Source organism: Halomonas sp. WWR20 (genome assembly GCF_054602495.1).
The window spans coordinates 283,442-398,784 of the sequence record NZ_JBTRHR010000002.1; the positions used below are offsets into that span (position 1 = coordinate 283,442).

Below are 115,343 nucleotides of genomic sequence, written 5' to 3' on the forward strand. Positions count from 1 at the left end.
CTGATTGATGATCACCGAGGATTGCGCATCGGTCAGTCGGCCCTCCAGGCCATAGCCGACCTCGATACGCACCCGGCGATCGTCGCGAGACACGATCAATAATGCACCGTTATCCTCACCTTCCTGGCCGATGCCCCAGTGCCGTCCCAGCTGGTAGCCGTAATCCTCGATGGCCGTCCCCTGCAGGTCGGGCACGGTCACCACCACGACCTGCTCGGTGGTGGCCTGCTCATGCACGGCCAGCATCTGGGTCAACTGCGACTCGGTCGCGTCATCGAGCATCTCGGCCTGATCGACGACCCGGCCGCTGAGTTCGGGGAATTCGGGCTGGGCCTGAACCGCGAAGGTGCAGATCAGCAGCAGTAGCGCCAGAGGTAAACGCAGTCGTTGAATCATCAGAACTCCACTTGCGGTGCCTGATCCGCATTGGGTGTCGTGGCCTCGAAGTTTTCACGAATCGGCATGTCGCTGTACATCAAGCTGTGCCAGAGCCGGCCCGGGAAGGTGCGAATCTCGGTGTTGTAGCGCTCGACCGCCTGAATGAAATCGCGCCGGGCCACCGCGATACGGTTCTCGGTGCCTTCGAGCTGGGATTGCAGGGCCAGAAAGTTCTGGTTCGACTTAAGATCGGGATAGCGCTCGGATACCGCCATCAATCGGCTTAGCGCCCCGGTCAGCTGGCTCTGCGCCTGTTCGAACTGTTGCATCTTCTGCGGGTCATCCAGCGACTCGGCATCGATATTGATCGATGTCGCCTTGGCCCGGGCCTCCATGACAGCGGTCAGGGTCTCCTGCTCCTGGTTGGCGTAGCCCTTGACCGTCTCCACCAAGTTGGGCACCAGATCGGCACGGCGCTGGTACTGGTTTTCCACCTGCGACCAGGCGGATTTGACCTGCTCATCGTAAGCCGGAATGTTATTGATGCCGCAGCCCGACAGAACTACTGCCATGATGAACAGGGCGGCCCATTGCCAGTAATAACGTTGAGGGATCGATCCCGACTTGATTTGCATGGTTGGCTTGTTCCCGGTTCTGGAAAATCGTTGCAATAGGCTTCCAAGGTACACGGCTAGGGCGCGCACGAGAAGGGAATCCACAATCCACCACCTCACGGAAGGTTTACGTACATGGATAACGGCGACTTGTATGAATGTTTGATCATCGGTGCGGGACCCGCCGGCTTGACGGCCGGCATTAACCTCAACCGCTTTTTTCGCAAGGTCCGCATCGTGGATGCGGGATTTAGCCGGGCATCGTTGATTCCGCTCTCGCACAACTACCCTGGCTTTACCGAAGGCATCAACGGCAACGATTTGTTGGCACGCCTGCACACGCAGCTAGAAGCCAACGGCGGCAGCGTGACGTCGGGCAACGTAACGCGCCTGCAGCGCTCCGCCGAGGGGCACTTCATCGCCGAAACCGACAGCGAACGCATCCTGACGCAGACGGTGCTGCTCGCCACCGGCGTGGTGGATATCGAGCCAGAACTGGAGGGCTTTCAGGATCTCAAGCGTCAGAATCTCATCCGCTATTGCCCGATCTGCGACGGCTATGAGTTCACTAACCGGCGTATCGGCGTGATCACCTCGGGAGCGCATGGCGTACGCGAGGCACAATTCATCAAACGCTTCAGCGAGAAGCTGGCCTTTGTCAGCATCTCGGGCGATGCGGGCCTCAATCAACCCCTGACGGAACAGCTACGCCGTGAGCGGATCGACTTGATCGTGGGCCAGGGACGCAGAACGTACCGGGACGAGCAGGGCGTGATCCACATAGAGATGACGTCGGGCGAGGATCACGAGTTTGACGTACTGTATTGCGCGCTGGGCACTCACGTGCGCAGTGGCCTCGGCTGCATGCTCGGCGCTCGCCACGATGGGGACGACTATCTCATCATCGATGAACACATGCAGACCGGCATCGAAGGGCTTTATGCCGCCGGCGACATGACCAACCGTCTGAGCCAGCTGACGGTGGCTACCGGACAGGCGGCGATCGCCGCCACCGCGATTCACAACCGTCTGCTAGGGCGCATCTAACCCTTGCCCTGGCGTCAGAGGAGGCAAGTCGGCACGTGGCAGGCGGGGACACCGATATCGGATGATGCTTCAGGCGGGAGGCAGACGTCTCGCGAATATACCGGGATGCAGCAGCGCGACGACTGACGTAAAATATGCGCGCTTGCGCTCCTGGTGAATCGCCAGGAGTCTTAACTCGAATCCGGTCCGTCCTTTGCGAGGACGACTGCCTGGAGACCTGCATGACCTCACCCGACGCCTCCCCGCGGATCGTTGTCGCCGCGCTGTACAAGTTCGTCACCCTGAACGACTACGTCGCGCTGCGCGAACCCCTGCTCGAAACCCTGCGCGCCCACGACCTCAAGGGCACCCTGCTACTCGCCGAAGAAGGCATCAACGGCACCGTGTCGGGCACGCGCGAAGCCATCGACGCGCTGCTTGCCTGGCTGAAAGCCGATCCGCGCTTTGTCGATATCGACCACAAGGAGTCGTACTGCGACACGCAGCCCTTCTACCGCACCAAGGTCAAACTGAAAAAGGAAATCGTCACGCTCGGTGTGCCGGGTATCGACCCCAACCAGAAGGTCGGCACCTACGTCGAGCCGCAGGAATGGAACGAGCTGATCGAAGATCCCGAGGTGCTGGTGATCGATACGCGCAACGATTACGAAGTGGCGATCGGCTCCTTCGAGGGCGCCATCAATCCCAGGACCACCTCGTTTCGTGAGTTTCCCGAGTATGTGAAAGCGCATTACGACCCCTCGAAGCACAAGAAAGTCGCCATGTTCTGTACCGGCGGCATCCGCTGCGAGAAGGCCTCGAGCTACATGCTCAACGAAGGCTTCGAGGAGGTTTATCATCTCAAGGGCGGCATTCTCAAATATCTTGAGGAAGTTCCCGAAGAGCAGACCCGGTGGCGCGGCGATTGCTTCGTCTTCGACAACCGCGTGACCGTGCGCCACGATCTCGCCGAAGGCGAATACGAACAGTGTCACGCCTGTCGCATGCCGGTTTCCGCCGAGGACATGGCCTCCGAATTCTATTCGCCGGGGGTGAGCTGCCCGCACTGCTGGAACTCGCTGTCCGAGAAGACCCGCGCCGGCGCCCGCGAGCGCCAGAAGCAGATCGAGCTGGCGAAGCGTCGGGGCGAGCCGCATCCGATCGGCCGCGATCCACGCTGGCAGGAGTGACTCTGCAGCAATCACTGCCTGCTGCGGTTGTCTTTGGCAACGGACCTGAGCTAACCCGTAAGGCCATGTTCTCCTGGACGCGTGAGCGGCAGGTCACCCTGGCCTTCATCTAGCCGGGCAGTGCGCGTGAAGCAGCGGTTCTTCACATTGATAGCGGACCAGAACTAGGGGAAGGTCAGAAGGAGCAGAGCGGCTTGGTACACCGCTGGAACCCGAAACCGACCAGCAACGCCTTTGCATCACCCTGACGCCGAAGGGCAATGCGCTTTTTGAAGATATGAATGAAGAAATGATGCATCAGTATCAAAAAGCCAGCAGGCTCTAGGGAAGGAGAAATATCGCACCCTGATGAGCCTATTGGCTGAGGTAAAAAAACCTGCACCCTGACGACGATGCTCGATGATTTCGTCAGTTTGGCATCGCAGCTGCGGCCTTTATTTCTTGAATAGCCTCTCACAATTATTTAATCGCCAAGTTAGCTAGAACGATGACGTTCTATTAGTTTAACAACGGCCTTCTCTGCTACCGCGATAGTCGGCGCATTGGTGTTTCCGCTGGGCACAGAGGGAAACACGGAGGCGTCTATTACGCATAACCCATCAATTCCATGAACACGTAAATCGGTATCCACGACAGCGGTATCCGCCCTGGGCCCCATACGGCAAGTGCCGACAGGGTGATAAACGGTTTTTGACGTACGGCGGACGAAATCGACCAGTGCCTCGTGATCGTGCCAGGAACTATCGACCGGCTGGATGATCTTGTCGCAGCATTCGGACATAGGCGCCGAGCGCGCAATATCTAAAGCGACCTTTACCGCACGGACCATTCCCTCGATGTCTCCTTCTTCCTTCAGGTAATTGGCCTGAATGAAAGGAAGAGCGTAAGGATCAGCGCTGGAAAGGCGCACTTCACCGCGAGATTTGGGCTGCAGGAACCCGGCCTTCAGACTGACCCCGTGGGTGTAGCCCTCCAGAATGCCGTCCGGATCGTCCCAGGTGTCGAGTACCGGCAGGAAATGAATCTGCACGTCGGGCCGGCCCTGTCGGCAACTATCGACGAAGGCGCCCGCTTCCAGCACGTTCGAGGTGCCGACACCGCTACCGAAAAACATCCACTGAAAACCGTTTCTGAGCGCAGCAAGGCCGGTGTCCTGCCCAAAAAGCGATACCGGCTCACGTGTCGTGGCGTTGACCGAAATATGTAAATGATCCTGAAGCCCCTGGCCGACCGGCAATTCGGTAACACAGTCGATACCATGCTCATTGAGATGAGAGGCCGGACCGATACCGGACAGCATCAGTAGCTTAGGCGATCCGATAGCACCTGCCGAAAGGATGACTTCCTCGTGGGCGTAAGCAGTCGTTAGCGTTCCCTTCTTATTGCTATAGACCACCCCTTTGGCTCGACCATTTTCGATAATGACTCGATGAGCCATGGCCTCGGAGACGATGCTCAATCTTGAGTCGTCGCGCACGGCATCGAGATAGGTACGTGAAGTACTGGCACGACGCCCATCGGCTGTAGTCGTCGTCTGATAGAACCCGATTCCCTGCTGATTGGCGCCATTGAAGTCGTTGACATAGTCGAGACCGACTTCCTGGCCACCGCGAATGAAATTCATCGAAAGCGGATGACGGTATCGATTTTCCGAAACCGGTAGTAGTCCAGCGCTGGAATGACAATCCCCGCCGAGGCTCTCGTTGGCTTCGGCCTTGCGGAAAAAGGGTAGAAGTTCATGGTAACCCCAGCCCTCGCATTCATATTCGCTGACCCACCGGTCGTAATCCTCGCGCTGTCCACGAATATAGATCATCCCATTCACCGAGCTGCTACCACCGATGATTCTTCCTTGGGCCATGGTCATCTTGCGATGGACTGCGGCCGGCTCGGGGGCCGTCATATATTCCCAGGTTTTGGTAGGAATCACCTTACCGACCCCAGACGGCATACGTATCAATGGGTGACGATCGGAGCCACCCGCCTCGAGCAGCAATACCCGGGCATTGGTCTCCTTGATCAGGCGATACGCCACGACACAGCCGGCAGAGCCAGCTCCCACGATGACGTAATCGTAACGATCCTCGGCCATATCGCCTCCTTGCAAGAGTCGGACAGAATTCACTGTTAGTTATCAGAAGCTAAGAGACTGACCTAACAATGAATTGTTCATTCTTGACGGCAACTTGTTCGAGGATGCCATGTTTTATTTATATTTATTAAACAACGACTTATTAATTATCAACTTTAGTCTTGCCAATGGCTTTCGGAGAAATTTAAAGCGCAAGTAAATATTAAGACCACCACACGACGGTGCAGCCAATAAGAGAATTTCATTTCCTCTGACACACCAGCTGTTTACTCGCCCGGCATTGTCGCAACTTTCACAACTCACCTAGTGGGTCATCTGGACATGTTTGTAAACCTGCTCCCCCTTGAAAACCGTTAGCAGCACTTGGATGTCCGAAATGTCGGACACGGGGATAGCAAATATATCTTTATCGATTACGACCATGTCCGCGGATTTGCCAGGCTCTATAGAGCCTATTTCCGACGACAGGTTAGCAGAATAAGTCGCTCCTAATGTCATCGTATCGATGGCCGCTTTTAGGGAAATGCTTTGCTCGGGGCCAATTTCTCGCAGCACCATTGATTCCAGATGTGGCCAAGGATTTATCGAACTCGAGATAGATGGCCAGTCGGAACCATAGGCGATGGTAGCGCCAGCCTCTAAGAGTTCTGCCGTCGGTGGCGTTCTTGCATAGCGATCTTTACCCAATGCTTCGATCATGGCTTCGCTATAGGGGCCTGGAATCCAGATGGGGGGAGCGATGTCTGCCACCACATCCAATGCTTTGAAACGGGGCAGATCCTGTTGGCTCACCATCCCTGCATGGGCGATGGAATGATGAAGACTACCGGTCGGGTTTTCTTTGCGAGCAGCCTCTACTGCGTTTAAAGCCTCGCGTACCGCCGCGCTCCCAGAAGCATGGAATTTTATGGTGACGCCTTCTTTATCCAATCTAATGGCATCTTCCCGGATTTCCTCCGGTGTCATTCGCATCTTGCCCCGAAAATCGTTCGAAAGATGATGTTCGTGCAACGCTTCAGCCTGATAGGGGTTCAACAGAGCAGCGGTAAACGCAGGAGGTACCCCATCCAGATAGAATTTCACATTGTTGGCATAAACGTTATCGGAAAAATAATCTTGCCTGTTATTTATCGTTTCCAGCTGTTTCTCTCTGGATTCATTGAAATCGGTTTCATACTGAAGAAAAGCAATGACTCTAGCCGTCAGTCCTTCTCTCTCGTCCACGTCATGATAGGCTTTAAGCGTCGCTCTATCAGTACGGGCCTCTACGAAGGTGGTAATGCCGTAGCGGTTCGCCATTTCGGCTGATTTCTTAACGACTTGCTGGTATCTCTCATCACTCAATGGGGGAATCGCCTGTGTTAACTCCCCTGCAGCTTCTTCGTGCAGTATTCCTGTAGGCTCGCCGTTTTCATCAGTTAAGATGGCAGGCATCTCCCGAGCTTTAGCCTTTGTAAAGCCGGCCACCTCCAACGCCTTGGAATTCACGTATCCGTTATGTCCTGTATCATCGAGAAGATAAACAGGATTGTCGGGAGCCACGGCATCCAATACTGATTTATTGACTTTTCCGGTGTCCGCATAACTCGACGCCCAAGCCCCTCCCACAATCCATTCTCCGGGCTCTGCCTTGGCCGTACATGCTTTGACTTTTTCGGCGATTGTTTCCGCAGGCGTGCTGCTGGGGAACCCGCAGTTGAATAACTCCCGCTTGAACCCGCGCACGTAGTGCCCATGGCCATCCACTATCCCAGGCATGGCCATCTTTCCCTGCAAGTCAATGAGGTTGGTACTTTTCCCGATGTAACCTTCTATGTCTTTATCATTCCCGACCGCAATAAAGATACCGTCTTTTATCGCTACAGCCTCAGCCCAATCTCTTCTTTCATTTTGCGTATAAATAGAGCCATTTATATAGACGTGATCAGCCACCTCGGCCGCTGCGTAAACATGACACACATGAAATACGACAGTGCAAAGAGCAAGCCTCACCAGAATCTTCATAGGCCACCTGTTTTAGATACCATATTGGCGCGACACCGAAAGCAGACAACTTCCGGCCACTGCCGTGAAGCCAAATAGTAAGTGGAAGTAGGAACAAAGCTGAACATCGGAGCAGAGCCCAGGACAATGGATACGTATGCAGTCGACTACATTGATCGGATGTAATCTTGCCGCCATATGCCAAATAGTTGTCCAAGGGCGTCAGTAGCGGCGCCGAACTCACGAGGCACTTGCTGCCATCGATTTTACCAAGTCGAGTAGAAACTCGTTCGTGATCCCACGGGGCTGCTGCAGCTCGATGAGATCCAGCATCGGATCCTTCACTTCGGTAGTTACGCCAGCCAACTCCTCGATGACGGCATGTCCGCAGAAGGGTACGTAAGCTTCCGAGTAGCCACCTTCGTGCACTAGCACCAGACGCCCACCGCAGAGTCGCTCGGCTACTTCCCGCACCTGGCGAGTCAAGGCGCGAAACGACTCGCTGGAGAGCAACATACGCGCCAACGGATCGAATGCATTGGCGTCGTAGCCACAAGCTACAATGATCAACTGCGGCCGGAAGCGCTCCAGCGCCGGAACAACGATAAGCTCCATAGCGTGCTGATAAGCCTCGTTACCGGCTCCGGGGGGCAAGGGGATATTCAAATTGCTCCCTTCACCGGCCCCCTGGCCACGATCGCATTCGCCGCTATAACCCGGTGGAAAGCAGCCATCCTGATGTAAGGAAATAGTCAGTACATCGCTGCGCTCGTAGAAAATCGCCTGGGTACCGTTGCCGTGATGCACATCCCAATCCACGACCGCCACTCGTTCGACACCGAAACGCGCCCTGGCCGCTTCAACCGCGATAGCGATGTTGGCCAGGAAACAGAAACCCATGGCCTGGTCCGGCAAGCAATGGTGGCCGGGTGGGCGCGAAAGAGAGTAAGCATTATCCACTTCCCCTTTCATTACTGAGGTCACCGCACCAATCGCCAGACCCGCAGAGAGCTTGGCGATCTCATAACTGCCAGGACCAATCGGCGCATGGTCGCCCAACTCCCCGCCGCCGGCGTCACTCTGCGACTTGAAACGGTTCAGATAGGCTTGTGAATGTATACGTAGCAGTTCTTCCTCGGTGGCCAGTGGGGCGCTGCGCAGATCTAGCGCGGCAGTCAGGCCGGAAACATCCATCAAGTTCTTGAGGCGCCGCTTGGTCTCGGGAGACTCGGCGAGCCCACCGGCGGCCGGCGGCTGCACCCAGCCGCCCACTGGCATGGTTAGTGCGTACTGACCAGCGCTGTGCCAAAGGCAGCGCTCGTCGAAGAAAAAGGCCGTCTTGCGCGACATGCTGACCTCCTTGATGACTTTGTGGGTTTCGCCGCCCGGCTAGACCGCCAGATCGAGGAAAATCGCTAATTCACTCTTCAGCCGGTCATTCCGGCTCGAAGAGCCCTTTCTTCATCTTGAACTTGACCCAGAAGAGCGCAATCACGCCGACGATGCCGAGCACGACCCCGAGCAGGGCATAGACTTTTGCCACCATCTCCGGCGACGGCGATGCGTTGGCGGCCACGTAGCCCATTCCGATGATGCCGACGACCTGGGGGACTGGATACAGCGGTGTCCGGTAGGGGCGCGCATGCTCGGGCTTTCTGGCACGCAGCACAATGACATTGATATGTGCCACGATGTAGGCCAGCAGCCAGCTGGTCGACGCACCGATCAGTAGCATGATGATGTTATCTGGGCTTACCAACAGAAATGGCGCCGCGACGATCGCCGCCAGAAACAGAATGCCGATCCAGGGCGTGCCGAAGCGCGGATGCAGCTTGCCCATGATGCTGAAGGCCTGGCCGTTTTCGGCCATCCCCGAGAGCATCCTCGGGACCGCGGCAAGCACAGTGTTGACGGTGCTGCAGGTGGCGGTCAGACCCATGACGGTAGCAATGATCAGCCCCGCCTTGCCGAAGACGCCATCGACCAGGTCCAGGTAGGGCAACGGCGAGGTCGTCAGTGTCTCCATGGAGAGATAGCGGCCAGCGCCCAGGCAGAATAGCGTGAACAGCAGGAAAATAATGATCAGAGACACGAACATTGCACGCGGCACGCGCCGCTCCGGCTGGCGGATATCCCCGATCAGCGGACAGATGAACTCACAGCCGACGAACATCCACATGGCCAGCGCCGTCAGTGCGATGAAGCTTCCGTCGAAAATGCCACCCACTCCCCAGTCAATACCGGCCGCGGCCTGTGCGATGGGCGCCGATGGTGTATCCAGCAGCGCGGTGACGCCGACCAGCAAGATGGCGGCGATCATGGCGAAGGTGAATAGGTTCTGTAGCTTGGCGAAGACATCCGTGCCCAGAATATTCAGGAGCGCCAGACCGAACAGCAGGATCATGGGGACTACATGCGACGGTAGCGTATCGGGAAACAATGTTTGCAACAGTGCATCCACCAGCAGAAGTTCTGCCGACAAACCGAACATCGCCACGATCACGTAGCCAGAGAACACCGCCACAATCGCCGGGAAGTGGCCGATCGCCCTCTGGGTGTAGGTCGCCAGCGTTCCCGACGACGACGGGTACATCAACGAAAGCTCGGAAAAGCTGATCGCGTTGCAGAACGCGAACAGCAGCGCCAACCCCATCGCTGCCAGAAAGCTCAGGCCTCCGATTCCGAATCCCATCAGTGCGGATGCCATCGCCCCCTGCACCACGACGCAGCCGACACAGATGGCGATCATGGTCTTGAATCCGATGCCCGGTGCGCTCGAGCGGCGATGGCTCTCGCGGGCGCTCGCGCCTTGGGCAGGCGTCGTATCGGTCATTGCGAACCTCCTTAGGCTTTTTTTGCCATTATTGTGCCCAACTCACTACTGACTCGATCCCAAGCCTGCTCTCAACAACCTTATGTGTCTTGACTGGCGCTGCCAGCCTATTGGCACTCTCCGCCTGAGGTTGTTCATCGTGTCGACGGCTCAACCATCCGGTTGATACCCACACCGCTTGCGCTTGCACCATCATCAAGGGGCTCCATCAACAAAAAACGTAAGGATCCTTCCATATGAGTGAGCACTCCCCCCATCACGACAGTTCCAGCCCATGGATCACCGTCGGTGACCTAGGGGCTGGCTTCGCCCCCGATTCCTTTGCACTGGATCACCGGGCGGATCTCGACGGGCGCGACTATGCGCTGCACTTCGAGGATGGTCAGGTCACGCGCTACCGCTTCGACGCGACCCGGGTCACCTGGCCAGACGGCGAGGCGGACTATCGCGCCACCACCCTGCGCGACGGCATCTATCTGATCGACTTTCTGGCCCGGGAGGCGGACCGGACGCACTCGGTCAGCCTCGTCCTGGATACCGTGACCTCCTCATTCACCCGTGTCATCGGCCGCATGCCCACTGCGGAAGCGATTCGTGTCGGGTTGTACGAGAAGGCCAGGAAGGGTCGACCGTTGAGCGACGTCACGGCCGAGTTTCAACACGGCAGTCTCGACACGCCTTGGCATGCCGGCGCCTGCCCGCATCGGCCTACCTACGGTCTGATCGGCAAGCGGCTGCTCTATCGTTACAGCCCCACCGAGGTCTACGAACACATCTATCTCAATGACCACTTCTATACTTGGCATTGCGTGAAGGGCGTCGAGCAGGGTCTGTGCGACACCGACAGTTGCCATTATCTCGAGATCGCCGATCAGCTGTATCTATTCGTATGGCGGGAGAAGATCATTCCCACCCTGGGCCTGGTCATGATCGATACCCGCCAACATCGCAGCGACGGCAAGCTCTTCGGCTATTCCCAGGACGACACGGCGGAGCTGGCCAACTTCCCGGTTGCCTCCTACTGCACACTGCTGAACACGACGGAGTATCCCGATGGCTGAGGCAACCGTTGTGATTACGGGCGCCGGCACCGGCGTGGGGGAGGCTTGTGCGCTGCAACAGGCGGCACGGGGCAATCACGTCGTTTTGATAGGGCGGCGCACCGCGCCGCTCGAACGGCTGGCGCAACGCACCGGTGGCCTGGTCCTGGCCGGCGATGCCGCCAGCGCCGACGTCTGGGAGGGGTTCATCGAGCGGATCATGAAGCGCTACGGCCGTATCGATGGGCTGATCTGCTGCGCCGGTGGACATGGTCTGGGGACCGTGACCGACATCACCGAGGAGGCCTGGCGAGAGGCCATGCACCTGAACCTCGACACCGCCTTCTTCAGCGCCAGGGCCTGCCTCCCCGCGCTGATCGAACAGCGGGGAAGTGTCGTGCTGCTGGGCTCACTTGCCTCGCTGGCGGCCGGCTCAGAGGTCTGCGGCTACACCACTGCGAAACATGCGCTGGTCGGCCTGAGCCGCTCGATGGCTCGCGATTACGGGCCCCATGGCGTGCGCGTCAATTGTGTCTGCCCCGGGTGGATCCGCACGCCCATGGCCGATGCCGAGATGCAGCCGCTGATGGAGCGCTACCAGGAAACCCTCGACGATGCCTACACGCGCGTCACTCGCGACGTGCCGTTGCGCCGCCCGGCCACGGCCGAGGAGATCGCCGAAGTCTGCAACTTTCTGATCAGCCCGGCCGCCTCGATTCTCACCGGCACGACCCTGATGGCCGACGGCGGCTCCAGCATCGTCGACGTGCCCACCCTCGCCTTCGATCACATGGAGTAATCCGATGAGTATCACGATTGACCTCACCGGGCGCCACGCCTTGGTCACCGGCGGCGCCCAGGGTATCGGCGCCGCGATCGTTACACGCTTCGCCGAGGCCGGCGCCCATGTCATCGTCGCGGATATCGACGCTGACCAGGCTCACGAGCTGGCGGGGAAATTGTCTGCCAGCGGCTATCAAGTCGAGGCCCGCCCGGTAGACCTGGCCGATACGCCAGCGGTACGCGCCCTGATCGCGAATTGTGACGAACTGGACATCCTGATCCACAACGCCGGCTACTTCCCGCTCACCCCGCTGCGGGAACTGACGCCCGAGCGGGTGGAACGTGCCTTTGCGGTCAACGTGCAGTCACTGTTCTGGCTGGTGCAGGAAGCTCTTCCGCTGTTCGAGGCGCGTGGTGGCGGTTGCGTACTGGCAACCTCCTCGGTGACCGGCAATCGCGTCGCCTATCCGGGCCTGACCCATTACGCAGCGTCCAAGGCGGGCGTGAACGGCTTCATCCGCAACGCGGCACTGGAACTGGCGTCGGCCGGAATCCGCGTCAACGGCGTGGAACCCGGCATGATCCGCACGCCGGCCATGGACAACCTGGGCGATGAAGCCCACAGCGACGACATCGCCAAGGGCGTCCCCCTTGGACGGCTGGGCGAGCCGGAGGATATCGCCAATGCCATGCTGTTCCTGGCCTCGGATCTGGCCGGTTACATCACCGGCCAGACGGTGATCGTCGATGGGGGTGCCTTGTTGCCGGAGAGCATGGCCGCGCTGTGATAGCCACCGCCGGTCGGCGCGGCAGGCTTGCATCCACAAGACACCCTCCATTATGTTGATGGAATCCAACGACACGGAGCTGGCCGACAATGCTTACGTCCCAGGAACTGGGCCAGTACTGCTTGCGCGCCTTCACCCGCGCCGTCCCGGCCTCGCTGGCCGCCTTCTACAGGATCGACCAGCGGCTCGAAGCCTGCGAATTCCAGCTCCATGGCGCCATGGAGCGGATGCACGACAGCTATCTGCGCCACTATCGCTACATGGACCCTCTTCAACCGCGAACCTGCCTGTTGACCGGCCACGAGGTCGTGCCGCTCCACGAGGGCTTCGCCCATCAGGCGGAGAGCAATAACCAGCGCTATCGAGCGTTCCTGCATCGCCATGGCGTGGTGGATGTCGCCGAGGTCTTCGTCCACATCGATGGTCATCCCGTCGCTGGCGTCTCGCTACTGCGTCGGGATGAGTGTGGGCGCTTCGCGCCCCGGGAGCTGGCCACCCTGCACTCTCTGCAGGAAATGCTGCAATTGGCTGTCCACGTCCTGCCACGCCAATCCGGCGCGCCTTTAGCGGATGGCCTCCCTGCCAGCGAGACCCCACCCCTGACCCGCCGCGAACGTCAACTCGCCGAGCTGGTGCGTACCGGCCTGAGCAACAAGCAGTTGGCCCGCGAGCTCGATATCGGGCTGCCCACGGTCAAGACGCACCTCATCAACCTTTACCGCAAGCTCGGTGTGCGCAATCGCACCGAGCTGGTTGCCCAGCTGTATCTCGATTCTTCCGGAAATCGCCGCCACTAACGACGCGATTCCCTACGAAAAACACCGAGCGGCTGCCCGGTGTCGTTGGATGGCAATCCTCGTTGGGACGGGAAATGTCCGCGCACTTATCAGCGGCAGCACGCATTGATCGCCGGAACGCGTCCGGCCCAGGGCTGAGCCCGTTCCAGTTGCGCCGCCAGCGAGAACAGCCGGCTTTCCTCACCGAAGCGCCCCGCGAAATGACTCCCTAGCGGCAATCCGGCGTCGGTCCAGTAAAGCGGTACCGACATCGCAGGCTGCCCAGTGGCGTTGAAAAGCGCGGTGAACGGACAGTAACTGTGAAAATCATTGATGACCTCCGCCAGCGATAGCCGGTCGTCGAAGGCATCCAGCTTGCCGATCAGTGGTGGTTGGCGCGCCAGGGTCGGCGACAGCAGCAGATCGTACTGCTGCAGGGTAGCCGCCATCCGGCGCCCCAGGGCATGGATATCATTGATGGCAGCGACATAGCGAGTGGCGTCGATTCGCCCACGCTCGCGCAGCATGACCCGGGTTCTCGGTTCCAGTTCCTGCTCGTCGACGGGCGTTCCGCGCATTTCACCCAGCATATCCAGGAACTCGCGGGTGCTCGGACCGATGATATCGAAGCAGCGTTGGTAGAACGCTTCCCAGTCGACGGGCAACGTGACCGACTCGACGCGGTGACCCAGGGATTCGCAGAGCGCTGCGGTCTGCCGCGCGACGGCCTCGGCTTCCGGTGCCAGTGCCGGCCCCTCGATGAGCCCGATCCGCAGCGTGCCGGGGTCGCGCTCAATCGCTTCACGATAGGGCACAGGGCTGGTGGGCGCCGCATAGGGCGCTCCCAGGTCGACTCCCGCAGTCGCGTCCAGCAGAGCTGCACTGTCGCGCACCGAGCGGGTAATGGCGTGTGACGTGCCCATCCCCCCCCATCCCTCACCCACCATCGGCCCCGAGGGTATCAACCCGCGGCTCGGCTTGAAGCCGAACACGCCACAGCAGGACGCCGGGACACGCAGCGAACCGCCGCCGTCGTTGCCATGGGCGAAAGGCACGACCCGCGCCGCCACCAGTGCCGCCGCACCACCGCTGGAGCCGCCCACGCTGCGTTCGAGATCCCAGGGGTTGCGCGTCGCGCCATGGCGGGTCGATTCCGTGGTGTAGGAGGTTCCGAACTCGGGCGATGTACTGGTACCCAACAAGAGGCAACCGGCCCGGCGAAGCCTCGCCACTACCTCGGCATCGAAATCCGCCCGCGCCTCGCCGGTGGCACGCGACCCTTGAGTCATCCGCGCGCCGGTGACCGGCGAGAAGAGGTCCTTGATCAGGGTCGGAACGCCGGCAAAGGGCTGGCTTTCGTCGACGGGCTGCTGGCTGGCCGCCCGCGCCTCATCGTAGAGACGATCGACGACCGCGTTGAGATGGGGTTCGACCCTTTCGAGACGCTCGATGACGGCTTCCACCAACGCCGTACTCGACACCTCGCCACTCGTCACGCACTGGCCGAGAGCCAAGCCGTCATGCGTGTCCAGCAGCCGATGAATTTCACGCTTCATTTACAGTTCTCCAGATCAGGGACATGAACCATGATGCCGGGAGGCTCCCACCAGACGGCGCTCACGTAGTGCCGCCCCTCCCCAGCCCACGGCATAAATCACGCCAACTGCGGCGAGTATCAGAATGGCACCATGCAAGTCTCCGGCGATGCCGGCCGCCAACCCCACGATCAGCGGGCTGACAAACTGACCGATGTAGAGAAACCCGGTGAAGAAGCCCATCCCCCGTCCGCGGATCTTTGGCGTGAGGGCATTCATCACCGGCGCCATGGCATTGGGCACCAGCAGGCCGGCGCCGATGCCATGCACGGTGATGGCGAGCATGACGGTGGAATAACGCTGCGGCTCGACCAGCCCCACCAGGCCGATGGCCAGCAGTATCAGCAGCAGCACATTACAGCCGCGTGAGCCTAACGTGCGCCGCGCCCAGGGCCACAACAGAGCACCCAGGAGTGTGGCCAGCAGCCCCAGGCCCGTCGCCAGGCCGATCAGGGTGCTCGACGTCACACCCAGTCCGACCAGGATCACCGGGGCCTGGATGGGAACGACGAAACTCAGCACCATGCCCAGGCCGATGAGCAGATACCCGGCGACCAGCGTGCCCACGGCCACCTTGTCTTCGCCCTGCTCATGGTCGTGTGCCTCCTGGCGCTCGACGGATGGCTCCCATAGCACGCGGGCCATGAACGGTACCAATGCCAGCGGCAACAGGTAGAGATAGAAAGGAGCTCGCCAGGACGACTCCCCCAGCATGCCCCCGATCACGAAGAACGCGGCGCCGACCAGGCCAATGGTCACCACCTGGCGATTGACGTAACGCATGCGCTGCTCGCCACGCCAGTAGTCGGCAATCAGCGTCGAACAGCCGGTCATGATCATCGCCTCGGCGACGCCGAACAGCAGCCGCACGCCGACGATCCCCATCAGGGAATCGAGTTGCGCCGGCAGGGCGCCCAGCACGCTGTACAGCAGGGTCGCCACGATCAGCATGGGCTTGCGACCGAAGCGATCGGCCAGCCAACCGGCCAGCGGCGCGAAGAGCGCAATGGCCAACGCCGGCCCGGTGATGGCCAGCGGCACCCAGAGTTCGGCATGTGGATTGCCTGGTGCGAACTCCGCCATCATCTTGGGCAACACCGAGGTCACCATCACCGAGCCGACGATGGTCAGGCTGCTGCCCAGCAGCAACACGGCGCCTTCGCGCGCCCCGGCCTGTCTGTCTACGATTGTCGTTGTCATGGTCTAGCCCCTAGAAGCTGTAGGCGACGCGAAGCGCGAGGTTGTAGCCTTCGGTGCGGTTCTCGGCAGCAAATTCCTTGTAGGCGTGAACCCAGAAGGCCGGCTTGCCGGGCGCGAGGTAGCTGAGCGCCGGGCCTGCGGCCCAGACCTTGGCCCGATTGCCGTTACCGTCGGCCAGCGTGGGGCTATCGTCGTCGGTCAGCTGGCCGTAGTAGTAGCCGGCTAGGCCGGCCGTCCAGGCACCGAAATGCTGGCCGAGCGCAAACTCATTGCGATACTCGATCCCGTTGCGGTAATCCGTGTCGTGATTACGGGTATTGACGTCCAACTGCGACAGCGTCGAGACCTCGAAACCACTGGGCGTGATGTAGCTGATGCCGACGATCGGCGAGAAGGCCCAATGATTGAGCCCTGGATTGACCAGCCGATCCTCGTCGTAGTCGCCGGTCGGTGCCTGTATCTGGAGTTGCGCGGTGATTCCCATCCCGGGGGCGGGTTGCCAGCCCAGCATCACGGGAAGCAGTTGGAGATCGGCCTGGGCGAGGACATCGGCATCGTCCTCGAATACCGTCCTGCCGCCGACGTTGACGTCCAGCGAGGCATTCATATCGAAGAACGGCGCCACGCCGCCGAAGCCGTAGCGCGCGCCCAGCAACCGTTTGTCCGTCATGTGGATATAGGCGATACCGAGGGACAAGACATCGAGGGACAAATCGTTATCGGAAGACGACCCATCGGCGGTCTTCAGATCATCGGTGGAATAATAGGCCGTGCGCAGCCCGAAGGTGCCGTGTGGCGTCGAGGGCGGCAGGAAGCCGGAACCGAAATCGTAAGTGCCCATGGCGGTGGTGGGTGAGCCACCCTCGGTGGCCAGGGCCGGAGTCGTACAGGCGATGCCGGTCAGCGCCAGGCATGTCGCGAGGTTCTTGTTCATTGTGCACCTTATCGTTGTGATTATTGTGCACAAGCTTATGACCCTACGATAAAGGAGCGTTATCCAGAATCGGCACGATTTTTCTGGGAGCGGTGCAACGTCTCCGAGGGCCTTTCGCCGAATAGCCTTCGATATTCCACGGAGAAACGCCCCAAGTGCAGGAACCCCCAGCGGGCCGCTTCATTCTGGATCTGCGTTGCATCATCACCATGCAACAAGGAGCGATGAACGGCATTGAGCCGAAATAACCTGATATACGTCACAGGGCTGATCCCCAGACACTCCTGAAAGCAATATTGCAACTTGCGTCGACTCACTCCGATCTGGTGGCATAAAGAGAGAATGGATACTGGTTCACTGTCGTGCGCGGCAATCACCTCACGCGCCCGGTCCACGACGCGCTTTCGCGCAGAAGGGGCCACCTTTTCGGCAACCCCTCGCTCCAACTCGTCCAGTAATTGGTTTAAAAGGGCGTCGCGTAATTCACGACGCACCGCCGGAAAGACATGGGATGTCAGAGATCGACAAGAGAGTTCAAAGAGCCGCGCCAGCCCCCGCTGGCCGATAGTGGCCGGAATATAGCAGGGTTTTGATAGGGAGCGGTCGATGTCTGCATTCGGGCCGTCCAACAATCCCGCCAGATAATGGGCATCCACGTTCAGGCAGAGCAGCTCCAGACCGGCCGGCACCTTGATCTCCGGCAACTCCCCGCCCCGCACGGCCAATATGCCGGGAGTAGGATAGGTCTTGCCCTGACAAATGAGAGGTGAACTTGGTAAAGAAAGCGGAATATTGAAACTGATCGAGGCGTTTTCGAGCTCACCTTTCTTGAGAACCGACTGGCTGATCCTTTCCCTGATGACCTTTAGCCCTTCCAGCTCGAAGCAGATTATCTCCCCTTTGAATTGTCCTGCGCTCATTTGCAGGAACTGCAGCTTCCAGTCCTTAAGAGCTTTGATATGCTGTTCGACATTTTTTGTACTGCTGCGGTAAATCTCCGGTAATTTACTTTCACTCGTACAGGCATGGTTTTTATTGTTCATGGCGAAAACCCTCTACGGGAAAAAGCGATAGTAGCCAGGTAATTCCATTATGATTCGGCGCTTTCCCGATACAACGACTCCCAACCGTATAGGTACTTACTGCCCTTCAACAGTATGCTTGTCGTATAGCGGCCAGAAACGGCCCCCAGTGATCACACCCAATGAATAAGCTTATTATTGTATGCCGCATAAATGTCTGTACTTGCCTTTCCGATGCCAGGGCAAGCGTGAATGACCGTTCACGCTGCCCATAGCCAGGTTTACTTGATCAATAAGCGATGCACACCGACTTCAGCTCGGTGCAGGCTTCGATGGCCTCGAAACCAAACTCGCGTCCCAGCCCAGACTGCTTGAAGCCGCCAAACGGCAGGTGGCTATCCAGAGTAACGTGAGTATTGACCCAGACGGTGCCTGCATCGATTTGGGGGATCAACCGCATGGCCAATGTCAGGTTGTTCGTCCATAGGCTGGCGGCCAAGCCCAGGTCACTGTCGTTGACCAGATCAATAGCCTCATCGACGTCATCGAATGGCAAGACTGACAGCACAGGGCCGAAAATCTCTTCGCGGGCCACCGTCATATCGTGTGTCACATCGGCCAAGATAGTGGGCGAGACATAATAGCCAGCGGAGTCCGGCACCACAGCTCCCTCAAGCACCCGCGCCCCTTCCTGCCTTGCCGTCTTCAGGTAGGATTCGATACTTTCCTTGTGCCTCAGGGACACCACGGGGTTCAGCTGGGCTTCCGGGTCCAGGCCCGGGCCAAGACGCATGCCTTTAACCGCAGCATGCAGGCGCTCACAGAAAGCATCATAAATACTGCGATGCACATAAAACCTCGAAGCTGCCGCACACACTTGTCCCTGGTTCAGCAGCCCTGCCATCAAGGCGCCCTCTACCGCGTTGTCCAGGTCGGCATCTTCCAGCACGAGCATCGGGTTCTTGCCGCCCAGCTCGAGTGAGAAGCGAGCCATGTGGTCGACAGCAGCATGGCCGATCTGTTTGCCGATAGCGGTACTGCCCGTGAAAGTGACTTTTTTCACATCGGGGTGACTAGCCAGACGTGAGCCGGCCGTACGACCTGCGCCCACCACCACGTTAACGACCCCCTCCGGCACACCCGCCTCCATGGCAAGCTCAACGATGCGCAGCACGCTCAGTGGAGTTTCCGTTGCTGGCTTGACGACAACCGAACACCCTGCAGCCAACGCGGGCATCAGCTTCCACAAGGCAATCATCATGGGGAAGTTCCAAGGCACGATACCGACAACGACACCGACCGGCTGACGCTGAGTATAAGCGTGAAAGCTCGCCCCCACCGGTACGGCAATGGAAACATCCTTGGTAGCGCCTTCGATCTTGGTGGTCCAACCAGCCATATAGCGCATAAAATCGATGGAAAAGCCGACGTCGATCATACGCGTAATATTAATGGACTTGCCTTGGTTGAGCGTTTCTATCTGGGCCAGTTCTTCTGCATGCTTTTCGACAAGATCGGCGAAGCGAAGCAGAACCCTTTCTCGCTCGGCAGGGCTCTTGCCACGCCAAGCCTTGCTCTCGAACGTATCCTTGGCTGCTTGAACAGCTTCATCGACCAATGCTTCGCCCGCCAAGGCGACATGGTTTAGCACCTCCCCATTGGCAGGATTATAAACAGGGGAGTTTCGCTCTTTATTATCTGCGTATTTGCCATTAATAAATGTGCCACTTGCACGCTCAATAAAACTCCTGACTTCAGGTAGGAGTGATAACGTTTCGTTGCTCACACTACACCTCATGACATGTTGTTAGACCTTATTGTCAAGATACACCAAGCCAATGATCGGGCTTGATTCTGCATGCCAAGCAGATGCTTTTAAATGCCAATGTTGGAATTGGCCAAGCAACTCACGATACTTTAGTAGAACATCTATCCGCAGTTGTATTCATTACCATGGGTTTGGTAACAAACAACCCACCATATAAAACCAACTTTCAATTCAACAATAAACATGATCATATTGATTAACCAAAGCTACAGCAAGGCGGCACTAAACGAGTGTCTGAAGACACTGCCGGAACAGGGAGAAACCAAGGTCATTCGCTATGGGTGATGGCTGCAGTGCCATGAATGGATTCACAATGCCTGGCACTGCCCCGTTTCGGTGCGGATTTCAATGTGATACGCACTCTATGAAAGCAATGATTCAGGATGCTTATACGCGAGCGTGAAATGATCGACACGTGCCATCGAGTCATTTTAATGCATTCTTCTCAGAACAGTCGTACCGAGTGCCTGACCGGCACATGAGTGAAACGGCACCCGGCGCTGGCGTGGTTTTTGCATTTCAACACTCTATATTTGAAGCATGTGAGGCCGCCCATGGATATTGCGTTGCATCGTTGCACCGACGTGACCGAGCATGCCCTGCAGTTGCCTGGCTGGCAGCAGGAGTTCGATCAGATCGACGAGGGGCGTTTCTCTGGCGAAATCGTCGACATGAGCGAGCAGGGGTTACGGCTCTTTCGTGAAAGCGCCAACTTGGGAGTCTCGCAGTCAATGCACTTCCCGGAAGATCAGTGGCATCTGGTCATGCCGCTGAACTGGCCGAACAATCATCTTTTTCGCCCTGACGCCATGACGGTGCTGCCGCACTGCGAAGAGTTCTTGAGCACCGCACCGGCCGGTTACGACTTGCTGGTGATATCGATCGACCGTGACCGTCATCGCTGGCTTGAGCAGAATGATAGGCAAAGCCGTGTGCTTGCGATTGCGCCGGGCCTGTTCAAGATGGTCAAGCAACAATGGCAGGCATTAACCGAATACCTGCGAGACTTCGATGGGGAGGTCTCGGCGAGTATCCAGCAGGCCATGCTGAGCCAACTCAAGGATGGCATCGACTTGCTGCTGGAGTCGCCGTCGCGCGAAGTGATGCGCGATGACAGTGGCAACTACCGTACCCGACGCTACATCGTGGATCGCTGCCATGCGCTGACCAAAGCACAGCCGGACGCTCCCCCTTCAATGATGACGCTTTGTCGCCGACTCAAGATCTCGCGGCGTACTCTTCAGTACAGCTTTCAGGCCGAGACGGGGCAATCTCCGGTGCATTATCTCAGGGCGCTACGCCTCAATGCGGTAAGGCGCAGTCTGCTGCGAGATCCGACTCTTCGCCTGGCTGATGCAGCCGCACAGCAAGGCTTTTTCCATCAGAGCTATTTCAGCCGCGAATACCGTCGCCTGTTTCATGAGTTGCCTTCTGCCACCCGACAGAACATCCGGGAGCCATGAAGGCGCGCTTCAATCCACCGTTTCAGAAGCGATCGAACCTATAAGGGCCAGGATCGATAATCGGCTCCGAGCCAGAAACAAGGTCCGCCGCCAGTTGGCCGGCTGCGGGTGACGTGCCGAAGCCGTGCCCCGAAAAGCCCGAAGCGATGGTCAAGCCAGGCACTTGGTGCACGGGCCCGATAACCGGGTTCGAGTCTGGCGTGATATCGATCATCCCGGCCCAGGTTTCCTCGACCATGGCCTGCTCGAACGCGGGCCAGGCAGCCTTGAGATTGTCGAGCGCCTCGTTGTTCAGAGCTTGGTTGGCTACGGGATCCATCGTCCGGATGCGCTCGAAGGGCGAGCGCTTTGTTCCTTTCCAGCGCCTGGGCAGGGCCAGATCCTCGAGGAAGTGCTTGCCCAGTCCAATTCGCAAGACGTCGCGCTGTCCGCGTAATGCGCCCAGATAGCGCGTGCCGACCTTTAGATGATCCAGGGTCAGAGGCGCGTCGAGCGCTCCCCGCTGCGTAACGATGAAGCCACCATCCTTGTGCTTGCGGAAGGAGAAATCAGGCGCTCCCACCGCGATATCCGTGGGCCCCTCCATCGGCCTGGTTCTGAGTACCGAGCTGATCAAAGGCAAGGTTGGCAGCGAGATGCCGAGATTGCCGAGAAACCGCCTTGACCAGAGCCCACCGGCGAGCAGCACCTGATCGCAGCGTATTTCCCCTTTCTCGGTCACCACACCATCGACCTCGCCGCCCGACATCGACAACGTGCGTACCGCGCAATGCTCGACGATCACAGCACCTTTCGCCATGGCTGCCTTGGCAATGGCGCTGGAGGCCAGGGAGGGCTCCGCACGCCCATCGGAAGGGGTGTAAATACCACCTTCCCAATTTTCCCGATTCCCTGGGACTAGTTCATCGATCTCGCGTGGGCTGAGCAAGCGAGAATCGAGCGACAGCGCATCGACAGATTTCAGCCAGTTCTCATATAGCGCCATTTGCGCCCGGGTCCGAGCGACGAACATGATTCCCGATTGTCGGTAACCCACATCACTGCCTACGCGCTCGGGCATTTGAGCCCAGAGCCGGTCGGCCGCCTGCGCCAGGGGGATATCGTCGCCATGTCGGCTGGTCTTTCGTATCCATCCCAGATTGCGCGAGGATTGCTCCCCCGCGATGCGCCCCTTTTCCAGCAACACGACAGGAATGTTGCGCTCCGACAGCGTCAATGCCGCCGTCAGGCCAATGATGCCACCACCGATGATCACTACCGTGGTCGAGGCGGGAAACTCGCTGGACGTTTGAACGGGCGCTATTGTCGGTGCCATGGGAGAGAGTCCTGAAGGAATCGGGGTATCGACGAAATGGATGCCACCGGCCCTGCAGGCCGGTCGCACAGGAAGTGGCGCGCGGGTCGCCTTACTGGGCGGAGGTATCGATCAGCTCCACGTTGGCGCTGCCGGCGCCGCGATAAGCGGTCACTTCCAGCTCTACCTTATAGACCTCGGAGCCCAGCGGCGGGCAGGTTACAGTGATTGACGGATCGACGCCGCGCATCTTCTGGCCGAAGAGGGTCATGACGGTTTCGGTATCGGCCGGGTCCTGGATAAAGATCTTCACGTTCACGATGTCGGACAGACCGCTGTCCACTGTGCCAAGTGCGCCTTCGATGTTGGCAAAGACCTGCAGCAGTTGCTCACTCACGTCCTCGGGGATTTCCTTGGTATCTGGGTTGCGGCCGGCGGTATTGGACACGAGGATCCAGTTGTCGACGGCCACCAGGCGCGAGTAACTCGCGTGCTCTTCGAATTTCGAACCGGTTTTGACTTTGACGATCTTGGCCATGATGTCCATCCAATAGGTTGAGGTGCGATTGAATCTAGCCCGCTTGTTACGCCGACAGGTCGTACGAGAGCGGCGCTATCAACACAGGACTGGGCTTTCCCAGAGGTTGAGCTTGACGCCAATGCCTTTTTCGAGAGCGTTGCGGTAGACCACGGTCGCCCAGGCCACGTCTTCGACCGGCATGCCACCGACCGACATGATGATGATTTCCTCGTCACTCTGGCGGCCTGGTGCCTCTCCTGACGTGATCCGACCCAGATCCTCCAGCTGCTCCAGAGAGAGCGTGCCTTCGGCGACCATGTCCATGAAGCGCACGCCGATCACCGGAATGTATTTATGCGCGGGTTTGGGGACTTCCTCGTACCAGGCCTGATACAGACCCGTGTTATCGAGCACCTTGCGCACCTCAGGCTGCTCCATGCCTTCATCCAGGTTGCAAAGTGCCGGCATGGACAAGAAGGCACCGGGTTTGACCCATTCCCGCTTGACGATGGGATAAGCCGAGGGATCGCCGACTTCACCCGAGTTGCAATAGGTGACGATGTCGGAATCCCGCACCACCTCTTCCAGACTTTCGACGAGCTGAATGTTGGTGATCTGCGGGTAGGTCTCTTTCACCCAGGCAATGAACTTATCGAGGCTCTGCTGTCCGCGTCCTTTCACCTTGATCGTGTCGATGTGAGGACACACGGCCATGAAGGCTGACACCGAGGTTCTACCCATCACACCCGGGCCCACAAGGCCGATGACCTTGGCGTCCTTGCGCGCCAGATGACGGGCCCCGACCCCGGGTACGGCACCGGTACGATACGCTGAAAGCAGGTTGGCCGACATGTACGCCAAAGGCGCGCCCGTATCGGCATCACTCAGCGTGAACATCAGGATGGAACGAGGCAGCCCTTTCTCTTTGTTGGCAATATTGGAGCCATACCACTTGACGCCCGCCGTACAGAAACTGCCGCCCAGATAGGCGGGCATTGCCATCATGCGGCGGTCGGCAGTCGGCTTGGGCATGTTGGGAAAGGGCGAGTCTTCCGGAAACATGATCATGGCCCCATGAGAATCGTTGTTGGGGCCGGCCATGCGATAGTCGCCTTGGTATAACAGGTTGAACACCTCTTCCATGGTATCCACGCAGGCCTGCATGTCGGTCACTCCGGCACGCACCATGTCAGGCTCGGAAAGATAGATGAAGTCGATCTTGGTGTTGTCTATCATCGTCTTGTCTCGATTTGCTTTTATGCTTTATAAAGAAATGTCTGGATCAAATGCTGATACGTTCGGAACGAGCGAAATTATCTAGAAGCGTTTGTCTTTCCCCTCAGGGATCGCGTATCGATACCGCAGGGGCCCTCTCTCATACTCGTAACGTTATATATCCCCTTGTCCAGTCACTTTGTGGTTACTGTGGTGAGCATTAGTTTTCCACTTTCAAGCAATAAAGTGTGACGTGCCAACCTGAGCCAGGGTTAGCACAAATCGGCAATTCCGAAGTTAGCTGATATCCAGGGAGGACATGATCTATTCTTGGAGCTGGCACTCGGCTAGAGTATCCTCATAAATATTAAAATATTAACAAAAACGGAATTTCACGGAGGTTCCATGCTTTCCGCGAATGCAACGACACTTTCTTTCGATGCCTGGCTCAACGCACTGCGCGAGGTGTGCGGCAGTTTCGATTCCATGCCACTGCATCGACAGGGTTTTCGGGGTAGTGTCTCAAAGCGCTATGTTGGGGGTATCGAGATCGCCAACATCACCACTAACGTTGAACGTATAGTGCGCCGACACCCTCACAGCAGCGACGAAGATAGCCACTGCTTCTTGATTGTGCAGAAGCAGGGGCGGGCCGCCCTGAAGCAAAACGGCGGCCTGATCGAAATGCGGCCAGGAGAGATGGCTTTGCTGGACTCCGCCGAGGCATGCGAAATCCTGCCCCACGGCCTGATCGAGCACGACTCGCTCCATTTACCGCGCAGCGAAGTCACCCGGCGCTTTGACCATCGGCCGGTGCCCTTCATGAAAATCATTGCCGATTGCGCCAGCGGCCAGATCATGCAGCTCATCCTGAGTCGAATAGTGACGGGGCAACTGGTCCCCGCCAGCGAGGAGAACAGCGGAATCTGCGATTCGCTGATCGCACTGCTGCCCGCCATTCATCAGCATCAGGCATCGACGGCACCGCTGCTGGACCAGGCCGGCAACATGCTCTATCTATGCATACAGCAGTTCATCGATCAGCATCTGCATGAAGACGACCTCGGGCCGTCACTGTTGGCGGCGCAGTTCCACGTGTCCATCCGTCAGCTCTACCGCCTCTTCGAGCAGCATAATGAAACCATCTGCCGTTATGTGCAGCGCAGACGGCTCGAGCGCTGCGCAGAGGAGCTTGCCAGCCCGGCGCTCGCGGGTCGGACAATCACTGAGATTGCCTACAAATGGGGCTTTACCGACTCGGCACACTTCAGCCGCTCGTTCAAGCGCGAATTCGACAGTTCACCACGGGACTTTCGTCGTTCGCGGCTGGTGGACGCTGCCTGACGAGCAAACGCCAGACGGGTGCTGAAGAGCGCCTCGAGGACCGGACGGTACCAGACAGGCAAAACAGTACCGCACCAAGGAAGGCGGAAGGCTTGCGACAAGCCTGTGCACCTTCGAAGCTCACCAGTCCAGCACTGTGACGCGTGCCTCACCCTGCCGGCCCTATGACTTGGCTGTCGGGCTTCAGAAGTTGAAGCCGACCAGTAGCTGACTGTAGTAGTTGGTATCGCTGTTGCCCAGTTGGATTCCACCACTACTGGCGGAAGCATCGGGATTGTAGCGCCCCAGCAACGGCATGACCCACCAGTGCTCGCTCGGGGCCCAGAGGGCATAGAGGTCGACCTCGTTGCCGTCAGTGTTGGCGCCATCGTTCTGGGAAACCATGTGAAAGTCGAACAACATCGCTCCAAGGCTCAAACTCTTCGTCGGTGCCAGCGTCAGGTTGATCTGCTGGACCCGAGTGTTGGTATTGAAAGGCCCGGCGTAGTTGGCCGCGACCTCGCCCTGGAACCAGGTGCCTAGCGCGCGTCCGTTACCGTAGAACAACGGATCGTACTGCTCGGAGAAGCGGCTGAAGCGGTAACTGACGCCGGGCGACCAGGGCCGTTCGGCAAACGTCCAGCCCGCTTCCAGATACCAGGCATTTTCATGGTCATCACTGCCGGTTTCCTGCCACGCGTACTGGCCGGCGAGAAACAGGTTCTCGATGCCGGCGTTGCCTTGGGCGCGTAGGCTATAGACACGGGAATCTTCCCGGTCGGGATAGAGAAAGGCGTAATCGTCATCGACATCGAGCACGTCGATGTAGGTTGCCCCGAGCGTTCCTGCATCGGAGACGTGCTCCAAGGTTGCGACGCTCAGCTCCGCCTTCGCCTGAGCGGGATTATCCGAGTCGAGCCACATCAGATCGCCCCGCCATCCTCGCTCGCCGCCGAGGCGCAGCACCGCGGTGTTCTCGAAAGACTGGCGCGCCGCCAGATAGTAGGCACCGCCACGATCGAGATCGCCGCCCAGAATGCCATCGCCGAAATTGAGCGAGTCACCGGAGATTATAAAGCCGTCGCCCACCTGAACGCGCTGACGCCCCACGGAGAAATCGAGTCCATCCTGCCCCAGCGCCGGAATCAGAGCGCCGGACTTCCAGCCGATATAGAGGTTCTCGAGATGCGTGCGCCGCTCATCGCCGGTGGTGAAACCGGCGGCGTCTCCCTGGCCGAACGTTCCGCTCGAGACCCAGGCCACGTTGGCGTAGAGCAAGCTTCCGTCACCGCCCAGCACATGCGAGGCATCGAGCCCATACTTGGCGAAGCCCTCCTGCCAGTCACGCCCCCCCGGCTCGGCAGTCTCCGATTGCGCATAGCCGTCCTGACTGTGAAAGACGCCCACGATGCCCTCGATATTGGCATCGAGTCGGGTCGTGTCGTTGCTGAAGACTTCGGCGGCTCGCACATCTTCGGGAAGAAAAAGCGTGACACCGGTGGCAACGGCAAACGTCGGCAGTGCAAACGTGGCCCACGAAAATGGTGATCTTAAGAAGGTGGGCATTACCAAAGAGTCGCGTACGTTCATGCAGATAATTCCCTTGTTGTTGTTACGCTCTCCACGTCGATCATTCCGAGAGCATTCAGCGCAAGATTACCGGGCCACGGGGCGACGCTCTTGTACCGGAATGACGAAAACCTGGACGGGCGTGCCTGACCGGCGCTGTTCCAGAGGGCCCGCTTGCAAATAAAAAAACCGGCGTAATCGCCGGTTTCGTCATCGCAAGGAGGAATGTGCTATCGCGATCTCAAAGCCATACCAGCGACAGCGCCGGCACGAACACCACGATGGCGATACGCACCATGTCCGCGCCGATGAACGGCAGGATGCCGCGGCTGACGGTAGCAAGCGAAGTGCCGTGGCTGTATTTCTGCACGATGAAGAGGTTCATGCCCATGGGCGGCGTGATCAGGCCGATCTCCACCACCATCAGCGCGACGATGCCGAACCAGATCGACTTGGCGGTGGCGTCGAGCCCGAACAGATCGAGTTCGAGGATGATCGGATAGAAGATCGGGATGGTGAGCAGGATCATCGACAGCGAATCCATTACGCAGCCCAGCAGCAGATAGATCAGCAGGATGATCAGCAGCACCGTCAACGGCGCCAGGCCACTGCCCATGATCCATTCCGCCAGCGCCGTCGGCAGTTGCCCCAACGCCAGTCCGCTGTTCAGCAGATCGGCGCCGATCACCACCAGGTAGATCATGGCGGTCGCCTCCGCCGTGCCCGCCAGACTTCGGTAGACGCCTTGCCAGCGCATGCCGCCGCGCCAGACGGCGTAGAGCCCACAAGCGGCGGCGCCGATCGAGGCGGCCTCGGTCAGGTTGGCCCAGCCGCCGTAGAGACCGAAGATGACGACGGCGAAGATCACCAGTATCGGCGCGATATCGCCCAGGCTCGCCAGCCGCTCGGCCCAACCATGGCGTGGTGCCCGCTCGACGTCGCGCATGGTCCTCGTCGCCACGATGCGAATCACCACCAGATAGCCTGCCACCGCCAGAAGCCCCGGCAGGATCGCCGCCATGAACAGCGCGGCGATCGACTCCTGGGTCAGCACGGCGTAGACGATCAGCGGTACCGAGGGTGGAATCAGAATCCCCAAGGTCCCCGCCGCGGCGATCGTGCCCGTGGCCAGGCGCTTACCGTAGTGGTAACGCTCCAGTTCCGGCAGGGCCACCTGACTCATGGTGGTAGCCGTGGCCAGCGAGGAGCCACAGATGGCGCCGAAACCGGCACAGGCACCCGCCGCCGACATCGCCAATCCGCCCCGCCAGTGGCCGATCCAGCTGGCACTGGCGCGAAACAGCGACGCGGAGAGTCCCCCGTGAATCGCGAACTGCCCCATCAGCACGAAAATGGGTATGACCGCCAGGTCGTAGCTCGAGAAACGGGCGTAAACGAGGTTATTGAGAGTGAACAGCAGCGCGCCGGTGTCGCCGTCGTTGACCAGCCAGTAGCAGAGCGCGCCCGCCAGCAACATGGCAACCCCCACGTGCCAGCGCCATCCCAGCATCACCAGCAGGGCACCGAGCGCGATGGCGCCCACCTCGAGACCGCCGATCATGGGCTCTCTCCTTCCGAAGTGGCGGGCGCCTCACCCTGCGTCAACCGGCGGAGACTTTGATAGAACGCGCAGACCCCGAGCAGCGCGATTCCCGGCAGCATCGCGGCCTGAGGTATCCATTGTGGTATGCCCAGTTGAACGCTCTGGGCGTTGTAGACCAGACTATCGGCCGCCATCAACGCCGTTCGCCACACCAATAGCGCGCTGACCAGTGCCAGCATCAGATGGGAAATGAACAGTAACGCCCGATTGAGTCCGGCCGGGAACAGCGTGGCAACGATATCGACGCGGATATGGCGATCGTTGATCTCGCAGAGTGGCAGAAAACAGGCCACGGCAACCGCGACCAGCATCTGCAGCAGCTCGATGTCTCCCGTGATCGGCGCGGACCAGAGCCTGCGACCGAGCATCGAGATCAGTGACATCCCGATCGCCGTCAGCAGCAGACCCCCTCCGACCATGGCCAGCGCCATTGCCGAGCGTTTCAACACGACACCCGTCATGAAGGCCTCCGTGCGCCTTCGCGCCATTCGATGGATGCAGTCATCGATTCAGTCCGCTTGGCGCAATTCGGGGGCGTGCTCGTCGACGACCGACTCGAGCGTCTCGACCAGTGCGCCGCGATCGATACCGCCGTCGTTGGAAGCGATCCAATCGTCGACGATGCCGCGGGTCGCGTCGCGCATGTCGTCATAGGCGGCGGCGTCGAGCGTGATCACCGTCTGATCGGGGTCGCCTTCCACCTGTGCCTTGACCTTGGCGATCGCCTCGTCCCAGGCCTCGCCAAAACGAGCCGACAGCGTCTCTCCGCTCAGCGAATCGAGCACCTGACGTGCCTTCTCGGGCAACCGGTCATAGCTGCGCTTGTTCATCAGCAGTGCCAGCACCGTCACCGTCGGTGTCGCCTGATCGGCCGCCGTCTCGGTATGATAGTGGGTCACCTCGTCAAGCTTGGTGGGCGGCACGACCTCCCAGGCGGCCGCGGCGCCATCGATGACGCCCTTGGCCAGCGTGTCGGCGATCTGGGCCGGCGGCATGCTCACCGCCGAGGCGCCGAGCGTGTCGATCAAATTCGAGGCCATGCGCGTGGACGCGCGCAGTCGCAGCCCCTGCATATCGGCACGCTCGTGGATCGGGGTTTCCCGGGTATGGAAGACGCTACCGCCATCGCTATGCACGGCGAGCACCTTGTAGTCGGCAAAATCCGCCGCGGCGGAATCCTGCGAGAACTCCCAGGCGATACGGCTGGCCTCGACGCCGCCGGCAGGCAGCATGAAGGGCAGTTCCAGCGCCTCGCTGCGCGGAAAGCGGCCCGCCGAATAGCCCAGCGCCGTCCAGGCGATATCGACGACACCGTTGCGCACCATGTCGGCGAGCTGCGCCGGGGTGCCGCCCAACTGCATGGACGGGTATATCTGGCAGCGCAGTTCCCCCTCGGATTGCGTTTCGAGATCCTCGCACCAGGGCTCGATGACGTGCTGCTGGGCGTTGGACATCGCCGGCAGGAAATGCGAGATGCGCAGGGTGGTCGCCGCCTGCGCCGTATTGACGAGCGCCGTGGCGAACAAGGTGAAGAGTATCGGCGGCAGACAGGACCGACGCGATTTTATGTGGAATCTTCTCATGACACTCTCCATCACTGGATAAACGGGAACAAGGTCATTCTCCACTTTGTTAATAAATTAACGATTAGACTTTAGATAAAGAACGACGCAGGCGAAATATCAAGCTCGCCGCCCCTCCCAACAGGAAGCCGAATAGAGGCGATAAAAAGCGCTGCCGGGGATTTACCGGCAACTCGCCCGCGCGATTTCAATTTTGAGAGGATGCCGGATCCAGAATCAGTCGAAAGAAGTCGCCCAGTTCGTCGGTCGCCGATAGCGGCAGGACATGGGCCACATACTGGTCGGGACGCACCACGACAACGACACCGCGGCGGTCGATGCCTCGCGCCTCGAAAATATCCTCATCGGGCAGAATGCCGAACACATTTTCATAGTCGATGAGCTCGAACGGTCCCACGCGCGGCTTGAACACTTCGGGCACGCGAGCGATGTCGACCTCCTCGTGGTTCTGTTGGTAGATCACCTTGGTATCGAACCAAGCATTGAGATCATGCGCCTTGGGGGGGGCCTGCAGCGGTGAATCCGGCGCCGTCGACAACCAGTTGGCGAGTTTATCGACTGTCGGTGACTCGCCAGCCCTCGCCGAGTCGGCAAAGACATAGAGGCGCCAGCGCCCGTCGGCGCTCGCCAGATGACCGAGATGTAGCGGATTGCCGTCGCAAACGCGCGAGACCCTGGACGACTTGAAACGCCTGCCGATCGGGAAACCGGTCGCGAGCGCCTGATGCCTCGCTTCGGCGGTAATGAGCGACGGCCCATATTCGGTCATGAACCCGGCCGGAAACTCGATGGTCCGCGTATAGAAGTCCTCGAGCTCGGACGGGTCCTCGAACTCCTCGGGGCGCTTGGCCATCAACGTCGACCATTGCTTGTCGAAGTCGATCAAATTCTTGGCGACGACCTGCCGCTCGGCCGAGTAGGTGGAGAGCAGACTCGCCGGACTGCGCCCCGACAACACATGGCCCAGCTTCCAGCCAAGGTTGAACCCGTCCTGCATCGACACGTTCATGCCCTGGCCGGCCTTGGCGCTGTGGGTATGACAGGCGTCGCCGGTGATGAACACATGCGGCAGCCGGCCTGACCCGGGTTCCTCGACGTCGTCGAAGCGATCGCTGAGGCGATGCCCCACCTCATAGACGCTATGCCAGGCGACGTTCCGCACGTCGATCGTGTAGGGATGCATGATCTCGTTCGCCTTGGCGATGATTCCCTCGATCGGCGTGTTGCGCACGGCACTGCTGCCTTCTGCCGGCACTTCGCCGAGATCCACGTACATGCGGAACAGGTAGCCCCCCTCGCGGGGAATAAGCAGAATGCTGCCACCCGAGCCTGATTGGATCGCGCACTTGGTGCGGATATCGGGAAAGTCGGTCACGGCCAGCACATCCATGACGCCCCAGGCATGGTTGGCCTGATCACCGGCGAGCGTACAACCGATGGAAGCGCGAACCTTACTGCGCGCCCCATCGCTGCCGACCACGTACTTGGCATGCACGGTGCACGTCTGCCTTTCCTGACTCCCCGAGGTGTGCCTGAGCGTGACGCGGACCGGATACTCTCCCTCATCGGCGATCTCGAGGTGTTCGAATTCGAAGCCGTAGTCGGGCCGCACGCGGGCCGGACCGTTGGCGGCCGCCTCGGCGAGATAGTCAAGCACCCGGGCCTGATTCACGATCAGGTGAGGGAACTCACTGATACCTGCGGGGTCGTCGGGCGTGCACGCCGTGCGCACGATATGGTCCGGCCTCGCCGGGTCAGGCTTCCAGAACGCCATCTCGGTAATACGGTACGCCTCGGCGGTGATGCGACCGGCGAACCCGAACGCCTGAAAGGTCTCGACGCTGCGTGCCTGAATGCCATCGGCCTGGCCGACCTCGAGCCGACCCGCACGCCGCTCGACGATGCGCGTGCTGACGCCGGGGAACTGGGCGAGCTGCGCCGCCGTGATCATGCCGGCAGGCCCGGAACCGACGATGAGCACATCGACCTTCTCGGGCAGCGTTTCGGAGCGGTCGAGACCCAGCCCGGCCGCGGGCTGAATGCGAGGATCCTGCGATACATAACCGTGGTGATGAAACTGCATGATCATTACCTCATTATCGTGCCGGCGACCCGGGCGCTCTCTACCGCGCGGTCATTAGTCGTCCGGTGGGGCAATTAGCGAGCCGCCATGGACCGCTTTTAGCATGTCGCTATGTGCATGAGGCTCGGGGCCGGTGTCGCCACCTGCAGCCAGCGGTCTCCGGCCCGAGCGGGTTAGCTTTTTTTCATGCTGATGAAACCCCAAGCACTTGAGGATGTGTTTTACAAAGACTTGATTGTACTTTTCGCAATCTCTCCCCCTACCTTGGTCGACTCCCCATTCCCACACCTAGAAAACTCATTAATCTATAAACAATATGAGTAATGACACGCCCCCAAAAGACACCCGGCTAGCATCATTTTTTCCATTGACGTCATTCAACCGGGATCTCGGACAAATCATTCGCAGGATGAAAAGTCCCTTGACAGACTGCGTCATGAAACTCATTAATATGTTAACTTAATGAGTGCTTTCTAGGCGCCCTCTCCGGCCGGAGGCACCCGCGCGATTATGTTGTCCGGCAGAGCCGCTTGCACAGCCTCGACGCCATACCAAGGAGAACGACATGCCACATTTACATATCGAGTATTCGCCTAACCTCGAGGGGCGTGTGGACATGGACGATGTCTGCCGGGCCGCCTGGAAGGCTATGAAAGATATCGAACTCTTCCCGCTCGCGGGCATTCGCGTGCGGGCCTTTGCCGCCGATCATTGCATCGTCGCCGACGATCATCCGGATAACGACTTCATCGCGATGACCCTCTCCGTCGGGGCCGGCCGTGAAACGGCGGCTCTCAAGGCAGCGGGAGATCGCATTTTCTCGGCGGTACGGGCGGCGCTGGTCACGCCGCTCTCCTCTCCCCACTTCGCGCTATCGCTGGAAATTCGCGAGATAGATGCCGAGCTGAGCTGGAAGGACACCCCGATTCATGCCCGTCTGTCGAAACGCTGAATCTTCCCACAGCCGATTTTCGATACCCCAAAAGGATTTTCCGATGAGTACCTTGAACGAGAACATTGCCCGCGCGCAGGAGTACATGAAGCGTTTCCGCGAGCAGGGCGTGATGAACCACATCAACGGTGAGTCGGTGCCCGCCGACTCGGGCAAGACCTTCGAATCCATATCGCCGATCGACCTCAAGCCACTGGCCAACGTTGCCCAGGGTGGCGCCAGCGACATCGATCGCGCCGTCAAAGCAGCCCAGGATGCCTTCAAGACCTGGAGCAAGACGCCGGGCAAGGAGCGCCGTACCATTTTGATCAAGGTGGCTGAAGCCATCGAGGCGCGCGCCGAGGAAATCGCCTTTACCGAGTGCATGGACACTGGCCAGGCGCTGCGCTTCATGTCCAAGGCCGCGATTCGCGGTGCGGCCAACTTCCGCTTCTTTGCCGACAAGGCGCCGAACGCCGAGGACGGCCAAGCCCTGCGCAACGATACCCAGATGAACGTCACCTCCAAGCGTCCACTGGGTCCGATCGCGGTCATTACGCCGTGGAACACGCCGTTCATGCTGTCGACCTGGAAAATCGCACCGGCGCTGGCAGCTGGCTGCACCGTGGTCCACAAGCCGGCCGAATTCTCACCGATGACCGCCAAGCTTCTCGTCGAGATCGCCGAGGAAGCTGGGCTGCCCAAGGGTGTACTGAATCTGGTCAACGGCTTTGGTGAAGATGCCGGCAGAACGCTGACCGAGCACCCCGGCATCAAGGCAATCGCCTTCGTCGGCGAGAGCCGCACCGGCCAGATGATCATGGCCCAGGCAGCGCCCACCCTGAAGCGTTTCCACTTCGAGCTGGGCGGCAAGAACCCGGTCATCGTCTTCGACGATGCCGATCTCGATCGCGCTGCAGACGCCGCCAGCTTCATGATCTATTCCCTCAACGGCGAGCGCTGCACCTCCTCCTCGCGTTTATTGGTGCAAGAATCCATCTACGAAGACTTCACCCGGCGTGTCGCCGAGGTCGCTGACAAGATCAAGGTCGGGCACCCACTGGACCCCGAGACCGTCGTCGGTCCGTTGGTCCATCCCGAGCACGAGAAAAAGGTCCTGTCCTATTTCGACAAGGCGCGTGCCGAGGGCGCCACCATCGCTGCCGGCGGCAAAAAATGCGGTGACGAAGGTTGCTATGTCCGGCCAACGTTATTTACGCAAGCCACCAACGATATGGCCATCGCTCAGGAAGAAATCTTCGGCCCGGTGCTGACCGCCATTTCTTTCAAGGACGAAGACGAAGCCCTGCGTATTGCCAACGACACCCAGTACGGGCTGTCCGCCTATCTCTGGACCAACGACCTCAATCGAGCCATGCGCATGACCGATGAGCTGGAAGCGGGCATGATGTGGATCAACTCCGAAAACGTGCGTCACCTGCCGGCGCCATTCGGCGGCGTCAAGGCGTCGGGCATCGGCCGCGACGGCGGCGACTGGTCCTTCGATTTCTACATGGAGACCGTCAACGTCTCCTTCCCGCGCAAGGTCCATCAAGTATCGAAGCTAGGTTGACATCCCTACCTCGCAAGGTGGCCAGCCTGCCACCTTGCCCGATGGCCCACGGAGATACCCCATGTCCATTCCTACGCCCAATCTCTACCCCGCTTTCAATATTCTGCGTCTGAGTCACGTCGTCTTCGGCGTCACGGACCTGGCCAAGAGCCGCCATTTCTACGTCGATACGCTCGGTCTGCAGGTCACCGACGAGGACGACCGGCGCATCTACCTGCGCGCAATGGAAGAGCGGGGGCACCACTGCCTGGTACTTGAGCAGAGCGACACCGCCGCCGTCCAGGCGCTGTCGTTCAAGGTCTTCGATGAGCAGGACCTGGACAAGGCTCACGACTGGTTCAAGGAGCAGGGGCATCCGGTCGAGTGGATCGAGCGACCCTATCAGGGGCGCACGCTGCGCACGGCCGACTGCTTCGACACCCCCATCGAGTTCTATTTCAAGATGGAGCGTCTGGAGCCTATCCATCAGAAATACGCGCTCTACCACGGCGTCAAGCCGCTGCGTATCGATCATTTCAACCTGTTCTCGGCCAGCGTCGACGAAGCGGTCGAGTTCTACAATCGCCTGGGGTTCCGAGTTACCGAATACACCGAGGACGAAGAAAGCGGCAAGCTGTGGGCAGCCTGGATGCATCGCAAGGGTGGCGTTCACGACATCGCGTTTACCAATGGGGAAGGCCCTCGCCTGCATCACACCGCCTTCTGGGTACCGACCCCGCTCAACATCATCGATCTTTGCGACTTGATGGCCACCACCGGCTACGTCGGCAATATCGAACGCGGCCCGGGGCGGCACGGCATCTCCAATGCCTTCTTCCTGTATATCCTCGACCCGGACGGCCATCGCATCGAGATCTACTGCTCCGACTACCAGACCGTCGATCCGGATCTCGAGCCGATCAAGTGGGACCTGAAGGATCCGCAGCGCCAGACCCTGTGGGGCGCACCGGCACCCCGCTCTTGGTTCGAACACGGCTCGACATTCGAGGGCGTCGAAACCCAAGCCTCGCAGTTGAAGGCCACGCCCATCGTCGCCCCCTAAGTTCTGTCTGAAAAGTCGACGAGCGATACTCAGGCAAGGCAAAAATTGGCGAAAGAGCGGAGTTTACAAGGGGTAAATGAGTATCTTGAGCCGATTTTTAACGCTGTATGAGTGAGCGCAGGCCTTTTTCAGACAGAACGTAGGAACACGATCCCGTTTCGCCAGCACATGGCCCGGCAGTGACCGGGCCCTTCAGGAGAGACTTCATGCGCAATGCCCTTCCCGCCCGCCTGGCATCCTTTCACGCCAACGGCGCCGACCGCTACGGCGTCGTCACCGACACCGGCATCATCGACCTGACGCCGGAGTTCGGCACACGCTTCAAGGGGCTCAAGGAAGTGATCGAGGCCGGCGCCATCGACGAGGTGATGCACGCCGCCGAGCAGCGACACCCGAGCTATCGTGAAGAGGGCGTCACCTTCCTGATTCCGGTTGCCAACCCCGAGAAGCTGATCTGCGTCGGCGTCAACTTCCCGTCGCGCAACGAAGAGTACAAGGACGGTCAGGCGGCACCGAGCAAACCCTCGCTGTTCATTCGCTTTCCGCGCAGCTTCGTCGGCCACCGCCAGAATCTGGTGCGTCCGCCGGAGAGCGAGCAGCTCGATTACGAAGGGGAAGTGACCATCGTCATCGGCAAGGGCGGGCGTCGCATTCCCCGCGAGAAGGCCTATGAGCACATCGCGGCGTTGACGCTGTGCAACGAAGGCACCATTCGCGACTGGGTACGCCACGCCAAGTTCAACGTCACCCAGGGCAAGAACTTCGACGCCAGCGGCGCCATCGGTCCTTGGCTGGTACCGTTCAAGAGCGCCGACCAGCTCGACGACATCGCGCTGACCACCCGCGTCAATGGAGAGGTGCGCCAGCAGGACCGGACCTCGCGCATGATGTTCGATTTCCGTTACATCGTGAACTACGTGTCGACCTTCACCACCCTGGTGCCGGGAGACGTCATCGTTTGCGGCACGCCCACCGGCGCGGGCGCGCGCTTCGATCCGCCGATCTGGCTCAAGCCGGGCGATGTCATCGAAGTCGAAGCCGACGGCATCGGCACCCTGGTCAATGGCGTGGAGGACGAGAAGCATGCCGTTAACTGATGCTCAGGTATCCGAGGCCGCCGATGCCCTGCTTGCAGCGGAAGAAAACCGTGAGCAGATCGGTCTGCTGTCGCTCAAGTACCCGGACATGACGCTGGATGACGCCTATGCGATTCAGGCGGCGCAGCTTGAGAAGAAAAGGCACAAGCACGCCATCCTCGGCTGGAAGATCGGCCTGACGTCCAAGGTCATGCAGGACGCGCTGGGTATCGACACGCCCGATAGCGGCGTGCTCTACGATTACATGCGCTTCGATAGCGGCGTGGTGATTCCCGAAAATCATTTCATTCAGCCACGCATCGAAGCCGAGATCGCCTTCGTCATGAAGGCGCCGCTGGAAGGCGAGGTCACGCGGGAGGATGTCCTGGCGGCCACCGATTACGTGGCGCCGGCCGTCGAGATTCTCGATACGCGCGTCGTGCGCCAGGATGCCCGTACCGGCCAGATGCGCGTCATCGTCGATACCGTGTCCGACAATGCGGCCAATGCCGGCATCGTACTCGGCAAGGAACGCCACGCACCGGACGCCTTCGACCTGCGCTGGGTCGGCTCGATCGTCAAGAAGGATCGCGACGTCGTGGCTACCGGATTGGGCGCCGGCGTACTCGACGACCCGGTAACCGGCCTGGTATGGCTGGCGCGGCGCATGGCGACCTATGGCCAGCGCATCGAGGCCGGTCACGTCGTGCTGTCGGGTTCCTTCATCGGCCCCATCGAATGCCCATCCGGCAGCGATATCGAGGCTGACTACGGTTCGTTCGGGAAAGTGACGCTGAAGTTCGATTGATCGGACTGGCGGCGGCGATAACGCGATGGTGTGGTGCCAGCATGACGCGCAAAGAAGCGGCAAAAATAGCCCGGATCCTGGAAACCGAGTCGATAGCCGATCTCGTTGATGGTCATTCGCGTAAAGGTCAGCATGCGACGCGCCTCTTGCGTCAGCCTATCATGCACCAATCGCTTGCTCGGCACGCCGGCAATGCGACGACACACGCTGTTGAGCCGCGCCTCGGTCACGTTGAGTGCCGCCGCATACTCCGACAGCGTCCAATGCGCCTTGTAGTGCGCTTCGATTTCCAGATTGAAGCGATGAAACAGCGCCAGCTCGTCATGCCGAACGTGCTGGGCCTTGAGCGAACTGGCCGACAGGCGAAACAGGCCGATGAATATCAAGCGTGTCAGTGTCATCAATGCCACTTCGCGTCCCGGACGGTCGGCATCGAATTCCAGCCGCAGGTCGTCGAACAACCGTTCGACACGCGTGACGTCGCTGCGCGCTTCCTCGGTGACATGCCCGGTCGCTACGCAAACCGGGGCCACATGCTGCATGCTGCCAAGGTCCGCGCTCTCCTCGAGCAACGACCAGACCAGTTGCTGACGTACCGTAAGCACATGACCATCACTGCCCTCCTCCGTGGTGAACGAGTGCGGCACGGTCGGGGGCGTCAGAAAGAACATCGGCCCTTGCTGATGAAACTGACGGTCGTCCAGGTAGACCCGCACCATGCCGCTTTTGACGTAGTGCACCTGAAAGAAGCGGTCATGATGATGCACCGGCATGTTGCGTCCATAGAAGTCGGCCATACGGCCCAGGGCCTCGTAGTGCACCGCGGCATCGGCGTAGCGCTGATCATACTCCTGACCGATCGTGATGTTGGGAATGGGCTCCAGTGCCATACCGCGACTCCTGTGTATAAGCGCTTTTCCCTTGCAGCCAATTCACATGTTAACAAAAAGGCGACTCGCGCCGTCAGGGCCGGCCAGTATGCGCCATCGACATCGCCGCTTCCCAGATCACTTCATTACATTAAAGGAAACAACTCATGGGTGAGATCGTCCTCGCTGCCAAGATAACGCACGTTCCCTCCATGTACCTTTCGGAGCAGCCTGGCAAGCACCACGGCTGCCGAACTCAAGCCATTGCCGGACATAAGGAAATCGGCCGGCGCGCGCGCGAGCTGGGTGCCGATGTCGCACTGGTCTTCGATACCCACTGGCTCGTCAACAGCGGTTACCACATCAATTGCGGCGACCATTTCGAAGGCGTCTATACCAGTAACGAGCTGCCGCACTTCATTCAGAACATGGAGTACTGCTACGACGGCTGCCCTGCGCTAGGCGAACGGATCGCCGAGGAAGCCAATACCTCAGACATCCGTACCATGGCTCACAATATCAAGAGCCTCAAGCTGGAATACGGCACCTTGGTGCCGATGCGCTACATGCACATGGATGTTCCCAGGGACCAGGCCTTCAAGGTCGTGTCCATCGCTGCCTGGGATGCCTGGCACGACCTGAACGAAAGCATCGAATTCGGCGCTGCGGTACGCCGGGCGATCGAAGCCAGCGACCATAAGGTCATGGTATTGGCCTCGGGCTCGCTGTCGCACCGCTTTACCGATAACAGCATGGCGCAAGAGAACATGCACCGCTGGACGCGTGAATTCGACCGCCAAATGGATATACGCGTGGTCGAGCTGTGGCGCCAGGGCAAGTTCGACGCCTTCCGCGCCATGCTGCCCGAATATGCCCAGCACTGTTACGGCGAAGGCGGCATGCACGACACGGCCATGTTGCTGGGCGTACTGGGCGAAGGGTACGACGCCCCTGCCGAAATTGTGACCGAGCCTTTCGGTAGCTCCGGCACCGGCCAGATCAACGCCATCTTTCCGCTATAACAACTTCAATGTCGCGAGTCCGTCGGCTTCACGACGCCTGCCGAGATAGCGGCGCTGCACAACATTACCGGGAGACTTTCCATGGACATGCCCATCAACTCGTTCAAACAGGCAATGATGGCCAGGGATGCAGCCCAGATCGGGCTCTGGTTGGGCCTGGCCAACGGCTACTGTGCCGAACTGGCCGCCAATGCCGGTTTCGACTGGCTGTTGATCGATGGTGAACATGCGCCCAACGATCTGCGCGCCATCCTCGAGCAACTGCAGGCGGTCGCGCCCTACGCGGTGCAGCCCGTGGTGCGTCCTCCCGTGGGAGAGACGGCACTGATCAAGCAGTATCTCGATATCGGCGTGCAGACCCTGCTGGTGCCCATGGTGGACAACGCCGAGCAGGCGCGCGCGATGGTCCGCGCGACGCGCTACCCGCCGGAAGGCGTGCGTGGCGTCGGCAGTGCACTGGCGCGGGCCTCCCGCTGGAACTCCATTCCCGGCTACCTGGACAAGGCCGACGCTGAAATCTGCCTGCTGGTACAGATCGAGACGCAGGAAGGGCTCAATAACATCGACGAGATCGCTGCCGTCGAGGGCGTCGATGGCGTGTTCATCGGCCCGGCGGACTTGAGTGCCTCACTGGGCCACCGCGGCAATCCGGGACATGAAGCGGTCCAGACAGCGATCGAGGAGGGCATTCAGCGCATCCATCAGGCAGGCAAGGCGTCGGGCATTCTATCAGCCAACCAGACCCTGGCCTGGCGCTATCTCGAATTGGGCTGCACCTTCGTGGCCGTCGGCGTGGACACCAGCCTGCTGATGGGTTCGTTGAAGACGCTGGCCGCCACCTTCAAGGGTGGCGAGACGCCGGCGGCGTCTTCCTCCGTGTATTGAGCGCACTTGTTCGGGTCTTACTCCGGTGGGCCTGAATGGCTCATCCGGATAATGAATGACCTGCCGTTCGGCCTCGCAGTCGGTGTTTATACTCAGAATACCGGCCGTAGCTGGCGTGTGGGAGGAGCTCTTGAATATGGTATGGTCCACGTTAACGAGGGCTATCATTTCGACCGAGGTCGCGCCGCTCGATGGAATCAAGGCGTCGGTCGAGAAGGCTCACCCTACGGTATACAGGGATCCGACAACCAACGACATGACCAAGGGGGTCGATCCCTCTTGGTTGCTTTTTCGGCAAGGCAGAATATGGCGCGTCCAACCCCCTCTTTAACCTTGGCACTTCTTCAGGCCCGCGAATCCGCGATGGATTATTTCAGGCCCCACCTCAACCGCAACAACGTGACCGAGCAGCAATGGAGAGTCATCCGTCTCCTATGGCAATCCGACAATCAGACCCTCGAAAGCCGCCATTTGGCCGAACTGGCCTGTATTTTACCTCCCAGCCTGACCGGCGTACTGGTACGCCTCGAGCAGAACGGACTGGTACACCGCTGGAAACCCGAAACCGATCAGCGTCGTCTCTGTGTGACTCTGACGCCGAAGGGGAATGCCCTCTTCGACGATATGAAGGACGAAATGATGCGCCAGTACCACAAGATTCAACAGGCACTGGGCGCAGAAAAATACCGCACTCTGATAGGCCTGTTGAACGAAGTGCAGCAGCTTCACCCCGATGACTGACGAGCAGCCAAACGTGTTCGTACAGAACCCGCCATATCCGCAAATAAAAAACGTTTTAAATCGGTGATTCCCATCGCCAAGTGACAGGTGCGCCACATTGACACCACATTCAACGAGTGACCGCTATGCTAGGTCGTAGCCGCTACGCCAGCATCACACGCACTTTCAGCGGATACTCGTCGCAGTTGTCACCCTCGCCGCCGCGATCCACCACCAGGAATTCGCCTTCGCGGTCGAGCACCGACTGGATGGCGTGCCAGGTGCCGGCGCGGTAATTCACCCCCTGCCGGCCGTCGGTGACGAAGGCGCGCACGCTGTCCGGGTCGATCGTCTCGCCGGGTGGCGCGACCACCACCAGGAAGCGCTCTTCATGCAGCGGCATGAAGGCCTGACTGCCCAGCGGATGGCGCTCGAGAAAGTCGAGTGTCAGCGGTACCGCGACCGGCTGGCTGACAAACAGGTTGATCAGCGTATGGGCGCCCTCGCCCAGCGTCTCGACCCGGGCCAGATCATGATGGCGCTGGGTACGTCCGGCGTTGATGGGGAAGGAATCCGACGTGCGCGCGTCGATGACCTCGCCGAAGGGCGCGAAGGCCTCCGGCGTCAGCGGCTGGGCGGTGAGTTCGAGCATTGAAGCCTCCCTTGCCGATCAGCGGGCGCCGAACGGTGACAGTTTCATGTGGCGGTTGACGTCCTTGTACAGCAGGTAGCGGAACGGCCCGGGGCCTCCGGCGTAGCAGGCCTGTGGACAGAAGGCGCGCAGCCACATGAAGTCGCCGGCCTCGACCTCGACCCACTCCTGGTTGAGGTGATAGACGGCCTTGCCCTCGAGCACATAGAGGCCGTGCTCCATGACATGCGTCTCGTCGAAGGGGATCACTCCGCCGGGCTGGAAGTTGACGATGTTGACATGCATGTCGTGACGGAGGTCGGCAGGGTCGGTGAAGCGCGTGGTGCTCCACTTGCCATCGGTATCCGGCATCGCAATCGGTTCGATGTCGTTCTCGTGGGTCACGAAGGGCTCGGGCACGTCGAGACCCTCGACACGCTCGTAGGCCTTGCGCACCCAGTGAAAGCGCACCGGCGTATCGCCGGCATTGCTGACCCGCCAGTCGCTCGACGGCGGAATGAAGGCATAGCCGCCGGGCACCATGACATGGCGCTCACCGGCCAGCGTCAGGGTCAGCTCGCCCTCGACGACGAACAGCACCCCTTCCGCGTTCGGGTCGAGCTCGGGGCGCTCGCTGCCGCCGCCCGGGGCCACTTCCATGATGTATTGCGAGAACGTCTCGGCAAAGCCCGACAGGGGCCGCGACAGTACCCAGAGACGCGTCTTCTCCCAGAACGGCAGATAACTGGTGACGATATCGCGCATCACGCCCTTGGGGATGATCGCATAGGCCTCGGTGAACACCGCGCGGTCCGACAGCAGTTGCGTCTGCGGCGGCAGGCCACCTTGGGGCGCATAGTATTGGCGTTGTGAGGAGTTTCGTTGTGCCATGACATACCTTCAGAGTTAGTGAACAGCGTCACTCATGCAAAGCGGCCCCTTGCGCCGCTACGGCGGCTCAGGCGCGCGGTGCCGGGTGCTGCTCGGCCCAGTGGCGGGCGATATCCACGCGGCGGGTCACCCATACGCGATCGTGAGCCTCGACATGATCGAGAAAGCGCTGCAGGGCGCGAAAGCGCCCCGGACGCCCGACCAGACGGCAGTGCAGCCCCACCGAGAGCATCTTGGGCGACTCCTCGCCCTCGGCATACAGCACGTCGAAGGCATCGCGCAGATACGCGAAGAACTGCTCGCCGCTGTTGAAGCCCTGCGGCGTGGCGAAGCGCATGTCGTTGCTGTCCAGTGTGTAGGGGACGATCAGATGCGGATGTGTCCCGCCCTGGCTGTCCTCCACCGTGGTCCAGAACGGCAGATCGTCGCCGTAATAATCGCTGTCGTAGAGGAAGCCGCCCTGGTCGACCAGCAGGCGCCGCGTGTTGGGGCTGTCGCGACCGGTATACCAGCCCAGCGGCAGCTCGCCGTAAAGCGACTGAAAGATATCGAGTGCCCGCTGCAGATGGGCACGTTCGACACTCTCCGAAACGCCCTGGTAGTGCAGCCAGCGCCAGCCATGGCAGGCGATCTCGTGGCCCAGTTCCTTGAAGGCCTGCGCCGCCTCGGGATTGCGCTCGAGCGCCATGGCCACGCCGAAGACGGTCAGTGGCAGGCCGCGGCGCTCGAACTCGTTGAGGATACGCCACACGCCGGCCCGCGAACCGTATTCGTAGATCGACTCCATGCTCATGTGGCGGGCGGGATACGCCTCGGCCCCGACGATTTCCGAGAGGAACTGCTCGGAGTGGCTGTCGCCATGCAGCACGCAGTTCTCACTGCCCTCTTCATAGTTGAGCACGAACTGCACCGCGATGCGCGCCTTGCCCGGCCAGTTGGCCTGAGGCGGCGTACGGCCGTAGCCGATCAGGTCACGGGGATAGCCGGGATCTTGTACAGACGTCATGGAGAGATTCCTTGCGGTTCTGTGGCTGTCGGCGGGCATGGCTGGCGCAGGAAAGCCACTAGCGAGATGGAACTTCATGTATACGATACATAACAGAGCTGTATCCACTCAAGTTCTCGGATTACGACTGCTCTTCACGGATCATGCGCCGTTAAGCCAGGGAGTAAAACTGTAACGAATGATATCCGCGGTCATTGGCGACTATTGGAGTCTTGATTTCGAGCACGATCTGGTTTTTTGTGTACAACATAAACATCGATTGTGAACAACATCGTCACTACCGCTACATGAGGATGCGCGGATGCACATCAGGGTGATCAACCCCAACACCACGGCCAGCATGACGCGCAAGATCGGCGAAGCCGCCAGCCGCATCGCCGCACCGGGCACGTGCATCAGTGCCACCAACCCCGCCAGCGGGCCGGTTTCCATCGAAAGCCATTTCGACGAAGTGATCAGCGCGACCGGCGTTGCCGACGAAATCATCGCCGGCGAGCGCGAGCAGGTGGATGGCTACATTATCGCCTGCTTCGGTGATCCTGGCCTGCTCGCCGCGCGTGAACTGACCCGCGCGCCGGTGGTCGGCATCGCCGAGGCGGCCTTTCACATGGCCACGCTGATCAGCACGCGCTTCTCCATTGTCACCACGCTGGGACGGACCGGCATCATCGCCGAGCACCTGCTGCAGAATTACGGCTTCAGCCATCACTGTCGCCGGGTGCGGGCCGCGGAGATTCCGGTGCTGGATCTGGAGGACAACGGCGACGCCGCGCTCGAGCGGGTCATCGCCGAATGCCGCCGGGCCCGGGACGAGGACAACATCGGCGCCATCGTGCTGGGCTGCGGCGGCATGGCCGACCTCACCGGGCGCATCAGCGACGCGGTGGGCCTACCGGTGGTCGAGGGCGTGACCGCGGCGGTCAAGCTGACGGAGGCCCTGGTCGGCCTGGGGCTGGGCACCAGCAAGCATGGCGATCTGGCCTTTCCCCGACCCAAGTCATTCACTGGCCGTTACGACTACCTGTCGCCGACCGTCCGCTGAGCTAAATACGATAGAGACCGGGCATCGAACCCGGCCGCACGAATAATCCGAGCACGCCGCAAGAGCCACCCTGCCCCACCGGGCAGGAAATGGACAACAACGATAGACGCCATATGACCCTTGCAAGGACGGTATTATGAACAATGACCTATCCCAGGCCCGGGCGCCCCTGTCCGGAGGCCAGCCCGGCCTGACGCCTGCCCCGGCCCCTGCCTCCAACACACCGGATGCCGGAACCTCGGGCACCAAGGCACCGGGCGACGAGTCGCTGGCGCCGCAGCAGACCCGCATCATGGGCCGCGCCTCCTACTTTCTGGCCTGGTTCGGCGGCTGCGTATCGATCGGCACCTTCGCCATGGGCTCCAGCGTCGTCGGGACTCTCAACCTGATCCAGGCCACCCTGGCCATTGCCATCGGCTGCTTGGTAATCGGCATCGCGCTGGCCATCAATGGAGCGCCGGGCTACAAATACGGCATTCCCTTCATGGTCCAGGCACGCAGCGCCTTCGGCTTCAGCGGCACTCGCCTGCCGGGCCTGGTGCGGGCCGTACCGGCGATCGTCTGGTACGGCTTCCAGAGCTGGATCGGCGCGGGCGCCCTGAACATGGTATCGGCGACACTGTTCGGCTTCGACAACCTGATCTTCTACTTCATCACCTTCCAGTTCCTGCAGATTGCCCTGTCGGTCCTCGGTTTCCAGGGCATCAAGTGGCTGGAGAACGTCGGCAGCGCCTTCATTCTGGCCTCGCTGGTCTACATGTTCATCGCTACCGTGCAGCGCTACGGCGATGAACTCTCCGCCAGCCTGGTCACCATGGAAGGCTCCTGGGGCATGCCATTCTGGGGGGCCACCATGCTGTTTCTGGGCATCTACAGCACCATGATGCTCAACGTCAGCGACTACGCCCGCGAACTCAAGGAAGGCACCGGGCCGGGGCTGCTCACCACGATCTATTCGATGTCGATATTGCCCTGCACGCTGTTCATGGGGCTGATCGGCTTCATGGTTTCGGAAGCCACCGGTGTCGCCGATCCCATCCAGGTCTTTGCCAACGCCGTGGACAACACGCCGCTGCTGATGACCACGCTGCTGTTCATCGCCTTCGCCCAGGTCACCACCAACGTGCTCAACAACGTGGTGCCGCCCACCTATGTGCTGATGGACACCTTCAAACTGAAGTTTCGCACCGCGACGGTGATCGTCGGCCTGCTGGCCTTCGCCACCTTCCCCTGGGAACTGGTCAAGGACGAATCCGCTGCCGGCCTGCAGCTGTTCGTGCAGACCTATTCGGCCTTTCTGGGCCCGGTCTTCGCCGTGCTGGTGGTGGACTACTACCTGATTCGCCGCCGTACCCTGGACATGGTCAAGCTGTACGATGAGAACGGTCCCTACCGGGGCGTCAACTATGCCGCGCTGATCGCGACCGCCGTGGGAATCGTCGCTGCCCTCTCATTCCCTTCGGTGTCCTGGTACGCCAGCCTGATTCCTGCCGGCCTGGCCTATTACCTGCTAATGCGGCACTGGGCGCCCTGTCAGCGCTTCCGCCACTGATGCCCCGGGCATGACGTTCGTCCCGCCCGGCCGCTCCGCGCGGGACGCATGGCCGCCACCCACAATCACAAGAGCCTCCCATGAACGACAACGACCTTCAGGTCCAGAGCGACGATCCCACGCTCTACAACGATGATCTCGCGCCCATCCCGCACAGCCGACGCTCGTGGGGATGGTTCGAGATATTCAACGTATGGTCCAACGATATCCAGAGCCTGTTCGGCTACACCCTGGCGGCCTCGCTGTTCCTGACCTACGGACTCAACGGCTGGGCGGTGATGGCCGCCATCATCCTCGCCGGCGTCATCGTCATGTGGCTGGTCAACCTGACCGGCAGACCCAGCGTCAAGTACGGCATTCCCTTCCCGGTCATGGTCCGGGCCAGCATGGGGGTACGCGGCGCCAATCTGCCGGCCATGCTGCGTGCCATCATCGGTATCTTCTGGTACGGCGTGCAGACCTACTTCGCCTCCACCGCGGTGGCATTACTGATAACGGCACTGTTCGGCGGGGGCGATGGCGCAACCTTCCTCGGTCTCTCCGGCGTCGCCTGGCTGTCTTTCGTGATCGTGTGGCTGTTCCAGCTTGCGATCTTCTGGCAGGGCATCGAGCGCATCAAGCATTTCCTCAACTGGGCCGGCCCGCTGGTGTATGGGGTCATGATCGTGCTGATGATCGTGGTGTGGGTGCAGGCCGGTAGCGATCTCCTGCCCGCCGTGTCCACCATCTTCAGCGCCGAAGCGGACTCCGGCAGCAGCGTTGCCGCCTTCCTGGCCGTGGTCGGTACCATGGTCGCCTACTTCGCCGCAGTGGTGATCAACTTCGGGGACTTCGCCCGCTTCGTCAGAAGCGAGCGGGAGATGAAGCTCGGCAACCTGCTGGGCCTGCCGTTCAACGTGGCGTTCTTCTCCTTCATTGCCCTGATCATCACGGCCGGTACCCTGGTGCTGTTCGGCGATGCCCTGACCAACCCCACCGACATCGTCGAGCGGGTCGACTCCCTGCCGCTGACCATCGTTGCGGCATTGACCTTCTTCGCCGCTACCGTGGGCATCAATCTGGTTGCGAACTTCATTCCCCCGGCCTACGACCTGGCCAACCTCTTTCCCAGCCGGATCAGCTTTCGTGTCGGCGGGCTGATCACCGCAGTCGTCGCCTTCTTCATCGGCGCGCTATGGGTGTCGCTGATCAGCCGCATCGGCGTTCCCGGTTTCGTCAATGCCCTGGGGGCCATCATCGCGCCCTTCTACGGCATCGTCGTCGCCGATTACTACCTGATCAGACATCAGCGGCTGGATATCCAGCAGATGTTTACCTCGGCGCCCGATAGCGCCTACTACTACGTCCAGGGCTGGAACCGCAACGCCCTGCTGGCCTTCGGCCTGGCGGCGCTGTTCTCGATCGCCTCGGTGTGGGTCCCGATGCTGGCAGCGCTCGAGGGCTACGCCTGGCTGATCGGTGCCGGGCTCGGCGGGCTGTTCTACTCTCTGCTGATGCGCCACTACAAGGTCCCCGTCACCTCACCGCAGAGCTGAGCCTGGGCTTTCATGACGATCATGCCCGGATTGCGTTCCGGGCATGATCGTTGAAGCCTTGCCGCGACGATTGCGGTGACTGTCAGGTCGAAAAGATCCGGTGCAGATCCGGCGCCTCGTCGACGTCGCCGTCGATGGACAGCGACGCCTCGATGGCCTTGAGATGGCGACTCATGAAGGCCCGGGCGCGTTCGCCCTTGCCCGCTTCGAGATAACCGATCAGGTCGTCGTGGTCGTGGGACTCGCAGCCCAGATGGCCGGCGCTGCCGTAGACGGCCAGGATCAGCGAGGAGCGTGAGCACAGCTGGGAGACGAACTCGGCGAGCACCGCGTTGCCGGACAGGGCGGCCAGACGTTCGTGAAACTCGGCGGAGAGCTTGATCGCCACGCTCTGCTCGCCGGCCTTGAGCGCCTTGCGCTCGCGCGTGGCCACGTCGCGCAACAGGCGGATGTCGTTGGCCGTGATCGAGGCGGCGATGGGCGCCATCAGGCCGCATTCGACCAGCTGACGGGCGGCAAAGACGTCGAGGGCTTCTTCGGCGGTGGGACGGGTGACGCTGGCGCCGCGGCGCGGTGTCAGCGTCACCAGGTGCTCCAGCGCCAGACGCTGGAGGATCTTGCGGATCCCGGTGCGGCTGATGCCGAACACCTCGGCCAGAGCGTCCTCGCGCAGCCGGGCACCGGGGCGCAGGCGGTGCTCGACGATCGCGTTGCTGATGGTGCGATAGATGACGTCGTGACGCTCCTGACCGTCACCGCCCTTGCCGGCCCCCGGGCTGTCGCTCTCCTGCCGCTGCTGACGCTCCGTCATGTCGTGGCTCCGCCTGTCACTGTGGGGTTATGGTATACGCAATCGGCGCTCGACTCCGAGCCCTCCCGGAACTCCTCTCGCTGTCACTGAACGCTGTCACTGATTCACCAGACGCCGGGCATGGGCATTATGACGGCGCACCAGGGCCGGCAGATCCACGCCGAGCAGCTCGCCCGCCAGGACTCGCAGCCGACCGTTGATGACCGACAGATCGACGCGCGGCGGCTGGCAGAACACCAGCGCCGCCAGCGGGTCGTGCACGCCGCCCCCCGCCAGCGCCAGACTGTCCAGACGAAAGCCGACGATGTCGGCAGCCTTGCCCACGGCCAGTTGGCCGATATCGTCGCGCCCCAGCACTTGCGCGCCACCGCGGGTGGCGAACCACAGCGCCTGACGCGCCCCCATGTCGCGCATGTGGCCGTTGAGACGTTGCAGCAGCATCGCCTGGCGCGCCTCGCCCAGCATGTGCGAACCGTCGTTGGAGGCCGAACCGTCGACGCCCAGCCCCACGCGCATGCCGGCGCGATGCATCTCGAGTACCGGGGCGATGCCCGAGCCCAGACGCATGTTGGAACTCGGGCAGTGCGCCGCACCGCAGCAGTGCCCGCCCAGGCGGACAATTTCGTCGGCGTGCGGATGCACCATGTGGGCGAACCACACATCGCGCCCCACCCAGCCGACCCGCTCGGCGTACTCCACCGGCGTGCAGCCGAACACCTCGCGGCAATACGCTTCCTCGTCGCGGGTCTCGGCGAGATGCGTGTGCAGGTGCACGCCGTAGTGGCGTGCCAGCGCAGCGCTCTCGCGCATCAGCTCGGTGGACACCGAGAATGGCGAACAGGGCGCCACCACGATACGCGTCATCGCCAGCTCATCGGCGTCATGGTAGCGCTCAATGGCGCGCTGGGTGTCGGCGAGGATGTCGGCTTCCTTCTCCACCACGTGGTCCGGCGGCAGGCCCCCGGCGGACTCGCCTACCGACATCGACCCGCGCGAGGCGTGAAAACGCAAGCCCAGCTCCGTCACGGCGTTGATCTGGTCATCGATGCGCGCGCCGTTGGGCCAGAGATAGGTGTGGTCCGCCGCGGTGGTGCAGCCCGAGAGCATCAACTCGGCCGCCGCCACCTGGCTGGCGTCGAACAGCGCCTGCGGATCCATGCGCGCCCAGATGGGGTAGTGCGCCACCAGCCAGTCGAACAGTTCGGCATCCTGCCCCGCCGGCAGGTTGCGGGTCAGCGTCTGGTAGAAATGGTGATGGGTATTCACCAAGCCTGGAATCAGCACATGACCGCGGGCGTCGATCACCACGTCCGCCGGTCCCGCCAATGCCTCGGCGGGGCCAATGGCGACGATGCGGTTGTCCTCCAGGCGAATGCTGGCATTGGTGAGCTCGCGGTCGGTATCGTCGAAGGTGACGATGCGCTCGGCGTTGCGGATCAGCGTCGTGGTCATCGACTCGCCCTCAGGGAGTTTGCTGTTCTACCCAGGCACCGACGGTCGCGCGCTCCTCGTCGGTCATCTGGGTGACGTTGCCCAGCGGCATGTAGTGAGTCTGCACCGCCACGCGCTGAATGTCGGCCATGTGCGCACGAATCCGCTCGGCACTGTCGAGGCGAATGTCCAGCGGCGCACTGGTGAAGCCGGCGAAGCTCGGCTCGGCGGCATGGCAGCCGGCGCAGCGTTCGGTGACGATCTGCTCGACCCGGGAGAGGCTCACCGTCTCGGCATCACTGCTGTCGGTGCCGTGCAACGACGGTGCCGTGGCCAGGATCAGTACCACCATCGCCACGCCCGCCGCCGGCAGAATCCACACCTTGGCGCCGAGCTTGTGACGGATGTTGAAGTAGTGACGGACCCCGGCGCTGATCACCATCAGCGCGGCGAGAATCGCCCAGCCCCACTGGCTGGAATAGGTGCCGGGATAGTGATTGCTGATCATCAGAAACAGCACCGGCAGCGTCAGGTAGTTGTTGTGACGCGAGCGTAACAGGCCGTTGCGGCCATGAGCCGGATCGGGTTTTTCGCCCTGCTGCATGGCCTCCACCATGGCCCGCTGGCCGGGAATGATCACGCGGAAGACGTTGGCCACCATGCAGGTACCGATGGCGGCCCCCACGTGAATGTAGGCGGCGCGGCCGCTGAAGATCTGCGACAGTCCCCAGGCCAGAATGACCAGCAGCACGAAACCGACCAGCGCCAGCAGGCTCGGACGCTTGGCCAGGGCGCTTCTGCACAGCCCGTCGTAGACGAACCAGCTGCCAATCACCACGACCAGGCCGACCGCCACCGCCTGCCAGGGCGCAAGCCCCGACTGCGGCGCCAGCATCATGGTCGAGGCGTTGAAGTAGTAGACCACCCACAGCATGACGAAGCCGGTGATCCAGGTGAAATAGGCCTCCCACTTGAACCAGTGCAGATGCTCCGGCAGCCGCGGCGGCGCGACCTCGTACTTCTGAAGATAATAGAATCCCCCGCCGTGGATGGCCCACAGATCGCCGGCCACGCCATTCCGGGCGTTTTGCCGCTCGAGGTTGTTTTCCAACCAGTTGAAGTAGAAGGAGGCGCCGATCCAGGCGATGCCCACTGTCAGGTGTGCCCAGCGGATCAGCAAGTTGGCCCATTCGTGAAGGTGCGCTTCCATGGGGAGTCCTGTTGGCATGATTGTTATGAAGGCTTGAGATCTTGGGACAGCCGAGCGGGGCTGTGATCGTTCAGGGCGACGGGCCTCAACTGCCCCGGTAAGTGGAATAGCCGAACGGCGAGAGCAGCAGCGGCACATGGTAGTGGGCGTCGATATCGGCGACACCGAAGCGCAGCGGGATGCAATCCAGGAAACGCGGCGTGCTGCCCGGGGCCCCCTGAGCGTCGAGATAGTCGCCGGCGTGAAACAGCAGCTCGTAGCTGCCCGATACCAGTTCATCGCCCTCGAGCAGTGGCGCGTCGCAGCGGCCGTCAGCGTTGGTCAGCGTTTCGCCGAGACGCGTGCGGGTTGCGCCCTCGATGCGAAAGATTTCGATACGGATGCCCTGCCCCGGGCAGCCCCGGGCGGTATCCAGCACATGTGTCGTCAAGCGTCCCACGTGGCAATCTCCTGTCCATGCCCCGGCATCGTGACACCGGAGAAGAAATGGGGTTAGCGTTGGAGAACCGTTTTACCGCTTGAAGACATACAATTCAAAACCTTTTTGTATACAATTCATGAGCCCGAGACGCCAGTTTCGGAGACCTCGTTTCGACGACAAGGAACATCGCGATATGAGCACAACGTTGACGCCGCGCCCCAGCACCCTGTCCCGGGAGACATTCATCGAGCACTACGGCGAGGTCTACGAGCATTCGCCGTGGATCGCCGCCGAAGCCTGGGATGCCGGCCTGGGCGAGGCCCAGGACACGCCGCAGGGGCTCGCCCAGGCCATGGGTCGTATTCTCGATGCCGCCTCACCGCAGCGACAACTCGAGGTGATTCGCGCCCACCCGGATCTGGCCGGCAAGGCCGCACTGGCCGGTGAGCTGACGTCCGACTCGACCCGCGAGCAGGCCGGCGCCGGGCTGGATCAGTGTACACCTGAGGAATTCGCTCGCTTCGAGTCCCTCAACGAGGCCTACAAGGCGCGTTTTCACTTTCCCTTCGTCATGGCCGTCAAGGGCAGCGATCGTCATCAGATTCTCGCCGCCTTCGAGCAACGCCTGCCCAACACGCCCGACGAGGAGCGCCGCACCGCGATTGCTCAGGTCAACCGCATCGCCTTGCTGCGCCTGTCGGGGCGCGTCACCGGCGCTTGACGGACAGCTCTTCGCCGACAGTGTATGCTACGGTCTGTCTGAAAAGTGGCGTACAAGCATAGCGGAGAGTACCTGGCGTGACAGAAACCCGACGCAAACCGGTCGGCCGGCCGGCCGGCTCCGGCAAGGCTTCCACCGGCGGCCATAGCCAGTCGCTGGTCCGCGGTCTCAATATTCTCGAAGGACTGGCTGCCGCGCCGGGCGGACTCGCCTTGTCCGATATCGCCCAGATCGTCGGGCTGGCGCCCTCCACCACCCATCGCCTGCTTCAGGCGCTGCACCAGCAGGGCTTCATCACTCAGGATGCCGCGCAGGGCTTGTGGAAGGTGGGCGTCAAGACCTTCCAGATCGGTAACACCTTCCTTGAATCCCGCGACGTCGTCGCCACCGCCCGCCCCTTCCTGCGGCGTCTAACCGAAGAGAGCGGCGAAACCGCCAACCTGGGCATCCGCGATGAAGGCATGGCGGTGTTTCTGGCCCAGCACGAGTCGCCGCAGATGATGCGCATGATCACCCGGCTGGGTTCCCGCGCCCCGCTGCACGCCTCGGGCGTCGGCAAGGCACTGATGGCCTGGCTACCGGAAAGCGAGATCGAGCGCATCCTGGAGGCCCGCGGCCTGACCCGGGTCACCGCCAACACGCTGGATACCCCGACTCGCCTGCGCGAGGGCCTGGCCGAGATCCGCCAGCGGGGCTATGCCTGCGATCGTGAAGAACATGCCATCGGCCTGCACTGCGTCGCCGCCTCGATTCATGACGAGCACGGCAGCCCGCTGGCGGCCATTTCGGTCTCCGGTCCGGTGGCACGGATTCCCGAGTCGCGCCTGGCCGAGCTCGGTGGCGTCATCAGCCAAGCGGCACAGGACATTACCCTTCAGATCGGCGGCCGGCTCCCCGCGCGGGAAGCCGCCAGAGCGGCTCAGCACGCCTGAGCCGGTTTTGTTCGCCAGCCACCAAAAGCGCCAGACCCCAAAAAACCGCCAAGCCTGGGCTTGGCGGTCATGAATGCTCCGTTTCATATCAGGTATTGAGAATCACCCCACCGTTGAGATGCAGCGTCTGGCCGGTCATGTAAGAGGACTCCTCGCTGGCCAGATAAACATAGGCCGGACCCATTTCGCTGGGCTGGCCGGCACGGTTCATCGGCACCTGCCCGCCGAAGCTCTCCACCTTCTCGTCGGGGAAACTGGCCGGAATCAATGGTGTCCACACCGGCCCGGGGGCCACCGCATTGACGCGGATATTCTTCTCGGCCAGCGACATGGCCAGTGAACGCACCAAGCCCTGAATCGCGCCCTTGGTCGAGGAGTAGTCGATCAGCGAATTGTTGCCCTTGAAGGCGTTGACCGATGAGGTGGCAATGATCGAGTCGCCCTCGTTCATGTGCGGCAGCGCGGCCTTGACCATGTAGAAGTGACTGAAGATGTTGGTCTGGAAGGTACGCTTGAGCTGGTCGTCGGGGATTTCCGTGACGTCGTTCCAGTCATGCTGTTCGGCGGCGTTATTGACCACGATGTTGAGCTTGCCGTAGGTCTCGAGGGTCTTGTCGACGATCTCGCGACAGAATGCCGGTTCGCCCACGTCGCCCTTGATCAACAGGCAGCGCCGGCCTTCGGCCTCCACCAGCGCCTTGGTGTCCTCGGCGTCGCGGTCCTCCTCGAGATAGGCGACCACCACATCGGCGCCCTCGCGGGCGAAGTGCAACGCCACGGCACGCCCGATGCCGCTGTCACCCCCGGTGATGATCGCCACCTTGTCCTTGAGCTTGTCGGTACCACGATAGCTGGTGCGAATGAATTCCGGCTCGGGATGCATCTCATGCTCTTCGCCGGGCTGCTTGGGCTGATGCTGCGGTGGGAAGTGTTCGTCTGCCATCCTTGCCGTCTCCTGTCATGAATCCTTGGAACCTGCTTTGCAAAGATAGAAGTCCCTCGACGCTGCGCCAACCGTAGCGGGACGCGCATCACGGCGGAGTGATCCCTGCGCGTTCCGATTTGCCGGGGTCGATTTGCTGGGTACACTGTCGCCGCCGTTTCCCGCCACCACCCGTTTGCTCACAACGCGAGGCCCGCCATGAGTTCTCATCTGCTGTCCGTCGATTCCCTGTCCCGCGATTATGTCGATCACCTGTTGCGGGTCGCTCAGCGCATGGAGCCGATTGCAAGCCGGCGCAAGGTGACCCGAGTGTTGGAAGGCGCGGTGCTCGGCAATCTGTTCTTCGAGGCCAGCACACGCACCCGCGTCAGCTTCAACGCGGCGTTCTGCCGACTCGGCGGCAGCGTCTGTGACACCACCGGCTTCACCTTCTCGTCGATGGCCAAGGGCGAATCGCTCTACGACACCAGCCGGGTGATGAGTGGCTATTGTGACGCCATCGTCATGCGCCACCCGGACCAGGGCTCGGTGGCCGAGTTCGCCGAGGCGATCAACGTGCCGGTGATCAATGGCGGCGACGGCCCCGGCGAGCATCCCAGTCAGGCGCTGCTCGACCTGTACACCATCGACAAGGAGTTCACCCGACTCGGCAAACACCTGGGCGGTGCCCACCTGCTGCTCACCGGTGACCTCAAACACGGCCGCACCGTACACTCACTGATCAAGCTGCTGTCGCTCTATGAGCCGCTGCGCATCACTCTGGTCTCGCCACCGGGGCTGGAGATGCCTGGCCAGCTGGTCGACCTGGTCACCTCGCGCGGGCATCGCGTCGAACAGCGCGAAAGCCTCAACAGCGATTTCCGCGACCTGGACGTGGTGTACACCACGCGCATCCAGAAGGAGCGCTTCACCGACGAGCTGTCGGAAAGCTTCGCCGGCGTATCCCAGGATTTCACCGTCGACCGGGCGTTTCTCGACCAGCGCTGCACGCCGACCACGGTAGTCATGCACCCCTTGCCGCGCGACAGCCGCCCGGGCGCCAATGATCTCAGCGTGGATTTGAACGGCGACCCGCGCCTGGCGATCTTCCGTCAGACCGACAACGGCATCCCGGTGCGCATGGCGATCTTCGCCACGCTGCTCGGCGTCGAGGAACTGATCGAGAAGGAAATGCGCGACGTGCGCTGGTTCGTGCCGGCGCAGTACGGCGTCGACGACGCCAGCTTCTAGGCCCTAGCGGCGCGCCTGCCAGAACAGCGAAAACAGCTCCGACTGGGAGTTGATGCCCAGCTTGGCGTAGATGTGCTTCTTGTGGGCGCGCACGGTTTCCACCGAGATCGTCAGGCGCCGGGCGATCTCCTTGGTCGAGCCGCCGGCCAGCATCAGCTGGCTGATCTCGCGTTCGCGCTCGGTCAGCGCGGGCCGCGCCTCCAGGGCCTGGGCGAGCTCCGGGTCGGGATGCCACGGATGCGGCCCGAGCCGCGCCTCCGGCTCGGCCTCGAAGTGCATGCGCTGGCGCATCAGCGCCAGCAGCCACGGCTGGACCAGGCTGAGCAGCCCCAGCGTGGCTGGGTCGAACGCCACCACCGACCCCAGCGACAGACACAACGTACGCTCGCCGCCCAGCACGCAGTTGAACTGAACCTCGTCGGCGACGATGTTGCGCTGGAAGTAGCGCTGGTAGTACTCGGTGTGGGTGAAGCGCTGCGGGGCGACGTCGGCCAGGGTGAAGAGCCCCGAGCGTCCGCGCCCCTGGGCGTCGATGTAGAACGGGTCGAGCAGGTAGAGCCCGCGCTGGTAATTCTGGAACAGCGTCTCGTCCGAACCGTCGTCCTCGTCGCTCTCGGCGAGGATGCGCGGCGGCTGGCGGGGGTCGAAGATCAGCGCCACCCAGGTATTGAAGTCGACATACGCCCCCAGTGTGCGCACCACGGCGAGCCAGAAATTGCCCCCATCCAGCTTGTCGACCAGCCCCGCAAAGCTGCGATGCCAGGCGAGGCTTTCCAGGCGGGTCATCGTCCCGTCGGGCTGACCCTCATCCGCATTACGCCCCATCATTGCCACCTCGCTGATCCCGTCCCGCTAACCAGGCGTCGACCGCCTTACCCATCCGGGGTAACCCGTTCATGGGATAGGCAGCGACGCGTGAGTCCGGATACTGAAGAAAGACCCCCGATTATCGCACAGTAACAACACGTCGGAGCTTCCATGCAAATAGCCTTGGCCCAACTGGCCAGCCGCGAAGGCGATATCGCCAACAACCTGTCGCGCGTGGTCGACTGCGTTCGCGACAGCGATCCCGCGACAGCGCTGATGATTTTCCCCGAGACCCAGCTGACCGGCTTCGCCGAGCCCGGCCACGTCGTCGACCGGGCGCTGACGCTCGACGGCCCCGAACTGGCCACGCTGATCAACCTCAGCCGCGAGCACGACACCGCCCTGGCGCTGGGCCTGCTCGAACGCGCCGGGGAAGCGATCTACAACACCACCGTGCTGATCACCCCCGAACAGGGCCTTGCGCTGCGCTACCGCAAGACCCACCTGTGGCCCGACGAACGCGACCTGGTCAGCCCCGGCGACAGCGTCAGCTGCGTCGCTTGGCGCGGTTACCGCATCGGCCTGTTGATCTGCTACGACCTGGAATTCCCCGAACCCGCCCGCGCCCTGGCCGCCATGGGCACCGACCTGCTGGTGGTCACCAACGGCAACATGGACCCCTACGGACCGGTGCACGCCCGCGCCGCCCAGGCCCGAGCCCAGGAAAACCAGTGCTTCCTGGCCATGGCCAACCGCGCCGGAGAGGGAGCGGGGCTGACCTTCGCCGGCGAGAGCGCGCTCGTGGCCCCCGACGGCGAGCTGCTGTTCCGCGCCGGTCGCGAGGAGAGCGTGACCCCCCTGACACTCGACGGCGAGCGGCTCGAGCGCGCCCGCCGCAACTACGACTATCTTCGCGATCGCCGTCTCGCCCTGCCGGGACATCGCGAGGAGACGGCGTTGGGCCGGGTCTGGCATTTCGCCTGAGCCCATTGACCTTACATCCAACCGCCACAGGCGCAGTTACAACAATCTCCGTTGAATAATTCTCTCGGTCGCAATAACCATAAATAGGAGGCGACGATGCCCGAAATGAAGAAGACCCTTTCGCTGGGCCAGGTAGTGCTGTTCGGCCTGGCCTACATGACCCCGATCATCGTGCTGGGCACCTTCGGCGTGCTCGCCGTGATCACCGACGGCGCGGTGTCCGGCGCCTATCTGGCCGCGCTGGTCGCCATGCTGTTCACCGCTCACAGCTATGGCCGCATGGCCAGCGCCTACCCGGTCGCCGGTTCGGCCTACGCCTATGTGCGCCACGCCATCGACGACCGGCTGGGCTTCATCGCCGGCTGGGCGATCCTGCTCGACTATCTGTTCCTGCCGATGGTGATCTGGCTGATCGGCGCCGCCTACCTCAACTCGGCCTTCCCGGCGATCCCCGAGGCGCTCTGGCTGCTGGCCTTCATCGGCGTGACCACGCTGATCAACATGCTGGGGCTCAAGCTCGCCAGCCTGATCAACAGCGTGATGATGCTGGTGCAGGTGCTGGTCCTCGTCGCCTTCGTCGGCCTCGCCGCGCATTACGTACTCGGCGACCCCAGCCAGCCGTTCTGGAGCCTGGCCCCCTTCCTCGGCGCCGAGACTTCGGCCTCGCTGGCGACGCTGATGGCCGGCGCGGCCGTGGCCTGCTACTCCTTCCTCGGCTTCGACGCCGTGACCACCCTGACCGAGGAAACCAAGGACCCGCAGCGCAACCTGCCGCGCGCCATCCTGCTGATCACCCTGATCGGCGGGCTGATCTTCATCGTCGTCTCCTACGTGGTGCAGCTCGCCGCCCCGGGCACCGACTTCGCCAATCCCGACGCCGCCGCCTACGACATCGCCCGCAACATCGGCGGCGACATCTTCGTCTCGGTCTTCCTGATCGGCCTGATCGTCGGTCAGTTCGCCTCGGGTATCGCCGCCCAGGCCAGCGGCGCACGGTTGATCTACGCCATGGGCCGCGACGACGTGCTGCCCAAGCGCTGGCTGGGCCGGCTGGGACGCTTCGGCACCCCGGTCGGTGGGCTGGTGCTGAGCGCTCTCGTGGCGCTGCTGGCACTGACCATGGACGTGCTCTCGGCGGCCTCGTTCATCAACTTCGGCGCCTTCCTGGCCTTCGCCCTGGTCAATGTCGCAGTGATCTGCCACTACTACCTCAAGGAGCGCCGCCGCGGCGGCTTCGATACGCTGTGGTTCCTGGTCTGCCCGCTGATCGGCCTGGCTGCGATCCTGTGGCTGATGGCCAGCCTGGATCACCTAGCGGTCACGCTGGGCAGCATCTGGCTGACTTGCGGACTCGCCTGGCTGACCTGGCTGACCCGTGGCTTCAGCCGGCCGACGCCGGAGCTTCACCTGGACAGCTAGCAGCCAGCCCGATAGTCCTCCTAAAAGATCACGGCCGGCCCCCAGGGGCCGGCCGTGTTGTCTTTGCGTATCGTGAGTCTTGAAGTGCGGTCGACTCAGCCGAGCGGCCGCGACGGCAGGCCCTCGTCCCTGGCGAACCAGCCTTCGAGGATCAGCTGCGCCGCCAGCCCGTCGACGCCCTCGTCACGGTAGTTACCGCGATGCCCCGCGTCACGGGCGATGGCCTTGGCCTCGCGAGTCGAGCCACGTTCGTCGATCATTTCGCAGGGCTTGCCGTAGCGCCCGTAGAGGCGCTTGCCGAACTTGCGCGCCCGGGTGCTCATTTCGGACTCGCTGCCGTCCATGTTGAGCGGCAGGCCGACCACGAACAGATCCGGACGCCACTCCTCGACCAACCGTGTCACCACGTGCCAGTCGGGTATCCCGTCGCGAGCCGGCAGGGGCGCCAGCTGCGAGGCGCTACCCAGCATCTCGTTGCCCACCGCTACGCCGATACGCCGCGTGCCGAAATCGAACGCCAGCACCAGCCGCTGTCCGCTTAGCGCCATGTTCCCCTCGCCATATCCTCCGCCACGCTCTCCCCTCGCTCAGCCATGGCCGGCTTCGCGGGTCATCAGGTTGAGGTCGACGCCCAGAATCCCGGCGGCGGCGGTCAGCCGCTGTTCCGGCGGCGTCGCGAAGAGAATCGCGGCCTGGCCTTCGACGGTCAACCAGGCGTTCTGCTTGAGTTCGTCCTCCAGTTGGCCGCCCTGCCAGCCGGCGCAGCCCAGACAGACGATGAAATCGTCGTCGAAGCGGCCCTCGGCGATGGCCGACAGCATGTCCATCGAGGTGGTCAATGCGATCTCGTCGGAAACCTGCAGGCTGGAGTCCCAGGGGGCAGCGCTGCCGCGATGCAGGATAAAGCCGCGGTCGTTGTTGACCGGTCCGCCATAGTAGACCGGGGCTTCGCGATGTGGGCTATGCTCGGACTCGAGATCGAGTTGATCGAACAGCGCCTCCAGCGTCAGCTCCAGGGGCCGGTTGACGATCACCCCGAGCGTGCCGTTGTCATCGTGATCACATAAATAGGTCAACGTACCGCCGAACTCGGATTCCTCGAGATGCGGCATCGCCAGCAGAAAATGGTTCTTCAAGCTTTGCATGTGCCTCCCTGGCGTCAATGCACGCCAAAATTATTGCCTTTCCCGAAGCGCCAAATACGTGTAATCACCAGACTATCACGCCCAGCAAGCCCCGTATCGAAAGGTCGATAGGGCGCGGCACCTCGCACCGTGTCAAGCGCCGCTTGATCTAGCTCGGCAAACCCCGACGACTGCAACACCTGCACCTCGCGCAGCCGCCCGTCGGAGCCGATGACCACGCGAATGCGTAACTGGCCTTCAAGATGCGACGGTGCGGGATAGTGCAGGTTGCCGTACTGCTCAACCCGCCGCGTCCAATCGGCGATATAACGCGCCTCGGCGGCCTGCGTAGCCGCCGACTGCGGCGGCGCGTCCGGCTCGCGGCTGGCGACGAAGCCCTGCTCGCGCACGCTCGAGGTCGCTTGAGCCAGCAATTCGCTGGCGCTGGGACGTCGTTCGCTTGGTGCCGCTGGCGGCTTTTCCGACGCGGCTTGTGGAGCGGCCTGAGGCTCAGCGGCCGACGCCGGCTTGGGCGGCGGCGCCTGTCTTCTCGGCGCCGCCGACTCGGGGGTGGTGCGGCGTAGCGGCGTGGCGGCCTGCGGCTCTTCTTCCCCCTCGCTTGCTGCAGACGCTGACGCCTCCTGCGTGGCCGCAGATGCCGGTGGCGGCGACGCCAGCGTGGGCGGCTCGCGTATGGCCTTGGCCACCTCCGGAGCCAGAGGCGCCGTAGGGGCGCTGGTGTCCGCCTGCGATTCGTCTGCGCTCGGCGTCTGCAACGCCTCGGAGGAGGCCTGCCGTTCGCCACGCGCGCGCTGATCGGCGGCACCGATGGCCGATGCCTCGACGGGCTTGGGCGCCGGCGCCCTGACCAGCACCACGTCGAGACCGCGCGACGCAGGCGCCGCCTGCGTCGGGACTACCTCCCAGTGCGCCAGCCCCACGATCAGTCCGGCATGCAGTGCGAGCGCCAAGGCACCGGCCACGACATGCCGATAGCGGCGGCTGACCGGAGCATACTGGATCGGGTCGCTGATCATCGAGACGGACATCGCAGCTCCGCTGGCGTCATGCCCGCTCGAGACGGCGCTCGATGGCATCCATCAGCAACCCGGCGATATCGGTGCCGCGCTGGTCATCGATCTCGCGCACGCAGGTCGGGCTGGTGACATTGATCTCGGTGATGTAGTCGCCGATCACGTCGAGGCCAACGAACATCAATTCCTTCTCGCGGATGGCCGGCTTGACCTGCTCGACCAGCCAGTAGTCGCGATCGCTCAGCTCGCGGCTCACGCCGCGTCCGCCGGCCGCCAGGTTACCGCGGGTCTCGCCGGCCATCGGTACCCGCGCCAGGCCGTAAGGCACCGGTTCGCCATCGATCAGCAGGATGCGGGTGTCGCCGTCCTTGATCTCGGGAATGTAGCGTTGGGCCATGATCTGGTGACTGCCGCGCTCGGTTAGCTGTTCGATCACCGCGCCCAGATTGCGCCCCTCGGGACCGATATGAAAGATGCCGGTGCCGCCCATGCCGTCGAGCGGCTTGAAGATCACATCGCCATGCTCGGCATGGAAGCTGCGCAATACCTTGTCGCTGCACGAGACGATAGTGGGCACACAGCACTGCGGGAACTGCTGGGCGAAGAGTTTCTCGTTGCACTCCAGCAGTGCGCGCGTGGGATTGACCACCAGCACGCCTTCACGCTCGGCGAAACCCAGCAGATGCACGCTATTGGTGAACCCGGTGTCGACCGGCGGATCCTTGCGCATCAGGATCACGTCGAGCTCCGCCAGCGGACTCGAGACGGGTTCACCAAGACGGTACCAGTCTGCGGGGTTGTGGAAGACCTCGAGCTCGCGCATTCGCGCCCGGGCACGGCCGTTATCGAGAAAGAGGTCCTCCTGCTCCATGTAATACAGCGACCCGCCACGATCCTGGGCGGCCCACAGCATGGCCAGAGTCGTGTCCTTCTTGTAGGTAATCGCGGCGATGGGGTCCATCACCACGCCGATCTTGAGAGGGCGTTGGCTCATTTAAGGGTATTTCCACGATGCGTTGACGATGATCGCAGTATGACGCAGGGCTATCGCGAAACCCAAGCGGGATGACGCGACGCAGCCGGGTGCCAACTTGCCGATCACCGGGCGAAAGTCTGCTCGCCGCACGGCAACAGCAGGTCCTTGGGCCGCCCGGTGGCGAGTGGACGCGGGGAGCAATCCTGGGAGCAGGGCATAGTGGCAATCACCTACGAGAGATAGGCGCTCATTATCACGCCGTGCGGCGGCGCGGGCAAAGGCCGTGATCGGCAGGCGTCACAAACTGTCGGTAGAGGGTTGGGGTGTCGGATCTTGTCGTGCAAGGGAGTCGTTTCCACCGAACTCGCCCGCGAGTTCCTCCATCAGGCCACGCACAGCAGGCGAATGGCTTTTACGTCCGACTCGGAGGGCATAAACGATCGTCGGAGGCGGCGTCAATTCGCGATCCATGATAACCATCTGCGGCGTGACATGACGCTTGTTGAGTAGAGACACGCCCAGGCCGGCATTCACGGCAGAAACCACGCCGGAGATGCTGGCACATGTCATCACGGTGGAAAAGCCTGGCGGTCGCGACTGCCCGACATCCATCGCCCAACGTCGATAGAAACAGGCGTCGTCAAAGGCGACGAAAGGCAGCGATCGCGTCGTATCGAGTGCGAGATCAGGCGACTTCACCCAGTGCAGCGGCTCCTTGGTGAGCACTACATCCGATCCGCGCTGGCGATGCTCGAAGAGTTGCAGCAGCCCAAGGTCGAGCTCGCTGCGATCGATCTGCTCCTCGATCGTCAGGCTCTGAGCGACGCGAGTGTGCACCGTGACCTCGGGGTGGCGTCGCGTAAAACGGCCAAGAATGCGTGAAAGACCGCCGCTCGTCGTGTCCTCGGTCACGCCAAGCCGGATCTTCCCGCTTAGCGGCGATGCTCCCAGGCTCATCACGGCCTCGTCGTGCAGGTCAAGAATGCGACGCGCATAACGCAGCAACCGCTCGCCCTCCGGCGTGAACGGCGACTGTCCGGCGCGCCTCGCCAATAGCTCGCAGCCTAGTCCGTTCTCCAGGCGCTTGATCTTGTGTGACACCGCTGATGGGACAGTGCCAAGTGCTCCGCGGCCCGCGTGATGCCACCGTGATCGGCAACGGCACGTAGCGCCTGCAGCGCTCCTATTTCCAGTCTCGCGCTCACCTGTATCACTCCGGTTCAACCGTCGGCTCGCCTCCAATCGACATGACAAATATCGATCGTAACGACAAGACAACTCATTTGAGTCATTCCCGTAAGTCTCGCAAGCTCATCGGCACACCTCAAGGCGGAGCGGGAACATGAAACCGATCGCGACTGACAATGTGTTGATCGACGGCAAGCGTATCGCCCACGGCGTCTACGGCCAGGGCGCACCCGTCGTGCTTCTGCATGGCACGCCCTCGTCCTCTCTCATCTGGCGTGATGTCATGCCTCCATTGGTCGAGGCCGGATATCGCGTCCATCTCTTCGATCTGCTGGGTTATGGCCACTCCGAGCGCCCCTGGGACCCAACGGTCGATACCTCGATTTCCGCCCAGACATCGGTGCTTGAAAGACTGATGAACCACTGGCGGCTGGAGACGGCGCATGTCGTCGCGCATGACTTCGGCGGCGGCATCGCCCAGCGTTTCGGGATTTTCCATCCCCAACGGCTGCGTTCACTGACACTGATCGACACGGTGAGTTACGACAGCTACCCCTCGCCACACACCCGACAGCAGATGGCGAACGGCCTGGAGAGACTGGGCAAGGCACCCGATGCCGAACACCGCGCTCATTTCCGCGAATGGCTGTTGACCGCCGTCCATGACCCGCGCGCGCTGGAAGATTCCGCGCTCGACACCTACCTCGATTTCATCAGCGGGCCCATAGGGCAACCCAGCCTCTTCCAGCACCAGGTTCGCCACTACGATGCTAAACACACGCTGGAAATCGCAGACCGATTGCCCGAGCTCGGTAGCCTGCCGGTCCAGCTGATCTGGGGAGCGGATGATGCCTGGCAAAGTGTGGATTACGCCCATCGCCTGAATGCTGATATCCCGGGTTCCGAACTCACCGTGCTGGACAACTGCGGCCACTTCGCTCCCGAGGATCAACCTGAAGCGATCGCCCGGCTTCTGATCGAGTTCCTCCGTCGAGACCGGGGCCGATAGGCGACTGCCGCTGACGACCGATCACCAAGATATGTGACGACAGCACACCATGGAGATATAACGACGCCGACGGCGGGGCATCCCCGCGTTGATCATCCATGAGTGCGAGGGTGGAGTCTGTTTAACTAACCCCCAGATCACCGAAATGATACTGCAGCAGCGTCAGGGCGACGACGGGGGCGGTTTCGGTGCGCAGGATGCGCGGACCGAGAGTCAGTGGAGTGAAGCCGGCCGCCGTGGCGACGTCGACTTCGGTGGGGGACAAGCCACCCTCGGGGCCGATCAGCAGCGCGGCGCGCTCGACGTGCGCCTGGCGGGCGAAGGCCGATTCGGTCGCTGGATGCAGCGCCAGCCGCAGAGGCTCGTCACGCGCCGAAAGCCATTCGGCCAACGGCTGAGGGGCGTTTATCACGGGAACGACGGCACGCCCGCACTGCTCGCAGGCGCTGATCGCCACGCCTTGCCAGTGGGCGAGCTTCTTGGCCTCGCGTTCGCCCTTCAAGCGCACGTCGCCGTGCTCGGTGTATAGCGGCGTGATCACCGCCACGCCCAGCTCGACGGCTTTCTGGATGGCATAATCCATGCGATCGCCCTTGGAGATCGCCTGGCCGAGATGCACCGCCAGCGGCGACTCCCGCTGTCCGGTAAAGACCTCCCGGATACGCACCGCGACCTGCTTGCGCGCGACAGTGATCAGCTCGGCATGCGCTTCAACGCCGCGACCGTCGAACAGCGTCAGTGTCGCGCCTTCGCGCAGGCGCAGCACCAGCGCCACATGACGGGCCGCGCTTTCCGGCAGAATCAGCGTCGCGCCGGCGTCAAGCGCCGACTCGACATGGATGCGCGGAGCGGCCATCGCTTACTGCAGGTTCTCGCTGGCTTGGGACTCGCGCTGTTTCTTCTGGGCGTACATGGCCTCGAAGTTGACCGGCGCCAGCATCAGCGGAGGGAAGCTGCCACGATTGACCAGGTTGTCGATGCATTCGCGGGCATAGGGGAACAGCACGTTGGGGCAGAAGGCGCCCAGGGTGTGATCGAGCTGGTCGCCCTCGATCCCGGCGATGCGAAACAGTCCGGCCTGTTCGACTTCGACCAGAAAGTTCACCGACTCGTCTTCGCTATTGGATACCTGAGCGGTGACCTTGACCACGACCTCGTAGAGATTGTCACCGATCTGCTCGTTGGCGGTGTTCAGGTCCAGGCCGACCTTGGGCTTGAACGGCTGCTGGAACACGCCTGGCGCATTGGGCGACTCGAAGGAGATATCCTTGACGTAGATACGCTGCAGAGAGAACTGCAGCTGCGGGTTCTGGCCCTGTGCGGCCTGGTTGTTGTCTTCCGCCATGATTGCGTTTCCTTTGACTCTAAAGGCGCCATTCACGAGGAGAATGACGCATCGTTATCGTTGCCTTAGCGCATGAACACGAGGTAAGGACTCTTCCCTACCGCCACGGTTATTTAATGACGCACCTATTTACGCACCACCGGCAAGTTGTCGGCCTGCCACTGGCCCATGCCGCCCTTGAGCTTGGTCACCCGGGAGAAACCGGCCTTGCTCAGTTGCGCCACGGCGACACCCGAGGACTGGCCATGCTTGCACACGATGATGATGGGCTTGTCCTTGAACTTCTCGAGTTCTCCCATACGCTCGTTCAGGCGACTCTGGGGGATGTTGCGCGCGCCGGCAATATGTCCCGTCTTGAAGTCCTTATTGTCGCGAATGTCGACGACGATTCCATCCTCGCGATTGACCAGGTTAGTGGCCTCGCCGGTGGACACGCCGTGATTGCCACGCTTCGCCTCGAAGGCGATCCACGCCAGCAGCACCAACAGGAAGGCGCCCACCAGCAGCGGATGGTTCTGCACGAATTCGAACAGCTGATCGATCATGGGTCTGGGTAACTCTTGTTGCCACAACGCTTTTTCCGCTTGCCGCGGGACCTGCCAGCGCAATACGGTATCGGATGGGCCGTGCGGGATATGAATATCACGAAACCCTGCCCAGGACACCGGCAGCGCGGCGTCGATCTGCGCGCCCTGCCCCAACTCCCAGGCGGCGCCCAGTATACACGAGGTGTCGGCGGACGTCCGGTTCAAGCGTATCCGGCTGACGCCCGGGGCGGGTGTACGATATTATGCCGGAGTAAGGATACATAGGCACACGCCTAGGCCGGTGAAAACAGACGGCGAGCTGAAGCCTTTCCCGCCGGCCGTCAGTCGCAAACCCCCGTGTGGCGCCGTGCATGAGGCACCGAGCCGGCCCACCACACTCATGCGAGGCATATCATGGCAGATACTACGACCCAGCGACCCCGTCCGGTAGCGCTGATCATTCTCGACGGCTACGGCCATAACGAAGAAACTCAACACAATGCCGTCAAGGCAGCCCGCACCCCGGTCATGGATCGCCTGCAACAGCAGTACCCCACGAGCCTGATTCACACCGACGGCAAGTATGTTGGCCTGCCGGAAGGGCAGATGGGCAACTCCGAAGTCGGTCACATGAATCTGGGCGCAGGGCGTATCGTCTACCAGGACTTCACTCGCATCACCAAAGCGATTGCCGATGGCGAGCTCGCCAGCATCGAGGCTCTAACGAAGCCCATCGATGCGGCGGTCAAGGCGGACAAGGCGGTGCATCTGCTCGGCCTGCTGTCGCCGGGTGGCGTGCATAGCCATGAAGATCATATCCTGGCAATGGCCGAGATGGCCGCCGCGCGCGGTGCCAAGCGTATCTACATTCATGCCTTTCTCGACGGCCGCGATACCGCGCCACAGAGTGCGCAGCCCTCACTGGAGCGCGCCAACGCCAAGCTTGCCGAACTCTGCCCGAATGGCGAGGGTTTCGTCGCCTCGATCGTCGGCCGTTATTTCGCCATGGATCGTGACAACCGCTGGGACCGCGTGGAAAAAGCCTACCGCGTCATCTCCGCAGCCGACGGCGAACACATCGCCGAATCCGCCGAGGCCGGCTTGGCCGCTGCCTACGAGCGCGGCGAGACCGACGAGTTCGTCGCCGCGACCAGCGTGCGCCCGCAGGGCCGCACCGTGAAGATGGAAGACGGTGACGCCGCCATCTTCACGAACTTCCGCGCCGACCGCGCCCGCGAGCTGACCCGAGCCTTCGTCGAGGACGACTTCCAGGGCTTCACTCGCCAGGCACGCCCCAGACTCGCCGCCGACGGCCTGGTGATGCTGACCGAGTATTCCGCCGACATTCCGGCCCCGGCCGCATTTCCGCCTTCCGACCTGGTCAACACGCTGGGTGAAGTGGTATCCGCACGCGGCATGACCCAACTGCGCATCGCCGAAACCGAAAAGTATGCGCACGTCACGTTTTTCTTCTCCGGCGGCCGTGAAGCCGAGTTCGAAGGCGAGGATCGCATCCTGATTCCCTCGCCCCAGGACGTCAAAACCTATGACGAGAAGCCGGAGATGAGCGCTTTCGAGCTCACCGACAAGCTGGTGGCGGCGATCGACTCCGGCACCTACGACCTGATCATCTGCAACTATGCCAATGGCGACATGGTCGGCCATACCGGCAACTTCGATGCCGCGGTCAAGGCGGTGGAAACGCTGGATGTCTGCGTGGAGCGCGTGGTCGAGGCCATCGAGCGCGCCGGTGGCGAATGCTTGATCACCGCCGACCATGGCAATGTCGAGCAAATGGTCAACCCGCAGACCGGCGCGCCACAGACGGCGCATACCACCTTCGAAGTGCCGCTGGTCTACGTCAGCCCGCGCCAGGCCAGGCTCAAGGAAGGCGGACGCTTGTGCGATCTGGCGCCCACCCTGCTGGCGATGATGAATCAGGAGCCCCCTGCCGAGATGACGGGCAACGTGCTGATCGAGTATTGAGCGTGCCGCGTGCCAGCGCAGCGGCCCTGCCGCTCACACCGCTGACATGAGCCGGCGGCGCATCGCCCAGATCAGCGCCGTCACGCTCCTGAGCGTGGCGGCGTGGATCATGCCTGTCGCCAGCCTCGCTCAGGACACGCCGTCCAGCGAACGCGAGGCCCAGGCTCAGCTCGGCGAGCTACAGTCCGATATCCAGGCCCTGCAACAACGCCTGGACACGACCCGCAACGCCCGCGGCGACGCCAGCCGCGAACTCAAGAAGATCGAGACCGCCCTCGGTGAGACCCACCAGCGGCTCGATGCCCTGCATGCCGAACGGCGCCGGCTGGATGACGAACTCGAGACGCTAGCCGCACGCCAAGACTCGCTTGAGGCCGAACGCGACGCGCAGCGTCAGGCACTGGCCCAGCAACTGGATGCGTTGTACCGCCTCGGTCTGACGCCCCAGCTCAAGTTACTGCTCAATCAGGACGACCCGGCACGCCTCGACCGCCTGCAGACCTACCTCAACCGTCTGTCCCGAGCACGCCAGGCACGCCTCGAGGCGCTGGCGCGCCTGAACACCCAGCTCAACGACACCCAGAATGCCATCCAGGCTCGCCGTGAGCGCCTGGCGTCACTGACCGAGGAGCTCACTCAGCGCAGCGCAGCGCTTGCCGCACAGCAGGCCGAACGCAAGTCGCTGCTGGCCAGCCTCGAGCAGCGTTATGCCAGCGAGCAGGTGCGTCTGGAAGAGCTGAATCAGGACCGCGCCCATGCCGAGCGCATTCTCAAGCACATGCAGGAGGAGCTGGCCCGGCTCAAGCAACCACCGCCCTCGACGCGCATCGAGCAGACCCGCGGCGAGTTACCCTGGCCGGTGCAGGGCCGGCTGGTATCGGCCTATGGCCAGGGCGAGGGCGTCGACCGCAACGGCATTCTCATCGCCGCCCCCGAGGGCACGCCGGTCAAGGCCGTGCATCCGGGACGCGTGGTGTTCGCCGACTGGATGCGCGGTTTCGGCAATCTGCTGATCGTCGATCATGGCGATGGTGTGATGACGCTCTATGCGCACCTGCAGCAGTTCGCGGTCGACGTCGGGGCCCGCGTCGAGCGCGACGCCCCCATCGCGGCGGTCGGCAACACCGGTGGTCGCCCCAATCCGGGGTTATATTTCGAGGTCCGCCAGAATGGCGAGCCCATCGACCCGCGTCGCTGGATCGCGCGGCGCTGAACAAAACCGCCCGCAAGGGCTGGGCTATCTCTGGATTCTCGCCAACCACAAAGGCTATGCTGGCCTTTTGTCCCGCCCCGCCTTGGAGAATGCATGGCCGTCAACCTACTCAACGCGTGTTTGCCGAGACGCAACCTGCTGCGCACGCTGGCGCTGCTGGCGCTGTTGTCCCAGCCCGCCATGGCCCAGCCAGAGACGCCAAGCGCTGACGACCTGCCGGTGGAGGACGTCCAGACCTTCGTCGAGATCTTCGAGCGCATCAAGCGTGCCTATGTCGATGAAGTCGACGACTCCACCCTGCTGCGTAACGCCATGCGCGGCATGCTCGGCGAACTCGACCCGCATTCCGCCTATCTGGATGCCGACTCCTTCTCCGCCCTGCAGGAATCCACCGAGGGCGAGTTCGGCGGCGTGGGCATCGAGATCGGCATGGAAGACGGCCAATTGACCATCGTCGCCCCCATCGACGATACCCCTGCCGCCCGTGCCGGCTTGCAGGCCCACGACGACATCCTGCGTATCGACGACACTCCCACCGATGGCCTCTCGCTGCAGGATGCGGTAGAGCTGATGCGTGGCGAGCCCGGCAGCGATGTCAGCCTGACCATTCTGCGCAGTGGAGAAGATGCGCCGCGGACCGTGACGCTGACCCGTGAAGCCATTCAGACCGACAGCGTGAAAAGCGAAATGCTCGCGCCGGGATACGGCTATATCCGCATCAGCCAGTTCCAGAACCGTACCGCCGCCCAGACCCGCGAGGCGCTGGAGCGCCTGCAACGCGAAGCCCCTCTCGAAGGTCTGGTGCTGGACCTGCGCAACAATCCCGGCGGCGTACTGCAGAGCGCCGTGGATGTCGTGGACCTGTTCATCGACAGCGGTCTGATCGTCTATACCGAGGGCCGCCTGCCGGACAGCGACATGAGTTTCTCCGCTACGCCGGGCAGCGCGGCGCCCGAGGTGCCCATGGTGACGCTTATCAACGGCGGCAGCGCCTCCGCGGCGGAAATCGTCGCCGGCGCACTACAGGACCATCACCGCGCCGTGATCATGGGCACCGCCAGCTTCGGCAAGGGGTCGGTGCAGCAGGTGCTGCCCCTGGGCAATGGCGATGGTCTCAAGCTGACCACGGCGCTGTATTACACCCCCAAGGGCCGCTCGATTCAGGCTCAAGGCATCGACCCCGACGTGGATGTCGTGCGCGGCCACCTGGAGATTGCCGATGCCATGGGCCTCGAGGTGCGCGAGGCGGACCTGGCGGGACATCTGCTCAACGAGGCGGGCGAACGCAGCCGCCAAACGGCGCAAACTTCGCCATTGGCAGAACGGGACTACCAGCTCGGCGAAGCCCTCAATCTGCTCAAGGCGCTCAATGTCGTTAAAGGCCGCTCGACCTCGCGTCCAGCAACGGCCACGCCTTAAGTGCCAGACTGCTGGCCGTTGGCGAATCACGCTCAGGCAGTGCAGGACAAGGCCCCGCTTGCGGGGCCGTTGGCGAGGGCCAGGCGACGCTCGTCCGCTTAGCGACAGCTCGCGGGCAACTCGCCACGTTCACCGATGGCCTGGCGCACCAGCAGTCGCTTGAGCGGATCGCAGCGATCGATTCCCGAAAGCCCCAGGTTGCGCGCCAGTCGCAATGCTGGCTGTGACGTGCCGAACAGCAGCCGAAAGCCATCCATCAACGCCAGCATGGTAGCGTTGTCGCCCCGTCGACGGCGCGCATAGCGGGACAGGATGCGTTCGTCGCCCAGCGCCGCGCCGCGTGCCTTGGCCCTGATCAGTTCCTCGCCGAGCACCGCGGCATCCATGAAGCCCAGATTAACGCCCTGCCCCGCCAACGGATGAATGCTGTGCGCGGCGTCGCCCACCAGCGCCAACCCCGGCTCGACGTAGCGCTGCGCGTGGCGCTGCGTCAGTGGGAAGCGAACCGCCTTGTCGATGACCTCCACCCGGCCCAGACGATGCTCGAACGCGGCGGCCAGCGCCTCGCCCAGCGCTTGGGGGGACAATTCGACGAGCCGTTCCGCCTCGCTCGGCGACGTCGACCAGACGATCGAGCAGTACAGCGCCTGTCCGTCGACACACAACGGCAGAAAGGCCAGCGGTCCCCCAGGCAGGAACACCTGACGCGCCACCCCGGCATGGGTGCGCTCCACCCGCACCGTGGTCACCACGGCCGCATGACCGGTGTCCTGAGCGCGCACCGCGATGCCCGCCAGCGTGCGCAGTGGCGAGTGAGCGCCATCGGCGGCCACGATCAGTGGTGCCTCGCAACGCCGGCCATCTTCAAGCACCACTGCACGTCCGGCGGCACACCGTTCGAGCCCGGCCACGCGGGCGCCAAACAGCGAGGTGACGCAATCCAGCTGTGACAAGCGCGTTTCCAGCGCCGCCAGCACCACGTCGTTCTCCACGATATGCCCGAGCACCGGCACGCCAACGTCACTCGCGGCAAAGGAGATTTCGCCGTTGCCCTCGCTATCCCAAACCTGCATGCCGGTATAGGGCGTGACACGCCGCTCGGCCATCAGTGGCCAGGCGCCCAAGCGGGTCAATAGACGTTGCGATACCGGCGTCAACGCACTGACGCGCGGCGCCGGGCGCCCTTGGCCCAGCCCGTCCTGCGTCAAGGGACCGGTGCGAGCGTCGAGCACGCTAACCGCCACGCCCGCCTGGCCCAGCAACGTCGCCAGGGCGGTGCCCACCATGCCCCCGCCGACGATGATGACCTCTGCTTGCATGGGCTTCTCCTTTGTTGCGTTGTTTATGGTCGCGCGTTGTTTATGGTCGCGCGGTCTTTCGCTTGCCCACGCGTGTATCAGCACGCCGGTTCCCGTTCGCCAGGCGCCGGCATCGCTTAGGCTTCGCCTGACAAATCGAGCGATAGCCAGGCAGAGCGAAATGGGCGAGAAGGCGGAGTTTACGGGCTGTAAATGAGGACTTTTAGCCCATTTTAACGCTGCATGGTCGAGCGCAGGTACTTTTCGGACAAAGCCTAGCGCTCGAGCCCCATTGCCCGGCGCCCCAGCGTCCGGCGCAGCGGCCCCGACAGGTTGAGCCCGACCAGCCCTGCGGCACGGCCATGCGACAGCAGCGAGTGATCGATGCCGAACAGGCGCACCAGCCCGTCGCTGAAGCGGATCACGTTATGCCGGTCGCGCTCACGGCGCGCGTCGAAATCCTGCAGTCCCCGCGGATCGCCTGGCCGTTCGCCCATGGCCAGGCCCGACTCCAGCGCCGCAACCAGATCCATCACCCCACGCAGGGCAAGGTTGAAGCCCTGGCCTGCCACCGGATGCAGCGCATGGGCAGCATTGCCGAGTACGGCCAAGTGCGGGCGCACCGTCTCATTGGCGGTCACCAGCGACAGCGGATAGGTGTGGCGCTGTCCGACACGCCGAAAACGCCCGGCCCGGTCGCCAAAGACACGCTGCAACCGGGCCAGGAAGTCACCCTCACTGAGCCGCAACGTGGCGGCGTCTTGCCCCTGGGCATGAGTCCAGATCAGTTCCATGCGATCGCCCGGCAACGGCAGCAGCGCCAATGGCCCATCCCGGGTAAAGCGTTCGTAGGCGACGCCGCGGTGCGGCTGGCTGACTTCGACGTTGGCGATCAGGGCGGCCTGCGCATAGGGTTCGGCATGACTGGTAATGCCCAGCTGCTCCTTGAGTCCCGAACGCCCGCCATCCGCGAGCACGGTCAATCCCGCCTGTAGGCTGGCGCCCGTGGACAGGGTCAAACAGTGCCCTTGCGCCTGGGGGACGATGCTTTCCACCTTTGCCGGGCAGTACCAGTCCAAGGCAAGGTCTTGCAAACGCTCATGCAGTACCCGGCCCATCCAGGCATTGGGCAGGACATAGCCCAGCGCATCGACCCCGAACTCCTCGGCTTGTAGCCGCGCCGCGCCCAGGCGTCCGCGCTCGCTGACATGGATGAGCCGGATCGGCGCCGCCTCCTGCGCTAGCAAGGGCCATACCCCGAGATGCTCGAAGTGCCGTCGTGAGCCCTGGGAGATCGCGCTGGCCCGGGCATCGAAACTCGGCTGATACCCCGTCAGCCCCTCGCCGGGCAGTGATGCCGCTTCGATCACGGCGACTCGCAGCGCATAACGCGTGATCAACGGCGCCAAGGCGCCAGCCAGACTGGCCCCGACCAGGCCGCCGCCTACGATAGCAATATCCACTTGAGACTGGGTCATGTCGTCCTCCCTGACGTGGCGTGATGCGCCATTTTCTCCCTCTCCATCGCGGTCCTCGTGTATGCCGTTAGCGTCTCTATGGCTTGTATCTTCACGGTGGCGAAGATGCCTCAGATAGAATTACAGCATTACGTACTTTACGTAATAGAGTCGATACACCGAAAAAATCAGGCGTCACGCCCCGCCATCAGTGCCTCAATCTCATCGCAGGTCTTGGGGACCTCCGCCGTCAATACTTCGCCGCCATTGGCGGTGACGACGACATCGTCTTCGATACGAATGCCGATGCCGCGTAATGCCGGCGGGATATCTTCGGCATCGGGAATGTACAGTCCCGGCTCGATGGTCAGTACCATGCCCGGTCTGAGAGGGCGCGGCTGCCCCTTGAGGCTGTAACTCCCCACATCGTGAACGTCCAGCCCCAGCCAATGAGAGGTGGAGTGCAGATAGAAGCGCCGGTAGCGGCCCTGCTGGATAACGGTGTCCAGATCGTCCTCGAGAAGCCCCAGTCGGATCAGCCCCTGGGTCAGGTCGCGAACCACGCCGTCATGCAGCTCGCTTAAGCTGATGCCCGGTCTTACTGCCGCCACGGCGTTGCATTGTGCGTTCAGCACGACCTCATAGACAGCGCGCTGCGCCTCGGTGAAGCGACCATTGATCGGAAAGGTGCGAGTGATGTCGCCGGCGTACAATTCGAACTCAGCGCCCGCGTCGATCAGCACCAGCTCGCCGTCACGTAACGGCGCGGCATTCTCGATATAGTGTAGGACGCACGCATTGGCGCCGCCGCCGACGATAGTGCCGTAGGCGGGCGCACGCGCACCGTGCCACTGGAATTCGTGTTCGATCTCGGCCTGCAACTGGTACTCGCAAAGCCCGGGCTGCGAGGTGCGCATGGCACGCATGTGCGCCAGTGCCGAGATGTGGGCGGCGTGGCGCATCAGCTTCAGCTCGGCTTCGCTCTTGATCAGGCGTTGCTCGTGAATCCGTTGGCTGACGTCGGCAAAGGCCTGAGGAGGATGCGCGCCACGCCGAACGTGCGCCATCAATTCGCGCCGCACCTCTTCGGCCAACGCCAGCGCCTGGTCATCGTCGAGCGGCAGGTAGAGCGTATCCCGTCCATCCAGCAACGCTGCCAGACGCTCGCGCTGGGTATTGTCGAACGCCTCGTCCATGGCGTAGTCCGCCACGGCTCCGCTCGCACCGATGCGAATGCCGGTCCAGGCCTCCTTGTCGGGATCCTTCTCCTGACAGAACAGCACCTCCTCGCCATCCTCACGCCCCGGCAACAGCAGCAGCAGCGCGTCGGGCTCGGGAAACCCGGTGAGGTAATGGAAATCGCTGTCCTGGCGGAAGGGGTATTCACTGTCGCGGTTGCGCGTGGCCAGGGTGGCGCCGGGAAGCAGGACCGCACTGTTCGCCGGCAGCTCGGCCATCAGCCTCATGCGCCGAGCCTGGTATTCCGTGATGGGGATTGCCGCAGGACGTGGCAGGGATTCGCGTTGCATCAGCGCTCCTATTATTGGGCATCAGATAAGCGGGACATCAGTGACGAACGGGCGGCACCTCGCCGGGAACCGAGCCGTCCGCGCCGTTGCTGTCCTGTGGCGTCTCGACCTGCTCGACCTGCGGCTTGCCAGGGTGCTGCTCGGTGTACAGCAGCATGGCCGCCATGCGGGCATGTTCGGTCAGGGCGAACAGATCATTCTCGTTCTCGGCGTTGTCCTCGAGTTCGACCTCGATGCCGGCGAGCCCCTCGAGATCTTCCAGCGCCTCGCGCAGGTTGCTCGACCAGCCATCTCGGGTTTCGGGCTCGACCTCACCGATCCCTTCAAGAAAGCCCAGCGTCCAGTCCTTGAGACCCTGGGCACGTTCCGCCAAGGAGAATATTTCGTCAGGCAGCAGCGGCTCGTAATTGAGTTCCGGTGCTGCCAGGGCATCAAGCACCTGTCGCCGCCAGGCCAGCAATACTTCGCCGTCCTCGCGCGATTGTGGCTGCTCGACACCGAGTGCTGCACATACCTCCTCCAGCCAGGTCTCGGCGGCAATATCGCGCAAGGCAAGCTGCGAACAAAGACGCCCATCGAGAAATGCCGGCGACTGTAGGCTGCCGTGCGCCAGGAAGACATCGGCGACACTGGAAAAGTCGAGTTGCTCGTTGATGATCGACAAGGAAGCCTCCGTGGTGAATCGCCCGCCCGCGTGCGTTGACCGCTATGGGGCGGCTCTCTATAGTGGCCCAAGCGACGGCTTTGTCGAAAAGCCGGATTGCTCGAGACGTCGCGCCCGGTGCGCGGCATTGTCCTGCATGCTGCCGAACGCGTGAAAACATCCCATCATCTTACCTTACCGGGCCCGGACTTGGCCCGTTGTGGAGCGATGCCATGACCGACGCTTCGCGTCCCACCACCGAGATCAGTCTGCTGGGCAGACCCTACGTCGTCGCCTGCCCGCCGGAGGAGCAAGCTCAGCTCAACCGCGCGGCACGCTATCTGGATCGCGCCATGCATGGCATCCATGCCCGCGGCAAGATCATCGGCGCAGAAAAGATTGCCGTCATGGCAGCACTCAATATCACCCATGAGCTCATCCAGGCCATGGATGCGCAGCGTGCCAACGACGAGAACCTGGAAAAGCTGGCGGCCCGCCTGGAAAAGGCCCTGGCGAGCACCCCCGTCAGCTCGTTGGATGAAGGTTGAAGGGCCTCCAAGCATCAAGATCGCACAGGTGTCTTGGGGCTGACGTACATCCTCTGTTAGGATGAAGATGTTCCCTGGGGTGTACGCCAGTCGTTGACGTCCCTTGAGCCTATGCGATGTACCCAGGGGGCTGCCAGCCAGGCTTGTGTGCATGTCCGTGCGACGGAAAGCCTAATAGCCTGTCGGCGGCCACCCACCTGAACCAGTAGGTTCAGGGCCAGAACGACAGCGGCACTCTGGGGAACTCATGAGCGAAACCGTTACGATATCTCGCATTTCATCGTCGTCTCTCATGGCACGCGGCGAATTGCGTCGCGAGTTACGCCGTCGCCGTCGCGCACTGACGCCCTCCCAGCGACGCCAGGCATCATTGGCCTTATGCCGCCAGCTTCGCCAGTTACCCGAGATGCGCCGCGCCCAGCGTGTCGCCTTGTATCTGCCCAATGATGGCGAGATCGATCCCACACCATTGATTTCTTGGCTGCACAAGCGCCGAGCCAGTGTGTATCTGCCGGTATTGCGTCCCTTTACCCAGAATCAGCTGTGGTTCGTCGCCTATCGCGACACCACCCCGATGGTGCGCAACCGTTTCGGTATTTACGAGCCCGATCGGCGCCACGGCGCGCACCGCGCCCGACGGCTGCCGCCATGGGCGCTGGATCTGGTGCTGCTACCGCTGGTGGGCTTCGACGATGCGGGTAACCGGATGGGCATGGGGGGAGGCTTTTATGATCGCACTTTTGCCTTCTCGCGTTTGCGGCGCCCCCACCCTCGTCTGATCGGCCTGGCTCATGATTGCCAGCATGTCGACACCCTGCCGGTAGCCAGTTGGGACGTCCCGCTCGACGCCGTGGTCAGCGATAGCCGTATCATCCGCCCCGAAGGAGTAGAAATCGTGCGTCGCTGACCTTGACGGTGTCATATCGTCAAGCTGCGTAGAGCCTCAAACGAAAACCGGCCGGTGGTCGAGACCACCGGCCGGTTGGCCAGGATTCGCAGCGGTTCAAGGCGCCAGGTTAAAGCGACCAGGTCCGAGTAGTTGTTATCGCTATCAACTTCCTATCAAGGTCTGTGCATAGCCGGTGGCTACGACACCCAGGCCAAATATCAACACCAAAGCCATGACCAAATCGGGCTTACGTTTCATTTCCTGCTCCGAACACGGTTGACGCCGCCACACCCCTGACGACGCCTCGACTATAGGGTTACAGGAAAAGGCTTACAACTCTCGTTTTTAAGTTTGAGTTAATTTTTAATTAATGAACACGGTTCGGGTTACTTCCTGTTTAAAAGATAATAAATATTGCTGAAAAGCCACCTTACTTGACCATTTTTAACTACTGTAAATAACCACAGTCAGGCCATGAACAGCCGATAGGCAGCATTGTCGGTTTCCTTCCAGTAACGATAGCCGATCCGATCGAAATACTCCTCGACATGGGTACGGTCGCCGTTGGGGACCTGCATGCCGACCAGCACCCGACCGTAAGCCGCGCCATGGTTACGATAATGAAACAGGGAAATGTTCCAATCCGCGGGCAGGTGGGTCAGGAAATTCATCAATGCGCCCGGACGCTCGGGAAATTCGAAGCGATAGACTTGCTCGTTGAAATGCTCCTTGGGACGTCCGCCGCCCAGATGCCGAATGTGCAACTTGGCCAGTTCGTTGTCGGTCAGGTCTTCCACGGGATAATCGGCGTCGCGCAACTTGCGGATCACCTCCTGGCGATCATCGCCGCCGGGTTTGACCTGGACGCCGACAAAGATGTGCGCCTCCTGCGGATCGGCATAGCGATAATTGAACTCGGTCACCATGCGCTTGCCGATGATCTTGCAGAACTGCTTGAAACTGCCGGGACGCTCGGGAATCGTCACCGCCAGGATCGCCTCGCGCTGCTCGCCGAGCTCGGTGCGTTCGGCGATATGCTGCAGACGGTCGAAATTGGTGTTGGCGCCGGAATTGATGCATAGCAGGGTCTGGCCCTGGGCTCCGGTCTGCTGAATGTACTTCTTGAGCCCCGCCAGCGACAGCGCGCCGGAAACTTCGGCGACGGCGCGGGTATCCTCGAAGATATCCTTGACCGCGGCGCACATTTCGTCGGCATTGACGGTGATCACGTCGTCGACATGATGGCGCAGTATCTCGAACGGTGCCTCGCCGATCTGGGCCACCGCCACGCCTTCGGCAAACACGCCCACCTGATCGAGCACCACGCGCTCGCCGGCAGCCAACGCCGCCTTCAGACACGCGGAGTCGTCCGCTTCGACCCCGATCACCTGGATTTCCGGACGCAGGTACTTGACGTAGGCGGCCACGCCGGCAATCAACCCACCGCCGCCCACCGGCACGAAGATAGCGTCCAGGCGGCCGGTGTGCTGGCGCAGGATCTCCATGGCCACCGTGCCCTGACCGGCGATCACGTCCGCGTCGTCGAAAGGCGGAATGTAGGTATAGCCATGCTCGGCGATCAGAGTCCGGGCATGCTCGAGCGCCTCGCCGAAGGCGTCGCCCTTGAGCACTACCTTGGCGCCCCGGGCACGCACCGCCTGTACCTTGATTTCCGGCGTGATACGCGGCATGACGATGATCGCCTTGACGCCCATCTGCTTGGCAGCCATCGCCAGCCCCTGGGCGTGATTGCCCGCCGAAGCGGCGATCACGCCCTTGGCCTTCTGTTCTTCGCTGAGTTGAGCCATCTTGTTGTAGGCACCGCGAATCTTGAAGGAGTAGACCGGCTGTAAATCCTCGCGCTTGATCAGAATCTGATTGTCGAGACGGCGAGAGAGAAAAGGCGCCTTGGAGATCGGCGTTTCGTTGGCCGCTTCGTAGACGCGGGCCTGGAGGATTTTCTTGACGGTTTCTTCGAGCATTCTGGTGTCCTAAGTCACGCACCTCATCGATGACCGCCCGGTCATCGAACAAACGTCTATTGGTAGCAGACTGCAGGCGACAACGTCCAGCGGACGCGTCCCGTTCGCTGTCGCCATCCACTATAATGGCGCCCATCACCCGCCAACTCGAGACAGCCATGACCCAGGACGAACTCAAGTACGCCGTCGCCGCCGCCGCCATCGAGGAGATCAAGCCGCTGCTGGCCAGCGACGTGGTGATCGGCGTGGGCACCGGCTCCACTGCCAATCAATTCATCGACCAGCTTGCCGCGCTGCGCCACGATTTCAAGGGCGCGGTCGCCAGCTCCCAGGCCACCGCCGAACGGCTGCGCCGCCATGGTATCGATGTCTTCGAGCTCAACCATGTCGGCACGGTACCGGTATACGTCGACGGTGCCGATGAAATCGATCCGCGCTTTGCCATGATCAAGGGCGGCGGTGCGGCGCTGACCCGGGAAAAGATCGTTGCCGCCTGCGCACAACGCTTCATCTGCATCGCCGATGCCTCGAAAAAGGTCGAGGTGCTCGGCGGCTTTCCGCTGCCGATCGAGGTGATCCCCATGGCACGCTCGTATGTGGCTCGCGAGCTGGTCAAATTGGGCGCCGAGCCGGTCTACCGCGATGGCGTGGTCACCGACAACGGCAATCAGATCCTTGATTGCTTCGAGTTTCTCATCGAGGACCCCATCGCCGTGGAGGAGCGGCTCAATAACATCGTCGGCGTGGTCACCAACGGCCTGTTCGCCCGGCGGGGTGCCGACGTGCTGCTGCTGGGCACGGCTGAGGGCGTACAGCGTTTAACCTGAAGCGTCGCACCCCCAGCAATGAGGTGTGGCTGAGATGTGGCGTCAGGTGCGCACCGCCGACGCCAGCCGTGCGTCGATTCCCGCCAGGGTGCGTGCCAGCGCGCCGCGATTGGCGGCCACCACCGCCTCGCCGGCGCGCCCCAGGCGCTCACGCTCATCCGCCGCGCCCAAGAGACTGACGAGCGCCGCGCCGAGCGTGCGGGCATCGCTGACTTCCACCAACGCGCCGGCATTGCGCAGCGTGTCGGCGATATCCTGGAAATTGCTCAGATGGGGTCCGGTGATGACCGGCACCCCGCAGGCTGCCGGCTCGAGCAGGTTATGCCCACCGATGTCGACCAGGCTGCCGCCCACGAACGCCACATCAGCGGCACCATAGAAGGCCATCAGTTCGCCCATGGTATCGCCCAGCAGCACGCTGGTGGCCGGCGTCGGCCATTGGCCGAGGGAGCGTCGCGCCACCCGCTCGTCACGCGCTTCACATCCGGCCTGACACAGCGCATATACCGCCTCGAAACGCTGAGGATGGCGCGGCACCAGAATCAGCAACGCGTCAGGGTAGGTTTCACGCAGTAGCGCGTGCGCCTCGAGAATCCGCTCATCCTCGCCGGGGTGCGTCGATCCTGCTACCCACACCGGGCGCATCTTCATTCGTGCACGTAAGTGCTCGCTTCGCTGAAGGGTGTCGCGATCCAGGGAGAGATCGTATTTGATCGAGCCGACCACCTGGGCGCGTTCGGCGGGCAGCCCCAGGGCGATGAAACGCTGGGCGTCCTCCCCCGACTTGGCCGCCAGCCAGTCCACGCGTGACAGGGTTTCGGCCATCAGCGCACGGACCCGGCGATAACCGGCAAAGCCGCGCGGGGAGAGACGCGCATTGGCGACGATCACCGGAACACCCTGGCGCGAGCACGCCGCCATCAGGTTGGGCCAGAGTTCGGTCTCGACAATGATCGCCAGTCGAGGCTGCAAGCATTGCAGGAAACGCCGTGCCGCGCCGGGAAAGTCCAGCGGCAGGAAATGGTGCACCACGGGGAAATGGTCACCGGGAAACAGGGTCTGAACCCGTTCGGCGCCAGTCGCCGTCATGGTGGTGATGACCAGGCAATGGTCGGGATAGCGGGTGCATAGACTGTCGATTAACGGCTTGGCCGCCAGCACTTCGCCCACCGACGCGGCATGCAGCCAGAGAATATTGGCGTTGTGCGGGCAATCCACGATTCCCAGGCGCTCACGCCGAGGATGAGTGGGCGCCCACTCACGCCAAACACGCCACCAGATCAGAGGTGAAAGCGCATACAACGCGGCGCTGTACAGCCACCGCGCCCAGGATACGCGCCGCGTCACCTCAGCGCTCACGGTCGAGAATCGTGGAGATCATGGCCGTGGTCGAGACGCCATCCTCGAAGCCCAGCACCTTGACCTCTCCGCCGCGGGCTATCACCGCGTCGCCTCCGGCGATCTCTTCGGGGCGGTAGTCACCGCCTTTGACCAGTACATCGGGAAGCACCGCCTCGATCAGCCGCGCCGGTGTATCCTCGGCAAAGGCCACCGTCCAGTCCACCGCGCCGAGACCCGCCAGGACCTGCATGCGTCGCGCCAGGGCATTGATCGGCCGCTTGGGGCCCTTGAGCCGCGCGATGGAGGCATCGTCGTTGACCGCGACGATCAGGCGGTCACCGAGACGCCGTGCCTGTTCCAGATAGGCGACATGGCCGGCGTGCAGAATATCGAAACAGCCATTGGTCATCACCACCCGCTCGCCACGCGCCTGAGCGGCACGTACCGCCTCTATCAGCGTGGCTTCATTGATGACACCGAATTCAGCGAGCTTGTCGCCATGCAAAGCCGTGTAGAGCTCGGCCACCGATAGGGTGGCGGTGCCGGGTTTGGCGACGACCAGCCCCGCGGCCAGGTTGGCCAGGGTCATGGCCTCGGGATAGGCGTGCCCCGCCGCCAGTGCCAACCCGAGTACGCCGATCACGGTATCGCCGGCCCCGGTGACATCGAACACTTCCCGGGCGCGGGTGGGCATATGCAGCGGGGGGTGGCCTTCACGGATCAGCGTCATGCCTTTTTCGCTGCGCGTGATCAGTACCGCCTCCAGCGCCAGCTCGTCTCGCAGGCGTTCGCCCTTGGCGGCCAGCTCGTCATCGTCGCGACACGGCCCGACCACCGCCTCGAACTCGCCCAGATTGGGGGTAATCACGCTGGCGCCGCGGTACCTGCCGAAATCGCTGCCCTTGGGGTCGACCAGCACCCGCTTGCCGGCGGCGCGCGCCAGGGCAATGAGCTCCTCCACCCGGTTGAGCGTCCCCTTACCGTAGTCGGAAAGAATCATGATGTCGGCATGAGGCAGCGCCTCGCGGACCTCATCGAGCAGCATGGTGGTATCCACACCGCGTAGGCCCTCCTCGAAATCCAGCCGGATCAGTTGCTGATTGCGACTCATCACGCGCAGCTTGGTGATGGTCGGAATCTCGGGGCTACGCTGGAAGTGAGCCCTTACATCGGATTTTTCCAGACAGGTCGTCAGCCTATCCGCATTGTCGTCATCTCCCACCAGCCCGGCGAGTACCGCATGCCCGCCTAGTGCGGCAATGTTGAGCGCCACGTTGGCGGCGCCGCCGGGGCGATCCTCGGCCTCCTCGACCTTGACCACCGGTACCGGCGCTTCCGGCGAGATTCGCGACGTGCCGCCATGCCAGTAACGGTCGAGCATGACATCCCCCACCACCAGCAGGCGGGCCTGTTCCAGGGCAGTGAAATCAAGCTTCATCGTCGGACTCCGGGGCATCAGGATGGACAGTATTGTGAGACGCTTCCCGTCCGGAGACCGCCTTGCGGGGCGCGGGCAGGGCGAGCAGCGACTCGAACTGGGCGACGACGTCCTCGACCTGGATCAGGGTCATGGCGTCGGGGTGGCGTACCCGCTGGCCCCAGGAAACCTCGTCGGGCGCCTTGTGCAGGTAGGTCCGCACGGCATCAGGATACCGGTTGACCACATACGCACGCCAGCGGTAGGGCGCCGCGCGGTCGGGATTGGTGGTGGCATATAGCCCCAGCGTCGGTGTGCCCAAGGCATTGGCCATGTGCACCGGGCCGGAATCGGGAGCCACCACCATACGAGCCCGGTCGAGCAGCGCCAGCAGTCCCTTCAACGAGGTGGCGCCAATCGCGTCGATGACGGCTCGCGGGTCGGCCTGGGCGCGAATGCGTGCGCCCATCTCGCGCTCCTGGGGACTGCCGCCACCGGTCATTACCGTGATCAGCCCATGCTGAGTCCAGGCATGCTCGATGAGCGCGGCGTACCCTTCGGCGGACCAGTTGCGGAAATTGCGCAGCCGCGGATTGGCGCAGGGGCTGATGGCCACGTACGGCGTCTCGCCGGTGAGGCGGAGCGCCTCGGCATAGGCACTCTCGGGTATCGGCAGCTGCCACTCGAGCTGAGCCGCTTCGGGCACCTCGACGCCCAACAGTCGCGCGAAATCCATGAACGATTCCAGCACGTGCGCCCGAGGATGCGGCACCAGCTGGCGATGGGTGAACCAATGCTGGCGGTCCTTGGCGCGCGCCTTGTCGTAGCCGACTCGTACCGCCGCCTTGAGCCCCAGCGAGAGCACGCTGGCGCGCAGCGCCTGTTGCATATGCAGTAGCACGTCAAAGCGTGTATCGCTGAGCTGTCGCCAGATATCGCGCATGCCGGCCAGCCCGGTGGATTTGTCGTACACCACGAACTCGACCCCGGAGAGACCGGAAAGTAAACTGTGCTCCCCCTTGCCGATGATCCAGGTGATGCGGGCTTCGGGCCATTGGCGCTGCAGGGCGCGAACGGTAGGCACCAGGTTGCAGACGTCACCCAGCGCGGAAAGTCGCAGCACACCGATATGCGCGGGACGGGCGGGCAGAGGATGCTTCATGCGATTGGCAACGTTCCAGAAAAGAAAGACATTCATTCTATATGATGCGCACATTCTATGTGACGCCCCGGTGGCGCCACAAATCGATGCCGACTGGTTCACGCCCGCCTTCTGGCAAGCGCGCAATGCGGTAACGGGCCAAGCACCGGGACGAGGCAGCAGCCTGTTTGTGCGTGCCGGACACGAACAATGGGTGCTGCGCCCCTATCGTCGCGGCGGATTGATCGCCCGCCTGAGTGCGTCGCGCTATGTCTGGAGCGGCCTGGAGCGCACCCGCGCCTTTCGCGAGATGCGCCTGACGCGCACGCTATATGACCAGGGCCTGCCGGTGCCGCGCCCGGTGGGTGCGTGCGTATGGCGCCAGGGCCCTGTCTACGAGGCAGCGCTGCTGACGCAGCGTCTCGCCGGCGCGGCGACCCTGGCCGATCATCTGGCTCAAGCCGACGCGGCGTTGCTGGCTCGGGTCGGCGCCACGATCCGGCGCTTTCATGACGCGGGCCTGGATCACGTCGATCTCAACGCGCGCAATCTGCTGGTGACCCCCGACGGGCGGGTCTGGCTGATCGACCTCGACCGCTGCCGTCTGCGTCCCCCCGGCGCCTGGCAGCAAGCCAACCTGCAACGGCTGGGACGCTCGCTGGAACGCTTTGCCCCCGACAGAGGCGAGAGGCTGCTGCATCTCATCAACCACGGTTATCACTCTCATCCCGGACTCGCTGACCCTTCATGACCGCTACCCTTTCACGACCCCGGCGCCAGCTGCGTGCCAGTCTTGTTTTCACCCTGGTCAACCTGTTGCTGGTGTGGCTGATCGCCCTGCGCTACGTGCCCTATCTCGAAGCCCCCGACGACCTGCTCGGCGTCAGCTATCTGGTGCTGACCTGGATCGGCCACTTCGCCCTGCTGACGCTGCTTGCCTGGCTCCCCTTCGGCGCCTTAGCACTCTGTCTGCCGCGCAAGGTGCTATGGATACCGGCAGCACTGCTGTCCTCCGCCGGGTTGTGGTTACTGCTGCTGGATAGTGGCGTCTATGCCCAGTACCGCTTCCATATCAACCAGTTCATGGTTGCGCTGGTGATCAACGACAAGAACGGCGAAATTTTCAGCTTCCCTCTTTCCACCTGGCTGGTGTTTGCCGGCGTGGCGCTGGGGCTGTTCCTTCTAGAGGCTTGGCTGGCCATGCGCCTGTTCGCCTCCCCCCGGGCCTGGAAGCTGCCGGTGTGGCGCGTCGTGGCCGGCCTGATGCTGGCGATGCTGGGCAGTCACGTCATCCACGTCGTTGCCGACGCCCGCTATCAACGCAGCGTCACCCAGCAGGTCGGCATCTTTCCGCTGTTGTTTCCCGCCACCGCCAAGGACTTCATGGAAGAGCATGGCTGGCTCGACCCTCGTGCAGCCCGTGCGGCGCGGACCGATATCGCCGGGGGCAACGCCGACAGTCTCAACTGGCCGAAGGCGCCGCTGACCTGCACGCCATCGGAGACGCCACCGAATATTCTGCTTATCGTGATCGATTCATGGCGCCATGACGAGTATGGCCCCGATGTCACGCCCACGCTGTATCACGCACTCGCCGGGCAAGGCCGCGTGTACCGCGAGCATTACAGCGGTGGCAATGCTACCCGCAACGGGATGATGAGCCTGTTCTACGGCCTGACCGGCAATTATTACCATCTGATCGACGACACCCAGACCCCGGCGTTGCTGCTGACCCAGTTGCAGCAGCAGGATTATGCGCTGGGCATCTTCTCCGCGGCGAGCCTGGACGGTGTCGGCTTCGACCGCACGATCTTCGCTTCCGTCCCCGACCTGCGCCTCTCCACCCCAGGCGACACCCCGGCCGAGCGCGACCGCAACATGACTCAGGAGTGGTTGGCGTGGCAAGCCGAGCATCACGCGACCACCCCCGACACGCCCTGGTTCGGCCTGCTGTTCTTCGATGCACCGCACGGCTACAGCGTGCCGGATGAAGCCGCCGCGCCCTTCCAGCCCGCCGCTGAGTCGATGGGGTACCTGAACCTCGGACCGGATACCGATCCAACGCCCTATTTCAACCTGCACCGTAACTCGGTGCACTATGACGACGGTCTGATCGGCGATGTCATCGCCGACCTCAAGGCCAGCGGCGAATGGCAGAATACCGTGCTGGTCGTGACCGCTGACCACGGTCAGTCCTTCAATGACTTCGGTCGCAACTACTGGGGCCACAACAGTCACTTCGCAGCGCCGCAGACCCAGGTGCCGATGATTCTCAGCGGCCCCGGCATCGCGCCGGGCGAGCATGCCGGCACCACCAGTCATCTCGACGTGGCGCCGACACTGATGACGCATGCTCTGGGCTGTCGCAACCCCAGCAGCGACTACAGCCAGGGCCAGGACATGCTCGATGCCTCGCTGGACCACGACTGGGTGATGGCGAGCAGTTATCTGGACTACGGCATCATCGAAGACGAACGCATCACCGTGATCGACGGCACTGGAGGTTGGGAAGTCGTCGATCCGCAGCTGAATCCATTGCCCGAACAGACCTTTTCCCCCGCCGTGCTCGAGGCGGTGACTACCATGAAGCGCTTCTTCGACTAGGGAACGGCATGACGGACCACCAGGCAACAAGAATCACCGGTGTGGTGATCACGCTCAACGAAGCCCACAACATCGAGGCCTGCCTGGCCTCGCTGGCGCGAGTCTGCGATGAGTTGATCGTGGTCGATTCGGGGTCGAGCGATGCCACGCGCGAGTTGGCGGCGCATGCCGGCGCCCGCGTGATCGAGCAGCCTTACCTGGGCGACGGGCCGCAGAAGAACGTTGGACCGCAACACGCCACTCACCGTTGGGTGCTGTCTCTCGATGCCGATGAGCGCCTGACCGATGCGGCCGTGGCGACGCTTGCAGGGCTCGATCTCGACACCACCGCCCACGACGGTTTTGCCCTGCGCCGGCGCAACTTCATCGGCTCGCGCTGGGTGAAGACCTGTGGCTGGTACCCGGATTACTGCCTGCGGCTGTACGACCGTACCCGTACCGCTTTCTCCGAGACCCGCCAGCATGCTTCGGTGCAGGCACGCGACCCCGTCAGGCTCGACGTCGATATCGAGCATTACTCCTTCACCAACCTGGCCGAACTGTTCACCAAGGCCGGCGGGCGCTTTTCCAGCCGCGCCGCCAAGATCATGTATCTCAAGGGCAAGCGTGCCAGCACGCTGTCGCCGGTCGTCCATGGCGCCAATGCCTTTGTACGCAAATACCTCTTTCAGCGAGGCTTCTCCTCGGGGGTCGATGGATTTTCCGTGGCGCTCTCGGCGGCGGTAAATGCCTATCTCAAGTACGCCAAGCTGCTCGAGTTTCAGCGCGACGCCAAAGTGCGCGAGGCCGAGAACTTCGACAACATCTGGTGAAAAGGGTTAATGAGCACTCACTTGCATATCCGCCACGTCAACTTGGCACGCGGGTTCCGAGGCGGCGAGCGCCAGACCGCTCTGTTGATCCGCGCCCTCGCCGAGCAGGGTATCCACCAGTCGCTGGTGTGCCGTCAGGACTCGCCGCTGCGTGACGAGATCGCCGACCTGCCGGTCACGCTCATCGCTGCCAACTCTCAGCTGGCGGGCCATGGACGTGGCATGCGCGCCGATGTGGTCCACGCCCACGAGGCCAAGGCCGTACACTGGGCCTACCTGCAGCACCGGCTGCGCGGCATCCCCTACGTGCTGACCCGGCGCGTGCCTCAGCCGATCAAGGACAAGCCGTTCAACCGCCGGACCTATCGCGCCGCCGCCTGTGCAGTGGGGATCTCCTCGGTCATCGAGCGACACCTTACGGAGCGCGGCTGGTGTCCGGTGGCCCGGATTCCCAGCGCACTGGCGCACCTGCCCAGCGATCCGGCACGGGTCGCCGCTCTGCGTCAGCGCTTCGCCGGCCGCCGGGTCGTCGGTCACATTGGCGCGCTGGTCGACCGCCACAAAGGGCAACGGCTGTTGATCGAGGCGGCCCGGCGCCTGCGTTCCAGCCATCCCGATCTGCTGTTCGTCTGCCTGGGACAGGGCGAAGACGCCGAGGCACTTCACGCCGAGAGTCGCGATCTTGATAATCTGATCTGGGAAGGTTTCCATCCCAACGTGGGTGATTATCTCGAAAACATGCAGCTGTTCGCCTTTCCGTCACGCAACGAGGGACTCGGCTCGATCCTGCTGGATGTCATGGACCACGGCGTGCCCATCGTCGCCGCCAATGTGGATGGCATTCCGGATATTGTCGTCGACCAGGTGAGCGGTGTGCTGGTGCCCGCCGAGGATGGTGCGGCTCTGGCAGCGGGTATCGCCGGACTGATCGATAACCCGGCGTGCGGCGCTCGCCTGGCCGAAGAGGCCCGACGTCGTCTGAGCGGTTTCACCCCGGAGGCGATGGGCGAAGCCTATCTGGCCCTGTACCGGCGCTTGCTCGGCCATGCGCCGAGGCAGGCATCGCGGGGCTGACAGGGTGGGGTTCGGGGCGGTGGAGGATAGGCTCTCTCGCCCGCGTCCGGCATAAAATTTCATTGCCAGCGGAACCTGGCGCTTTAATGTCCGTCATCAAACAGTAATGTTACCCTCGATGTCGGCACTCATGGATGATGCGAAAATGTTGATTCCCCGTGGCACCCTTCGCTGGTGCGCACTGACTTATATTGGCGTGTGCCTAGGCCATGCCCTGGTGATCAGCGTCCCGTTGCACTGGTGGTGGTCGCTGCCGGTCATTGCCCTGTGGTTGGCGCTAGCCGGGAAGTTTCGCTGGGGCCATCCCCGCCAGCGCGCCACGTCACGGCGTGTCTGGCCCTGGACGCTACTGCCGCTGGCTTTATGGTGGGTTTATGTCTACCTGGCCGCGAGTTTTGGCAATGTCGATCTCGGGGCGGTCATCTTTCATCTTCAGGCCGGTATCACCGAAAGTGGCGGAACCGAACGTATCATAGTGGGAATTCTCTATACCCTGGCAGCGCTGGTGATGCTGTCGGCGGTTACCTGGCTGGTGCGCGTCGATCATCGCTGGCGACTCTGGGAACGGGTACTGGCGCTGTTCCTGCTGGCGTTGAACCCGCTGCTGTTCGGTTTGTCGCTCCGTGGCGCCGCCGTGGTAGGCGATGACAATAACTGGCTGGAACAACGCTACCGCAAGCCCCAGGTCGAGACTCAGCCGAGCCATCCTCCCAACCTGATCTATCTGTATCTGGAAAGTACGGAGCGCACCTATGCCGACCGCCAGCGCTTCGGCGAGGCCTACGCCGACCTTACGGCCCTGGGCCGCCAGGGCACGGTCATTCAGGGTATCCGCCAACTCGACAATACCGGCTGGACCATGGCGGGAATGGCCGCCTCGCAGTGCGGCGTGCCGCTGATTCCTGCCGGGCTGGTCCATGACAATCAGTTCGAGCCCCTCGACGAGGTACTCCCCAACGTCACCTGCCTGGGCGACATCCTGAGTCAACGCGGCTACCAACTGACTTTCATGGGCGGGGCCAGCACCCGCTTTGCCGGCAAGGCCAAGTTCTATAAAGGTCACGGCTTCGATACCGTACTCGGGCGTGACGAACTGGAAGGCCAGGTATCGCCGCCGGATTATCTCAACGACTGGGGCTTGTTCGACGACACCCTGCTCGACATGGCGGTAGCGCGGATTCGCGACCTGGCGGCCCAGCCACAGCCGTTCGCGTTCGTCGGCCTGACCCTGGCTGCACACCCGCCTTTCGGCAACCCCGCCCAGTCCTGCCGTGAACAACAAGGCGATTTCGATGGCGAAGACATTCTGTATTCGGTGAAATGCACTGGCTGGCTGGCACGGCGTTTCGTGGAGCGCCTGGCACGTGAAGGACTGCTCGACAACACCCTGGTGGTGGTCGCCAGCGATCATCTCTCGATGAGAAACTCCGCCTGGCAGCAGCTCGTCGTCGGCCCCCGCGAAAACACCTTCCTGATGCTTGGCAAGGGTATTCCCGAAGGCAAGGTGATGCATCGCGATGCGTCCATGGTCGACGTCTACCCCACCGTGCTCGAGGCCATGGGCTATCGGCTGCACAACCATCGCGCCGGGCTCGGGGTGTCGCTGCTGTCCAATAGTCCGACCCTGGTCGAGCGTTACGGCCTGGAGAAGATCAACGATCGCATGCGGGTGGAAAGCGCCCTGCAACAACACATGTGGAAAGGCGTCAATTGATTCCCGACGCGCCGGTGGCCTCGGCGTTCATCACCGCTGCGAACACGCGCTCAGGCCCCAGTAGTCGCAGGCAGTGGTGATGCTCCAGCGGGCAGCTGCGCTGGAAACAGGGCGAGCAGTCCAGGCCCAGCATATGGATCTCGGCGTTGTCCGTCAGCGGCGGCGTGTAGTCCGGCGAAGTGGAGCCGTACAACGCTTGAATGCGTGTGCCCACCGCCGCTGCCACATGCATCAGGCCGGAGTCATTGGTCACCACCTGACGGCAGTCGGCGAGCAGATCCACGGCATCGGCCAGTTGCGTCTTGCCACAAAGATTGTGCACATGCGTCAGGCCCGAACTGATGGCCTCCCCGGCGGCGACATCCTTGGGGCCGCCCAACACCCGCACCTCGAAGCCCTCCACCGCCAGCCGCTCGGCCAGGGCTCGGAAGGAAGCCAACGGCCACTGCTTGGAAGGCCCGAACTCGGCCCCCGGCATCATGCCGATGGCCGGGCGAAACGATAACCCCAGCTGCATGCGCAACGCTAACTGGTTCTCCTTGTCCACCGCGAGGCGCGGAAACGGAATGGGAAAATCGCCGTCGCGCACCTGGGCTTGCGGCAGGCCCAGCGACACGAAGCGCTTCACGGTCTGGTCGAGTACCGTCTTGTCCAGCGAGCGGCGCTCGTTGAGCAACATCAGGCGCTGCTCTCCGGTAAACCCGATCCGTTTGGGGATGCCCGCCAGAAACGGCACCAGTGCCGACTTCCAGGAACGCGGCAGAACGAGCGCCTGATCGAAGCGCCCCTTGAGCGCGCGCGCCACCTGCCGACGGGTCTGCCAGCCGAACTCACCGTGCTTCACATCCAGCGCAATGGCCTCGTCGACCTCCGGCATGCGCGCCAGGATCGGCTGTGACCAGGCCGGGGCGAGGACAGCGATTGAACAGCCGGGGCGATGCGTGTTGAGCGTCTTGAACAGACTCTGGGCCATGACCATGTCACCGACCCAGGACGGTCCTACCACCAGGATACGCTCACCGCCCGCTGTCACTGCTTCACTCATTATTTAACCATTCCAGATACGCGCGCACGCCTTCGGCCACCGTCTTGAACTCGGCGGTATATCCGGCTTTACGCAGGCGGGAAATATCGGCGCGGGTATAGCTCTGGTAACGTCCCTTGAGCTCGTCGGGAAAATCGATGTATTCGATCTCGCCCTTTCCGTAGTAGTCGATCGCCGTCTCGGCGATGGCCTTGAAGGGCTCGGCACGGCCGGTGCCCAGATTGAAGATTCCGGATTTCTCGGGATGGTCGAGAAACCACAGGTTGACGTCGACTACGTCACCGACATAAATGAAATCGCGGCTTTGCATGCCGGCCGCGTAGCCCTCCCAGGCGCCGAACAGGCGCGGATTCTCGCCACGGCTCACTTGGGTATGGTGATGGAACGCGACGCTGGCCATCTTGCCCTTGTGCTGTTCGCGCGGTCCATAGACGTTGAAGTAGCGAAAACCTACAACCTGACTGGTCAGGCTATCCCAGCGGCTTCTCACGTACTGGTCGAACAACAGCTTGGAATAGCCGTAGACATTGAGGGGTTTTTCGAACTCGGGCGCTTCGACGAAGACTTCGCTCCCCCCATAGGTTGCCGCCGACGAGGCATACAGGAAAGGAATGCCGCGCCTCTGACAATAGTGCAACAGCACCTTGGAGTACTCGAAGTTGTTGGCGAGCATGAACTTGCCATCCCACTCGGTGGTGTCCGAGCAGGCGCCCTCGTGGAAGATCGCCTCGATGGGCGGCAGGCCGCTCTCCTCGCCGCGTAGCGCCGCTTGCACCCGGGACAGGAAGTCGTCCTTGTCCAGATAGTCGCCCAGGGTGCAATCGGCTAGATTGACGAACTTGGTGCCGTCGCTGAGATCATCGACCACCAGCACATCCGAGTGTCCGCGAGCATTGAGTGCCTTGACCAGATTGGCACCGATGAAGCCGGCACCGCCTGTCACTACGATCATGTCTGTTCCCCTATCCTGTTGCTGCGCACCATGGATCCGGCCTCGCACGCCCCGGAATGCCGAGTCATTCTTCCCGGTGCCTATAACCGGTTAACGGGTAATTGTATACTTGGCGGTTCTTGAATTCATGGGCCAATGGTGCTTCACCAATGACACAGTCGACGCCAGACGTGAAAACCTTTCAGGGCCTGATCCTCGCCCTGCAGCAGTACTGGGCCGAAAAGGGCTGCGTGATCATGCAGCCACTGGACATGGAGGTCGGCGCGGGCACCTTTCACCCGGCGACGTTCCTGCATGCCATCGGTCCCGAAACCTGGAATGCCGCGTACGTACAGCCATCGCGGCGCCCCACCGACGGGCGCTATGGCGAAAACCCCAACCGCCTGCAGCACTACTATCAGTTCCAGGTGGTCATGAAGCCTTCCCCGCTGGAGTTGCAGGCGCTGTATCTGGGCTCCCTGGAGCGTCTTGGCATCGACCCGCAGGTGCATGACATCCGCTTCGTCGAGGACAACTGGGAATCGCCGACGCTGGGCGCCTGGGGGCTGGGCTGGGAAGTCTGGCTCAACGGCATGGAAGTGACCCAGTTCACCTACTTCCAGCAGGCCGGCGGCATCGAGTGCTACCCGGTCACCGGCGAGCTGACCTACGGCCTCGAGCGTATCGCCATGTACCTGCAGGATGTCGACAGCGTCTACGACCTGGTGTGGGCCATCGCCCCGGATGGCAGCCAGGTCACCTACGGCGACGTCTACCTGCAGAACGAGCGCGAGCAGTCCGCCTACAATTTCGAGCATGCCGATGTGCCCGCGCTGTTTGCCAGCTTCGATCAGCTCGAAAGCGAGTGCGCCCGCCTGCTCGAGGCCCGCCTGCCGCTGCCCGCCTACGAGCGGGTGCTCAAGGCCTCGCATACGTTCAATATGCTCGACGCCCGCCATGCCATTTCCGTGACCGAGCGCCAGCGCTTCATTCTGCGCGTGCGCACCATGGCCCGTGACGTCGCCCAGGTCTACTACGAATCGCGCAAAGCCGCCGGGTTCCCCATGGCCCCCGAATCGCTGCGTCAGGAAATTCTCGGCCAGGAGCCGTTGTCACAAGAGGGAGATGCGTGAGCATGGCAGCCAATACCCTACTCATCGAACTGGGCGTCGAGGAACTGCCGCCGGGTGCCATTGCCTCGCTGGCAGGCGCGCTGCGCGACGGTGTCACCGCCGCGCTGCGCGAGGCCGAGATTCCCTTTGCCCGCGCCCAAGCCTACGCCACGCCGCGCCGCCTGGCAGTAAGCATCGAACAGCTCGAAGGCAAACAGCCCGATCGCGAGATCGAGCGTCGCGGTCCGGCACTGGCCGCGGCGTTCAAGGATGGCGAGCCGACCAAGGCCGCCCAGGGCTTCGCCCGTTCCTGCGGCGTCAGCGTCGACGAACTGATCCACCTGGAAACCGATAAGGGAACCTGGCTGGGCTATCGCGTTCAGCAGCAGGGCGAAGCGGTCACGGCGCTGCTCCCCGACATGCTCGCCAAGGTCGTCGCGAATCTGCCGGTTCCCAAGAACATGCGCTGGGGCGCGTCGCGCATCGAATTCTCTCGCCCGGTGCACTGGCTGGTCATGCTCTACGGCAGCGATGTGGTGCCCGCAAGCATACTGGGGCTGGAAGCCGACCGCCTGACCTACGGTCACCGTTTCCATGCGCCGCAGGCCCTTTCGCTGGCGCATGCCGATGACTATCTCGGCGCGCTGGAAAACGCCTATGTCCTCGCCGACATGCAGCGCCGGCGCGAGCGCATCCGCGAGCAGGTCCTCGCCGAAGCCGAGGTTCAGGAAGCCCGCGCCATCATCGACGAGACGCTGCTCGACGAGGTCAATGGTCTGGTGGAGTGGCCGGTGGCCCTCACCGGCAGTTTCGATGAACGCTTCCTTGCCGTGCCTGCGGAGTGCCTGATCTCATCGATGAAGGCCAACCAGAAGTATTTTCACCTGCTCGATGACGACGACAAGCTCAAGCCGCTGTTCATCACCTTGGCCAATATCGATAGCGCCGATCCCCAACAGGTCATTGCCGGTAACGAGAAGGTCATTCGTCCGCGGCTGGCCGATGCTGCGTTCTTCTACGAGACCGACCTCAAGCGGACGCTGGTCTCGCGCCGCGACGAGCTGTCCAGCGTGGTATTCCAGCAGCAACTCGGCAGCCTGGCCGACAAGGCCGATCGCAGCGACGCCGTAGCCCGTTACATCGCCGAGCGCATCGATGGCGACGTGGAACATGCCGGACGCGCCGCGCAACTCGCCAAGTGCGACCTGGTCACCGAGATGGTGCTCGAATTCCCCGAGCTGCAGGGCATCATGGGTACCTACTATGCCCGCCATGATGGCGAGCCCGAGGCCGTCGCCGAGGCGATTCACGAACAGTACCTGCCGCGCTTCGCCGGCGACGAGATTCCCCGGACTCGGACCGGACTCGCTCTGGCCCTGGCCGACCGCCTCGACACCCTGACGGGCATCTTCGGTATCGGGGCGCGCCCCACCGGTGCCAAGGATCCCTTCGCCTTGCGCCGTGCGGCCATCGGCGTGCTCAACATCCTGATCAAGGCCGAGCTCGATCTCGACCTGCGCGCATTGCTCGAGCAGGCCGCCGCTCAGCATCGTGATCTTCCCAAGGCCGAGGGGTTGGTTGACGAGGTGCTTGAGTACATGCTCGATCGCTTCCGTGCCTGGACTCAGGATGAAGGCATTGCCGTCGAGGTCTATCTCGCCGTACGCTCGCGTCCGGTCACCCGGCCCCTGGATTTTGCGCGACGCATCCGTGCCGTGGACGCCTTCACCCGGCGCGAGGAAGCCGCTGCACTGGCGGCTGCCAACAAGCGGGTTGCCAATATCCTGGCCAAGCAGGGACACGAGATCAGCGCTAGCGTGGACGCCGCGCTGCTGCAGGAAGACGCCGAGCAGGCCTTGGCCGAATCGCTCGCAGCACGCCGCCGCGAAGTGGCACCATTATTCGCCGAGGCGCGCTACAGCGAGGCACTGGATGCTCTGGCGGCCCTGCGCGCGCCGGTGGATACCTTCTTCGATGACGTCATGGTCATGACCGATGACGAAGCCGTACGCCGCAACCGCTTGGCCCTGCTCGCCAGCCTCCAGGGACTGTTTCTCGAAGTGGCGGATATCGCCGAACTCCAACAGTAACGCTCCACTGCGACTTGCAACGATGAAAGCCGGCGATGCCGGCTTTCATCGTCTTGCACCAAGCCCACCATGTTTCACGTGAAACCTGCGCCGAGCTGCGCCATGCTTGTTTCATGTGAAACGCCCCACGAGACCCTTGTTAATGTCCCAGCAACCCCTCTCGACGCCCGATGAAGATGATTTGCCTCAGAAGCTAATCATCCTTGACCGAGATGGCGTCATCAATGAGGACTCGGATGCCTACGTCAAATCGGTTGATGAGTGGATCCCCTATCCCCAGGCGATCGAGGCCATCGCACAGCTGTCGCAAGGAGGCTGGAAGATTGCCGTCGCGACCAATCAGTCGGGTATCGCCCGCGGCTATTATGGCGAGGCCGAGCTGGCTCGCATACATGAACGCATGCTGTCACTGGTGCACGAGGCCGGTGGTGAAATCGCGCATGTCGCCTACTGTCCGCATGGTCCCGATGATAACTGCCACTGTCGCAAGCCCCGGACCGGACTGCTCGAACAGATCCAGGCGGCTTTGAAGCTGGAAAGCCTGGCAGGTGCCTGGATGGTCGGAGACAGTCTTCGCGACCTGCAGGCCGGCACGGCCAAGGATTGCCGGCCGGTACTGGTGCGCACCGGCAAGGGCAAGCAGACCGAAGCCAGGGGGCACCTGGGACAGGCATGGATATTCGATGATTTGGCGGCATTCGCCGCGCATTTGCTCAGCCGCCCCGTGAACGTAGAATAAGGAGATTCAATATGGCGACGCCCATGAAGGCATTGATTGCCGGTGCCAGCGGTATCATCGGTCATGGAGCCTACCGCGCCCTGAAGGCACATGGTGCCCAGGTCAAGGGGCTCGCGCGACGCCCGATTGCCGATATCGAGACAATCTGCGCCGATCTCACCAATGCCGAAGCTACGCTCAAGGCCATCACCGAACAGGCCAGCGATACCACGCACCTGTTCTACGCTGCCTTGTCGCCTGACGAAGACTTGTCCATCGAGGCCGGACGCAACGCGCTGATGCTCGATGATCTACTCAACGCCCTGGAAAAGGCCGGTGCCCCACTGGAGCGCGTGGTGATCTACCAAGGCTTCAAGATCTATGGCATTCATCTGGGCGCCAAGGTGCCGACACCGGCACGCGAGGACGATCCCAGCCATATGCCGCCCAACCTCTATCAGGCGCAGGAGGCGATGCTGGCCAGGCGTGCCGCGCAGGCCAGCTGGGACTATGTGGCGCTACGCCCCGACGTGGTGGTCGATGGGCACATCTATGGCAACCCCATGAATATTGCCTTGGTGGTCGGGGTGTTCGCCGAGCTGTCCCGTGAACTCGGCGTGCCGATGCGCTACCCGGGCAGCGAGACGGCCTACCGCGTGCTCATGCAATTCACCGATGCCGACCTGCTCGGCCGCGCCAGCGTCTGGGCGGCCACCACTGCGAACATCGCTGGCGAAGCCTTTAACGTGACCAATGGCGACGTGTTCCGTTGGGAGCGCCTATGGCAGGATGTTGCCGATCATCTAGGACTCGCTACCGCCCCGCCCGTGCCGCTCAACCTGGCCAAGCATATGGCCGATAAGAGCGAAATCTGGCGTCAGCTCGCCGAACGCCACGATCTGGTCGAGCCGGATCTCGACAAGCTGATCGGCTGGGACTTCGGCGATTTCATCTTCAATACGCAGACGGATGTCATTTCCGACGTCAACAAGATCCACCGCCACGGCTTCACCGAAACCCGCGAGGCGCGCCAGACCCTGCTCGAGGCGCTCGACAACCTGAAGAGGCACCGCATCATTCCCTGATCCTGCATGAGCTATACGTCCCCGAGCATCCTTGGCATGTTTCACGTGAAACATGCCAAGGATGTCTCAAGAAGTGACTCCACTCTTCCACCGACAGACCAGACGCTGCACTCCCCCTCAATGAGTCACTGCGGGAGCTGGCAGGCCGGCGGCTGTCGCAGCGGATATCAGATGTCAACGGGCGCAATGCGACATCCTGACCCGGCATGGTACTCAAGTTGCAGCACCGCCTGCGCCACACCCAATCGGGCGATTTTCGTATTTACAAGGCAGACTGAACCATGACGACACTTCTGACGATCATTGCCATTCTTGTCATGCTGGTAGTGCTGGCGGGCACGGGACTTGCCGTCTTCACTGCCCACGTTGCGCGCAAGGTGGAAGCAGCGGTCCCAGCCAGCGGGCAATATATGGATGTCGAAGGCGCGCGTCTGCATTTCGTCGAAAAGGGATCGGGGCCGCCAATCGTGTTGATTCACGGTCTCGGCGGGCAGCTGCATCACTCGACCTACGCCCTTTTCGCGCAGCTATCCGACGGTTTCCATCTACTGGCCGTCGACCGCCCGGGATCAGGCTATTCGACACGCCACGCTGACGCCTCGGCACGCCCCCTAGAACAGGCTCGGATACTCCATGACTTCATCCAGGCCCGGCGGCTCGACAGGCCGTTAGTCGTCGGGCATTCACTAGGGGGTGCCATCGCCTTGGCTCTCGCCCTGGAGTATCCGCAGAGTGTTGGCGGGCTCGCGCTGATTGCTCCGCTGACGCACACTCAGCAGGAGGTCCCGCAGGCCTTCAAAGGGCTTGCCATCGAATCCGCCTTCAAGCGCAGATTGATTGCCTGGACGCTCGCCACGCCCATGTCGATTCGCAAGAGTCGGGAAATGCTCGGCTGGGTATTCGCCCCGCAGCTTCCTCCCGAGGACTTTGGCACCCGCGGCGGAGGGCTTTTGAGCCTGCGCCCGCAGAGTTTCTACTCCACCTCACTCGATCTGGTCTCGATTCATACCCACCTTCCCGGCATGCAGGAGCGCTACACCGAGCTAACCGTGCCCATCGGCGTCCTGTATGGCACCGAGGATCATATCCTCGATTACCAGCGTAACGGTTGCGCCATGGTACAGAAGGTACCGGATCTGGATCTCGAGCTTATCGATGGGCTCGGGCACATGATTCCGATAACCCACCCGAACCAGGCAGCAAGCTTTATCCAGCGCATGGCACAGAAAGTCTTCGGCGAACGACGCAGGGACTTCTGAAATATCACCATGTACGTTTCACGTGAAACATACGATGGATGCGCACGAAGCTGACAATGATGCTGGTGAGAGTGACGCTCATGGGCTTACTTGAGATAGAGCCGGCTGTTCAGGCGCTGTATCCAACCACCATAGGGCGGATAAACCGGCCGGGTGCTACTGATGCGACCACGCGAGAAGACACTCTTGGCCTGGGAGAAAGTCAGGAAGCCATCGTGGCCATGATAATGGCTCATATTCCGAAGGCCCGCCCTCGAAAAGGCCCGGCATTGCGCCGGGCCCAGGCGGGATAGTCTCTTGACGACTCTCGTCAGGACATTGAGGGATAGGCCATCATCGGCGGTGTGGCGCGCATGTCGACAGGGACTTCGAAATCGCTGGCCTTGCCGGTCATGGCTTTTGCCGGGTAGGGAAAACCGCTGCGATCAGCATAATCATACACCGCGGCTGCAGGACTGTGAGCCTTGTGGCGCTTGTTCAGGGACTGGGCACAGTAAGTATCCAGCGCCGTAGTGGCCAGCATCGCGGTCATCGTCCAGCCGACATTGCCCCGCTTGGGATTGTCCGGCGTGTAGAGCATCGTCAGCCCCGCCAGATCCAGCGCATCACCGCCAACACGCGCCCAGATCGCCGGGGCGGGATTATCCGTCAATGCGCCGATCCCACACGCGATCTCGCGTGCGCCGCAAGCCTGCACCAGCCGCTCACACCCCTCTGCGCCCAGTGCCTGGGTCAGTTTGCGCGGCGCGCATAGCTGAACGAGTCCCAGACCGATGCTGAACCAGCCGAGGCCGCGGGCCAACTTGTCCGCGCCACTCATCGAGCTGTCGCGGGACACGGCGCCGTGCTTCGAGTAGCGGCTATATTCCAGGTCTTTCATGGTCACCTCCTCGTCTCGCACATCAGGGCTTGAGCACGACCTTGACACAGCCGTCCTGCTTGTCACGGAACGTCTTGTACATTTCCGGCCCTTGCTCGAGGCCCACGGTGTGCGTGATGACAAAAGAGGGGTCGATCTGCCCCTCGTCGATACGCCGCAGCAGGTCGTCGGTCCAGCGGTTCACGTGCGTTTGCCCGGTACGTACCGTCAATCCCTTGTTCATCAGCGCGCCCATGGGGATCTTGTCGACCAGTCCGCCATACACGCCGGGGATCGACAACACACCTGCAGGGCGGCATACATAGATCATTTCCCGCAGCACGTGAGCGCGGTCGGACTCCATCATGGTCGCCTGTTTGAAGCGATCATAGACCGAGTCGAGCGAGCGCGTGGCGTGCGCTTCGAGCCCCACGGCATCGATGCACTTCTCGGGGCCCTTGCCGTGGGTCAACTCATTGAGCCTTTCGAGTACGCTCTCATGGCTGAAGTCGATGGTGATCGCCCCACCGGCCTCGGCCATGGATAAACGCTCAGGCACATTATCGATGACGATGACCTGGCGCGCGCCGAGCAGCACGGCACTCCGGATACAGAACTGCCCGACCGGGCCGGCACCCCAGATCGCTACCGTGTCGGTCGGCTGGATATCGCACTGCGCCGCGGCCTGCCAACCGGTGGGAAAAATGTCCCCCAGAAACAGCACCTGCTCGTCAGTGAGGCTATCCGGTACCTTGACGTGAGTGGTATCGGCAAACGGCACACGTACGTACTCGGCCTGGCCGCCGGCGTAGCCACCTGTCAGGTGAGAATAACCAAACAGACCCGCGCCGCCGTGGCCGAACGCCTTGTCGGCCAGAGACTTGTTACGGTTGGAACGTTCACAGACCGAAAAATTGCCGCGCCGGCACTGCTCGCACTCTCCACAGAAGATGGTGAAGGGCACGACGATGCGATCGCCCACCTTGAGCTTCTTGTTATCGGCCCCGACCTCCATGACCTCGCCCATGAATTCATGGCCCAGCACGTCTCCCGACTGCATGCCGGGAATGAAATGGTCATAGAGATGCATATCGGAACCGCAGATGGCGCAACTGCTCACCTTGATGATCGCATCGCGCCCATGTTCGATCTCGGGATCGGGAACCGTGTCATAGCGGACGTCGGTCTTTCCATGCCAACAAAGAGCTTTCATGCGTTACCTCTCTGACATCGATTTTCCCCATTGCGGGGCAGGGTCAATCCATGATCCGCCCTTCGCCCAACGTCGAGCCTGCAATAGGCACGACGGAGCAGAAGCGCAAGAATACCGCTGCTGCAACCGCTCAGCTTCGTAGAGGCGCGCTGGACGCAGCAGCATTGCCTATAGAGCCTAGACCATAGCGCCAAGATCTACCTGGCGTGGGGACCGAATACGCGCAACGATACGACAGCGAAAGCATCGCGTGGTGGTGGGGCGACATAAAAAAGGCCCGGCGCTTGGGCCGGGCCTGCAGAGCCGAACTCTGCTGCGGTAAATTCTCAGGTTCCTTGGCTTAATGGGCATCCTGCCGGTTAGTGCCTCCTTCCCTGAGCATCGATCGTCCTGATCGCGCACTTCCTTGTACTGGTGACCTGCCTGGTCACTACCTACCGCATGCAAAGCACTATAAGCGCAGCCAAGCAGGGCTTCAATAACCGCAGGGTTTCTTTACGTTACTCAATGTAATAGAGCTCTATGCGAGTTGTTGTCTGTAGTGGCTCCCCTCCCCGCCCCGCTATAAACTGCCATGACCGGTCTGAAAACATCTCGCCTGTCCATGCGATGTTAGAAACCGGCTCGTGGGCGGGTCCGAAGAATCACCACTTACGCTACGGACGCTGTTTTCCGTCGACTTTGCCAGCACTGCACTCACTGGTTTTTTCAAACAAGGCGGTTGAGCCCGAAGCAATAGGAGAGACGCATGGGTAGATGGATTTTGATCACGCTGGGCCTGTTATTGACAGGATGTCAGGCTATCGGACCTGGCACGGAGAATGAATCGCAAGGCCCGGTAATAGAGGAAGCCAGACCGGAGACGACACGGGTCGAGAGAAAAGTCGCATTCCCGGAAAGAGAATATGCCCAACTGGAGAAAACCGGCCGTTCAACATTGACAGGACGAATCTTCATTACCACCCCCAGCGGTGAGGTGATTTACGGTGCAGGAGAAACCATTTCGATCGCGCCCGCCACCACTTACTCCGCCGAAGCTGCGGAAGTCGCCTTGGCAGGGGGACACATCGAACCCGCCGATCCCCGAGCGCGCGAATACACTCATTATGCCAAAGCCGATGAGCAGGGCCGCTTCAAGGCTCAAGGCCTACCGGCCGGGATATATTATGTCGCCGGCAGCGTCAGTCAACCCGGCTCGAATACGCAGCGGCGCATCATTATAAATCAGGTCCGTATCGGCGAGAACCAGACGGTCCAAGTCGAGCTGAGCCGATAGCAAGCACCATCTTCTGTCTTCCGTCTTGCGGGCGAAGCTTCCGGCGCCCCCCCGACCCATTAGTGATTCTCTACTTAATGCAAAAGGGCCGATAAGTCGGCCCTTTCTTTTCATGTCCTTGTCACGTCTTGTCTCTCAGATGTTTTGTTTCACGTGAAACATCAGATATCAAGGTTAGCGACCAAAGCGTTGCGCTCGATGAAGTCACGGCGCGGCTCGACTTCATCACCCATCAGGGTGTTGAACATCATATCTGCGGCGACCGCATCCTCGATAGTCACCCGCAACATCCGGCGCGACTCGGGATCCATGGTGGTTTCCCATAGCTGGTCGGGGTTCATCTCGCCCAACCCCTTGTAACGCTGAATGCTCAAGCCTCGCTGTGCCTCGCCCATTAGCCATTCCAGCGCTTCGTAGAAATTGGAAACCGGCTTCTGCCGCTCGCCACGCGCAATATAAGCGCCTTCATCGATTAGCTCCTCGAGGGTTTCGCCCAGCGTCGCCATGGCCCGGTAATCCGCACTACGGAAGAAATCGACGCCCCAGACATAATCGGTAGTCACGCCGTGCGCCGTCAGGGCCACGCTAGGCAGGAACAGGCCGCGCTCGGCATCCTCATGCAACTGGAAGGTATAGCGCGGGCCCCCTTCGTAAGCGACCAAGGTATCCATCTCCACCTGGAGTTTTTCGATCCAGGCCTGCATGGCGATGCGGTCCTTGAGGCTCATCTCGTCCAGCAGCGTAGTGTGTACAATCTTGCGCAATACCGCGTTGGGATAAACCCGTGACAGTCGATCGATTCGCCTCATCACGTCACGGTACTGGTTGACCAGCGCTTCGAGCTGTTCACCGCCAATACCCGGTGCATCGGCATTCACATATAGCCGTCCGCCATCCAGCGCAGTGCTGGTCAAGTAATCGACCAGAGCCTGCTCATCCTTCAAATAGGTTTCCTGCTTGCCCCGCTTGATCTTGTAAAGCGGCGGCTGGGCGATGAAGACATGGCCACGTTCGATCAGCTCCGGCATCTGCCGGAAAAAGAAGGTCAACAACAGGGTACGGATGTGCGAGCCATCAACGTCGGCGTCGGTCATGATGATGATCGAGTGATAGCGCAGCTTATCGGGATTGAACTCCTCCCGTCCGATACCACAGCCCAGCGCGGTGATCAGCGTGCCGACCTCGGCGGAAGATAGCATCTTGTCGAAGCGAGCCTTCTCGACGTTGAGGATCTTGCCCTTGAGCGGCAGAATCGCCTGCGTGCGTCGATCGCGCCCCTGCTTGGCACTGCCTCCCGCCGAGTCGCCCTCCACCAGGTAGAGTTCGGAAAGGCTGGGGTCCTTTTCCTGACAATCCGCCAGCTTGCCGGGCAGGCCGGCAATATCCAGCGCCCCCTTACGACGGGTCATCTCCCGTGCCTTGCGCGCCGCTTCGCGGGCACGTGCCGCATCGATCATCTTGTTGACGATCGCCTTGGCATCAACGGGCCGCTCCACCAGATAGTCGCCAAACTGACGGCCCATCTCCTGCTCGACCGCCGTCTTGATTTCGGAGGAAACCAGCTTGTCCTTAGTCTGCGAGGAGAACTTGGGGTCCGGCACCTTGACCGAGATGATCGCGGTCAGTCCCTCGCGGGCATCGTCACCGGATGTGCTGACCTTGGCCTTCTTGAGCAGCCCTTCGGCTTCGATGTAGTGGTTCAGCGAACGAGTCAGGGCAGCACGGAACCCCGCCAGGTGTGTCCCGCCATCGCGCTGGGGAATATTATTGGTATAACAGAAAATATTCTCGACGAACGTGTCGTTCCACTGCATCGCCACTTCAACGCCGACCCCATCCTCGCGCTCTACATTGAAATGAAATACCGGGTTCAGGGCGGTCTTGTTGACGTTGAGATGGTCGACAAAGGCCCTGAGTCCCCCTTCGTAATGGAAGAGTTCTTCCTTGCCGCTGCGCTCGTCGTGTAAACGGATCGCGACACCCGAGTTCAGAAATGACAATTCACGCAGGCGCTTGGCGAGAATGTCATAGTGAAACTCAATATGCGTAAAGGTCTCGGGAGACGGCCTGAAATGTACACGGGTGCCGCTCTTTTCGGTCTTGCCGACCACGGAGAGAGGCGCCTCGGGCACGCCATGGCGATAGATCTGCTCGAACATTTCTCCCGCGCGCCACACGGTCAGTTTGAGCTCCTCGGAGAGGGCATTGACCACTGACACCCCGACGCCGTGCAATCCGCCCGAAACCTTGTAGGAGTTTTCGTCAAACTTACCGCCGGCGTGGAGGACGGTCATGATGACTTCGGCGGCGGAAACCCCCTCCTCGTGGAGTTCGGTGGGAATGCCGCGCCCATTGTCGCTGACCGTAACGGACTCGTCGGGATGTATGACTACACGGATTTCGCTGCAGTGGCCGGCGAGGGCTTCGTCGATGGAGTTATCCACCAACTCGAAGACCATGTGGTGCAGGCCCGTGCCGTCATCGGTATCGCCAATGTACATGCCAGGGCGCTTGCGTACGGCATCCAGGCCTTTGAGTACCTTGATGCTTGATGAGTCGTAAGCGTGTTCGCTCATTGCCTACTCCGTCGTGAAGTCATTCCGTATGCAGCCGCCCGTGTTTCACGTGAAACATCGTGACGTCCGTTTCCCGCTGCCATATATCCGCAACAGATTCGATATCAACGCTGGTGATGAAGACCTGGCAGTGCTGCCGCTCAAGCCAATGACAGAAAACGCGCCGATGGGCAGCGTCCAGCTCGGCGGGAAGGTCATCGATCAAATAGATGCAGGTCCGTCCCGTCAGCATCTCGAGTAGACGCCCTTGGGCCAGTTTCATTGCACTGACCACCAGCTTCTGCTGACCACGCGACAACACTTCCACCGCTGCACGCCGATCGATGCGAATACGCAGATCGGCACGTTGCGGTCCCAACTGGGTAAAGCCCATCTGGCGGTCCGTGTCGCGCCCGGCCTGTAATACCTCTGCCAACTCGCGGTGTCGGTCCCAGCCGCGATAATAGCGCAGCGACAGATGAGGCATCGCCAGCAACTCGGCCAGTGTTTCCTCGAATACCGGCACGAACTCCGCCATGTACTCGCTGCGCAACGCATCCAGGCGGGTTCCCCAATGCGCCAGTTCCCGCTCCCAAACCTGCAGCGACTGGGCGTCTATTCTATCATGTCTGAGCAATGCATTCCGATGTTTCAGCGCGCGTTTGACGCTTTTCCAGCTCTCGAAGAAATCGCGTTTCACGTGAAACGTTCCCCAGTCGAGAAACTCGCGCCGCGATGCTGGCGCCCCCTCCAGCAGCCGAAATGCGTCCGGGTTGACCAGCTGCAGCGGCATGGCGTCGGCAAGCTGGGCGGCCCGTGCCGCCTTCTCTCCCGCCAAGCGAATTTCCAGCTCGCTGGCACTACGCTGACGGCGTAGGCCGATGGTGATCGCCGGCTCGCCGGCTAGACGTCCATGCAACGTCATCGCCTCGGCATCGTGGGCAATCGCGTTCTTGATCTGTCGAGTGCGAAAGGAGCGTGCCAGACCCAGCAGATGGATGCCTTCCAGAATACTGGTCTTGCCGCTGCCGTTGGCGCCACTGATAAGGTTGATGCTGCGGCCAGGGCGCATCTCCAGCCCCTTCAGGTTACGCAGGCCAAGCAGGTTGAGACGATCAAGAGGCATGACGGACTACGCGATGGGCCGAGGTTCCCGGAGCAACCTCGGCAGGAAGGAAGGAAGGAAAGGTCAAAGCCGCATTGGCATAACGACATACATGGCGTCGCCACCGCCCGGCTCTTCCATTAGTGCACTGCTGTTAGGATCGGATAGCGTCATCTGCACGCGATCGCTCTCGAGAACACTGAGGACATCGACCAGATAGCCGACATTGAAGCCAATCTCGAGCGTGTCGCCGCTGTACTCGATGGCGACATTCTCTTCGGCCTCTTCCTGCTCGGGATTGTTGGCCATGACCCGCAGGTTGCCCTCTTCCAGTTGCAGTCGCACGCCGCGGTACTTCTCGTTGGAGAGAATCGCGGTCCGCGAAAGCACTTGGCGCAACTCGGCGCGGTCGGCCACGAAGACCTTGTCGCCGCCGCGTGGCACGACGCGCTCATAATCGGGAAACTTGCCATCTACCAGCTTGGAGGTAAAGGTGAACTCGCCGGTATTGGCGCGCACATGATTCTCCCCCAGGGTCAGTTCCACCGGCTCGTTGCTGCCGTCGAGAAGACGCACCAGTTCCAGCACGCCCTTGCGCGGAATGATGAGTTTCTGGGCCGGCTCCAGCTCGATGTCGGCACTGCTCGAGCAGACCGCCAGACGGTGGCCGTCGGTGGCGACGGTACGCACCAGATGGTTGCGCAGCTCAAGCAGCAGGCCATTGAGGTAGTAGCGTACGTCCTGCTGGGCCATGGCGAATGCGGTGGAATCGATCAGGTGCTTGAGCGTGCCCCGCGGCAAAGCCAGCGTGGTACTGCTCTGTCCGCTCTCGATATTGGGAAACTCCGCCACCGGTAGCGTCGACAGCGTAAAGCGCGAACGCCCCGCGCGCAGCACCGCGCGCCCATCCTCGAGCGTGAAGGTGATTTCGGACTGATCGGGCAGCGACTTGCAGATGTCCATCAACTTGCGCGCCGGCACGGTAGCGGAACCCGGTTCATCAACCTGGGAGGGGGCCGCACGTCCGATCAGCTCGACCTCCAGATCGGTCCCGGTCAGGGACAGCTGGGTGTCCTGCACTTCGATCAATACATTGGAAAGCACCGGCAGCGTCTGGCGGCGCTCGACCACGCCAGCGACCAGCGACAGCGGGCGCAGCAGGGCTTCACGGGAGATGGAAAATTTCATTGAGGCTCCACTCTTGTCCTGAAATGCATCACTTGGGCCGCCACGGTCAGCTGGTCAGCAACCGCAGCAGGTTCTTGTAATCCTCACGGATATCCGCGTTCTCTTCCTGCAGCGCCACTACCTTGCGGCAGGCATGCAGCACGGTCGTATGATCGCGTCCGCCGAAGGCATCGCCGATTTCCGGCAAGCTATGGTTGGTCAGCTCCTTGGCTAGAGCCATCGCCACCTGCCGGGGACGCGCCACCGAGCGCGAACGCCGTTTGGAAAGTAAATCCGCCAGCTTGATTTTGTAGTACTCCGCCACCGTACGCTGGATATTGTCGACCCCTACCTGCTTGTCCTGCAGTGCCAACAGATCCTTGAGCGACTCGCGGATGAAATCCTGGGTGATCGGCTTGCCCATGAAATGCGAGTCGGCGATCACTTTCTTCAGTGCCCCTTCGAGCTCACGCACGTTGGAACGGATTTTCTGCGCGATGAAGAATGCCGCATCGTGCGGCAGGTCGACCTTGGCCTGGTCGGCCTTCTTCATCAGGATGGCGACGCGCGTTTCGAGTTCCGGCGGCTCGATCGCCACCGTCAGCCCCCACCCGAAGCGCGACTTCAGGCGCTCTTCCACGCCATTGATTTCCTTGGGATAACGGTCGGAAGTCAGAATCATCTGCTGACCGCCTTCGAGCAAGGCATTGAAGGTGTGAAAGAACTCTTCCTGGGAGCGCTCCTTGCCGGCGAAGAACTGGATATCGTCGATCAGCAGCGCGTCGACGCTGCGGTAGAAGCGCTTGAAGTCGTTGATGGCATTGAGCTGCAGCGCCTTGACCATATCGGCGACGAAACGCTCCGAATGCAGGTAGATCACGGTGGCATTCTCGCGCTGGCTGGCGAGATGATTACCCACTGCATGCATCAGGTGAGTCTTACCCAGCCCCACTCCGCCGTAGAGAAACAATGGGTTGTAGGCACCGCCAGGGTTCTCGGAGACTTGACGCGAAGCGGCACGTGCCAACTGGTTCGATTTACCCTCGACGAAGGTTTCGAACGTGAAGTTGGGGTTGAGGCCGCTCTGGTGCTTGAGGCTGCCCTCCACCTGTACCTGACGCTCACTGTTGCCACGTCGTGGCGACTCCTCGCGCAGTTGAGCGACTTCCCGCTCATCGGTGTAGCCCGTCCGAGGCTGAGTATGGACGGCAGGCGCCCCGCCAGGCGAACGGCCGCCAGCGGCGGAGCTCGCCGACACCGGTACGCCCAGGTCGCGTGGCTGGGGCGCCGTCATCGTCTTGCGGCTGCCGACCAGCAGACGCACCTTGGGCGGCTTGCCTGAGGCCAGTTCCCGCAGCAACTCATTGATGCGCTTGAGATACTTGTCACTGACCCAATCGCGAACGAAACGATTGGGGGCTAGCAGACAAAGCTCGTTGGCTTCCCCGTCTTCCGCCTGCAAAGGGCGGATCCAGGTATTGAATTGCTGCGAGTTCAACTCGTCCTGGAGGTAATCCAAGCACTGTTGCCAAAGAGCGACCGACACGCGAGACACCATAGCGTTGACGAATGGCCGGACATTGTATCTTCCAGCGACAAGGTTATCCACACGTCGACAGATACCGACTCCCTGTGGAAAACTCCATCCAGGCTCGGTGGAGAAAAGGCGATGAAGCCGGGCACAACTCACGTGCTGTGCATAAACCAAGAGTTATGCACAGCCGGGTACATGCCTTGTCCTCTCTCTCCTCGCAACTTCCCCACAGTTAAAGGAACAGTATAAATTATTGTATAGCATGATAAAAAACACCTTATCCACAATTTCTATCCCCACTATTAATAACAACAGTATTTAAACAACCTAAATATATAGTTATTGAAGTAGGGCAGCCGTAACCAGACTCCAACGAAGAACAAGTGCCATGTGAAATGTCGCTTAAGCAAGGCCACCATCCCCAGGGGCAGGCGTCATCCCGGCGTTGAAAAACCCGATGTGGATAATTTTGACGGTAAAAATTGCACCGGGCTGGCGAATTCAATAGAATTCCCGGTCTTGAGCCGAATCCGTCCTGGTTCCAGGCAGGAATCAGGCACTCCAAGTCGACCGTTTTTCAAACAACCACGTGGGAATCAGCAGCTATGAAACGCACTTTTCAACCGAGCGTTCTGAAGCGCAAGCGCGTACACGGTTTCCGTGCTCGTATGGCCACCAAGAGCGGTCGCCAGATCCTGGCACGCCGGCGTGCCAAAGGCCGCAAGCGTCTGAGCGCCTGATCGGGCTACAGATGTCCGGTCTGGGCTTTCCCCGGCAGCTACGGCTGTTAACTGCCGGGGATTACAAGCACGTCTTCGATCAAGCCCATCATAAGGTTCATGGCAAAGGGTTACTGGCGCTCGCTCGCCCCAACACTCTCGGCCATCCTCGCGTAGGGTTGGTATTCAGCAAGAAGAACGTGCGTCATGCCGTTGACCGCAACCGCCTGAAGCGCCTCGTTCGAGAATCCATTCGCCTCCAGCAGCATCGCCTTCCCGCCGTGGACATTGTTGTTCTCGCTCGGCGCGGCGTTCATGAGCTGGACAACGACACCCTGCATCGCCAATTGCATGGCATGTGGCGGCGTCTGGAAAAAGACGTTCGCAAGCAGTCGGTCTCGTCCACGCCATCTTCCTGACCGGATGCCTTCGTTACGAACTGCCTCGCATGTCAGATGCTATCCGTTCCGCAGTTCGTAACCACCGAATGTCTCATCATCCCCACCGGGCAGAACCTTATGGACGTAAAACGACTTTTACTCGTGATTCCACTGGCGGTACTCGCCTATCTGCTGGTGATCCAGTGGAATCAGGACTACGGCCAGCCGGCCGTGCAACAGAATGCTCCTGCCATCACCGGCGCCAATGTTCAGGATCGCCAGGACAACGAAGGGCTTGCGGCCCCCTCAGGCAGTGCCGAGCCGAGCGTGGCCGGCAGCATGCCCGGGGAAGACGCAGCGGCGGGCAACCGCAACCTGATTCAGGTGCAGACCGACGTGCTGGATGTGCGTATCGACCCCCAGGGCGGCGATATCGTGTATGCCGCGCTTCCCCAGCACAAGCAGACTCAGGATGCCGAACAGTCTTTCATCCTGCTCAACGATAGCGGCACCCGCAGCTATGTGGCCAAGTCGGGCTTGCAACTCGAAGGCCATCAGGGCCGGATCGGCTTCACGCCGGAGCAGACCCGCTATACGCTTGAAGAGGGCGAGAACGAGCTGACCGTCGACCTGCATGCCGAAGTCAATGGCGTCGACGTCGTCAAGCGCTTTCTGTTCAACCGCGACGATTACACGGTTCAGGTCAAGTACCTGGTGAGCAACGAAGGCGATCAGCCCGTCACCGCCCGTTTCATCGGCCAGCTGGCCCGGGATAATAGCCCCGACCCATCGAGTGGCGGTGGCATGGGGATGAAGTCTTTCCTCGGGGCCGCCTACTCCTCGCCTGATGAGCATTACGAAAAGATTTCGTTCGATGACATCCAGGAAGGAAATTTCAACAACCGCGATGTCCAGGGCGGCTGGGTTGCCATCATCCAGCACTACTTCACATCGGCCTGGGTCCCCGCTCAGGATCAGCAGAATCTCTATTACGCCACCACGGACTCACGTGACCGCAACGTCGCCGCATTCGCGGGGCCGGTCCAGACCGTTGCGGCGAATGAACAGACAGTCCTGGGCGCGACGCTGTATGTCGGGCCCAAGGTTCAGGAGCGACTGGAATCCGTCGCACCGTATCTGGAATTGACCGTCGACTTCGGCTGGTTGTGGTTCATTGCCAATCCGCTGTTCTGGCTACTGGAAAAAATCCATGGTCTGATCGGTAACTGGGGCTGGTCGATCGTACTGTTGACCGTGCTGGTCAAGGCAGTGTTGTTCCCGCTCTCCGCTACCGCCTACAAGTCGATGGCCAAGATGCGCAAGATGGGTCCCGAGATGCAGCGCATCAAGGAACAGCACGGCGACGATCGCCAGAAGATGTCCCAGGAGATGATGAAGTTCTACCAGAAGGAGAAAATCAATCCTCTGGGCGGCTGTCTGCCTATCGTCATTCAGATGCCGGTGTTCATCGCCCTGTACTGGATGCTGATGGAGTCGGTAGAACTGCGCCACGCGCCGTTCATGCTGTGGATCGACGACCTGTCGGTGCAGGATCCGTACTTCGTGCTGCCGATCATCATGGGCATTTCCATGTTCGTGCAGCAACAGCTCAATCCGACGCCACCGGACCCCATGCAGGCCAAGATCATGAAGATGCTGCCGATCGTCTTCACGTTCTTCTTCCTGTGGTTCCCGGCCGGCCTGGTGATCTACTGGATTACCAACAACACCTTGTCGATCATTCAGCAGTACTTCATCACCCGCAAGATCGAGAACGATCCCAACGGGGGCAAGAGCGTCAAAGCCAAGAGCTGAAGCCGCGCAACCTCTCCAGACCCCCGCTTCGGCGGGGGTCTGGCGTTTGGGGCCGCCGGGTATGCCGCTAGCGTTCGCGCGTGCTCCCGGCACGTACACTCAGATAACCCCCACGGTGACTCAGCGATCTTCGTTGATTGATTCATTAGGACCCTGCTTAACGGAAGCCGTCATGTCAGATTCGAGTCTCTATTCCCAGGATACTATCGCAGCCTTGGCCACCCCTCCGGGACGGGGCGGAGTTGGCATCATCCGCGTATCGGGCCCCGCCAGCCGGGAGGTGGCACAGGCCATGCTGGGGCAGTGTCCGGCGCCCCGTCATGCCTATTACGGTGCGTTTCAGGGGGCTCAGGGGCAACTCGATGAAGGAATCGCGCTATTCTTTGCCGGTCCGCACTCCTTTACCGGCGAGGACGTCGTCGAGTTTCAGGGACATGGCGGTCCGGTGATCATGGACTTACTCTTGGAGCGTTGCGTCCAGCTCGGCGCCCGTCTGGCCCGGCCCGGGGAGTTCTCCGAGCGCGCCTTTCTCAACGATAAACTCGACCTGGCCCAGGCCGAAGCGATTGCCGACCTGATCGATGCCAGTTCCCGAGCCGCGGCGGAAAACGCGCTGCGCTCGCTGCAAGGCGAGTTCTCGCGTCGCGTACACCACTTGGTCGAACGTCTGATCGAACTGCGCATGTATGTAGAGGCAGCCATCGACTTTCCCGAGGAAGAGATCGACTTTCTCGCCGACGGTAAGGTGGCCGCGAGGCTTGCCGATATACGCCACGAGCTGACCGGAGTTCGTGACGCCGCCGGTCAGGGAGCGCTGATGCGCGAAGGCATGAGCGTGGTTATCGCCGGGCGGCCCAATGCCGGCAAGTCGAGCCTGCTCAACGCCCTGACCGAGCAGGAGACGGCCATCGTTACCGATATCGCCGGAACCACGCGTGACGTGTTGCGCGAACATATTCACCTCGACGGCATGCCGTTGCATGTGATCGATACCGCCGGGCTGCGCGATACGCCAGACGCCGTGGAGAAGATCGGTGTCCAGCGTGCCTGGACGGAAATCGAGCGGGCCGACCGGGTATTGCTGTTGGTGGATGCCGCCGAAACCCAGGCCACAGATCCGATGCAGATCTGGCCCGAATTCGTTTCACGTCTACCCGACCCGTCGCGGCTGACATTGGTGCGCAACAAGATCGATACCACCGGGGAGACGTCGCAGGCAGAGTTATCCACAACCCCGCCGGTGGTGCGTCTTTCGGCCACGACCGGAGCGGGTGTGGATAACCTCAAGGCGCACCTCAAGGCGGTGATGGGCTTTCACAGCGCCAACGAAGGGCGCTTCTCGGCACGCCGGCGTCACCTCGACGCCCTGGCCCGCGCCGAGTTGGCACTCGACAACGGCGAGGCGCAGCTGCGCGGCCACGCCGCCGGCGAACTGCTCGCCGAGGATCTGCGCGAGGCGCAGCATGCGCTAGGGGAGATTACCGGCGAATTCAGCGCCGACGACCTGCTCGGTAAGATATTCGGCGAGTTCTGCATCGGCAAGTGATGCATCGACAAGTGAAGCGGCACGAGCGTTTGGCGGGCCGCGTTGGCTATACTGGCGCTTTTAGGGCGCTCTCTACCGTTTATCGCTTACCGCTTCGACTGGGGTTTGATTCATGGCGTTATGGCGCATCCTGCGTGATTTCCTCGCCCGCCACCGCCTCGCCTACCTCGGGGCGATCGTCTGTCTGTTCGGTGTCGGCCTGCTCAATCTGGTCCTGCCATGGTGGATCGGCACCATCATCGATGCCCTGCACAACGACCAGTTGGGTCGTGATGGTCTGCTGGTTCGTGCCGGCCTGTTGATTGCCGTCGGCGTGGGCATGTATGTGCTGCGCTATGTCTGGCGCGTCCAGTTGTTCGGCACTTCCTATAAGCTGGGTATCGAGCTACGCGACGCCTACTATGCCAAGCTTACGCGCCTCGATCCGGGTTTCTTCCAGGCTCACCGCAGCGGCGATTTGCTGGCCCGTTCGACTCAGGATATCGACGCGGTCGAGACGGCCGCCGGCGAAGGGGTACTGTCCAGCGTGGATGGCGCCATGACGCTGTTTCTGGTGCTGGGCGTGATGATCGTGGGTATCGACGCGCCGCTCGCCTTGCTCGCCCTGCTGCCGTTTCCGTTCATGGCCTGGGGCTTCTACCGCGTTGCCAGTCGTGTGCAGTACCACTTCGGCCAGTCACTGGCGCGTTTTTCTCAGCTCAACGACCGCACCCAGGAAGCCCTCGGGGGGCTACGCATGCTGCGCCAGCACTCACTGGTCGAGGCGGAAATCACCGATTTCAATACCCGCGCGGAAGCCGCTGCCCATGCCGATTTCGAGGTGCAGCGCATGGAGGCCCGCTACGACCCGGTGGTCTTTCTCGCCCTGGGCGCGGCCACCCTGCTTACGCTTTCGGTGGGCACGTGGCGCTACCTGGAAGCGGCGATCACGCTTGGCCAGTTGACCAGCTTTACGCTCTATCTGGTCCAGCTGATCTGGCCGATGTTCGCCCTCGGCTGGTGCCTGAATATTCTTCAACGCGGCGAAGCCGCAGCTCGGCGTCTGACGGATTTTTTCAGCGAGCCCGAAACCATCGCCGACGAAGGGACGCGCCAGCATCTCGACAGCGTCGATATCCGGATCGTTGTACAGTCCTTCACTTATCCGCAGGGCACCTCACCAGCGCTCGAACATATCGACCTCTCGCTGAGTGAGGGCCAGACGTTAGGCATCGTCGGTACCACCGGCAGCGGCAAGAGCACATTGATTCGCCTGTTGCTGCGCCAGTATGCCCTCGAGCGCGGCGAGATCCGCCTGGGCGGATACGACATAAGTGAGTACACACTGAGCGCTCTGCGCTCGACGTTCGCCTATGTACCGCAGGACCCGTTTCTGTTTGCCGCGACGCTAGGCGAAAACGTCGCATTGGGCCGGCCGCAGGCAACACGCGACGAGATCATCCAGGCCCTGGAGGACGCGGCTTTCGCCGCCGACCTCGCCGAACTGCCCCAGGGCTTGGAGACGCCGATCGGAGAGCGAGGCATCACGCTCTCCGGCGGCCAGCGCCAGCGTGTAGCCCTGGCCCGCGCCCTGCTCTCGCAGGCGCCGGTGCTGTTGCTCGACGACACACTTTCGGCGGTGGACTACACCACCGAGCAACGCCTGCTGGCCACGCTCAAGGCGCAGCGCGACCGCACCTGTCTGATTGTCAGCCACCGTCTGTCCGCGGTCACCGCCGCGGATCACATCGTGGTTCTCGAGGCGGGCCATATCGTGGAACAGGGTAATCACGCCGCTCTGCTGGCCCAAGCGGGCCATTATGCCCGGCTATGGCATTATCAACAGGCCCAGCGACACGTCGGCTCCGATGCTGAATCGTTCACTTCTGCCCTACATGGGTCTCGCCATGCGTGATCGCCGCCTGTTAGCGCTTCTACTGCGGCCGGTCGTGGCCGATCACCGACGTCTGAGCGTGGCGCTATTGCTGCTGGTCGGGGCCACGGTCCTCGACGTCACCGGGCCATGGCTGACCAAATATTATCTCGACAATTACTTGGTTCCCGGCGATCTGCGTGCTGCACCCCTGATCATGCTGGCAACACTGTATGTGAGTACTCAATGTCTTGCCGCCCTCGCCCGTTACCTGCAGACGTTGCGCTTTGCACGCATCGCGCTGAACGCAGTACTCGACATCCGCAAGCGCCTGTTCCGTCATGTCCTGAGCCTGCCGCAGCACGTTCACGACGCGACACCGGTCGGCGAAATGGTGTCACGGGTGACCAACGATACCGAGGCGCTGCGCGAGCTGTATGTGGCATTTCTAGCCACCGTACTGCAGAACATCGTGCTGCTGATCGGCATTCTGACCGCCATGGCGTTGATGGACCTGCAGTTAATGTTGATTGCCGCGATGCTGATCCCCACGGCATTGGCGGTAATCTGGTGCTACCAGCGCTTGAGCGGCCCCGCGGCGATGGAGGTACGCCAGCTGCGTGCCGCGCAGAACGCCCGCGTCAACGAAGCACTCGGCGGCATGACGGTACTGCAGAGCTACAACCAGACCGGGCGTTTCCGTGAACGCTTTCATACTCTCAATGCCGCGCAGTACCGCGCACGTATGCGCACCGTGC

Annotated in this window: 102 protein-coding genes, 1 other RNA gene and 1 pseudogene (2 of these 104 running past the window's edge); 50 read left to right on the top strand and 54 right to left on the bottom strand. The window is 61.8% G+C overall.

Features of this window, described 5'->3' with window-relative positions; translation table 11 throughout:
- Positions 1-396: the 5' portion of a TPM domain-containing protein gene (locus ACW4DH_RS04635; RefSeq protein WP_459635192.1), read on the bottom strand. The gene continues 366 nt to the left of window position 1, outside the view; only the first 396 of its 762 coding nucleotides appear in the window; the start codon lies at positions 394-396; its stop codon lies beyond the left edge, outside the window.
- Positions 396-950 (bottom strand): LemA family protein, encoded by a 555-nt coding sequence (locus ACW4DH_RS04640; RefSeq protein WP_459635525.1) that lies wholly within the window; start codon positions 948-950, stop codon positions 396-398. The genes ACW4DH_RS04635 and ACW4DH_RS04640 overlap by 1 nt, the downstream gene beginning before the upstream one ends.
- A gap of 177 nt (positions 951-1,127) precedes the next feature.
- On the opposite strand from ACW4DH_RS04640, the gene ACW4DH_RS04645 reads away from it, so the two are divergent.
- Positions 1,128-2,039 (top strand): NAD(P)/FAD-dependent oxidoreductase, encoded by a 912-nt coding sequence (locus ACW4DH_RS04645; RefSeq protein WP_459635193.1) that lies wholly within the window; start codon positions 1,128-1,130, stop codon positions 2,037-2,039.
- 221 nt (positions 2,040-2,260) lie between these two features.
- Positions 2,261-3,208, top strand: coding sequence for an oxygen-dependent tRNA uridine(34) hydroxylase TrhO (gene trhO, locus ACW4DH_RS04650; protein ID WP_459635194.1), 948 nt, complete (start codon positions 2,261-2,263; stop codon positions 3,206-3,208).
- A 475-nt stretch (positions 3,209-3,683) separates the two neighbouring features.
- Here the strand turns inward: trhO and ACW4DH_RS04655 are convergent, their stop codons facing one another.
- The 4 genes from ACW4DH_RS04655 to ACW4DH_RS04670 all read right to left on the bottom strand — a co-directional run bounded on the left by ACW4DH_RS04655 (position 3,684) and on the right by ACW4DH_RS04670 (position 10,116).
- Positions 3,684-5,300: a GMC family oxidoreductase gene (locus ACW4DH_RS04655; RefSeq protein ID WP_459635195.1), complete on the bottom strand. Its 1,617-nt coding sequence runs from the start codon at positions 5,298-5,300 to the stop codon at positions 3,684-3,686.
- 303 nt (positions 5,301-5,603) lie between these two features.
- Positions 5,604-7,304 carry an amidohydrolase gene (locus ACW4DH_RS04660; protein ID WP_459635196.1) on the bottom strand — a complete coding sequence of 567 codons (1,701 nt, stop codon included), beginning with the start codon at positions 7,302-7,304 and terminating at the stop codon, positions 5,604-5,606.
- 219 nt (positions 7,305-7,523) lie between these two features.
- Positions 7,524-8,633 carry a class II histone deacetylase gene (locus tag ACW4DH_RS04665; RefSeq protein ID WP_459635197.1) on the bottom strand — a complete coding sequence of 370 codons (1,110 nt, stop codon included), beginning with the start codon at positions 8,631-8,633 and terminating at the stop codon, positions 7,524-7,526.
- Between the two features lie 85 nt (positions 8,634-8,718).
- Positions 8,719-10,116, bottom strand: coding sequence for an APC family permease (locus ACW4DH_RS04670; protein WP_459635198.1), 1,398 nt, complete (start codon positions 10,114-10,116; stop codon positions 8,719-8,721).
- Between the two features lie 236 nt (positions 10,117-10,352).
- Here ACW4DH_RS04670 and ACW4DH_RS04675 point away from each other — a divergent pair, with 236 nt between their 5' ends.
- From ACW4DH_RS04675 to ACW4DH_RS04690, 4 genes are all read left to right on the top strand, one after another.
- Entirely contained in the window at positions 10,353-11,177 is an 825-nt protein-coding gene (locus ACW4DH_RS04675; protein ID WP_459635199.1) for a MoaF C-terminal domain-containing protein, read from the top strand.
- The gene (locus ACW4DH_RS04680; protein WP_459635200.1) at positions 11,170-11,955 is read left to right on the top strand and encodes an SDR family NAD(P)-dependent oxidoreductase; all 786 of its coding nucleotides are present in this window, start codon (positions 11,170-11,172) and stop codon (positions 11,953-11,955) included. The genes ACW4DH_RS04675 and ACW4DH_RS04680 overlap by 8 nt, the downstream gene beginning before the upstream one ends.
- Before the next feature lie 4 nt (positions 11,956-11,959).
- Positions 11,960-12,727 (top strand): SDR family oxidoreductase, encoded by a 768-nt coding sequence (locus tag ACW4DH_RS04685; RefSeq protein WP_459635201.1) that lies wholly within the window; start codon positions 11,960-11,962, stop codon positions 12,725-12,727.
- An 89-nt stretch (positions 12,728-12,816) separates the two neighbouring features.
- Positions 12,817-13,524 (top strand): helix-turn-helix transcriptional regulator, encoded by a 708-nt coding sequence (locus ACW4DH_RS04690; protein WP_459635202.1) that lies wholly within the window; start codon positions 12,817-12,819, stop codon positions 13,522-13,524.
- A gap of 89 nt (positions 13,525-13,613) precedes the next feature.
- Here ACW4DH_RS04690 and ACW4DH_RS04695 read toward each other — a convergent pair whose 3' ends face one another.
- The 5 genes from ACW4DH_RS04695 to ACW4DH_RS04715 all read right to left on the bottom strand — a co-directional run bounded on the left by ACW4DH_RS04695 (position 13,614) and on the right by ACW4DH_RS04715 (position 20,040).
- A complete protein-coding gene (locus ACW4DH_RS04695; RefSeq protein ID WP_459635203.1) occupies positions 13,614-15,059 on the bottom strand; it encodes an amidase in 1,446 nt (481 codons plus the stop codon).
- Positions 15,060-15,074: 15 nt separating this feature from the next.
- Entirely contained in the window at positions 15,075-16,298 is a 1,224-nt protein-coding gene (locus ACW4DH_RS04700) for an MFS transporter (protein WP_459635204.1), read from the bottom strand.
- A gap of 10 nt (positions 16,299-16,308) precedes the next feature.
- Positions 16,309-17,232, bottom strand: a complete 924-nt coding sequence (locus ACW4DH_RS04705; protein WP_459635205.1) for a SphA family protein — start codon at positions 17,230-17,232, stop codon at positions 16,309-16,311.
- Between the two features lie 59 nt (positions 17,233-17,291).
- The gene (locus ACW4DH_RS04710) at positions 17,292-18,275 is read right to left on the bottom strand and encodes a helix-turn-helix domain-containing protein (protein WP_459635206.1); all 984 of its coding nucleotides are present in this window, start codon (positions 18,273-18,275) and stop codon (positions 17,292-17,294) included.
- Between the two features lie 268 nt (positions 18,276-18,543).
- Positions 18,544-20,040 (bottom strand): aldehyde dehydrogenase family protein, encoded by a 1,497-nt coding sequence (locus tag ACW4DH_RS04715; protein ID WP_459635207.1) that lies wholly within the window; start codon positions 20,038-20,040, stop codon positions 18,544-18,546.
- A 596-nt stretch (positions 20,041-20,636) separates the two neighbouring features.
- Between ACW4DH_RS04715 and ACW4DH_RS04720 the strand changes: the two genes are divergently transcribed.
- The gene (locus ACW4DH_RS04720; RefSeq protein ID WP_459635208.1) at positions 20,637-21,545 is read left to right on the top strand and encodes a helix-turn-helix domain-containing protein; all 909 of its coding nucleotides are present in this window, start codon (positions 20,637-20,639) and stop codon (positions 21,543-21,545) included.
- 22 nt (positions 21,546-21,567) lie between these two features.
- Here the strand turns inward: ACW4DH_RS04720 and ACW4DH_RS04725 are convergent, their stop codons facing one another.
- The 3 genes from ACW4DH_RS04725 to ACW4DH_RS04735 form a co-directional block, all read right to left on the bottom strand.
- Positions 21,568-22,860 carry an NAD(P)/FAD-dependent oxidoreductase gene (locus tag ACW4DH_RS04725; protein ID WP_459635209.1) on the bottom strand — a complete coding sequence of 431 codons (1,293 nt, stop codon included), beginning with the start codon at positions 22,858-22,860 and terminating at the stop codon, positions 21,568-21,570.
- A 91-nt stretch (positions 22,861-22,951) separates the two neighbouring features.
- Positions 22,952-23,377, bottom strand: a complete 426-nt coding sequence (locus tag ACW4DH_RS04730; protein ID WP_459635210.1) for a Rid family hydrolase — start codon at positions 23,375-23,377, stop codon at positions 22,952-22,954.
- A 78-nt stretch (positions 23,378-23,455) separates the two neighbouring features.
- Positions 23,456-24,595: a tyramine oxidase subunit B gene (locus ACW4DH_RS04735; protein ID WP_459635211.1), complete on the bottom strand. Its 1,140-nt coding sequence runs from the start codon at positions 24,593-24,595 to the stop codon at positions 23,456-23,458.
- A gap of 384 nt (positions 24,596-24,979) precedes the next feature.
- Here ACW4DH_RS04735 and feaR point away from each other — a divergent pair, with 384 nt between their 5' ends.
- A complete protein-coding gene (gene feaR, locus ACW4DH_RS04740; RefSeq protein WP_459635212.1) occupies positions 24,980-25,918 on the top strand; it encodes a transcriptional regulator FeaR in 939 nt (312 codons plus the stop codon).
- A gap of 183 nt (positions 25,919-26,101) precedes the next feature.
- On the opposite strand, the gene ACW4DH_RS04745 is transcribed toward feaR, so the two are convergent.
- The 5 genes from ACW4DH_RS04745 to ACW4DH_RS04765 all read right to left on the bottom strand — a co-directional run bounded on the left by ACW4DH_RS04745 (position 26,102) and on the right by ACW4DH_RS04765 (position 32,735).
- A complete protein-coding gene (locus tag ACW4DH_RS04745) occupies positions 26,102-27,487 on the bottom strand; it encodes an alginate export family protein (protein WP_459635213.1) in 1,386 nt (461 codons plus the stop codon).
- 220 nt (positions 27,488-27,707) lie between these two features.
- Positions 27,708-29,027: a TRAP transporter large permease gene (locus ACW4DH_RS04750; protein WP_459635214.1), complete on the bottom strand. Its 1,320-nt coding sequence runs from the start codon at positions 29,025-29,027 to the stop codon at positions 27,708-27,710.
- Positions 29,024-29,530 (bottom strand): TRAP transporter small permease, encoded by a 507-nt coding sequence (locus ACW4DH_RS04755; RefSeq protein ID WP_459635215.1) that lies wholly within the window; start codon positions 29,528-29,530, stop codon positions 29,024-29,026. The genes ACW4DH_RS04750 and ACW4DH_RS04755 overlap by 4 nt, the downstream gene beginning before the upstream one ends.
- A 48-nt stretch (positions 29,531-29,578) precedes the next feature.
- Positions 29,579-30,652, bottom strand: a complete 1,074-nt coding sequence (locus tag ACW4DH_RS04760) for a TRAP transporter substrate-binding protein (protein ID WP_459635216.1) — start codon at positions 30,650-30,652, stop codon at positions 29,579-29,581.
- Between the two features lie 187 nt (positions 30,653-30,839).
- Entirely contained in the window at positions 30,840-32,735 is a 1,896-nt protein-coding gene (locus ACW4DH_RS04765; protein ID WP_459635217.1) for an FAD-binding monooxygenase, read from the bottom strand.
- Positions 32,736-33,300: 565 nt separating this feature from the next.
- Here ACW4DH_RS04765 and ACW4DH_RS04770 point away from each other — a divergent pair.
- The 5 genes from ACW4DH_RS04770 to ACW4DH_RS04790 all read left to right on the top strand — a co-directional run bounded on the left by ACW4DH_RS04770 (position 33,301) and on the right by ACW4DH_RS04790 (position 38,165).
- Complete coding sequence (locus tag ACW4DH_RS04770) at positions 33,301-33,687, top strand: hypothetical protein (RefSeq protein ID WP_459635218.1); 387 nt, start codon at positions 33,301-33,303, stop codon at positions 33,685-33,687.
- 43 nt (positions 33,688-33,730) lie between these two features.
- A complete protein-coding gene (gene hpaE / locus ACW4DH_RS04775) occupies positions 33,731-35,239 on the top strand; it encodes a 5-carboxymethyl-2-hydroxymuconate semialdehyde dehydrogenase (RefSeq protein WP_459635219.1) in 1,509 nt (502 codons plus the stop codon).
- Positions 35,240-35,300: 61 nt separating this feature from the next.
- Positions 35,301-36,281: a 3,4-dihydroxyphenylacetate 2,3-dioxygenase gene (hpaD, locus tag ACW4DH_RS04780; protein WP_459635220.1), complete on the top strand. Its 981-nt coding sequence runs from the start codon at positions 35,301-35,303 to the stop codon at positions 36,279-36,281.
- Between the two features lie 206 nt (positions 36,282-36,487).
- On the top strand, positions 36,488-37,378 hold the full coding sequence (locus ACW4DH_RS04785; RefSeq protein ID WP_459635221.1) for a fumarylacetoacetate hydrolase family protein: 891 nt from the start codon (positions 36,488-36,490) through the stop codon (positions 37,376-37,378).
- Positions 37,365-38,165: an FAA hydrolase family protein gene (locus ACW4DH_RS04790; protein ID WP_459635222.1), complete on the top strand. Its 801-nt coding sequence runs from the start codon at positions 37,365-37,367 to the stop codon at positions 38,163-38,165. The genes ACW4DH_RS04785 and ACW4DH_RS04790 overlap by 14 nt, the downstream gene beginning before the upstream one ends.
- Here the strand turns inward: ACW4DH_RS04790 and hpaA are convergent.
- Positions 38,126-39,055 carry a 4-hydroxyphenylacetate catabolism regulatory protein HpaA gene (hpaA, locus tag ACW4DH_RS04795; RefSeq protein WP_459635223.1) on the bottom strand — a complete coding sequence of 310 codons (930 nt, stop codon included), beginning with the start codon at positions 39,053-39,055 and terminating at the stop codon, positions 38,126-38,128. The two genes, ACW4DH_RS04790 and hpaA, sit on opposite strands and share 40 nt — an antisense overlap.
- Before the next feature lie 146 nt (positions 39,056-39,201).
- Between hpaA and hpaD (ACW4DH_RS04800) the strand changes: the two genes are divergently transcribed.
- The 4 genes and pseudogenes from hpaD (ACW4DH_RS04800) (at position 39,202) to hpaR (ending at position 41,682) form a co-directional block, all read left to right on the top strand.
- Positions 39,202-40,056, top strand: coding sequence for a 3,4-dihydroxyphenylacetate 2,3-dioxygenase (hpaD, locus tag ACW4DH_RS04800; RefSeq protein WP_459635224.1), 855 nt, complete (start codon positions 39,202-39,204; stop codon positions 40,054-40,056).
- Positions 40,057-40,137: 81 nt separating this feature from the next.
- Entirely contained in the window at positions 40,138-40,941 is an 804-nt protein-coding gene (gene hpaI / locus ACW4DH_RS04805) for a 4-hydroxy-2-oxoheptanedioate aldolase (protein ID WP_459635225.1), read from the top strand.
- A gap of 51 nt (positions 40,942-40,992) precedes the next feature.
- Positions 40,993-41,163 (top strand): annotated as a pseudogene (locus ACW4DH_RS04810) (aldehyde dehydrogenase family protein); the annotation flags it as partial.
- An 84-nt stretch (positions 41,164-41,247) separates the two neighbouring features.
- Entirely contained in the window at positions 41,248-41,682 is a 435-nt protein-coding gene (hpaR, locus tag ACW4DH_RS04815) for a homoprotocatechuate degradation operon regulator HpaR (protein WP_459635526.1), read from the top strand.
- A gap of 142 nt (positions 41,683-41,824) precedes the next feature.
- Here the strand turns inward: hpaR and ACW4DH_RS04820 are convergent, their stop codons facing one another.
- From ACW4DH_RS04820 to puuE, 3 genes are all read right to left on the bottom strand, one after another.
- Entirely contained in the window at positions 41,825-42,313 is a 489-nt protein-coding gene (locus ACW4DH_RS04820; protein ID WP_459635226.1) for an ureidoglycolate lyase, read from the bottom strand.
- Between the two features lie 18 nt (positions 42,314-42,331).
- A complete protein-coding gene (locus ACW4DH_RS04825; RefSeq protein WP_459635227.1) occupies positions 42,332-43,183 on the bottom strand; it encodes a bifunctional allantoicase/(S)-ureidoglycine aminohydrolase in 852 nt (283 codons plus the stop codon).
- A 67-nt stretch (positions 43,184-43,250) separates the two neighbouring features.
- A complete protein-coding gene (puuE, locus tag ACW4DH_RS04830) occupies positions 43,251-44,189 on the bottom strand; it encodes an allantoinase PuuE (RefSeq protein WP_459635228.1) in 939 nt (312 codons plus the stop codon).
- Between the two features lie 301 nt (positions 44,190-44,490).
- Here puuE and ACW4DH_RS04835 point away from each other — a divergent pair, with 301 nt between their 5' ends.
- The 3 genes from ACW4DH_RS04835 to ACW4DH_RS04845 all read left to right on the top strand — a co-directional run bounded on the left by ACW4DH_RS04835 (position 44,491) and on the right by ACW4DH_RS04845 (position 48,318).
- Entirely contained in the window at positions 44,491-45,231 is a 741-nt protein-coding gene (locus tag ACW4DH_RS04835; RefSeq protein ID WP_459635229.1) for an aspartate/glutamate racemase family protein, read from the top strand.
- 136 nt (positions 45,232-45,367) lie between these two features.
- Positions 45,368-46,783: an NCS1 family transporter gene (locus tag ACW4DH_RS04840; RefSeq protein ID WP_459635230.1), complete on the top strand. Its 1,416-nt coding sequence runs from the start codon at positions 45,368-45,370 to the stop codon at positions 46,781-46,783.
- Between the two features lie 80 nt (positions 46,784-46,863).
- Complete coding sequence (locus ACW4DH_RS04845; protein ID WP_459635231.1) at positions 46,864-48,318, top strand: NCS1 family nucleobase:cation symporter-1; 1,455 nt, start codon at positions 46,864-46,866, stop codon at positions 48,316-48,318.
- An 82-nt stretch (positions 48,319-48,400) separates the two neighbouring features.
- Here ACW4DH_RS04845 and ACW4DH_RS04850 read toward each other — a convergent pair whose 3' ends face one another.
- The 4 genes from ACW4DH_RS04850 to uraH form a co-directional block, all read right to left on the bottom strand.
- Positions 48,401-49,129: a GntR family transcriptional regulator gene (locus tag ACW4DH_RS04850; protein ID WP_459635232.1), complete on the bottom strand. Its 729-nt coding sequence runs from the start codon at positions 49,127-49,129 to the stop codon at positions 48,401-48,403.
- Positions 49,130-49,225: 96 nt separating this feature from the next.
- Entirely contained in the window at positions 49,226-50,581 is a 1,356-nt protein-coding gene (locus tag ACW4DH_RS04855; RefSeq protein WP_459635233.1) for an 8-oxoguanine deaminase, read from the bottom strand.
- Positions 50,582-50,591: 10 nt separating this feature from the next.
- A complete protein-coding gene (locus tag ACW4DH_RS04860) occupies positions 50,592-51,770 on the bottom strand; it encodes a urate hydroxylase PuuD (protein WP_459635234.1) in 1,179 nt (392 codons plus the stop codon).
- An 85-nt stretch (positions 51,771-51,855) separates the two neighbouring features.
- Positions 51,856-52,209, bottom strand: a complete 354-nt coding sequence (gene uraH, locus ACW4DH_RS04865) for a hydroxyisourate hydrolase (protein WP_459635235.1) — start codon at positions 52,207-52,209, stop codon at positions 51,856-51,858.
- Between the two features lie 175 nt (positions 52,210-52,384).
- Here uraH and uraD point away from each other — a divergent pair, with 175 nt between their 5' ends.
- Positions 52,385-52,912: a 2-oxo-4-hydroxy-4-carboxy-5-ureidoimidazoline decarboxylase gene (gene uraD, locus ACW4DH_RS04870; protein ID WP_459635236.1), complete on the top strand. Its 528-nt coding sequence runs from the start codon at positions 52,385-52,387 to the stop codon at positions 52,910-52,912.
- 77 nt (positions 52,913-52,989) lie between these two features.
- A complete protein-coding gene (locus ACW4DH_RS04875) occupies positions 52,990-53,844 on the top strand; it encodes an IclR family transcriptional regulator (protein WP_459635237.1) in 855 nt (284 codons plus the stop codon).
- Positions 53,845-53,932: 88 nt separating this feature from the next.
- Here ACW4DH_RS04875 and ACW4DH_RS04880 read toward each other — a convergent pair whose 3' ends face one another.
- On the bottom strand, positions 53,933-54,787 hold the full coding sequence (locus ACW4DH_RS04880) for an SDR family oxidoreductase (RefSeq protein ID WP_459635238.1): 855 nt from the start codon (positions 54,785-54,787) through the stop codon (positions 53,933-53,935).
- A 117-nt stretch (positions 54,788-54,904) separates the two neighbouring features.
- On the opposite strand from ACW4DH_RS04880, the gene ACW4DH_RS04885 reads away from it, so the two are divergent.
- Positions 54,905-56,017: an aspartate carbamoyltransferase gene (locus ACW4DH_RS04885; RefSeq protein ID WP_459635527.1), complete on the top strand. Its 1,113-nt coding sequence runs from the start codon at positions 54,905-54,907 to the stop codon at positions 56,015-56,017.
- A gap of 3 nt (positions 56,018-56,020) precedes the next feature.
- On the opposite strand, the gene ACW4DH_RS04890 is transcribed toward ACW4DH_RS04885, so the two are convergent.
- Positions 56,021-56,845 carry a helix-turn-helix transcriptional regulator gene (locus tag ACW4DH_RS04890; RefSeq protein WP_459635239.1) on the bottom strand — a complete coding sequence of 275 codons (825 nt, stop codon included), beginning with the start codon at positions 56,843-56,845 and terminating at the stop codon, positions 56,021-56,023.
- Between the two features lie 150 nt (positions 56,846-56,995).
- Here ACW4DH_RS04890 and ACW4DH_RS04895 point away from each other — a divergent pair, with 150 nt between their 5' ends.
- Positions 56,996-57,808 carry a carbon-nitrogen hydrolase family protein gene (locus ACW4DH_RS04895; RefSeq protein WP_459635240.1) on the top strand — a complete coding sequence of 271 codons (813 nt, stop codon included), beginning with the start codon at positions 56,996-56,998 and terminating at the stop codon, positions 57,806-57,808.
- 96 nt (positions 57,809-57,904) lie between these two features.
- Complete coding sequence (locus tag ACW4DH_RS04900) at positions 57,905-59,227, top strand: APC family permease (RefSeq protein ID WP_459635241.1); 1,323 nt, start codon at positions 57,905-57,907, stop codon at positions 59,225-59,227.
- Between the two features lie 95 nt (positions 59,228-59,322).
- Here the strand turns inward: ACW4DH_RS04900 and ruvX are convergent, their stop codons facing one another.
- The 5 genes from ruvX to ACW4DH_RS04925 form a co-directional block, all read right to left on the bottom strand.
- The gene (gene ruvX, locus ACW4DH_RS04905; RefSeq protein ID WP_459635242.1) at positions 59,323-59,775 is read right to left on the bottom strand and encodes a Holliday junction resolvase RuvX; all 453 of its coding nucleotides are present in this window, start codon (positions 59,773-59,775) and stop codon (positions 59,323-59,325) included.
- Between the two features lie 39 nt (positions 59,776-59,814).
- The gene (locus ACW4DH_RS04910) at positions 59,815-60,372 is read right to left on the bottom strand and encodes a YqgE/AlgH family protein (RefSeq protein WP_459635243.1); all 558 of its coding nucleotides are present in this window, start codon (positions 60,370-60,372) and stop codon (positions 59,815-59,817) included.
- A 14-nt stretch (positions 60,373-60,386) separates the two neighbouring features.
- Positions 60,387-61,400, bottom strand: a complete 1,014-nt coding sequence (locus tag ACW4DH_RS04915; protein ID WP_459635244.1) for an energy transducer TonB — start codon at positions 61,398-61,400, stop codon at positions 60,387-60,389.
- Positions 61,401-61,416: 16 nt separating this feature from the next.
- On the bottom strand, positions 61,417-62,379 hold the full coding sequence (gene gshB, locus ACW4DH_RS04920; RefSeq protein ID WP_459635245.1) for a glutathione synthase: 963 nt from the start codon (positions 62,377-62,379) through the stop codon (positions 61,417-61,419).
- 279 nt (positions 62,380-62,658) lie between these two features.
- Entirely contained in the window at positions 62,659-63,462 is an 804-nt protein-coding gene (locus ACW4DH_RS04925) for a LysR family transcriptional regulator (RefSeq protein ID WP_459635246.1), read from the bottom strand.
- Positions 63,463-63,703: 241 nt separating this feature from the next.
- On the opposite strand from ACW4DH_RS04925, the gene ACW4DH_RS04930 reads away from it, so the two are divergent.
- Entirely contained in the window at positions 63,704-64,558 is an 855-nt protein-coding gene (locus ACW4DH_RS04930; RefSeq protein ID WP_459635247.1) for an alpha/beta fold hydrolase, read from the top strand.
- 121 nt (positions 64,559-64,679) lie between these two features.
- On the opposite strand, the gene ACW4DH_RS04935 is transcribed toward ACW4DH_RS04930, so the two are convergent.
- From ACW4DH_RS04935 to ACW4DH_RS04945, 3 genes are all read right to left on the bottom strand, one after another.
- Positions 64,680-65,414 carry a 16S rRNA (uracil(1498)-N(3))-methyltransferase gene (locus tag ACW4DH_RS04935; RefSeq protein WP_459635248.1) on the bottom strand — a complete coding sequence of 245 codons (735 nt, stop codon included), beginning with the start codon at positions 65,412-65,414 and terminating at the stop codon, positions 64,680-64,682.
- A gap of 3 nt (positions 65,415-65,417) precedes the next feature.
- Positions 65,418-65,903 carry a protein-export chaperone SecB gene (gene secB, locus ACW4DH_RS04940; RefSeq protein WP_459635249.1) on the bottom strand — a complete coding sequence of 162 codons (486 nt, stop codon included), beginning with the start codon at positions 65,901-65,903 and terminating at the stop codon, positions 65,418-65,420.
- Positions 65,904-66,028: 125 nt separating this feature from the next.
- On the bottom strand, positions 66,029-66,448 hold the full coding sequence (locus ACW4DH_RS04945; RefSeq protein WP_459635528.1) for a rhodanese-like domain-containing protein: 420 nt from the start codon (positions 66,446-66,448) through the stop codon (positions 66,029-66,031).
- A gap of 396 nt (positions 66,449-66,844) precedes the next feature.
- Between ACW4DH_RS04945 and gpmI the strand changes: the two genes are divergently transcribed.
- The 3 genes from gpmI to ACW4DH_RS04960 all read left to right on the top strand — a co-directional run bounded on the left by gpmI (position 66,845) and on the right by ACW4DH_RS04960 (position 71,048).
- A complete protein-coding gene (gpmI, locus tag ACW4DH_RS04950; protein WP_459635250.1) occupies positions 66,845-68,416 on the top strand; it encodes a 2,3-bisphosphoglycerate-independent phosphoglycerate mutase in 1,572 nt (523 codons plus the stop codon).
- A gap of 46 nt (positions 68,417-68,462) precedes the next feature.
- Positions 68,463-69,629, top strand: coding sequence for a murein hydrolase activator EnvC family protein (locus tag ACW4DH_RS04955; protein ID WP_459635251.1), 1,167 nt, complete (start codon positions 68,463-68,465; stop codon positions 69,627-69,629).
- Positions 69,630-69,722: 93 nt separating this feature from the next.
- A complete protein-coding gene (locus ACW4DH_RS04960; RefSeq protein ID WP_459635252.1) occupies positions 69,723-71,048 on the top strand; it encodes a S41 family peptidase in 1,326 nt (441 codons plus the stop codon).
- Between the two features lie 98 nt (positions 71,049-71,146).
- Here the strand turns inward: ACW4DH_RS04960 and ACW4DH_RS04965 are convergent, their stop codons facing one another.
- The 4 genes from ACW4DH_RS04965 to ACW4DH_RS04980 all read right to left on the bottom strand — a co-directional run bounded on the left by ACW4DH_RS04965 (position 71,147) and on the right by ACW4DH_RS04980 (position 75,996).
- Entirely contained in the window at positions 71,147-72,367 is a 1,221-nt protein-coding gene (locus ACW4DH_RS04965; protein ID WP_459635253.1) for an FAD-dependent monooxygenase, read from the bottom strand.
- A 254-nt stretch (positions 72,368-72,621) separates the two neighbouring features.
- A complete protein-coding gene (gene ubiH / locus ACW4DH_RS04970; protein ID WP_459635254.1) occupies positions 72,622-73,824 on the bottom strand; it encodes a 2-octaprenyl-6-methoxyphenyl hydroxylase in 1,203 nt (400 codons plus the stop codon).
- 167 nt (positions 73,825-73,991) lie between these two features.
- Entirely contained in the window at positions 73,992-75,332 is a 1,341-nt protein-coding gene (gene pepP, locus ACW4DH_RS04975) for a Xaa-Pro aminopeptidase (protein ID WP_459635255.1), read from the bottom strand.
- A gap of 37 nt (positions 75,333-75,369) precedes the next feature.
- Positions 75,370-75,996: a UPF0149 family protein gene (locus ACW4DH_RS04980; RefSeq protein WP_459635256.1), complete on the bottom strand. Its 627-nt coding sequence runs from the start codon at positions 75,994-75,996 to the stop codon at positions 75,370-75,372.
- Positions 75,997-76,208: 212 nt separating this feature from the next.
- Here ACW4DH_RS04980 and ACW4DH_RS04985 point away from each other — a divergent pair, with 212 nt between their 5' ends.
- The 3 genes from ACW4DH_RS04985 to ACW4DH_RS04995 all read left to right on the top strand — a co-directional run bounded on the left by ACW4DH_RS04985 (position 76,209) and on the right by ACW4DH_RS04995 (position 77,430).
- Positions 76,209-76,523, top strand: a complete 315-nt coding sequence (locus tag ACW4DH_RS04985; RefSeq protein WP_459635257.1) for a cell division protein ZapA — start codon at positions 76,209-76,211, stop codon at positions 76,521-76,523.
- Positions 76,524-76,591: 68 nt separating this feature from the next.
- Positions 76,592-76,770, top strand: a non-coding RNA gene (ssrS, locus tag ACW4DH_RS04990) — 6S RNA.
- Entirely contained in the window at positions 76,771-77,430 is a 660-nt protein-coding gene (locus ACW4DH_RS04995; RefSeq protein ID WP_459635258.1) for a 5-formyltetrahydrofolate cyclo-ligase, read from the top strand.
- A gap of 449 nt (positions 77,431-77,879) precedes the next feature.
- On the opposite strand, the gene ilvA is transcribed toward ACW4DH_RS04995, so the two are convergent.
- Positions 77,880-79,394, bottom strand: a complete 1,515-nt coding sequence (gene ilvA, locus ACW4DH_RS05000; protein WP_459635259.1) for a threonine ammonia-lyase, biosynthetic — start codon at positions 79,392-79,394, stop codon at positions 77,880-77,882.
- A gap of 158 nt (positions 79,395-79,552) precedes the next feature.
- Between ilvA and rpiA the strand changes: the two genes are divergently transcribed.
- On the top strand, positions 79,553-80,221 hold the full coding sequence (gene rpiA, locus ACW4DH_RS05005) for a ribose-5-phosphate isomerase RpiA (protein WP_459635260.1): 669 nt from the start codon (positions 79,553-79,555) through the stop codon (positions 80,219-80,221).
- Between the two features lie 42 nt (positions 80,222-80,263).
- Here rpiA and waaA read toward each other — a convergent pair whose 3' ends face one another.
- From waaA to ACW4DH_RS05020, 3 genes are read right to left on the bottom strand one after another with little or no spacing between them, the layout of a single operon-like run.
- Positions 80,264-81,580, bottom strand: a complete 1,317-nt coding sequence (gene waaA / locus ACW4DH_RS05010; RefSeq protein WP_459635261.1) for a lipid IV(A) 3-deoxy-D-manno-octulosonic acid transferase — start codon at positions 81,578-81,580, stop codon at positions 80,264-80,266.
- On the bottom strand, positions 81,570-83,000 hold the full coding sequence (gene hldE / locus ACW4DH_RS05015) for a bifunctional D-glycero-beta-D-manno-heptose-7-phosphate kinase/D-glycero-beta-D-manno-heptose 1-phosphate adenylyltransferase HldE (protein WP_459635262.1): 1,431 nt from the start codon (positions 82,998-83,000) through the stop codon (positions 81,570-81,572). The genes waaA and hldE overlap by 11 nt, the downstream gene beginning before the upstream one ends.
- A complete protein-coding gene (locus ACW4DH_RS05020; RefSeq protein ID WP_459635263.1) occupies positions 82,990-84,141 on the bottom strand; it encodes a glycosyltransferase family 9 protein in 1,152 nt (383 codons plus the stop codon). The genes hldE and ACW4DH_RS05020 overlap by 11 nt, the downstream gene beginning before the upstream one ends.
- Between ACW4DH_RS05020 and ACW4DH_RS05025 the strand changes: the two genes are divergently transcribed.
- The 5 genes from ACW4DH_RS05025 to ACW4DH_RS05045 all read left to right on the top strand — a co-directional run bounded on the left by ACW4DH_RS05025 (position 84,140) and on the right by ACW4DH_RS05045 (position 90,324).
- The gene (locus ACW4DH_RS05025; protein ID WP_459635264.1) at positions 84,140-84,871 is read left to right on the top strand and encodes a 3-deoxy-D-manno-octulosonic acid kinase; all 732 of its coding nucleotides are present in this window, start codon (positions 84,140-84,142) and stop codon (positions 84,869-84,871) included. The two genes, ACW4DH_RS05020 and ACW4DH_RS05025, sit on opposite strands and share 2 nt — an antisense overlap.
- On the top strand, positions 84,868-86,724 hold the full coding sequence (locus tag ACW4DH_RS05030) for a DUF3413 domain-containing protein (protein ID WP_459635265.1): 1,857 nt from the start codon (positions 84,868-84,870) through the stop codon (positions 86,722-86,724). Before ACW4DH_RS05025 ends, ACW4DH_RS05030 begins: the two co-directional genes overlap by 4 nt.
- A gap of 8 nt (positions 86,725-86,732) precedes the next feature.
- Entirely contained in the window at positions 86,733-87,536 is an 804-nt protein-coding gene (locus tag ACW4DH_RS05035; protein ID WP_459635266.1) for a glycosyltransferase family 2 protein, read from the top strand.
- A 9-nt stretch (positions 87,537-87,545) separates the two neighbouring features.
- The gene (locus tag ACW4DH_RS05040) at positions 87,546-88,610 is read left to right on the top strand and encodes a glycosyltransferase family 4 protein (protein WP_459635267.1); all 1,065 of its coding nucleotides are present in this window, start codon (positions 87,546-87,548) and stop codon (positions 88,608-88,610) included.
- Positions 88,611-88,755: 145 nt separating this feature from the next.
- A complete protein-coding gene (locus ACW4DH_RS05045; protein ID WP_459635268.1) occupies positions 88,756-90,324 on the top strand; it encodes a sulfatase-like hydrolase/transferase in 1,569 nt (522 codons plus the stop codon).
- On the opposite strand, the gene waaF is transcribed toward ACW4DH_RS05045, so the two are convergent.
- Positions 90,317-91,369 carry a lipopolysaccharide heptosyltransferase II gene (gene waaF / locus ACW4DH_RS05050; protein WP_459635269.1) on the bottom strand — a complete coding sequence of 351 codons (1,053 nt, stop codon included), beginning with the start codon at positions 91,367-91,369 and terminating at the stop codon, positions 90,317-90,319. The genes ACW4DH_RS05045 and waaF overlap by 8 nt on opposite strands.
- The gene (gene rfaD / locus ACW4DH_RS05055; protein ID WP_459635270.1) at positions 91,362-92,321 is read right to left on the bottom strand and encodes an ADP-glyceromanno-heptose 6-epimerase; all 960 of its coding nucleotides are present in this window, start codon (positions 92,319-92,321) and stop codon (positions 91,362-91,364) included. Before rfaD ends, waaF begins: the two co-directional genes overlap by 8 nt.
- A 149-nt stretch (positions 92,322-92,470) precedes the next feature.
- Between rfaD and glyQ the strand changes: the two genes are divergently transcribed.
- The 5 genes from glyQ (at position 92,471) to ACW4DH_RS05080 (ending at position 98,564) form a co-directional block, all read left to right on the top strand.
- Positions 92,471-93,433 carry a glycine--tRNA ligase subunit alpha gene (glyQ, locus tag ACW4DH_RS05060; protein ID WP_459635271.1) on the top strand — a complete coding sequence of 321 codons (963 nt, stop codon included), beginning with the start codon at positions 92,471-92,473 and terminating at the stop codon, positions 93,431-93,433.
- 2 nt (positions 93,434-93,435) lie between these two features.
- Positions 93,436-95,502: a glycine--tRNA ligase subunit beta gene (glyS, locus tag ACW4DH_RS05065; protein WP_459635272.1), complete on the top strand. Its 2,067-nt coding sequence runs from the start codon at positions 93,436-93,438 to the stop codon at positions 95,500-95,502.
- A gap of 142 nt (positions 95,503-95,644) precedes the next feature.
- Positions 95,645-96,241 carry a D-glycero-beta-D-manno-heptose 1,7-bisphosphate 7-phosphatase gene (gene gmhB / locus ACW4DH_RS05070; RefSeq protein ID WP_459635273.1) on the top strand — a complete coding sequence of 199 codons (597 nt, stop codon included), beginning with the start codon at positions 95,645-95,647 and terminating at the stop codon, positions 96,239-96,241.
- An 11-nt stretch (positions 96,242-96,252) separates the two neighbouring features.
- Positions 96,253-97,305, top strand: coding sequence for an SDR family oxidoreductase (locus tag ACW4DH_RS05075; RefSeq protein WP_459635274.1), 1,053 nt, complete (start codon positions 96,253-96,255; stop codon positions 97,303-97,305).
- A gap of 281 nt (positions 97,306-97,586) precedes the next feature.
- A complete protein-coding gene (locus tag ACW4DH_RS05080) occupies positions 97,587-98,564 on the top strand; it encodes an alpha/beta fold hydrolase (RefSeq protein ID WP_459635275.1) in 978 nt (325 codons plus the stop codon).
- Positions 98,565-98,650: 86 nt separating this feature from the next.
- Here the strand turns inward: ACW4DH_RS05080 and ACW4DH_RS05085 are convergent, their stop codons facing one another.
- The 3 genes from ACW4DH_RS05085 to ACW4DH_RS05095 all read right to left on the bottom strand — a co-directional run bounded on the left by ACW4DH_RS05085 (position 98,651) and on the right by ACW4DH_RS05095 (position 100,636).
- Positions 98,651-98,800 (bottom strand): hypothetical protein, encoded by a 150-nt coding sequence (locus tag ACW4DH_RS05085; protein WP_459635276.1) that lies wholly within the window; start codon positions 98,798-98,800, stop codon positions 98,651-98,653.
- A gap of 74 nt (positions 98,801-98,874) precedes the next feature.
- Positions 98,875-99,444: a hypothetical protein gene (locus tag ACW4DH_RS05090; RefSeq protein ID WP_459635277.1), complete on the bottom strand. Its 570-nt coding sequence runs from the start codon at positions 99,442-99,444 to the stop codon at positions 98,875-98,877.
- Positions 99,445-99,466: 22 nt separating this feature from the next.
- Complete coding sequence (locus tag ACW4DH_RS05095) at positions 99,467-100,636, bottom strand: zinc-dependent alcohol dehydrogenase (protein ID WP_459635278.1); 1,170 nt, start codon at positions 100,634-100,636, stop codon at positions 99,467-99,469.
- A gap of 748 nt (positions 100,637-101,384) precedes the next feature.
- On the opposite strand from ACW4DH_RS05095, the gene ACW4DH_RS05100 reads away from it, so the two are divergent.
- The gene (locus tag ACW4DH_RS05100) at positions 101,385-101,912 is read left to right on the top strand and encodes a carboxypeptidase-like regulatory domain-containing protein (RefSeq protein WP_459635279.1); all 528 of its coding nucleotides are present in this window, start codon (positions 101,385-101,387) and stop codon (positions 101,910-101,912) included.
- A gap of 161 nt (positions 101,913-102,073) precedes the next feature.
- On the opposite strand, the gene gyrB is transcribed toward ACW4DH_RS05100, so the two are convergent.
- The 4 genes from gyrB to dnaA all read right to left on the bottom strand — a co-directional run bounded on the left by gyrB (position 102,074) and on the right by dnaA (position 108,285).
- Positions 102,074-104,488: a DNA topoisomerase (ATP-hydrolyzing) subunit B gene (gene gyrB, locus ACW4DH_RS05105; RefSeq protein WP_459635280.1), complete on the bottom strand. Its 2,415-nt coding sequence runs from the start codon at positions 104,486-104,488 to the stop codon at positions 102,074-102,076.
- Between the two features lie 19 nt (positions 104,489-104,507).
- On the bottom strand, positions 104,508-105,593 hold the full coding sequence (gene recF, locus ACW4DH_RS05110; RefSeq protein ID WP_459635281.1) for a DNA replication/repair protein RecF: 1,086 nt from the start codon (positions 105,591-105,593) through the stop codon (positions 104,508-104,510).
- 63 nt (positions 105,594-105,656) lie between these two features.
- The gene (gene dnaN / locus ACW4DH_RS05115) at positions 105,657-106,760 is read right to left on the bottom strand and encodes a DNA polymerase III subunit beta (RefSeq protein WP_459635282.1); all 1,104 of its coding nucleotides are present in this window, start codon (positions 106,758-106,760) and stop codon (positions 105,657-105,659) included.
- 46 nt (positions 106,761-106,806) lie between these two features.
- The gene (gene dnaA / locus ACW4DH_RS05120; protein ID WP_459635283.1) at positions 106,807-108,285 is read right to left on the bottom strand and encodes a chromosomal replication initiator protein DnaA; all 1,479 of its coding nucleotides are present in this window, start codon (positions 108,283-108,285) and stop codon (positions 106,807-106,809) included.
- A 593-nt stretch (positions 108,286-108,878) separates the two neighbouring features.
- Between dnaA and rpmH the strand changes: the two genes are divergently transcribed.
- The 6 genes from rpmH to ACW4DH_RS05150 form a co-directional block, all read left to right on the top strand.
- Positions 108,879-109,013, top strand: coding sequence for a 50S ribosomal protein L34 (gene rpmH / locus ACW4DH_RS05125; protein ID WP_459635284.1), 135 nt, complete (start codon positions 108,879-108,881; stop codon positions 109,011-109,013).
- An 11-nt stretch (positions 109,014-109,024) separates the two neighbouring features.
- Complete coding sequence (rnpA, locus tag ACW4DH_RS05130; RefSeq protein ID WP_459635285.1) at positions 109,025-109,411, top strand: ribonuclease P protein component; 387 nt, start codon at positions 109,025-109,027, stop codon at positions 109,409-109,411.
- Between the two features lie 99 nt (positions 109,412-109,510).
- Positions 109,511-111,187 (top strand): membrane protein insertase YidC, encoded by a 1,677-nt coding sequence (gene yidC / locus ACW4DH_RS05135; RefSeq protein WP_459635286.1) that lies wholly within the window; start codon positions 109,511-109,513, stop codon positions 111,185-111,187.
- Between the two features lie 172 nt (positions 111,188-111,359).
- The gene (gene mnmE / locus ACW4DH_RS05140; RefSeq protein ID WP_459635287.1) at positions 111,360-112,733 is read left to right on the top strand and encodes a tRNA uridine-5-carboxymethylaminomethyl(34) synthesis GTPase MnmE; all 1,374 of its coding nucleotides are present in this window, start codon (positions 111,360-111,362) and stop codon (positions 112,731-112,733) included.
- A 112-nt stretch (positions 112,734-112,845) separates the two neighbouring features.
- A complete protein-coding gene (locus ACW4DH_RS05145; RefSeq protein ID WP_459635288.1) occupies positions 112,846-114,627 on the top strand; it encodes an ABC transporter ATP-binding protein in 1,782 nt (593 codons plus the stop codon).
- Positions 114,581-115,343: the 5' end (the start) of an ABC transporter ATP-binding protein gene (locus ACW4DH_RS05150; protein WP_459635289.1), read on the top strand. It continues 1,031 nt past the right edge of the window; 763 of the gene's 1,794 nt are visible here — the first part of the coding sequence; its start codon is at positions 114,581-114,583; its stop codon lies beyond the right edge, outside the window. The genes ACW4DH_RS05145 and ACW4DH_RS05150 overlap by 47 nt, the downstream gene beginning before the upstream one ends.

Coding starts and splice junctions, on each gene's coding strand:
- ACW4DH_RS04640 (WP_459635525.1), bottom strand. CDS start 950: ATGGCAGTAGTTCTGTCGGGCTGCGGCATCAATAACATTCCGGCTTAC.
- ACW4DH_RS04645 (WP_459635193.1), top strand. CDS start 1,128: ATGGATAACGGCGACTTGTATGAATGTTTGATCATCGGTGCGGGACCC.
- trhO (WP_459635194.1), top strand. CDS start 2,261: ATGACCTCACCCGACGCCTCCCCGCGGATCGTTGTCGCCGCGCTGTAC.
- ACW4DH_RS04655 (WP_459635195.1), bottom strand. CDS start 5,300: ATGGCCGAGGATCGTTACGATTACGTCATCGTGGGAGCTGGCTCTGCC.
- ACW4DH_RS04660 (WP_459635196.1), bottom strand. CDS start 7,304: ATGAAGATTCTGGTGAGGCTTGCTCTTTGCACTGTCGTATTTCATGTG.
- ACW4DH_RS04665 (WP_459635197.1), bottom strand. CDS start 8,633: ATGTCGCGCAAGACGGCCTTTTTCTTCGACGAGCGCTGCCTTTGGCAC.
- ACW4DH_RS04670 (WP_459635198.1), bottom strand. CDS start 10,116: ATGACCGATACGACGCCTGCCCAAGGCGCGAGCGCCCGCGAGAGCCAT.
- ACW4DH_RS04675 (WP_459635199.1), top strand. CDS start 10,353: ATGAGTGAGCACTCCCCCCATCACGACAGTTCCAGCCCATGGATCACC.
- ACW4DH_RS04680 (WP_459635200.1), top strand. CDS start 11,170: ATGGCTGAGGCAACCGTTGTGATTACGGGCGCCGGCACCGGCGTGGGG.
- ACW4DH_RS04685 (WP_459635201.1), top strand. CDS start 11,960: ATGAGTATCACGATTGACCTCACCGGGCGCCACGCCTTGGTCACCGGC.
- ACW4DH_RS04690 (WP_459635202.1), top strand. CDS start 12,817: ATGCTTACGTCCCAGGAACTGGGCCAGTACTGCTTGCGCGCCTTCACC.
- ACW4DH_RS04695 (WP_459635203.1), bottom strand. CDS start 15,059: ATGAAGCGTGAAATTCATCGGCTGCTGGACACGCATGACGGCTTGGCT.
- ACW4DH_RS04700 (WP_459635204.1), bottom strand. CDS start 16,298: ATGACAACGACAATCGTAGACAGACAGGCCGGGGCGCGCGAAGGCGCC.
- ACW4DH_RS04705 (WP_459635205.1), bottom strand. CDS start 17,232: ATGAACAAGAACCTCGCGACATGCCTGGCGCTGACCGGCATCGCCTGT.
- ACW4DH_RS04710 (WP_459635206.1), bottom strand. CDS start 18,275: ATGAACAATAAAAACCATGCCTGTACGAGTGAAAGTAAATTACCGGAG.
- ACW4DH_RS04720 (WP_459635208.1), top strand. CDS start 20,637: ATGGATATTGCGTTGCATCGTTGCACCGACGTGACCGAGCATGCCCTG.
- ACW4DH_RS04725 (WP_459635209.1), bottom strand. CDS start 22,860: ATGGCACCGACAATAGCGCCCGTTCAAACGTCCAGCGAGTTTCCCGCC.
- ACW4DH_RS04730 (WP_459635210.1), bottom strand. CDS start 23,377: ATGGCCAAGATCGTCAAAGTCAAAACCGGTTCGAAATTCGAAGAGCAC.
- ACW4DH_RS04735 (WP_459635211.1), bottom strand. CDS start 24,595: ATGATAGACAACACCAAGATCGACTTCATCTATCTTTCCGAGCCTGAC.
- feaR (WP_459635212.1), top strand. CDS start 24,980: ATGCTTTCCGCGAATGCAACGACACTTTCTTTCGATGCCTGGCTCAAC.
- ACW4DH_RS04745 (WP_459635213.1), bottom strand. CDS start 27,487: ATGAACGTACGCGACTCTTTGGTAATGCCCACCTTCTTAAGATCACCA.
- ACW4DH_RS04750 (WP_459635214.1), bottom strand. CDS start 29,027: ATGATCGGCGGTCTCGAGGTGGGCGCCATCGCGCTCGGTGCCCTGCTG.
- ACW4DH_RS04755 (WP_459635215.1), bottom strand. CDS start 29,530: ATGACGGGTGTCGTGTTGAAACGCTCGGCAATGGCGCTGGCCATGGTC.
- ACW4DH_RS04760 (WP_459635216.1), bottom strand. CDS start 30,652: ATGAGAAGATTCCACATAAAATCGCGTCGGTCCTGTCTGCCGCCGATA.
- ACW4DH_RS04765 (WP_459635217.1), bottom strand. CDS start 32,735: ATGCAGTTTCATCACCACGGTTATGTATCGCAGGATCCTCGCATTCAG.
- ACW4DH_RS04770 (WP_459635218.1), top strand. CDS start 33,301: ATGCCACATTTACATATCGAGTATTCGCCTAACCTCGAGGGGCGTGTG.
- hpaE (WP_459635219.1), top strand. CDS start 33,731: ATGAGTACCTTGAACGAGAACATTGCCCGCGCGCAGGAGTACATGAAG.
- hpaD (WP_459635220.1), top strand. CDS start 35,301: ATGTCCATTCCTACGCCCAATCTCTACCCCGCTTTCAATATTCTGCGT.
- ACW4DH_RS04785 (WP_459635221.1), top strand. CDS start 36,488: ATGCGCAATGCCCTTCCCGCCCGCCTGGCATCCTTTCACGCCAACGGC.
- ACW4DH_RS04790 (WP_459635222.1), top strand. CDS start 37,365: ATGCCGTTAACTGATGCTCAGGTATCCGAGGCCGCCGATGCCCTGCTT.
- hpaA (WP_459635223.1), bottom strand. CDS start 39,055: ATGGCACTGGAGCCCATTCCCAACATCACGATCGGTCAGGAGTATGAT.
- hpaD (WP_459635224.1), top strand. CDS start 39,202: ATGGGTGAGATCGTCCTCGCTGCCAAGATAACGCACGTTCCCTCCATG.
- hpaI (WP_459635225.1), top strand. CDS start 40,138: ATGGACATGCCCATCAACTCGTTCAAACAGGCAATGATGGCCAGGGAT.
- hpaR (WP_459635526.1), top strand. CDS start 41,248: ATGGCGCGTCCAACCCCCTCTTTAACCTTGGCACTTCTTCAGGCCCGC.
- ACW4DH_RS04820 (WP_459635226.1), bottom strand. CDS start 42,313: ATGCTCGAACTCACCGCCCAGCCGCTGACGCCGGAGGCCTTCGCGCCC.
- ACW4DH_RS04825 (WP_459635227.1), bottom strand. CDS start 43,183: ATGGCACAACGAAACTCCTCACAACGCCAATACTATGCGCCCCAAGGT.
- puuE (WP_459635228.1), bottom strand. CDS start 44,189: ATGACGTCTGTACAAGATCCCGGCTATCCCCGTGACCTGATCGGCTAC.
- ACW4DH_RS04835 (WP_459635229.1), top strand. CDS start 44,491: ATGCACATCAGGGTGATCAACCCCAACACCACGGCCAGCATGACGCGC.
- ACW4DH_RS04840 (WP_459635230.1), top strand. CDS start 45,368: ATGAACAATGACCTATCCCAGGCCCGGGCGCCCCTGTCCGGAGGCCAG.
- ACW4DH_RS04845 (WP_459635231.1), top strand. CDS start 46,864: ATGAACGACAACGACCTTCAGGTCCAGAGCGACGATCCCACGCTCTAC.
- ACW4DH_RS04850 (WP_459635232.1), bottom strand. CDS start 49,129: ATGACGGAGCGTCAGCAGCGGCAGGAGAGCGACAGCCCGGGGGCCGGC.
- ACW4DH_RS04855 (WP_459635233.1), bottom strand. CDS start 50,581: ATGACCACGACGCTGATCCGCAACGCCGAGCGCATCGTCACCTTCGAC.
- ACW4DH_RS04860 (WP_459635234.1), bottom strand. CDS start 51,770: ATGGAAGCGCACCTTCACGAATGGGCCAACTTGCTGATCCGCTGGGCA.
- uraD (WP_459635236.1), top strand. CDS start 52,385: ATGAGCACAACGTTGACGCCGCGCCCCAGCACCCTGTCCCGGGAGACA.
- ACW4DH_RS04880 (WP_459635238.1), bottom strand. CDS start 54,787: ATGGCAGACGAACACTTCCCACCGCAGCATCAGCCCAAGCAGCCCGGC.
- ACW4DH_RS04890 (WP_459635239.1), bottom strand. CDS start 56,845: ATGATGGGGCGTAATGCGGATGAGGGTCAGCCCGACGGGACGATGACC.
- ACW4DH_RS04895 (WP_459635240.1), top strand. CDS start 56,996: ATGCAAATAGCCTTGGCCCAACTGGCCAGCCGCGAAGGCGATATCGCC.
- ACW4DH_RS04900 (WP_459635241.1), top strand. CDS start 57,905: ATGCCCGAAATGAAGAAGACCCTTTCGCTGGGCCAGGTAGTGCTGTTC.
- ruvX (WP_459635242.1), bottom strand. CDS start 59,775: ATGGCGCTAAGCGGACAGCGGCTGGTGCTGGCGTTCGATTTCGGCACG.
- ACW4DH_RS04910 (WP_459635243.1), bottom strand. CDS start 60,372: ATGCAAAGCTTGAAGAACCATTTTCTGCTGGCGATGCCGCATCTCGAG.
- ACW4DH_RS04915 (WP_459635244.1), bottom strand. CDS start 61,400: ATGTCCGTCTCGATGATCAGCGACCCGATCCAGTATGCTCCGGTCAGC.
- gshB (WP_459635245.1), bottom strand. CDS start 62,379: ATGAGCCAACGCCCTCTCAAGATCGGCGTGGTGATGGACCCCATCGCC.
- ACW4DH_RS04930 (WP_459635247.1), top strand. CDS start 63,704: ATGAAACCGATCGCGACTGACAATGTGTTGATCGACGGCAAGCGTATC.
- ACW4DH_RS04935 (WP_459635248.1), bottom strand. CDS start 65,414: ATGGCCGCTCCGCGCATCCATGTCGAGTCGGCGCTTGACGCCGGCGCG.
- secB (WP_459635249.1), bottom strand. CDS start 65,903: ATGGCGGAAGACAACAACCAGGCCGCACAGGGCCAGAACCCGCAGCTG.
- ACW4DH_RS04945 (WP_459635528.1), bottom strand. CDS start 66,448: ATGATCGATCAGCTGTTCGAATTCGTGCAGAACCATCCGCTGCTGGTG.
- gpmI (WP_459635250.1), top strand. CDS start 66,845: ATGGCAGATACTACGACCCAGCGACCCCGTCCGGTAGCGCTGATCATT.
- ACW4DH_RS04955 (WP_459635251.1), top strand. CDS start 68,463: ATGAGCCGGCGGCGCATCGCCCAGATCAGCGCCGTCACGCTCCTGAGC.
- ACW4DH_RS04960 (WP_459635252.1), top strand. CDS start 69,723: ATGGCCGTCAACCTACTCAACGCGTGTTTGCCGAGACGCAACCTGCTG.
- ACW4DH_RS04965 (WP_459635253.1), bottom strand. CDS start 72,367: ATGCAAGCAGAGGTCATCATCGTCGGCGGGGGCATGGTGGGCACCGCC.
- ubiH (WP_459635254.1), bottom strand. CDS start 73,824: ATGACCCAGTCTCAAGTGGATATTGCTATCGTAGGCGGCGGCCTGGTC.
- pepP (WP_459635255.1), bottom strand. CDS start 75,332: ATGCAACGCGAATCCCTGCCACGTCCTGCGGCAATCCCCATCACGGAA.
- ACW4DH_RS04985 (WP_459635257.1), top strand. CDS start 76,209: ATGACCGACGCTTCGCGTCCCACCACCGAGATCAGTCTGCTGGGCAGA.
- ACW4DH_RS04995 (WP_459635258.1), top strand. CDS start 76,771: ATGAGCGAAACCGTTACGATATCTCGCATTTCATCGTCGTCTCTCATG.
- ilvA (WP_459635259.1), bottom strand. CDS start 79,394: ATGCTCGAAGAAACCGTCAAGAAAATCCTCCAGGCCCGCGTCTACGAA.
- rpiA (WP_459635260.1), top strand. CDS start 79,553: ATGACCCAGGACGAACTCAAGTACGCCGTCGCCGCCGCCGCCATCGAG.
- hldE (WP_459635262.1), bottom strand. CDS start 83,000: ATGAAGCTTGATTTCACTGCCCTGGAACAGGCCCGCCTGCTGGTGGTG.
- ACW4DH_RS05025 (WP_459635264.1), top strand. CDS start 84,140: ATGCGATTGGCAACGTTCCAGAAAAGAAAGACATTCATTCTATATGAT.
- ACW4DH_RS05020 (WP_459635263.1), bottom strand. CDS start 84,141: ATGAAGCATCCTCTGCCCGCCCGTCCCGCGCATATCGGTGTGCTGCGA.
- ACW4DH_RS05030 (WP_459635265.1), top strand. CDS start 84,868: ATGACCGCTACCCTTTCACGACCCCGGCGCCAGCTGCGTGCCAGTCTT.
- ACW4DH_RS05035 (WP_459635266.1), top strand. CDS start 86,733: ATGACGGACCACCAGGCAACAAGAATCACCGGTGTGGTGATCACGCTC.
- ACW4DH_RS05040 (WP_459635267.1), top strand. CDS start 87,546: ATGAGCACTCACTTGCATATCCGCCACGTCAACTTGGCACGCGGGTTC.
- ACW4DH_RS05045 (WP_459635268.1), top strand. CDS start 88,756: ATGTTGATTCCCCGTGGCACCCTTCGCTGGTGCGCACTGACTTATATT.
- waaF (WP_459635269.1), bottom strand. CDS start 91,369: ATGAGTGAAGCAGTGACAGCGGGCGGTGAGCGTATCCTGGTGGTAGGA.
- rfaD (WP_459635270.1), bottom strand. CDS start 92,321: ATGATCGTAGTGACAGGCGGTGCCGGCTTCATCGGTGCCAATCTGGTC.
- glyQ (WP_459635271.1), top strand. CDS start 92,471: ATGACACAGTCGACGCCAGACGTGAAAACCTTTCAGGGCCTGATCCTC.
- glyS (WP_459635272.1), top strand. CDS start 93,436: ATGGCAGCCAATACCCTACTCATCGAACTGGGCGTCGAGGAACTGCCG.
- gmhB (WP_459635273.1), top strand. CDS start 95,645: ATGTCCCAGCAACCCCTCTCGACGCCCGATGAAGATGATTTGCCTCAG.
- ACW4DH_RS05075 (WP_459635274.1), top strand. CDS start 96,253: ATGGCGACGCCCATGAAGGCATTGATTGCCGGTGCCAGCGGTATCATC.
- ACW4DH_RS05080 (WP_459635275.1), top strand. CDS start 97,587: ATGACGACACTTCTGACGATCATTGCCATTCTTGTCATGCTGGTAGTG.
- ACW4DH_RS05085 (WP_459635276.1), bottom strand. CDS start 98,800: ATGAGCCATTATCATGGCCACGATGGCTTCCTGACTTTCTCCCAGGCC.
- ACW4DH_RS05090 (WP_459635277.1), bottom strand. CDS start 99,444: ATGAAAGACCTGGAATATAGCCGCTACTCGAAGCACGGCGCCGTGTCC.
- ACW4DH_RS05095 (WP_459635278.1), bottom strand. CDS start 100,636: ATGAAAGCTCTTTGTTGGCATGGAAAGACCGACGTCCGCTATGACACG.
- ACW4DH_RS05100 (WP_459635279.1), top strand. CDS start 101,385: ATGGGTAGATGGATTTTGATCACGCTGGGCCTGTTATTGACAGGATGT.
- gyrB (WP_459635280.1), bottom strand. CDS start 104,488: ATGAGCGAACACGCTTACGACTCATCAAGCATCAAGGTACTCAAAGGC.
- recF (WP_459635281.1), bottom strand. CDS start 105,593: ATGCCTCTTGATCGTCTCAACCTGCTTGGCCTGCGTAACCTGAAGGGG.
- dnaN (WP_459635282.1), bottom strand. CDS start 106,760: ATGAAATTTTCCATCTCCCGTGAAGCCCTGCTGCGCCCGCTGTCGCTG.
- rpmH (WP_459635284.1), top strand. CDS start 108,879: ATGAAACGCACTTTTCAACCGAGCGTTCTGAAGCGCAAGCGCGTACAC.
- rnpA (WP_459635285.1), top strand. CDS start 109,025: ATGTCCGGTCTGGGCTTTCCCCGGCAGCTACGGCTGTTAACTGCCGGG.
- yidC (WP_459635286.1), top strand. CDS start 109,511: ATGGACGTAAAACGACTTTTACTCGTGATTCCACTGGCGGTACTCGCC.
- mnmE (WP_459635287.1), top strand. CDS start 111,360: ATGTCAGATTCGAGTCTCTATTCCCAGGATACTATCGCAGCCTTGGCC.
- ACW4DH_RS05145 (WP_459635288.1), top strand. CDS start 112,846: ATGGCGTTATGGCGCATCCTGCGTGATTTCCTCGCCCGCCACCGCCTC.